Annotated in this window: 85 protein-coding genes and 1 pseudogene (1 of these 86 running past the window's edge); 57 read left to right on the plus strand and 29 right to left on the minus strand. The window is 64.4% G+C overall.

Annotation, left to right across the window (positions count from 1 at the left end):
- Positions 1 to 415 precede the first annotated feature (415 nt).
- A complete protein-coding gene (locus LE416_RS09325) occupies positions 416 to 886 on the plus strand; it encodes a VOC family protein (protein WP_225048196.1) in 471 nt (156 codons plus the stop codon).
- Complete coding sequence (locus tag LE416_RS09330; RefSeq protein ID WP_225048197.1) at positions 883 to 1,344, plus strand: phage tail protein; 462 nt, start codon at positions 883 to 885, stop codon at positions 1,342 to 1,344. Before LE416_RS09325 ends, LE416_RS09330 begins: the two co-directional genes overlap by 4 nt.
- Before the next feature lie 134 nt (positions 1,345 to 1,478).
- Here the strand turns inward: LE416_RS09330 and LE416_RS09335 are convergent, their stop codons facing one another.
- Entirely contained in the window at positions 1,479 to 1,931 is a 453-nt protein-coding gene (locus tag LE416_RS09335) for an NUDIX hydrolase (protein ID WP_225048198.1), read from the minus strand.
- Positions 1,932 to 2,021: 90 nt separating this feature from the next.
- On the opposite strand from LE416_RS09335, the gene LE416_RS09340 reads away from it, so the two are divergent.
- Positions 2,022 to 2,960, plus strand: coding sequence for a 2-dehydropantoate 2-reductase (locus tag LE416_RS09340; protein ID WP_225048199.1), 939 nt, complete (start codon positions 2,022 to 2,024; stop codon positions 2,958 to 2,960).
- A gap of 67 nt (positions 2,961 to 3,027) precedes the next feature.
- On the opposite strand, the gene LE416_RS09345 is transcribed toward LE416_RS09340, so the two are convergent.
- The gene (locus LE416_RS09345) at positions 3,028 to 4,200 is read right to left on the minus strand and encodes an acyltransferase family protein (protein WP_225048200.1); all 1,173 of its coding nucleotides are present in this window, start codon (positions 4,198 to 4,200) and stop codon (positions 3,028 to 3,030) included.
- Between the two features lie 181 nt (positions 4,201 to 4,381).
- Here LE416_RS09345 and LE416_RS09350 point away from each other — a divergent pair, with 181 nt between their 5' ends.
- Together LE416_RS09350 and LE416_RS09355 are read left to right on the plus strand one after the other, a co-directional pair.
- A complete protein-coding gene (locus LE416_RS09350; RefSeq protein ID WP_225048201.1) occupies positions 4,382 to 5,089 on the plus strand; it encodes an AzlC family ABC transporter permease in 708 nt (235 codons plus the stop codon).
- Positions 5,079 to 5,405, plus strand: coding sequence for an AzlD domain-containing protein (locus LE416_RS09355; protein WP_225048202.1), 327 nt, complete (start codon positions 5,079 to 5,081; stop codon positions 5,403 to 5,405). Before LE416_RS09350 ends, LE416_RS09355 begins: the two co-directional genes overlap by 11 nt.
- 237 nt (positions 5,406 to 5,642) lie before the next feature.
- On the opposite strand, the gene LE416_RS09360 is transcribed toward LE416_RS09355, so the two are convergent.
- The 3 genes from LE416_RS09360 to LE416_RS09370 all read right to left on the minus strand — a co-directional run bounded on the left by LE416_RS09360 (position 5,643) and on the right by LE416_RS09370 (position 11,101).
- Complete coding sequence (locus LE416_RS09360) at positions 5,643 to 6,290, minus strand: potassium channel family protein (protein WP_225048203.1); 648 nt, start codon at positions 6,288 to 6,290, stop codon at positions 5,643 to 5,645.
- 570 nt (positions 6,291 to 6,860) lie between these two features.
- Positions 6,861 to 8,207 carry a TrkH family potassium uptake protein gene (locus tag LE416_RS09365; protein WP_225048204.1) on the minus strand — a complete coding sequence of 449 codons (1,347 nt, stop codon included), beginning with the start codon at positions 8,205 to 8,207 and terminating at the stop codon, positions 6,861 to 6,863.
- Positions 8,208 to 8,878: 671 nt separating this feature from the next.
- Positions 8,879 to 11,101 carry a copper-translocating P-type ATPase gene (locus LE416_RS09370; protein ID WP_420844384.1) on the minus strand — a complete coding sequence of 741 codons (2,223 nt, stop codon included), beginning with the start codon at positions 11,099 to 11,101 and terminating at the stop codon, positions 8,879 to 8,881.
- Between the two features lie 315 nt (positions 11,102 to 11,416).
- Here LE416_RS09370 and LE416_RS09375 point away from each other — a divergent pair, with 315 nt between their 5' ends.
- The 5 genes from LE416_RS09375 (at position 11,417) to LE416_RS09395 (ending at position 18,518) form a co-directional block, all read left to right on the plus strand.
- Positions 11,417 to 14,110, plus strand: coding sequence for an HAD-IC family P-type ATPase (locus LE416_RS09375; RefSeq protein ID WP_225048205.1), 2,694 nt, complete (start codon positions 11,417 to 11,419; stop codon positions 14,108 to 14,110).
- A 226-nt stretch (positions 14,111 to 14,336) separates the two neighbouring features.
- The gene (locus tag LE416_RS09380; RefSeq protein ID WP_225048206.1) at positions 14,337 to 14,855 is read left to right on the plus strand and encodes a transcription repressor NadR; all 519 of its coding nucleotides are present in this window, start codon (positions 14,337 to 14,339) and stop codon (positions 14,853 to 14,855) included.
- Positions 14,856 to 14,961: 106 nt separating this feature from the next.
- Complete coding sequence (locus LE416_RS09385) at positions 14,962 to 15,441, plus strand: DUF805 domain-containing protein (protein WP_225048207.1); 480 nt, start codon at positions 14,962 to 14,964, stop codon at positions 15,439 to 15,441.
- Between the two features lie 220 nt (positions 15,442 to 15,661).
- The gene (locus LE416_RS09390; protein ID WP_225048208.1) at positions 15,662 to 16,870 is read left to right on the plus strand and encodes an MFS transporter; all 1,209 of its coding nucleotides are present in this window, start codon (positions 15,662 to 15,664) and stop codon (positions 16,868 to 16,870) included.
- A gap of 427 nt (positions 16,871 to 17,297) precedes the next feature.
- Positions 17,298 to 18,518: an MDR family MFS transporter gene (locus tag LE416_RS09395; protein WP_225048209.1), complete on the plus strand. Its 1,221-nt coding sequence runs from the start codon at positions 17,298 to 17,300 to the stop codon at positions 18,516 to 18,518.
- A gap of 417 nt (positions 18,519 to 18,935) precedes the next feature.
- Here the strand turns inward: LE416_RS09395 and LE416_RS09400 are convergent, their stop codons facing one another.
- Positions 18,936 to 19,514 carry a hypothetical protein gene (locus LE416_RS09400; protein ID WP_225048210.1) on the minus strand — a complete coding sequence of 193 codons (579 nt, stop codon included), beginning with the start codon at positions 19,512 to 19,514 and terminating at the stop codon, positions 18,936 to 18,938.
- 178 nt (positions 19,515 to 19,692) lie between these two features.
- Here LE416_RS09400 and LE416_RS09405 point away from each other — a divergent pair, with 178 nt between their 5' ends.
- The 4 genes from LE416_RS09405 (at position 19,693) to LE416_RS09420 (ending at position 25,471) form a co-directional block, all read left to right on the plus strand.
- Positions 19,693 to 21,699: a DHH family phosphoesterase gene (locus LE416_RS09405; protein WP_225048211.1), complete on the plus strand. Its 2,007-nt coding sequence runs from the start codon at positions 19,693 to 19,695 to the stop codon at positions 21,697 to 21,699.
- Positions 21,700 to 22,197: 498 nt separating this feature from the next.
- Entirely contained in the window at positions 22,198 to 22,653 is a 456-nt protein-coding gene (gene rplI / locus LE416_RS09410; RefSeq protein WP_225048212.1) for a 50S ribosomal protein L9, read from the plus strand.
- A 247-nt stretch (positions 22,654 to 22,900) separates the two neighbouring features.
- Complete coding sequence (gene dnaB / locus LE416_RS09415; protein WP_225048213.1) at positions 22,901 to 24,295, plus strand: replicative DNA helicase; 1,395 nt, start codon at positions 22,901 to 22,903, stop codon at positions 24,293 to 24,295.
- A gap of 27 nt (positions 24,296 to 24,322) precedes the next feature.
- Positions 24,323 to 25,471 (plus strand): hypothetical protein, encoded by a 1,149-nt coding sequence (locus LE416_RS09420; protein ID WP_225048214.1) that lies wholly within the window; start codon positions 24,323 to 24,325, stop codon positions 25,469 to 25,471.
- Between the two features lie 55 nt (positions 25,472 to 25,526).
- On the opposite strand, the gene LE416_RS09425 is transcribed toward LE416_RS09420, so the two are convergent.
- Complete coding sequence (locus tag LE416_RS09425) at positions 25,527 to 25,979, minus strand: helix-turn-helix domain-containing protein (protein ID WP_225048215.1); 453 nt, start codon at positions 25,977 to 25,979, stop codon at positions 25,527 to 25,529.
- 389 nt (positions 25,980 to 26,368) lie between these two features.
- Between LE416_RS09425 and LE416_RS09430 the strand changes: the two genes are divergently transcribed.
- The gene (locus LE416_RS09430) at positions 26,369 to 27,658 is read left to right on the plus strand and encodes an adenylosuccinate synthase (protein WP_225048216.1); all 1,290 of its coding nucleotides are present in this window, start codon (positions 26,369 to 26,371) and stop codon (positions 27,656 to 27,658) included.
- Positions 27,659 to 27,839: 181 nt separating this feature from the next.
- Here LE416_RS09430 and LE416_RS09435 read toward each other — a convergent pair whose 3' ends face one another.
- The 7 genes from LE416_RS09435 to LE416_RS09465 all read right to left on the minus strand — a co-directional run bounded on the left by LE416_RS09435 (position 27,840) and on the right by LE416_RS09465 (position 34,298).
- Positions 27,840 to 28,523, minus strand: coding sequence for a metallophosphoesterase family protein (locus tag LE416_RS09435; RefSeq protein ID WP_225048217.1), 684 nt, complete (start codon positions 28,521 to 28,523; stop codon positions 27,840 to 27,842).
- A gap of 11 nt (positions 28,524 to 28,534) precedes the next feature.
- A complete protein-coding gene (locus LE416_RS09440) occupies positions 28,535 to 30,166 on the minus strand; it encodes an AAA family ATPase (RefSeq protein WP_225048218.1) in 1,632 nt (543 codons plus the stop codon).
- Between the two features lie 8 nt (positions 30,167 to 30,174).
- Positions 30,175 to 30,585 (minus strand): hypothetical protein, encoded by a 411-nt coding sequence (locus LE416_RS09445; protein ID WP_225048219.1) that lies wholly within the window; start codon positions 30,583 to 30,585, stop codon positions 30,175 to 30,177.
- Positions 30,586 to 30,603: 18 nt separating this feature from the next.
- Positions 30,604 to 31,083: a hypothetical protein gene (locus tag LE416_RS09450; RefSeq protein ID WP_225048220.1), complete on the minus strand. Its 480-nt coding sequence runs from the start codon at positions 31,081 to 31,083 to the stop codon at positions 30,604 to 30,606.
- Positions 31,084 to 31,451: 368 nt separating this feature from the next.
- On the minus strand, positions 31,452 to 31,838 hold the full coding sequence (locus LE416_RS09455; protein ID WP_225048221.1) for a hypothetical protein: 387 nt from the start codon (positions 31,836 to 31,838) through the stop codon (positions 31,452 to 31,454).
- 200 nt (positions 31,839 to 32,038) lie between these two features.
- Positions 32,039 to 32,407, minus strand: coding sequence for a hypothetical protein (locus tag LE416_RS09460; RefSeq protein WP_225048222.1), 369 nt, complete (start codon positions 32,405 to 32,407; stop codon positions 32,039 to 32,041).
- An 832-nt stretch (positions 32,408 to 33,239) separates the two neighbouring features.
- A complete protein-coding gene (locus tag LE416_RS09465; RefSeq protein ID WP_225048223.1) occupies positions 33,240 to 34,298 on the minus strand; it encodes a D-alanine--D-alanine ligase family protein in 1,059 nt (352 codons plus the stop codon).
- A 201-nt stretch (positions 34,299 to 34,499) separates the two neighbouring features.
- On the opposite strand from LE416_RS09465, the gene LE416_RS09470 reads away from it, so the two are divergent.
- Both LE416_RS09470 and LE416_RS09475 read left to right on the plus strand, forming a co-directional pair.
- Complete coding sequence (locus tag LE416_RS09470; RefSeq protein ID WP_225048224.1) at positions 34,500 to 35,501, plus strand: D-2-hydroxyacid dehydrogenase; 1,002 nt, start codon at positions 34,500 to 34,502, stop codon at positions 35,499 to 35,501.
- A 181-nt stretch (positions 35,502 to 35,682) separates the two neighbouring features.
- On the plus strand, positions 35,683 to 37,140 hold the full coding sequence (locus LE416_RS09475; RefSeq protein WP_225048225.1) for an NCS2 family permease: 1,458 nt from the start codon (positions 35,683 to 35,685) through the stop codon (positions 37,138 to 37,140).
- Between the two features lie 211 nt (positions 37,141 to 37,351).
- Here LE416_RS09475 and LE416_RS13190 read toward each other — a convergent pair whose 3' ends face one another.
- Entirely contained in the window at positions 37,352 to 40,276 is a 2,925-nt protein-coding gene (locus LE416_RS13190) for an AAA family ATPase (protein ID WP_225048226.1), read from the minus strand.
- Positions 40,277 to 40,963: 687 nt separating this feature from the next.
- On the opposite strand from LE416_RS13190, the gene LE416_RS13165 reads away from it, so the two are divergent.
- The 5 genes and pseudogenes from LE416_RS13165 (at position 40,964) to LE416_RS09510 (ending at position 52,997) form a co-directional block, all read left to right on the plus strand.
- The gene (locus LE416_RS13165; protein ID WP_274705065.1) at positions 40,964 to 47,146 is read left to right on the plus strand and encodes a S8 family serine peptidase; all 6,183 of its coding nucleotides are present in this window, start codon (positions 40,964 to 40,966) and stop codon (positions 47,144 to 47,146) included.
- 333 nt (positions 47,147 to 47,479) lie between these two features.
- Positions 47,480 to 48,973, plus strand: a pseudogene (gene glpK / locus LE416_RS09495) (glycerol kinase GlpK); the annotation flags it as partial.
- A gap of 149 nt (positions 48,974 to 49,122) precedes the next feature.
- Positions 49,123 to 50,964, plus strand: coding sequence for a type 1 glycerol-3-phosphate oxidase (glpO, locus tag LE416_RS09500; RefSeq protein ID WP_225048227.1), 1,842 nt, complete (start codon positions 49,123 to 49,125; stop codon positions 50,962 to 50,964).
- Positions 50,965 to 50,972: 8 nt separating this feature from the next.
- A complete protein-coding gene (locus LE416_RS09505) occupies positions 50,973 to 51,677 on the plus strand; it encodes an MIP/aquaporin family protein (protein WP_225048726.1) in 705 nt (234 codons plus the stop codon).
- A gap of 237 nt (positions 51,678 to 51,914) precedes the next feature.
- Entirely contained in the window at positions 51,915 to 52,997 is a 1,083-nt protein-coding gene (locus LE416_RS09510) for an LPXTG cell wall anchor domain-containing protein (protein WP_225048228.1), read from the plus strand.
- 150 nt (positions 52,998 to 53,147) lie between these two features.
- On the opposite strand, the gene LE416_RS09515 is transcribed toward LE416_RS09510, so the two are convergent.
- A complete protein-coding gene (locus LE416_RS09515) occupies positions 53,148 to 53,555 on the minus strand; it encodes a pyridoxamine 5'-phosphate oxidase family protein (protein ID WP_225048229.1) in 408 nt (135 codons plus the stop codon).
- Between the two features lie 153 nt (positions 53,556 to 53,708).
- Between LE416_RS09515 and glf the strand changes: the two genes are divergently transcribed.
- Complete coding sequence (glf, locus tag LE416_RS09520; RefSeq protein ID WP_225048230.1) at positions 53,709 to 54,818, plus strand: UDP-galactopyranose mutase; 1,110 nt, start codon at positions 53,709 to 53,711, stop codon at positions 54,816 to 54,818.
- 73 nt (positions 54,819 to 54,891) lie between these two features.
- Here the strand turns inward: glf and LE416_RS09525 are convergent, their stop codons facing one another.
- The 4 genes from LE416_RS09525 to LE416_RS09540 all read right to left on the minus strand — a co-directional run bounded on the left by LE416_RS09525 (position 54,892) and on the right by LE416_RS09540 (position 60,179).
- The gene (locus LE416_RS09525; RefSeq protein ID WP_225048231.1) at positions 54,892 to 56,451 is read right to left on the minus strand and encodes a single stranded DNA-binding domain-containing protein; all 1,560 of its coding nucleotides are present in this window, start codon (positions 56,449 to 56,451) and stop codon (positions 54,892 to 54,894) included.
- A gap of 706 nt (positions 56,452 to 57,157) precedes the next feature.
- Positions 57,158 to 58,231, minus strand: coding sequence for a PTS sugar transporter subunit IIC (locus tag LE416_RS09530; RefSeq protein ID WP_225048232.1), 1,074 nt, complete (start codon positions 58,229 to 58,231; stop codon positions 57,158 to 57,160).
- A gap of 13 nt (positions 58,232 to 58,244) precedes the next feature.
- Positions 58,245 to 59,183: a 2-dehydropantoate 2-reductase gene (locus tag LE416_RS09535; protein ID WP_225048233.1), complete on the minus strand. Its 939-nt coding sequence runs from the start codon at positions 59,181 to 59,183 to the stop codon at positions 58,245 to 58,247.
- Between the two features lie 192 nt (positions 59,184 to 59,375).
- On the minus strand, positions 59,376 to 60,179 hold the full coding sequence (locus tag LE416_RS09540; protein ID WP_225048234.1) for a helix-turn-helix transcriptional regulator: 804 nt from the start codon (positions 60,177 to 60,179) through the stop codon (positions 59,376 to 59,378).
- Between the two features lie 125 nt (positions 60,180 to 60,304).
- Between LE416_RS09540 and LE416_RS09545 the strand changes: the two genes are divergently transcribed.
- The 3 genes from LE416_RS09545 (at position 60,305) to LE416_RS09555 (ending at position 65,032) form a co-directional block, all read left to right on the plus strand.
- Positions 60,305 to 62,119: a beta-L-arabinofuranosidase domain-containing protein gene (locus tag LE416_RS09545; protein WP_225048235.1), complete on the plus strand. Its 1,815-nt coding sequence runs from the start codon at positions 60,305 to 60,307 to the stop codon at positions 62,117 to 62,119.
- Positions 62,120 to 62,456: 337 nt separating this feature from the next.
- Positions 62,457 to 64,109 carry a glycoside hydrolase family 38 N-terminal domain-containing protein gene (locus tag LE416_RS09550; protein ID WP_225048236.1) on the plus strand — a complete coding sequence of 551 codons (1,653 nt, stop codon included), beginning with the start codon at positions 62,457 to 62,459 and terminating at the stop codon, positions 64,107 to 64,109.
- Positions 64,106 to 65,032, plus strand: a complete 927-nt coding sequence (locus tag LE416_RS09555; RefSeq protein WP_225048237.1) for a hypothetical protein — start codon at positions 64,106 to 64,108, stop codon at positions 65,030 to 65,032. Before LE416_RS09550 ends, LE416_RS09555 begins: the two co-directional genes overlap by 4 nt.
- A 5-nt stretch (positions 65,033 to 65,037) precedes the next feature.
- Here the strand turns inward: LE416_RS09555 and LE416_RS09560 are convergent, their stop codons facing one another.
- Entirely contained in the window at positions 65,038 to 65,757 is a 720-nt protein-coding gene (locus LE416_RS09560) for a GntR family transcriptional regulator (protein ID WP_225048238.1), read from the minus strand.
- A 67-nt stretch (positions 65,758 to 65,824) separates the two neighbouring features.
- Here LE416_RS09560 and LE416_RS09565 point away from each other — a divergent pair, with 67 nt between their 5' ends.
- The 5 genes from LE416_RS09565 (at position 65,825) to LE416_RS09585 (ending at position 71,974) form a co-directional block, all read left to right on the plus strand.
- Positions 65,825 to 68,212 (plus strand): glycoside hydrolase family 38 N-terminal domain-containing protein, encoded by a 2,388-nt coding sequence (locus LE416_RS09565; RefSeq protein WP_225048239.1) that lies wholly within the window; start codon positions 65,825 to 65,827, stop codon positions 68,210 to 68,212.
- A complete protein-coding gene (locus LE416_RS09570) occupies positions 68,199 to 69,992 on the plus strand; it encodes a class I mannose-6-phosphate isomerase (protein ID WP_225048240.1) in 1,794 nt (597 codons plus the stop codon). Before LE416_RS09565 ends, LE416_RS09570 begins: the two co-directional genes overlap by 14 nt.
- Before the next feature lie 24 nt (positions 69,993 to 70,016).
- Complete coding sequence (locus LE416_RS09575; RefSeq protein ID WP_225048241.1) at positions 70,017 to 70,898, plus strand: ROK family protein; 882 nt, start codon at positions 70,017 to 70,019, stop codon at positions 70,896 to 70,898.
- Positions 70,899 to 70,948: 50 nt separating this feature from the next.
- Positions 70,949 to 71,149 (plus strand): DUF3955 domain-containing protein, encoded by a 201-nt coding sequence (locus LE416_RS09580; protein ID WP_225048242.1) that lies wholly within the window; start codon positions 70,949 to 70,951, stop codon positions 71,147 to 71,149.
- Positions 71,150 to 71,221: 72 nt separating this feature from the next.
- Positions 71,222 to 71,974: a hypothetical protein gene (locus tag LE416_RS09585; RefSeq protein ID WP_225048243.1), complete on the plus strand. Its 753-nt coding sequence runs from the start codon at positions 71,222 to 71,224 to the stop codon at positions 71,972 to 71,974.
- 132 nt (positions 71,975 to 72,106) lie between these two features.
- On the opposite strand, the gene LE416_RS09590 is transcribed toward LE416_RS09585, so the two are convergent.
- The 4 genes from LE416_RS09590 to LE416_RS09605 all read right to left on the minus strand — a co-directional run bounded on the left by LE416_RS09590 (position 72,107) and on the right by LE416_RS09605 (position 77,067).
- Positions 72,107 to 73,042: an ROK family protein gene (locus LE416_RS09590; RefSeq protein ID WP_225048244.1), complete on the minus strand. Its 936-nt coding sequence runs from the start codon at positions 73,040 to 73,042 to the stop codon at positions 72,107 to 72,109.
- 8 nt (positions 73,043 to 73,050) lie between these two features.
- Positions 73,051 to 74,817: a glycoside hydrolase family 9 protein gene (locus LE416_RS09595; RefSeq protein WP_225048245.1), complete on the minus strand. Its 1,767-nt coding sequence runs from the start codon at positions 74,815 to 74,817 to the stop codon at positions 73,051 to 73,053.
- A gap of 11 nt (positions 74,818 to 74,828) precedes the next feature.
- On the minus strand, positions 74,829 to 75,923 hold the full coding sequence (locus LE416_RS09600; RefSeq protein ID WP_225048246.1) for an SIS domain-containing protein: 1,095 nt from the start codon (positions 75,921 to 75,923) through the stop codon (positions 74,829 to 74,831).
- Positions 75,924 to 75,987: 64 nt separating this feature from the next.
- A complete protein-coding gene (locus tag LE416_RS09605; protein WP_225048247.1) occupies positions 75,988 to 77,067 on the minus strand; it encodes a LacI family DNA-binding transcriptional regulator in 1,080 nt (359 codons plus the stop codon).
- Positions 77,068 to 77,261: 194 nt separating this feature from the next.
- On the opposite strand from LE416_RS09605, the gene LE416_RS09610 reads away from it, so the two are divergent.
- The 16 genes from LE416_RS09610 (at position 77,262) to LE416_RS09685 (ending at position 94,812) form a co-directional block, all read left to right on the plus strand.
- Complete coding sequence (locus tag LE416_RS09610; RefSeq protein ID WP_225048248.1) at positions 77,262 to 78,230, plus strand: ROK family protein; 969 nt, start codon at positions 77,262 to 77,264, stop codon at positions 78,228 to 78,230.
- Positions 78,227 to 80,587 carry a glycoside hydrolase family 9 protein gene (locus tag LE416_RS09615; protein WP_225048249.1) on the plus strand — a complete coding sequence of 787 codons (2,361 nt, stop codon included), beginning with the start codon at positions 78,227 to 78,229 and terminating at the stop codon, positions 80,585 to 80,587. Before LE416_RS09610 ends, LE416_RS09615 begins: the two co-directional genes overlap by 4 nt.
- Positions 80,577 to 81,365: a sugar phosphate isomerase/epimerase family protein gene (locus tag LE416_RS09620; RefSeq protein ID WP_225048250.1), complete on the plus strand. Its 789-nt coding sequence runs from the start codon at positions 80,577 to 80,579 to the stop codon at positions 81,363 to 81,365. Before LE416_RS09615 ends, LE416_RS09620 begins: the two co-directional genes overlap by 11 nt.
- Before the next feature lie 120 nt (positions 81,366 to 81,485).
- Positions 81,486 to 82,127 (plus strand): ThuA domain-containing protein, encoded by a 642-nt coding sequence (locus tag LE416_RS09625; protein WP_225048251.1) that lies wholly within the window; start codon positions 81,486 to 81,488, stop codon positions 82,125 to 82,127.
- A gap of 86 nt (positions 82,128 to 82,213) precedes the next feature.
- Entirely contained in the window at positions 82,214 to 83,077 is an 864-nt protein-coding gene (locus tag LE416_RS09630; RefSeq protein ID WP_225048729.1) for an ABC transporter permease, read from the plus strand.
- Positions 83,078 to 83,088: 11 nt separating this feature from the next.
- On the plus strand, positions 83,089 to 83,979 hold the full coding sequence (locus LE416_RS09635) for a carbohydrate ABC transporter permease (protein ID WP_225048252.1): 891 nt from the start codon (positions 83,089 to 83,091) through the stop codon (positions 83,977 to 83,979).
- Between the two features lie 14 nt (positions 83,980 to 83,993).
- Positions 83,994 to 85,637 (plus strand): type 2 periplasmic-binding domain-containing protein, encoded by a 1,644-nt coding sequence (locus LE416_RS09640; RefSeq protein ID WP_225048253.1) that lies wholly within the window; start codon positions 83,994 to 83,996, stop codon positions 85,635 to 85,637.
- A 6-nt stretch (positions 85,638 to 85,643) separates the two neighbouring features.
- The gene (locus LE416_RS09645) at positions 85,644 to 86,252 is read left to right on the plus strand and encodes a DUF624 domain-containing protein (RefSeq protein WP_225048254.1); all 609 of its coding nucleotides are present in this window, start codon (positions 85,644 to 85,646) and stop codon (positions 86,250 to 86,252) included.
- 103 nt (positions 86,253 to 86,355) lie between these two features.
- Positions 86,356 to 86,775: a VOC family protein gene (locus LE416_RS09650; RefSeq protein WP_225048255.1), complete on the plus strand. Its 420-nt coding sequence runs from the start codon at positions 86,356 to 86,358 to the stop codon at positions 86,773 to 86,775.
- Entirely contained in the window at positions 86,756 to 87,718 is a 963-nt protein-coding gene (locus LE416_RS09655; RefSeq protein WP_225048256.1) for a zinc-binding dehydrogenase, read from the plus strand. The genes LE416_RS09650 and LE416_RS09655 overlap by 20 nt, the downstream gene beginning before the upstream one ends.
- Before the next feature lie 16 nt (positions 87,719 to 87,734).
- Positions 87,735 to 89,165 carry a 6-phospho-beta-glucosidase gene (locus LE416_RS09660; protein ID WP_225048257.1) on the plus strand — a complete coding sequence of 477 codons (1,431 nt, stop codon included), beginning with the start codon at positions 87,735 to 87,737 and terminating at the stop codon, positions 89,163 to 89,165.
- Positions 89,166 to 89,243: 78 nt separating this feature from the next.
- On the plus strand, positions 89,244 to 89,426 hold the full coding sequence (locus LE416_RS09665; RefSeq protein ID WP_225048258.1) for a hypothetical protein: 183 nt from the start codon (positions 89,244 to 89,246) through the stop codon (positions 89,424 to 89,426).
- Positions 89,427 to 89,800: 374 nt separating this feature from the next.
- The gene (locus LE416_RS09670) at positions 89,801 to 90,004 is read left to right on the plus strand and encodes a hypothetical protein (protein WP_225048259.1); all 204 of its coding nucleotides are present in this window, start codon (positions 89,801 to 89,803) and stop codon (positions 90,002 to 90,004) included.
- A gap of 92 nt (positions 90,005 to 90,096) precedes the next feature.
- Positions 90,097 to 90,285, plus strand: a complete 189-nt coding sequence (locus LE416_RS09675) for a hypothetical protein (protein ID WP_225048260.1) — start codon at positions 90,097 to 90,099, stop codon at positions 90,283 to 90,285.
- A gap of 408 nt (positions 90,286 to 90,693) precedes the next feature.
- Positions 90,694 to 93,105: a glycoside hydrolase family 38 N-terminal domain-containing protein gene (locus tag LE416_RS09680; protein WP_225048261.1), complete on the plus strand. Its 2,412-nt coding sequence runs from the start codon at positions 90,694 to 90,696 to the stop codon at positions 93,103 to 93,105.
- A gap of 138 nt (positions 93,106 to 93,243) precedes the next feature.
- Entirely contained in the window at positions 93,244 to 94,812 is a 1,569-nt protein-coding gene (locus LE416_RS09685) for an extracellular solute-binding protein (protein WP_225048262.1), read from the plus strand.
- A gap of 185 nt (positions 94,813 to 94,997) precedes the next feature.
- Here LE416_RS09685 and LE416_RS09690 read toward each other — a convergent pair whose 3' ends face one another.
- Genes LE416_RS09690 through LE416_RS09700 form a run of 3 tightly spaced genes read right to left on the minus strand, consistent with a single transcriptional unit; the run spans position 94,998 to position 98,298 of the window.
- The gene (locus LE416_RS09690) at positions 94,998 to 96,062 is read right to left on the minus strand and encodes a glycoside hydrolase family 172 protein (RefSeq protein ID WP_225048263.1); all 1,065 of its coding nucleotides are present in this window, start codon (positions 96,060 to 96,062) and stop codon (positions 94,998 to 95,000) included.
- Positions 96,063 to 96,074: 12 nt separating this feature from the next.
- Positions 96,075 to 97,625: an alpha-amylase family protein gene (locus LE416_RS09695; RefSeq protein WP_225048264.1), complete on the minus strand. Its 1,551-nt coding sequence runs from the start codon at positions 97,623 to 97,625 to the stop codon at positions 96,075 to 96,077.
- Positions 97,618 to 98,298 carry an SGNH/GDSL hydrolase family protein gene (locus LE416_RS09700; protein WP_225048265.1) on the minus strand — a complete coding sequence of 227 codons (681 nt, stop codon included), beginning with the start codon at positions 98,296 to 98,298 and terminating at the stop codon, positions 97,618 to 97,620. The genes LE416_RS09695 and LE416_RS09700 overlap by 8 nt, the downstream gene beginning before the upstream one ends.
- 212 nt (positions 98,299 to 98,510) lie before the next feature.
- Between LE416_RS09700 and LE416_RS09705 the strand changes: the two genes are divergently transcribed.
- The gene (locus LE416_RS09705; protein WP_225048266.1) at positions 98,511 to 99,992 is read left to right on the plus strand and encodes an alpha-L-fucosidase; all 1,482 of its coding nucleotides are present in this window, start codon (positions 98,511 to 98,513) and stop codon (positions 99,990 to 99,992) included.
- Positions 99,993 to 100,142: 150 nt separating this feature from the next.
- On the opposite strand, the gene LE416_RS09710 is transcribed toward LE416_RS09705, so the two are convergent.
- A complete protein-coding gene (locus LE416_RS09710; RefSeq protein ID WP_225048267.1) occupies positions 100,143 to 101,282 on the minus strand; it encodes a GntR family transcriptional regulator in 1,140 nt (379 codons plus the stop codon).
- A 603-nt stretch (positions 101,283 to 101,885) separates the two neighbouring features.
- Here LE416_RS09710 and LE416_RS09715 point away from each other — a divergent pair.
- From LE416_RS09715 to LE416_RS09755, 9 genes are all read left to right on the plus strand, one after another.
- Complete coding sequence (locus tag LE416_RS09715; protein ID WP_225048269.1) at positions 101,886 to 103,463, plus strand: type 2 periplasmic-binding domain-containing protein; 1,578 nt, start codon at positions 101,886 to 101,888, stop codon at positions 103,461 to 103,463.
- A 240-nt stretch (positions 103,464 to 103,703) separates the two neighbouring features.
- On the plus strand, positions 103,704 to 104,603 hold the full coding sequence (locus LE416_RS09720; protein WP_338034774.1) for an ABC transporter permease: 900 nt from the start codon (positions 103,704 to 103,706) through the stop codon (positions 104,601 to 104,603).
- Positions 104,604 to 104,618: 15 nt separating this feature from the next.
- Positions 104,619 to 105,521 (plus strand): carbohydrate ABC transporter permease, encoded by a 903-nt coding sequence (locus LE416_RS09725; protein WP_225048272.1) that lies wholly within the window; start codon positions 104,619 to 104,621, stop codon positions 105,519 to 105,521.
- Positions 105,522 to 105,526: 5 nt separating this feature from the next.
- A complete protein-coding gene (locus LE416_RS09730; protein ID WP_225048273.1) occupies positions 105,527 to 106,147 on the plus strand; it encodes a YesL family protein in 621 nt (206 codons plus the stop codon).
- Between the two features lie 3 nt (positions 106,148 to 106,150).
- Positions 106,151 to 108,319: a hypothetical protein gene (locus LE416_RS09735; RefSeq protein ID WP_225048276.1), complete on the plus strand. Its 2,169-nt coding sequence runs from the start codon at positions 106,151 to 106,153 to the stop codon at positions 108,317 to 108,319.
- Between the two features lie 3 nt (positions 108,320 to 108,322).
- Positions 108,323 to 110,443 carry a GH92 family glycosyl hydrolase gene (locus LE416_RS09740; RefSeq protein WP_225048277.1) on the plus strand — a complete coding sequence of 707 codons (2,121 nt, stop codon included), beginning with the start codon at positions 108,323 to 108,325 and terminating at the stop codon, positions 110,441 to 110,443.
- Between the two features lie 100 nt (positions 110,444 to 110,543).
- On the plus strand, positions 110,544 to 112,526 hold the full coding sequence (locus LE416_RS09745) for a glutaminase domain-containing protein (RefSeq protein WP_225048278.1): 1,983 nt from the start codon (positions 110,544 to 110,546) through the stop codon (positions 112,524 to 112,526).
- A 47-nt stretch (positions 112,527 to 112,573) separates the two neighbouring features.
- Positions 112,574 to 113,362 (plus strand): endonuclease/exonuclease/phosphatase family protein, encoded by a 789-nt coding sequence (locus LE416_RS09750; protein WP_225048279.1) that lies wholly within the window; start codon positions 112,574 to 112,576, stop codon positions 113,360 to 113,362.
- Positions 113,363 to 113,395: 33 nt separating this feature from the next.
- On the plus strand, positions 113,396 to 115,343 hold the 5' portion of the coding sequence (locus LE416_RS09755) for an alpha-mannosidase (protein WP_225048280.1). The gene runs 1,172 nt beyond the window's last position; only the first 1,948 of its 3,120 coding nucleotides appear in the window; its start codon is at positions 113,396 to 113,398; its stop codon lies beyond the right edge, outside the window.

Genomic DNA, 115,343 nt, shown 5'->3' on the forward strand with positions numbered 1-115,343 from the left:
GCCCGAACTCAGTATAACGTTTTGCTAGTAAAAAAAAGAAGCCAACACGCTTCTCTTTTTTCGTGGGGTGGCACGTTTGTGGCACATTCCATCAGCACATTATATAATATTGATTTAGCAAAGTGTCCTAAAGGGCAGTTTACACCGCGATTCTGAATTTCATTCGTTTGAGACGTTTATTTCCCGGGAAATAACCTGGACTAGCTCGGCGCTGCCGCACTGTCCGTTGCTGCGGCACTGCCACCGCACTGGTGCCGCACGGGCGGCGGTGCGGCCACACGCCACACGAAAAGCGCGTCCCCACGGCATTGCCGCCTGGGGGCGCGCTTTTTTGGCTGCCGTTGACCCGAAAGCGATTGACAGCGGGCGGCCGGGCGCCCATGATGGGACCACCCAACAGATTGGAGTGAGTCAGATGCAAGCCAGATTGATTCCCTACATCGCCTACCTCAGCGCAAAGGATGCGCTGGCGTACTACCAGGAGGTGTTCGGCGCCACCGACGTCTACCGCCTGAGCCCGACCGAAGCGCAGGCCGAGCAGTTCGGCATTCCCGCCGGCCAGGACCTCGCCGCCCTGACCATGCACGGCGGCTTCCGCGTGCTGGGGCAGCAGGTCGAGTGCGCCGACGCCTTCAACGGCGCCGCGGCGCCCGCCCAGCAGCAGATCGTCCTGCAGCTGGACGTCAACGCGGAGGACCCGGCAAGCGCCGCCGCGGCCGACGCGCTGTGGGCCCGGCTCCAGGAACGCGCCGCGGTGACGGTCACGATGCCGTACGAAGCCCAGTTCTGGGGCGGCAAGATGGGCCAGTTCACCGACAAGTTCGGCGTGACTTGGATGCTGCACAGCCAGCCGTGGTCCAACCGCCCGGCGGAGGAGAGAAAATGAGTTACGAAGTCGATTATAAAAACGTTTCCACAACCGGCCTGGAGTCGTCGCCGGTCGCGCCGGCGCTGGCCGGGCTGCGGGCCAACGAGGCGCGCTACTTCTGGAACAAGTACAAGGCCGTTTTCACCACCGAGCCCGGCGCGGCGCACCCGGACTGGCTGGCCTACGTGGCGGCCATCCTGAGCGAGCGCGACATCGTGATCGCCGCCAAGCCGCTCGAGGTGGCGCGGCTGGAGTGCGCCGGGATCCGCTACACCTACGTCTTCTATGAGGACGGGCTGTGCCTCAACGTGCTGTGGACGCTTGAGGACGGCGGCAAGCGCGCCGTCGGCTTCAAGCTGAGCGACGGTATGCCGGTTCCGGCCGCCCTGGCCGACAAGTTCAAGTTCGCCCGCCAGAAGTCCAAGCTCGCCGGCACCATCCGCGGCAGCTTCTTCGTGATCAAGGGCAACTACTAGGCAAGTGGACACGAAGCAAGGCGCCAGGCGCCGCTTCCCCCATTGGGGGTTGCGGCGCCTGGCGCCTTGTTTGCATCGTTCGGTTCTTGACCACAGCAGTCGCGTTCCGTCGCTCGGCCGCGTCGGCTGTCTACTCAGCAGTGCGCTGCCGCGTACGCCAGCATGTCGGCGTTTTGCTGGTTTAGCAGCGGCGGCAGGGCGTCGAAGGGCCAGAACTTGACCGCCACCGTTTCGTCGGTCGCCTGGGTCAACGGCGCGCCGCCGGTCTGCTCGACCAGGTACAGCATCGCGATGGTGTGGGCGACGTCGCCGTTGGGGTAGCGGGTCTCACCCTTGTCGAACAGGTGCAGCTCCCGCACGACGCGCACTTCGATGCCGGAATCCTCGCGGTACTCTCGCACCATCGCCTCGGCGTAGCCCTCGCCGTACTCGAGGTAGCCGCCGGGCAGGCTCCAGTTGCCGGTGTCCTGGCGCAGGTTCAGGAGCACCTCGTGGCGGTCGTTGAGCAGGATGCCGCCGCAGCAGTTCAGGATGATCGGCGTGTGGCCGACCAGGTTGCGAATGCGTTGAATGTAGCCGTAGGTCATGGCGCGTCCTCCTTTGTGATGTTCATCTCCTATCATACCGTTTTTGAAAACCAGCGTGGTAGAATGGAGGCAGAAAGAGGGGATTCTCTGATGAAAATCACAGTAGTGGGCGCCGGCGGCATGGGCAGCCGGTTCGCCCTGGCGCTTCACGGCGCCGGCTTTGATGTCACACTGGTCGACGGCTGGCAGGCTAACATCGACGCGATCCGCAAAGACGGCTTGCAGGCCGAGCTGAACGGGGAGCACGTGGTGGCGCACCTGCCGATCTACTCGCCGCAAGAGATCGACCAAAGCGGCGTGTCCGCCGACCTGATCGTCGCCTTCACCAAGTCCAACCAGCTGGGCGGGATGTTCGAGCAGATTCGCCCGATCATTCACAAGGACACGTACGTGCTCTGCCTGCTCAACGGCATCGGGCACGAGGACGTGCTCGAGCGCTTCGTGCCCAAGGACCACCTGATCCTGGGCATCACGATGTGGACCGCCGGCATGACCGGCCCGGGCCACGTAGTGCTCAACGGCTCCGGCGAAGTCGAGCTGCAAAACTTCGCGCCGGCCGGCGAGCCGTTCGCGCTGGACGTCGTGACCGCCTTTGAAAAGGCGGGCTTGAACCCGAAGTACTCGCAGAACGTGAAGTACTCGATCTGGCGCAAGGCGTGCGTCAACGGCACGTTGAACAGCCTGTGCGCGCTGCTCGATTGCAACATCGGCGAGCTGGGCAAGACGGCGCAGGCCGAGACCTTTTTGCGCGAGATCATCGCGGAGTTCGCGGCGGTGGCGACGCACGAGGGGCTCGACCTCGACCAGGAGGAGATCTACCAGCACGTCGCGGCGACCTTCACGGCCAACATCGCCGGGCACTACCCGTCGATGCACCAGGACCTGGTCGTCAACCACCGCCTGACGGAGATCGACTTCATCAACGGCGCCGTGGTGCGCAAGGGCGAGAAGTACGGCGTCGCCACGCCGCACAACGCGCTGTTGACCCAGCTGATCCACGCCAAGGAGCAGCTGATCGGGGCCAAGTAGGCCAAGTGAATCACAACACGAAAAGGACCGCTCCGGCGGTCCTTTTTGTGTGTCTGCGGTGACGGCATCACGCGGGCGCACGCGACCGCTCGACGCGGGCCACCACCTGCTCCGGGTAATCGGCGGCCTGCCAGGCGGGGCGGCCGACCAGAACCCCGAGCGGCCGGATCCGCAGCGCGGCCCAGGCCAGCGCGAGGCTGCCCGCCACCACGAAGGCGTAGCCGACCGGCAGCGCCAGCGTCAGCGCCCAGTTCGGCCAGCTGACCAGGCTCAGCGCCCCGCGCAGCAGCGCCAGCACCAGCGTCTGGTCGAGGTAGATGCCAAAGCTCGCGAGGCTGGCTTGGTGGATCAGCGCGGTCAGGCGGCGCGGCAGTGCGTCACGGCTGGCGGCGTAGCGGGTCGCCCAGCCGAACACGGCGAGGATCACGACCGTGTCGTACACCAGCATGAAGGGCTGGTGCGGCGAGACCGCGTGGGTATAGTCGAGTCCGAGCAAGCTTTTGTTCAGGAAGTAGTAAGGCACCGTCACGACGCCCAGGGCCACGGCCCAGGCGGACAGCGCGGTCAGGTGGCGCTGCACCCAGGCGGTGAAGGCCGCGCGGTGCCAGCAGGCGCAGCAGCCCAGCAGCAGGTAGAACTGGTAGGAGAGGAAGTTGATGCCGTACGCGCGGCACCACCACAGCCACTGGCTGCGGTCGACGCCGGGCATGACGTACTTGATCCAGGTGACCACGGCCAGCTGGGCCAGAAAGCTTGCGGCCAGCAGCCACCCGTGCCGGGTCACGCGGGCCAAAAGCCGCAGCACAAGCGGCAGCACCAGGTAGAACTGGAAGGTGATCATAAGGTAGTACATGTAAAACTGGTTGCCGTGCAGCAGCGCGTCGGGCGCGGTGCGGGCGAGGTAGGCCAGGCCGCCGGCGCCCAGCGCCGCCAGCGCCAGGTACAGCAGGTTCCAAGCCAGGTAGGGGATGCCGGTGGCGGTGAGGCGGCGCGCCAGGAAGCGGCCCCAGCGCCGCGTGCCCCGGTAGCGGTAGGTCAAGACGAACCCGGTGAGGAACATGAAGCCCATGCGCGTGAAGTGGATGGTCAGGTGCGTGCCCAACAGCGCGGTGCGGGCGGCGCTTTGGCTTGTGAGCTGCTGAATGAAGGCGGTGGTGGTGTGGTTGAGCAGCACCCCGCAGATGAAGAACACGCGCATCGCGTCCAGCGCGTGCAGGTAGGGGCGGTTGGCATCGGGCATGGTGGGCCCTCCTTGGCGTTTTACTCCAAGTTAGCCGGGGAATGCGCCCAAAATGTGGCCAAAACCCGGTCGAGTTTGTGAAGAACGCGACGGGGCGCGATTCCCGGTTGAATTCCGCCGTCAGTTCGGTACACTAAGGACTAATCGGTTCGTGAATTGGGTCACGGAAAGAAGGCAGCGGATGACCGGAGAGTTGAGTTTCAAGGCGGGGCTGAAAGACGTCCTGCCCACCGTTTTTGGCTACATCGGCGTCGGGCTGGCGTTCGGCATCGTCGCGCGCACCAACCACATCGGCGTGTGGCTGGTGCTTCTGATGTCTCTGGTGGTCTACGGCGGCTCCGTGCAGTTCGTGCTGGCGACCATGCTGGCGACCGCCAGCCCGATTGGCGCGATGCTGGTGTCCGCCGTTTTGATCCACGCGCGGATGAGCCTGATGAGCATGACCGTGGCGCCGTACCTGCGCCGCGAGCCGACCTGGCAAAATGTGCTGATCGGGACGCTTTTGACCGACGAGACCTTCGCCCTGTCGATGAACAAGCTGAACCTCACCCACCGGACGCTGCGGCCGGCGTGGTTCCACGCCGCGAACCTGACCGCCTACCTCGTGTGGGCGGCCGCGACGGTGGTCGGGGCGCTGCTCGGCGGCCTGGTGCCGGACGCGCAGGCGCTCGGGCTGGACTTCGCCGCCGTCGCGATGTTCATCGGCCTGCTGTACCTGCAGATGATCACCGACCGCAGCAAGCCGCTGGTCCGCCACCTGGAGGTCGTCTTGTTCGTCGCCGTCGCGATGGTGGTCGCCGAGCGCGTCGTGCCCGGCACCACCGCGATCCTGATCGCGACGGTCGCCGGCTGCCTGTTTGGCATGTGGAGGGAAAATCATGGCAACTAGCTACGTTGTTTCCACCATCTTAGTCTGCGGAGGCGCGATGTGGCTGCTGAAGGTCGTGCCGTTCCTGTTGGTCAAGGCCGTCGCGCTTCCCAAGTGGCTGCTGCAGTTTCTGAGCTTCGTGCCGGTGGCCATTCTGACGGCCATTTTCGTCGAAAGCCTGCTGGTCGCGCACCCGGGCCAGTGGCCGAGCGTCAACTGGGAGAACGCGGTCGCCTCGCTGCCGGCGGTGGTCACCGCCATTCTCACCAAGAGCCTGCTCGCGGTGGTCGTGGTCGGTGTGCTGGCGATGGCCGGGCTGCGGGCAATTGGGTTCTAGACCCCACTTTATATATAAAAATAGCCGATAATTGGGATTAATAAACCAATTATCGGCTATTTATGTTCTATATTTGGGTAACGGATAATCACGTCATGCTCCGCCCTGGTCGTCGGGTTCCGCAAGGCAACGCGGGAGCGCATAGTTTGCACCGACACTTGGGCCTAAGTGCGGGCCCAAGTGTCAGCGCCACGCTATGCGTCCCGCTAAGCCCGCCTTGCTCCGCCCTGGATTGGCTCACTTCGGCGACTCCAGCGTCAGGAGGATGTCCTCGGCGCGCAGGATGGTGTCGGCGTTGACCGGCACCTGGGGCTGGCCGTCGCGGATCAGCGCGATCACCTCGACCGAAGCGGCGCGGCGGATGTCTGCCTCCGCCAGGGTTTTGCCCACCCACGCGGCGTCGGGGTGGCGCTCGGCGATGCCGATGCCGGCCACCTGGTCGAGCACGTCGACGATGTTCGGGTTGACCAGGCTCTTGGCGACCTTGGCGCCCATCTCGACTTCGGGCAGCACGACCTCGTCGGCGCCGATGCGGCGGAGGATTTTGGCCTGGCGCTGGTCGAGCGCCTTGACCACGACGCGCGGGCAGCCCATCTCCTTGGCGGTCATCGTCGCCAGGATGCTGGCCTCGAACTCCTCGCCCATGGCAAAAACGACGACGTCGAAGTGGGCGACGCCGATGCGCTCGAGAAACTCGGGGTCCGCCGCGTCGCCGGCGACGGCGGGGTCGACCAGGTTGGCGACGGCCTCGACGCGCGCGAGGTCGCGGTCGGCGGCGAGCACCTCGGCCCCGGCGGCCGCAAGGTGCTCGACGATGCTGGTGCCGAAGCGCCCGAGTCCAAAGACAGCAAAGGCGTTGGCGAGTTGTGGTTTCACGTGAAACATTGTTGAACCTCCTTGGTTGGCAGGGGATGGGCGGATCCGGGTGGGCCGATGCTTCCGGCTCCGGGCCGGGGCGGCGGAACGCGTGGGGCTCTCTTGAGCCCAAAGTACGGTCTCAAGACCCGCCCTTGCAGTAAGCCGGCTGAAGACCGCCAGCTAACTGCAATTTCACGCTGGCACGCCCCGGCCCGGAGTCTCCAGCAGCGGCGCGCTCGAACCGGCGCCCTACATAGTGGGGGACTGTCTCGTTCAAATAGATTTGCGTTTCATGTACTAGTCAGCAGCGTATTTAGATGCCGACCCGCTAAGTGCGCCTTGCTCCGCCCTGGTCGTCGGGCTCCGCAAGGCAACGCCGGTTCGTCTAGCTAAGGCCGTCACACGAAGCAAAGTGCGCTTCATGCGCCAGCCTTACGCTAGCCGACCGGCTAAGCCCGCCTTGCTCCGCCCTGGTTGTCGGGCTCCGCGGCGCAACGCGGGATCGGCTAGCTACGCTCGGCAGCTCGAAGCCAAGGGCGCTTCAAGCTGCCGAGCTAGGCTACCCGTCCCGCTAGGTGCGCGCCGCTCCGCCCTGGGTCATCCGATCCCGACATTCTCCTCCGGGTACGCGACGGTGTGCGGGTGGGCGTCCATGCGGGTGTTCAGGGCGACGGCCAGGGTCAGCGGCGACAGGCGGCCGATGAACATGCACAGGGCGATGATCAGCTTGCCAGCGACGGACAGGCCCGGGGTCAGGCCGGTGGTCAGGCCGACGGTGCCGGTGGCCGAGGCGACCTCGAACAGCAGGTCCAGGACCGGCTTGTGGTCCTCGGTGAAGTGAAGCACAAGCACAGCGACGGCGGTGATCGCACCTAGGGCGCAGGCGACGGCCAGCGCCTTTTGCAGGGCGGCGAGCGGCAGACGGCGGTTAAAAATCACCAGCTCCGCGTGGCCGCGCAGCGCGGACACCACGGCGGCGCCGAGCACGGCCAGGGTGATGGTCTTGATGCCGCCCGCGGTGCCCGAGGGCGAGCCGCCGACGAACATCAGGGCGGAGGCGACCAGCTTGCTGAGGCCGCCGAGGTCGGCCTGGCCGAACGTCTCAAAGCCCGCGGTGCGAAGCGTCACGGACTCGAAGGCTGCGGCCAGCCATTTTTGTGCGGAAGAGCCGAACGGGCGCAGGGCGCCCTGCCACTCCAGCAGGGCGAACAGGGCGGTGCCGCCCGCGGTCAGGCCGGCGCTGACGGCGAGCACCAGCTTGGTGTGGACGCTCAGGCGGCGGTGGCGCCGGTAGTGGCGCAGCTCGTGCAGCACGGGGAAGCCGAGGCCGCCGAGCGTGATCAGCGCCATCAGGGTCAGCTCGAGCAGCCAGTCGCCGTTGAACTCGGCGAGCGAGTTGGTGCCGACGATGTCGAACCCGGCGTTGCAAAACGCCGAGATCGCGTGAAACACGCCGTACCACGCGGCCTCCCAGAAGGTGTAGCCGCGGTCGGCGGCCAGAAATCCGCCGGTCAGCAGGATGGCGCCGGCGCCCTCGATGACGGCGGTGTACTTGAGCACCCGCTTGACCAGCCGCCCCATGTCGCCGAGCGTCTGCTGGTTGAACATGGTCTGGATGGTCAGCCGCTGCCTAAGCCCGATGCGCCGGCGAAAAACGATCAGCGCCCCGGTGACGATGGTGATGAAGCCGATGCCGCCCAGCTGGATCAGGGCCAGAATCACCAGCTGGCCGAACAGCGTCCAGTGCTGCATGGTGTTGACCACGATCAGCCCGGTCACGCAGTTGGCGGAGGTGGCGGTGAACAGCGCGTCGAGCAGCCCGATGCTTTGGCCGTCCTGCGACGCGATTGGCAGCGCAAGCAGGGCGGTGCCGACGGCGATCATCGCCGCGAAGCTGATCAGGATCGCCTGTGCGGCCGAAAGGTGCCAGTGTTTGGTTGTCAACAAGCCCGCCTCCTTGTGAGTTTAATTACAATGTAGCAAACTTCGAGGCAAAACAAAACCCCGCACGCGGCGGGGTCAGTTGGGGTTGATTCGCTTAGGGGACGAATCAATTGGGAGTATGGATATGAAGAAGTGGTGCCGACCCGTATTAGGGGTGGGGCCGGCGACAAAGAAAAGTGGTTAGGGGTTGTAGAAGTAAGTGGCTGGCTCATTTCTATGTTCCCTATACTACCCGGAGTTTGTGAAGAAAATGTGGTCAAGTCGTCAAGATTTTGCAAAGGCTGGCCGGATCGCTGGCGTTTTTTGAGCAAACAAAAACCCGCGCTGTTCGGGCAGCGCGGGCGACTGATTCAGCTTAGGGGGACTGATCAGTATTCCGTTTGGGGGACGGATAGGTCTGGGAGGACCTGATTATGAAGAAAAGTGGTTAGGGTTAGAAGTAAGTGGCTGGCTCATTTCTATGTTTCCTATACTACAGGCGGTCTGTGAAGAAACTGTGCACGCCGGCGCAAGATTCTGCGGCGGGTTCATGACCAAATGCGGTGGCGGGGATGGCTACCGGGAGCGGGCCGGTTACCGTCGCCGGCGTGCCCGGGCTGCCGCGCCCGAGTTTACCGCAAGCGTGCGGTCACCTCACGCACCGTCCCCACCCGGCCGGGCCCGCGCCGCGGCTACTTCAGCCGCAGCGTCATCGCGTTCAGCGCGACGGCGACCGTGGACAAAGACATCACCAGCGCGCCGACCGCCGGGCTCAGGATGATGCCGACGCCGGCGAGGACGCCGGCCGCCAGGGGGATGGCGACCAGGTTGTAGCCGGCCCCCCACCAGAGGTTTTCGGTCATCTTGCGGTTGGTCGCCTTCGCCAGGTTCAACAGGCTCAGGATGTCCTGCGGGTTGCTGCGGACCAGGATAACGTCGGCGGACTCGATCGCGACGTCGGTGCCGGCGCCGATGGCCACGCCGACGTCGGCCGCGGCCAGGCTCGGCGCGTCGTTGACGCCGTCGCCGACCATCATCACGCGGTGGCCTTGGCGCTGGTACTCGCGCACCAGCTCGGCCTTGTCCTCGGGCCGCAGCTCCGCGTGCACGGTCAGGCCACCGAGCTGCTTGGCCACCGCCTCTGCGGCCGGTGCGTTGTCGCCGGTCAGCATCACCGGCTCGAGCCCGTCTGCGTGCAGCGCGGCGATCAGCGCGGCCGCCTGCGGCTTGAGCGCGTCGCCCTGCGCCACCAGGCCGAGGACTTGGTCGCCCGAGATTAGGTAGCTGACCGAGTTGCCGGCCGCGGCCAGAGTCTGGAACTGCTTTTCGTCAAAACGTAGGTGTTTGTCCCGCAGGTAGCTTGCGGTCACGACCGCGTAGCCCTGGCCGGCGACGGTGCCGGTGAGGCCGACGCCCTGAATCGTCTGCACGTCGGTTGCGGCGGGCGCCGTCAGCCCGGCTTCCTTGGCGGCGGCCAGAATGCCGCCGGCCAGCGGGTGGCTGGAGCTGGCCTCCAGCTGGGCCAGAAGCGTCAGCACCTGGTCCTTGGTGAGGTCCGGGGTCAGGGCCGCCACGGCGTTGACCGAAAACGTGCCCTCGGTCAGCGTGCCGGTCTTGTCCATCAGCACCACGTCCAGCCGGCGCACCTGCTCCAGTGCGCGCCGGTCGCGGATCAACAGCCCGTGCGTCGCCGCCAGGCTGGTGCTTCGCGCGACCACCAGCGGAATCGCCAGCCCCAGCGCGTGCGGGCAGGCGATGACCAGCACCGTCACCAGGCGGTTGAGCGCCACGTTCAGGTCGGCGACGGCCAGCCAAGCGAAAAATGCCACAAGGCCGACCGCTAGTGCAGCGTAGAACAACCACCGGGCGACGCGGTCCGCCCGGGTCTCGGCGCGCGATTTTTCCGCCTGGGCCTGGCTGACCAGTCGGCCGACCTGTGCGAGAAAGCCGGTCTCCCCGGTGCCGGTGACGGTCACCGTCAGCGTGCCGTCGCCGTTGACCGCCCCGCCGATGACCTGGCTGCCGACGGTTTTGGCCACCGCCTTGGCCTCGCCGGTCACCAGCGCCTCGTTGACCGCGCTTTGACCCGCGGTGACGGTGCCGTCCGCCGGCACCTTTTCCCCGGCGCGGATCACCACGGCCTGGCCCGCCTCAAGCTGGGCGAGCGGGAGGTCTTGCGTCGTGCCGTCGGGCTGCAGCACGTGGGCCTCACCCGGCAAGAGCTTGGCCATCGCCGACAGGGCGCTGCCGGCCTGCATCGTCGCGGCCATCTCGATCCAGTGGCCGAGCAGCATGATCACAATCAGGCTGGCGAGCTCCCAGAAGAAATCCATCACATGCGGCGCGCTTGTGAAGTGGTTGCTGATGAACGCGTAGAGGCTGTAGACGTACGCGACGCCGATGCCCATGGTGATCAGCGTCATCATCGCCGGGCGCCGGTCAGCAAGCTCCGCCTTCGCGCCGGTGAAAAACGACTGCCCGCCCCAGAAGAACAGGAAGGAGGCCAGGACCAGCACCACCCAGTCGGAACCGGGGAAGGTGACTTGGAAGGGCAGGTGCAGGCCCATGAACGGCGCGAGCACGAAGACCGGCAGCGCGGCGACCAGCGACACCCAAAAGCGCCGCTTGAAGTTGCCCATGTGCGCCATGTGGCCCATGTCGTGGCCCGCGTGACCGCCGTGGTCCATACCGGTCATGCCGGCCATGTCGTGATCCGCGTGGCTGCCGTGGTCTGTGCCGGTCATGCCGTGCATGTCGTGGTCCGCGTGGTTGCCTTGGCCCGTGTCGGTCATGCCGTGCATGTCGTGGTCCGCGTGGTCGCCGTGGTCCATGTCGGCCATGCCGTGCATGTCGTGGCCGGTTGCGTCGCCGTGCGGCTGTGCGTTTTGCTGTGTCTTATCGTGTTCCGCTGTCATGGTCAGTTCCTCCTGCAATCTGCGAGGGTGCTATTATCGTCTACGTTCGTAAACCACAACCCCAGTTTAACGCTTCGTTTACATTTGTCAACACCAAAGTTGACCACCGAACGCTCCACGGCATCAAGGCACGTTACCTTCCTTAAGTGTGGCGGGTGGCCGCGGCGCCGGTCAAGTTTTCCGCCGCCAATTATGACACCTAAATATAAGGTGCCTGACCCTCTTGCACAAAAATTAGCCGTACCGTAAAATTAAGGAATGAGAACCGCGTGGCAATACGCGGACAGCTTAATAACAGACAAAGGATGATGGTATATGGACGATCCCGCTGAACAGAGGCCGATGACCCACGTTGAGGTTGCCTCGCTGCAGGAGGAGTTACACGTTGAGGACTTGGATGCTGGCTTGAGTAGCCAGGAGGCCAAGCGGCGCCTGGCCGAGAACGGGCCGAACGCACTGCAGTCGCACACAACCCCGAAGTGGGTCATCTTTCTCCGCCAGTTCAATAATGTGATTATTTACATCCTGATCGGTGCGGCGGTCCTGACGACCGCGATGCGCCACACGACGGACACGATTATTATTGCGCTGGTTATCATTATCAATGCGGTGATTGGGTACTATCAGGAAGCCAACGCGTCCAACGCGCTGGAGAAAATCAAACAGATGCTGGCCCACACTGCGACGGTTTACCGCGAGGGGCAGCGCGTCGACGTCGACACGGCCGAGCTGGTCGTGGGCGACGTGGTCTTCCTGGAGGCCGGCGACAATGTGCCCGCCGACCTTCGGCTTTTTGACGTCGACAACCTGTCGATTCAGGAATCGGCCCTGACCGGGGAGAGCAACTCGGTCGACAAGCAGGTTGAGGCGCTGCCGGCGGACACCACGCTGGCCGAGCAGACCAACATGGCCTTCGCCTCGACCGCCGTCGCCTCCGGCTCCGGCATGGGGCTGGTCGTCGCGATCGGCAAGGACACGGAGATCGGTAAAATTTCCCAGGCCGTCGCCGACGTGCGCAAGGGCAAGACGCCGTTGATGAAGGAGCTCGATGGGCTGGGCTCCGGCCTGTCCTACGGGATCTTGATCACGGCGGTCCTGCTGTTCGGGCTGGGCTGGTGGTCCGGCCACTACACGCTGGGCACGCTGGCCCTGGCCGTCGTCACGATGATCGTCGGCTCGATGCCGGAAGGGCTGCCGGCGACCACCGCCGTCGTTTTGGCCCGCGGGATGCAGCAGCTGATGCGCAAGGAGCACACCATCGTCAAGACGATGCCGGCGGTTGAGACGCTGGGCTCCGTGGACATCATCGCCACCGACAAGACCGGGACGCTGACCAAAAACGAGATGACGATCACCCAGATTGTCACCCCGCAGCACACCTATGAGGTCACCGGCACCGGCTACACGCCAACCGGCGACTTCCGCCTGGCCGACGAGCCGGTCGAGCCCAAGGACCACGCCGACCTCGCCGCGCTTTTGACCGCCGGGTTCCAGGCCAACGACACCACGCTGGCCGAGATCGACGGCGACTACCAGATCAACGGGGAGCCGACCGACGGCGCGTTTTTGGCCGCCTATTACAAGGGCAACACAGCCGATCCGACTGGTGAAGAGCTGGACATGCTGCCGTTCGACTCGGACTACCGCTTCATGGCCAAGCTGGTTGAGCTGGAGGACGGCACGCGCCGCGTGTACCTGAAGGGCTCGCCCGACAAGGTGCTGCCGATGGCCCTGGCCGCCGACGCCGACTTCGACGTCGATCACTACCTCGACTTGACCCGCCAGTACAGCCAAAACGGCCAGCGCGTGATCGCGGTCGCCAGCCGCGACGTGCCGGCCACGGTCGACGAGATCGACACCGACTTTTGCGAAAGCGGCATGACGTTCCTCGGCCTGGCGGCGATCATCGACCCGCCGCGCGAGGAGGTCATCCAGTCGATTCGCACCATGCGCCGCGCCGGCGTCAAGGTCAAGATGATCACCGGCGACCACCCCGACACCGCGTTGGCCATCGCCAAGAAGCTCGGCCTGGCCGACTCGCCGGTGGTGGTCACCGGGACCGCCCTGGCCGAGATGGATGAGGACAAGCGGCGCCAGGCGATGGTCGGCGCGGACGTCTTCGCCCGCACCACGCCCGGCGACAAGCTCGCGATCATCACCGCGCTGCAGGAGGCCGGCAACGTCACCGCGATGGTCGGCGACGGCGTCAACGACGCCCCGGCTCTGAAGAAGGCCGACATCGGCGTTGCGATGGGCAAGTCCGGCACCGACGTCGCCAAGGACGCCGCCGACATGATCCTGACCGACGACAAGTTCACGACGATGGAGCGCGCGATCGCGCAGGGCCGGCGCATCTACGACAACATCAAGAAGAGCATCCTGTTCCTTCTGCCGACCAGTTTCGCCGAGGGGCTCGTGATTGCCTTCACCATTTTGACTCAGGACGACATGCCGCTGAACGCCAGCCAGATGCTGTGGATCAACATGGTGTCGGCCATCACGATTCAGCTGGCCTTCATCTTCGAGCCGGCCGAGGCGGGCATCATGACCCGGCCGCCGCGCCAAAACGGCGTCGCGATGATGAACAAGCACGACGTCTTCCAGCTGATCTACGTCTCGATCATGATCTCGGGGCTCGGGCTGCTCGCGCACGACTACCTGCTGAACAACCACCTGGTGGACGCGGCGACGGCCAGCACGATGATGGTCAACATCATCATCCTGGGCAAGATCTTCTACCTGTTCAACATCCGCACCCACGCGCTGGCTTTCTCCAAGCAGCTGTTCTCGAACCCGATGGCGTTCGCGATCATCGGCGCGATGATGGTGCTGCAGTTCTCGCTGACGTACATTCCGTTCATGCAAAAAGTGTTCGTGACGGCGCCGATGACCCTGCGCGAGTGGGGCATCGCCGTGGCGATCGGCTTCATCACGCTGATTGTGACCGAAATTGACAAGATCATTCGCATGGGCCTGCACAAGCTGTCCGTCGACAAGTCGCTGGCGTAACCGGCGACCGCTTCCGGCGCCGCGGTCCGGTCGAGACCTTCGCATCGCGGACCGGCGACCGCGCCGGCGGCCGCAGCCCGGCCGCGCACCGGACCAGGCGCGACACTAGGCCACAAGGCGACACCCAACCGGTGCCGCCTTTTGCGTCTGTTGCGCGGCCCATTTTTGCGGTAATATACCAGTGAACGGCGGATTCGACCGCCAAGCATAATCGGGAGGTAATCAGATGCTAACAAGTGCTGAACGGCAGGCCCAGATTCGGTCCGCCTTGGCCGACAACAACGCGCCGATCACCGCGACCCAGTTCGGGCAGCGCTTCGGCGTCAGCCGCCAGACCGTGGTCGGCGACATCGCGCTGATGCGCGCCCGCGGCGAGGGCATCATCGCCACGCCGCAGGGCTACCAGTACGAGGAGAAAAGCCGCCACGAGGCCGTCATCGTGTGCCGTCACACGCCGGAGCAGGCGCGCGAAGAGATGAACACGGTGGTCGACCTCGGCGGCACGATGATCGACGTGCTGGTCGAGCACCCGGTCTACGGCCAGATGCGCGGCCAGCTGCAGGTCAAGACCCGCACCGACGTGAACCTGTTCATGGGCCACCTGCGCCAGCGCGAGGGGCACCTTTTGTCGGAGCTGACCGACGGCGTGCACCTGCACACCATCGGCTACGACACGCCGGAGCAGCTGACCGCAATCAAGGACGCCCTGCGCGCCAAGGGGTTCCTGTTCGAAGAGGTCGGCTGAGCCACACAAGACTTGAAACCGCGCCAGCGATGGCGCGGCTTTTATTGTGGTTGCGCTTTCTTGCCGGGGGGGTACACTGAGGAAAATGGTACAGGGAGGGGTACAGATGGCATTTTGGCGGCAACCGCGCGAATTTTTCCGGCGTTGGGGCGACTTTAGCGGGCGCAGCACCCGCCTGGACTACTGGCTGACCACGCTGTGGCTGATGCTGATGTTCCTGGCGTTTGTAGGCTTCACCACCGGGCTGCCCGCGCTTTTGATGGTACTCGGCGGGCCGCCGCGGGGCGCAGCTAACACGCTCCTCGGGGTGGGGGTCGGCGTGGTCGTGGTCGCCTTCGGGCTGCTGGCCCTGGCCTGCATCGTGCCCGTGCTGGCGCTCCACGAGCGCCGCTACCGCGATGTTGGGCTGCCCGGGCGGCTGTTTTGGTGGTGGCTCGTCGCCGTCATCGCCCTGAGCGTTGCGGATTGGGCAACGCCGGTGCAAGAGATTCTGATGGTGTTGGACCTCGTCGTCACGCTGCTGCCAAGCGGCTACGTGCAAGGCGCGCTCGGGAAGCGCCGGGGCGCGGCAGGACAACGATTGTAACCGTTGAAGGCCGTTCGGATGCGCGATCATCCGGAGGGCCTTTTTGGTGCCGCAGCGCGCGGTATCGGGGCCCACGGTTGACAAATCCGCCGGCAGCGAGCAGAATACTAGGCTACAAGGTGTCAAGACAAGTGTGTCGCGATACCACGCCGGGATTATTTCCCGGGCAATATCGTACTTATTCTCAGGCGCGCAGGCGCCGGTTGTGGAGGAAATCATTATGGCATTAGCGAAAGCCAAGACGGCGAGTCCCGTCCGGCTGGTAACGGGAGTCGGGGTCGCCTGGCTCTTTGACGCGATGGACGTCGGCATGCTGTCGTTCGTCATCGCCGCGGTCAAGGGCGAGTGGGGCCTTAACGCGGTGCAGATGGGCTGGATCGGCTCGGTCAGCTCGATCGGCATGGCGATTGGCGCCGTTCTGTTCGGCATTTTGGCCGACCGGATCGGGCGCAAAACCGTCCTGAGCGTGACGCTGCTCCTGTTCTCGCTGGGCTCGGCGGCCAGCGCCCTGGCGACGGGGTACGCGATGTTCATGGTGCTGCGCCTGATCATCGGGGCGGGCCTGGGCGGCGAGCTGCCGGTCGCGTCGACGCTCGTATCCGAAAGCGTCGAGACGAAGCACCGCGGGCGCTCCGTGGTGCTGCTGGAGAGCTTTTGGGCGGCCGGCTGGCTTTTGGCCGCGGTCGTGTCCTACTTCGTGATTCCGCACTGGGGCTGGCGCGTGGCGATGGTCCTGACCGGCCTGTGCGCGCTGTACGCCCTGTACTTCCGCGAGGGGCTGAACGAATCGCCCGCCTTTTTGGCCCAGACGCACCAAAAACCCGGCTTCTTCCAGGCGCTGACCGCGCTTTGGCAGCGCAAGTACGCCAAGGCGACCCTGATGCTCTGGGTGGTGTGGTTCATGGTCGTGTTCTCCTACTACGGCATGTTCCTGTGGCTGCCCAGCGTGATGGTGCTCAAGGGCTACTCGATGATCAACTCCTTCGGCTACGTCCTGGTGATGACCCTGGCGCAGCTGCCCGGCTACTTCGTCGCGGCCTGGCTGATTGAAAAATGGGGCCGCAAAAAGGTCCTCGCGACCTTCCTGATCGGTACGGCGCTGGCGGCCCTGGGCTTTGGCCTGGCGACCGGTCTGCCGGCGTTGATGGCCAGCGGCATGCTTCTGTCGTTCTTCAACCTCGGCGCGTGGGGCGCGCTTTACGCCTACTCGCCCGAGCAGTACCCGAGCGTGATCCGCTCCAGCGGCTCCGGCATGGCGGCCGGCGTCGGCCGCATCGGCGGCATCGTCGGGCCGCTTCTGGTTGGCAGCCTGGTCGCGGCCAAGGTCGGCTTCGGCCTGATCTTCGGCATCTTCACGGTCGCCATTCTGATCGGTGTGATCGCGGTGCTGGCGCTTGGCACCGAGACGATGGGCGAGCACCTGGAGTAGGGGCCGGCGGGGCCTGACCACCGCTTCCGGCACCGGGCCGGGGCGGCGGAACGCGTGCGGCTCCCCTGAGCCCGAAGTGCGGTCTCAGGACCCGCCGTTGCAGTAAGTCGGCACAAACCGCCGACTAACTGCAATGTCACGCTGGCTCGCCCCGGCCCGGTGCCTCCAGCAGCGGTCAAGCCGCGCCTCCGCTCGGTTCGGCGGGTGGTGGCGCGGTGCACGAGTCGACTTATTTTATGAAGATTGTTGTTGAATGATCTGCTCCGGTTTCCGAAGCCTAGAGCCGGTCAATCGAAGCCAAGCGAAAGGCGACGCACCGCGGTGCGTCGCCTTTTTGGTGCGGTCGTGAGCGCCACGCCAAAAAGCGGTGGCGGCCTTTCGGAGCGCGTGCTATAGTTAAACCCTTGCCTACGGAGGACACGAACTGATGAAAGATTTTATGGATCTTGACCGCAACATTCGGCTGCGGATTGGGACCGCCTTTTTGAGTGTGCTGCTCAGCAGCACCATCATGCCGAACATGGCGATCTACTACTCGCGCTACTTCGGCGCCGCGACCACCGGCCTGCTGCTGATGGTCGCCGCCGGGGTGGGGCTTTTGGCCGGGCTGTTCGGCGGCCACCTGTCCGACGCGCACGGGCGCAAGCCGATCATGCTGTGGGGCGACGGGCTGATGGTGATCGGGCTGGGCATCGCGGCGGCCGCCAACTCGCCGCTTGGCACCAACCCGTGGCTGACCTTCGCCGGTTTTTTGCTCGCGCGCATCGGCGGCAACCTCGAGGACCCCGCGGCGCAGGCGATGATGATCGACGTCTCGACCAGCGAGAACCGGCGCTTCATCTACGCGCTGTTGTACTGGATCATGAACATCTCGGTGATGCTCGGCGCGGCGATCGGCGGCTGGTTCTTCCGCGACTGGCTGTTCGAGCTGATGCTCGCGATGGCGCTTGTGGCGGTGTTCACGTGGCTTGTCGTTCGTTTTGCGATGAGCGAGACCTTCACGCCGACCGGGGCCACGACCAGCGCCCTGTGGGACATGGTGAAAAGCTACACGCAGGTGCTGGCCGACCGGCGCTTCATGGTGTTTTTCGCCGGATCGCTGGCGGTTGAGATCATCTTCAACCAGCCGATGTCCTACCTGCCGGTGCACCTAGACCGCGACTTCCACACGGTCACCGGGTTCGGCGTGGCCATCTACGGGCAGCGGATGCTGTCGGTGCTGACGCTGGTCAACACCGTGCTGATCGTCGCCTGCATGGCGTTCGTGACTCGCGCGACCAAGCGCTGGTCGACCAGCCGCGGCTTTGCCATCGGCACCGCGCTTCTGGGCGGTGCGACCGCCGTGTCGTTCCTGCTCAACTCCCTGTGGCCGCTGGTGATCAACGCGGTGGTCCAGACCATCGGCGAGATGATCTCGGTGCCGCCGAGCCAGACGCTGCGCGCGGACCTGATGGACCCGGAAAAGGTCGGGGCGTACTCTGGCGTCTGGACCACGGTCGGGCCGCTCGCCTCGATGGGCGCGGGCCTCGGCGTCACGCTCTCCACCTGGATCGGCAACGGCGGCATGGCCGCCTTCATGGGCGTCCTGGTCCTGACCTCTGTCGTCCTCGTCCACAAGGCCGCCACCTGGCGCGCCGCCGCGGCCTAGGACTGCCGGCCGGCCGCCGGGCTCCGGCGGGGACGGGCCGCTGCTTCCGGCTCCGGGCCGGGGCGGCGGAACGCGTGGGGCTCCCGCAAGCCCAAAGCCCGGTCTTGCGACCCGCCCTTGCAGTAAGCCGGCAAGGGCGGCCGGCTAACTGCAATGTCACGCTGGCTCGCCCCGGCCCGAAGCCTCCAGCAGCGGCGCGTCCGCGCTGGAGCCCTACACAGTGGGGGTATCGCACCAATCGTGAGCCGGGTGATGGCCAATCGGTGGCGATGCCAGTGCCGCCACGCCTTGGCACCTACGTCCGTGCACGCCTGCACATCCGAATGTGAAAAACTGCGCCACCGGTGGTCACCGGTGGCGCAGCTGTGTCTTGGGTGCGCGCGGCGGTCGTGGGGTCGCGCCGCGCTTTGATGTTCGCTAGTCCTTCAACGCCTTGAGCTTGGCCAGGTCGGCCTTGTACATCGCCTTGGCCGACTGCTTGGGCATCGCCTTTTGCTTGGCGGTGGCCTTGACGGTCATCTTCTGCCACTCGCTGCCGTCCGCGGTTTCCTCGAGGCGCACGACTTTGTGGCCGGAGGTGATCAGGCGGGTGCCGGCGAAGTCGTACGGGTACTTGCCGGAGTAGGAGTCCTTGATCAGCGCCTTGACCTGCTTTTGGGTCAGCTTGGCGCCTTCGATCGGCTGCTCGACGGTGCCGACCCAGGTGGCCTTGAGGGTGACCTTGTCGTCCTTGACCGTGTAGGTGCCGCTCATGTAGGCGCGGTTGCCGTTGGTGCCGGTCTTGGTGTTCGGGTCGACCTTGTTCATCACGCTGACGAAGTGCTTGTTCGCGCCCAGGTAGTAGGTCAGGCTGTTGTCGGCGCCCTTGACGGTGACGGGAATCGTCACCTGGTAGTCGGTGTTGCCGATGGCGTCCTTGTCCTTGCAGGCGGTCAGGCCCAGGCCGACGGCGACGAACGCCAGCAGCGCCAGCGCGGTTCTCAGTGCTTTTTTCATGTCGAGGGATCCTCCTTTAGCTGTCTAGACCAGCGTACAACGGCCGGCCGGCGATGACAAGTGAAATCGATTGCAGCGGCGCGCGATGCCCGGAATCCGTTTCTATGGTAAAATTAAGCTTAAGAATTACTTATGATGCGGGAATTATCCCGCGCCACCCGTGAAAGTGAGCGATATTGTGAAAAATCTCAAGGCAAAGCTCAAGCTGCCGGCGTTCCTGGAGGACGGCCGGCTGCGCTGGATCATCGGCATCATGGCGGTCCTGGCCGTCATCGACGTGATCGTGGCGAGCTTCATTCAGCTGTGGCTGGCGCTGGCGCTCCTGCTTTTTCTGCTGGGGCTGATCGGGGCGACCCTGGCCGCCCTGGCGCGCATCACTGCCAACACCAACCAGTACATCTCCAACCTGTCGTACCGCATCAAGCGCGGCGAGCAGGAGGCGCTGATCAAGATGCCGGTCGGAATCTTGATCTACAATGAGCAGCTGGAGATCGAGTGGGCCAACCCCTACCTGCAGCAGTACTTCGGCGACGAAGACTTCCTCGGCCAGCCGCTGTCGGCGATCGACGCCGAGCTTGCACAGCTGGTCACATCCAACCAGGACTCCAGCGCCAAGACCACCATCACCTGGGGCGGCCACCAGTTCGACATGACGATTCAAAAAAGCATCGGCGTGGTCTACCTGATGGACATCACGCCCTACGCCAAGATCGAGCAGGAGGCCGCCGACCGGCGCGTCGCCATCGGGCAGGTGTTCCTCGACAACTACGACGAGATCACCCAGACCATGGATGATCAGGCGATCACGAACCTGAACAGCTACGTCACCAACACGATGAGCGACTGGGCCGCCGACTTCGGCATGTTCGTCAAGCGCGTCGCGTCCGACCGCTTCATCATGATCGGCTACCTCAAGTCGCTGCGCGAGGTCGAGGAGGACAAGTTCAAGATTCTGGACCGGATTCGCGAGGAGACGTCCAAGCAGAACTTCCCGCTGACCCTGTCGATCGGGATCGCGTACGGCGAAAACAACCTGTCGCACCTGGCCGCGGTCAGCCAGTCCAACCTGGATCTGGCGCTGGGCCGCGGCGGCGACCAGGTCGTCGTGCGGGAAAAGGGTGAGCAGGCCCGGTTTTACGGCGGGCGCACCAACCCGATGGAGAAGCGGACCCGCGTGCGGGCGCGCATGATTTCACAAGCGCTTCAGGAGCTGTTCAAGCAGACGGACAAAATCTTCGTCGTCGGCCACAAGCGCCCGGACATGGACGCCATTGGGGCGGGGCTGGGCATCCGGCGCATCGCCCAGATGAACGGCAAGGACTGCTACGTCGTGGTCGACCCGGCCAACCTGCACTCCGACGTCGAGCGGCTGATGACCGCCGTCGGCAAGGACCCCGAGATCGCCAACGCCGTGGTGACGCCGGAGGCCGCGCTGTCGCAGGCCACCGACAAGAGCCTTTTGGTGCTGGTCGACCACAGCAAGGCCTCGATCACCGCGGCGCCGGATCTCTACGAGAAGCTCGCGGCGCGCACCGTGATCATCGACCACCACCGGCGCGGCGAGGAGTTCCCGGAAAACCCGATGCTCGTGTACATCGAGCCGTACGCCAGCTCGACCTGCGAGCTTTTGACCGAGATGTTCGAGTACCAGCCGACCGGCGTGCCGGGCCTGAACAAGCTGGAGGCCACCGCGATGCTCGCCGGCATCACGGTCGACACCAAGAATTTTGCCATGCGCACCGGCACCCGCACCTTCGACGCCGCGTCGTACCTGCGTTCCAACGGCGCGGACGGGCTGCTGACCCAGAACCTGCTGAAGGAAAATATCGACAGCTACATCCAGAAGAATCATCTCATTGATACAATTGAAATGATTGCGCCAAGTATGGCATTATGTACAGGTGAACCGGACCGCGCCTACGACCCCGTGATCGCGGCGCAGGCGGCCGACACGTTGCTGACGCTCAACGGCATCACCGCCAGCTTCGTCATCACGCGCCGCGCCGACAACATGGTCGGCATCTCGGCGCGCAGCCTGGGCTCGGTCAACGTCCAGCGCCTGATGGAAAAGCTCGGCGGCGGCGGCCACCTGAGCAACGCCGCCACCCAGATCCGCGGCAAGTCGGTCGCCCAGGTCCGCACCATGCTGGCGCGGGCGATCGAGGACGAAGCGGTCAACAATTAGAGGGCGGAGCGGCGCGCACTTAGCGGGTCGGGTAGCCTAGCGCTAGCGTTGAGGCGGGCTTTGCCTCGGCGCTAGTGCGTAGCTAGCCGCACCCGCATTGCGCGGCGGAGCCCGTTTGGCCGGGCTCCGGCGCGGCGGGGCCACTGCTTCCGGCTCCGGGCCGGGGCGGCGGAACGCGTGGGGCTCTCCTGAGCCCAAAGTACGGTCTCAGGACCCGCCCTTGCAGTAAGCAGGCAAAGACCGCCTGCTAACTGCAATGTCACGCTGGCTCGCCCCGGCCTTCAGCGCCAGCAGGCCCGCGCCTCCGCCCTACATCGTGGTGTGCGGCTGCGTTCGATCGCTGGCGGCGTAATTCGGGATTCGGACCGCAGATTTGGATTCAGCGGTACTGGTTGTATTGGTCGGCCGAACTGGTGTGGACTGAGCTCCTAAGTGACGGCGCAGTTTTCGCCGGATTGATCAACAGCAAGACGCCTCAGAAGAAAGAAGGACTTAACAATGAAAGTGATTTTTACCGAAGATGTGCGCGGCAAGGGCAAGCGCGGCCAGGTCAAGGAAGTGCCGGACGGGTACGCCCAGAACTTCCTGATCAAGAACGGCAAGGCCAAGGCGGCCACGGCGCAGGCGATGTCCGCGCTGCGCGGCCAGCAGAAGCTTGAGGAGAAAAAGGACGCGGCGGCGCGCGCCGAGGCCGAGGCCGTGAAGGCGAAGCTCGAGGCCGACAAGACCGTCGTCCAGATCCAGAGCAAGGCCGGCGCGGACTCGCGTCTGTTCGGCTCGATTCCGAGCAAGCAGATTGCCCAGGCGCTCGAAAAGCAGTACCAGATCAAGGTCGACAAGCGCAAGATGGACCTGCCGGAGCCGATCAAGGCCCTCGGCTACCGCAACGTGAAGGTCGCGCTGTACCCGGGCGTGGAGGCTAACATCCGCGTCCACATCACCGAGGCCAAGTAGGGTCATTGACCACCGCGGCCCAGCCACCGCGGCCGGGTCCGCAGAGTCGGTGCGCGGCCGGGCCACGTCGAGCAGACGGGCAAGCCGCAGTCGCAACGCCAAAATTAATCTTCCCGTTAGAATCGTGTGCCGGCGCCGCCAGCACGCGATTTTTGCGCTGGCGGCGGGGGCCGGGTTCGTTGCGCCAAGGCGCCATGTCCGCTAAACTAGGTGAGACGATTTGATGCACAAAGATGGAGGAGAAGCCATGGATAATCAAGTTCGGCGGATGCCGCCGGCCAACCTGGACGCGGAAAAGGCGGTGCTCGGGAGCATCCTGATGTCGCCCGACGCCCTGATCTCCGCCATGGAGTTCGTGAACGAGGCCGATTTTTACAAGCGCGCCAACCAGCTGATTTTCCACGCGCTGACCGAGCTGTCCGACCGCGGCGACGCGATCGACGTGCTGACGGTCGAGGACTACCTCGACTCGGTCAACCAGCTGGCCGACGTGGGCGGCAACGCGTACATGCTCGACATCGCCGATGCCGTGCCGACCGCCGCCAACGTGGTCTACTACGCTAAGATCGTGGCGGACAAGGCCCAGCTGCGCCGCCTGATCGACGCCTCCGAGCACATCATCCAGACCGCCTACGACGAGCAAGACGATGTGCCGACGGTGGTCGAAAACGCCGAAAGCGCGATGATGGCCGTCTCGGACGGCGGCTCGCGCTCGGGCTTCAAGCCGATTCGTGACGTGCTGAACAGCACAATGGCCGAGATCGACAAGCTGTACCAAAACGATCAGGAGATCACGGGCCTGCCGACCGGCTTCAAGGAGCTCGACCGCATGACCACCGGGCTGCACGACGACGAGCTGATCATCCTGGCCGCGCGCCCCGCGGTCGGGAAAACGGCGTTCGTGCTCAACATCGCGCAGAACGTCGGCACCAAGACGGACAAGACCGTCGCGATGTTTTCCCTTGAAATGGGCGCCGAGTCGCTGGTCAACCGCATGCTGTGCGCCGAGGGCAGCCTCGACGCGCAGCACCTGCGCACCGGCCAGCTCAACGAGGAGGAGTGGCAGGCGCTGATCATGGCGATGGGCAGCCTGAGCAACGCCAGCATCTACATCGACGACACGCCCGGCGTCCGCATGGCGCAGATCCGCTCGCAGTGCCTGAAGCTGCAAAAGGAGCAGGCGCACGGCGACAAGCCGCTGGGCCTGGTCGTCATCGACTACCTGCAGCTGATCGAAGGCTCCGGCCAGGAAAGCCGCCAGCAGGAGGTCAGCGCGATCTCCCGGCAGCTCAAAAAGCTCGCCAAGGAGCTCCACGTGCCGGTCATCGCCCTGTCGCAGCTGTCGCGTGGCGTCGAGCAGCGCCAGGACAAGCGCCCGGTACTCTCGGACATCCGTGAATCCGGCTCGATCGAGCAGGACGCCGACATCGTCGCCTTCCTGTACCGCGACGACTACTACCGCGATGCGGACGGCGACGGCGAGGCGGAAAACGACCACGGCGCCGACGACCAAAACGTCGGTGAGGTCGAGGTCATCATCGAAAAGAACCGCTCCGGCGCCCGCGGGACGGTCAAGCTGCTGTTCGTGAAGTCCTACAACAAGTTCAGCTCGATCGCCTACAACCCCGGGCAGCAGCACTAACACTTCAGTATAAAAGGAGGATGCATCGTGGATGCCATCCTGATGAGCCTGATGGCCGCTTTGAACGAGCGGCTCTTGATCAACATTTACCAACGCGACACCGAGGATTTTTACACCGGCTACATCCAGGCGCTGGGCAAAAACAGCGTGCTGCTTGCGACCTACAACGACGCCGGGCTGGCCGACGGGGCCGTCCTGATCAACTTCGCGGCGATCTCGACCGTCGAGTTCGCCGGCGCCGACCTCGAGGACATGACCTTTCGCATGCGCGTCGCGGCGCAGGACCACTTCCTGACGCTGCCGGAGACGCAGATGAGCATGCACTTCGACGCCACGCGCGACCTGATGCTGCAGCTGGCGACCCAGGCGCAGGCCAGCGGCCAGATGATCCTGGTGATGCTGGCCGACGACGACGCGTACCTCGAGGGCCGCGTCACCGCCGTCGACCGCGACCGCCTGACGCTGTCGGTGTTCAACAAGTTCAACTACACCGACGTCCGCGCGCTGCAGGTCGATTTTTCCGACGTCCTGGTGATCGAGTTCCAGGGCCTCGAGCTGCACCTCGAAACCGCGCTGCTCGACCGGCGCGACGAGCTGGTTCACCAGCCGACCCAGATCGTCCAAAACGACGGCCAGCTCAAAGACGTTTTGGCCGCGGCCCAGGCCGAGTCCCGGCTGGTGGCGGCGCGGCCCAAGGGCGGCTTCGACCAGTTCTACGTCGGCCGGGTGCTCGCGCTCAACGCGGAGCTGGTCGTCTTGCGCCTCAAGGACATGGCCGGCCAGTTCGGCGGCTACGTCGTGCTGCGCCTCGCCGGCCTCCAGAACGTCACCACGCAAAGCGACTACCTGCAGACCATCGCCTTTTACAGCGACTGGGTCGCGGCCCGCGGCATGGAAAAACAGCCGGTCCTGAACGCCGACCGCGAGTTCGACGCCAGCGGCGACCTGATCGCCGGCCTGATCCAGTCCGCGGCAGCCTTCGACCGGGTGGTGCGCGTGCGCGGCAAGGAGTCCGGCGACCAGCTGATGGGTGTGCCGGAGAACGTGACGGCGACGGGCTTCACGATGCACGCCGACGACACCGATGAGGACGTGCCGTTCACCTTCAAGACGGTGCAGGAGCTGGCGTTCGGCCACATCTACGCCTACCTGCAGGAGGCCCGGATGCGGCAGTGAGCAGCCGCCCAAAAACGGCGACCCCGCGGGGTCGCCGTTTTTGTGTTGTGCTGCATTAGCCAAAGAGCGCGTACACCCAGATCAGGATGATCATGGGAATCATCATGAAGAGGTAGGAGTTCTCCTCCAGCCAGTCGTAGGCGGTGCGGCCCGACTGCGGCGGCACGGGGGCGTTGGGCGCAGGGTGCTGGCCGGCGTCGCCGTCCGCGGCGTGACCGGTGTCCCCAGCGTTCTCGGCCTCCGCGGGGTGGTCGGCAGCGCCGGGTGCATCGACGGCCGCGGGGTGGGCGGGCTCGGCTGCCGCGGCGCCGCCTTCCCCGCGCACCAGCCGGTCCAGCGAGACGTCGAACAGGTCGGCGAGCGCGACCAGCGTCTCGAGGTCCGGCGTCGCGTCGCCCTGCTCCCACTTGGAAATGGTCTGCCGCGTCAGAAACAGCCGCTGCGCCAGCGCCTCCTGCGACCAGCCGCGCTCCTGTCGGTAATGCCGTACCTGCGTTGCGAAACCCATGCCCGCCACCGCCTTTCTCCCCCTTATCATACGAGTCGGCGCGGGCGTTGGGTAGCCCCGAATCGCGGCACCGCCGCAACTGGTGGTTGCGGGCGAAAAAAAGTTATTTCCCGGGAAATGAGCGGGACACGCGCCGGCACGTTCGGGCCGCGCGCGGCGGCCGCGGGACGCCCGGACGCGGGCGTGGTTACGGCGGCGCGGTGCGGCGTTATTCGGGTATTTTTAATCCCGGCGTCGCCGATCGACGATTCGTTCGGATTTTTGATTCGATTGTTCGAATTTTAATTTCATCATTCGGCTTTTAACTTGCCGCGGCGCGCAAATGTTGCTAGAATAGCTAGTGGCAATCGCGGGAGCGTGCGCACATCGCAATTAAGGAGCACATCAACATGGGGACAGTAGTTATCGTAGGCACACAGTGGGGCGACGAGGGGAAGGGCAAAATCACCGACTTCCTGAGCCAGGGCGCCAACGTGATCAGCCGCTACCAGGGCGGGGATAACGCCGGCCACACCATCCACAACGACGGGGTGGTGTACAAGCTGCGCCTGATCCCGTCCGGCATTCTCTACCCGAACCAGCTGTCGGTGATCGGCAACGGCGTCGTGGTCAACCCGAAGTCGCTGGTTGAGGAGCTTGCGACGTTGCGCGCAAAAGGGGTCGCAGGTGAGAACCTGCGCATTTCCGACCGCGCGCACGTGATCCTGCCGTACCACATCGCGCTGGACAAGGCGCAGGAGGCGGCCAAGGGAGACGGCAAGATCGGCACCACCAACCGCGGCATCGGCCCGGCCTACATGGACAAGGCCGCCCGCGTCGGTATCCGCTTTGCCGACCTGCTGGAAAAAGACACCTTCGAGACCAAGCTGCGCGCCAACCTCGCCGAGAAGAACGCGCTGTTCACGAAGATCTACGGCGTTGAACCGATCGCCTTCGAGGACATTTTCGAGGAGTACTACGGCTACGGCCAGCAGCTCGCCCAGTACGTCTGCGACACCACGGTGCTGTTGAACGAGGCGCTGGACAAGGGTGAAAACGTGCTGTTCGAGGGCGCTCAAGGCACCATGCTCGACGTCGATCAGGGCACCTACCCGTTCGTCACCAGCTCCAACCCGGCCGGCGGCGTCGCCACCGGCACCGGCGTCGGCGCCAGCCGCATCGACCGCGTGGCCGGCGTGGCCAAGGCCTACACCTCCCGCGTCGGCGACGGCCCGTTCCCGACGGAGCTGTTCGATGACGACGGCCACTTCATCCGCGAGGCCGGCCACGAGTACGGCACCGTCACCGGCCGCCCGCGCCGCATCGGCTGGTTCGACGCCGTGGTCGTGCGCCACGCCTGCCGCGTCGCCGGCGTCACCGACCTGTGCCTGAACTCGGTGGACGTCCTGACCGGGCTGGCTAACGTGAAGATCTGCACGGGCTACAAGCTCAATGGCGAGCTGATCACCCGCTACCCGGCGTCTCTCAAGGAGCTGGCCGCCTGTGAGCCGGTTTACGAGACGCTGCCGGGCTGGACGGAAGACATCACCGCCGCCAAGACCCTGGAAGACCTGCCGGCCAACGCGCGCGCGTACGTCGATCGCATCGCCGAACTGATCGGCGTGGACCTTTTGACGTTCTCCGTCGGCCCGGACCGCGAGCAGACCAACATCCTGGCCAACATCTGGGACAAGTTGTAATTAGACACAAGCAGACCCTGCTGCGCGCCACCTCACATGGTGGCGCGCGGCAGGGTCTTTTTTGGCCCAAAAATCCCGCGCAGCTTGCGGACTGCGCGGGACGTGGCGAGTTGCCCTCATTTGACCTAGCTTGATCCTGACGCCGCGCAAGTCTGTGGCAATCCCGCCGGCCAAAGCGGCGTCAGTCCTCGTAGGCATCGATCAAAAGCCCCGACGCGCTGTCCAAAACGGCGATGTTCCCCAGCCGCACGCCGGCCAGCCCGCTGCCGACGCCGCCGTCGATGAAGTACCGCGGGTACTCCGCCGGGTACCGGATGCCGAAGATCGGATTCCGCGCGGTCGGCCGCTTGACCGGGCCTTCGTCGTGCCGGTAGCGGCCGCTGATGCGGGCGGTCGGCGTGTGGCCGGAGACGATGGTGTAGGGCAGCGGGTTGTGCCCGAAAACGCCCCAAGCGCCCGGCGCGTACCAGTACCTGGCGTCCAGCCACAGCCGGTCGTGGCGGGTGGTGGCCGCCACCGGGTCCGCCAGCGCCAGGTCCAGGCCGGCGTGCACGACCAGCAGGTGATCGCGCGCAAAGGTCGTCGGCAGCCCGGCGAGCCAGGCCAAAAGCGGCCCCTCGTGCGCAATCAGCACGGCGCGCGCGCTGAGCGGGCCGCGGTCCGGCGACCAGGCGCGGGTCGCTTCGCGCAGCGTCTCAAGGCCGCCGTAGTCCAGCCAGTCGCGCCGGCTTGAGTCGGCCACGAAGTCCAGCAGGCCCTGCTCGTGGTTGCCTTTCAGCACCACCACGCGGTCCGGCTGCGCGGCGAGCCGCTCTAGGGTCGCAAGCTCGCCGTGCAGGTCGCTCAGCGCGATGATGGTGGTCATGGCGCGCCCCCTTACTGAGCCTGCAGCATCGCGCTGAAGCCGATCCGGCGGGCCGGCTCAAAGGGCTGCTGCGCGCGGCGGGCAGCGGGGTCGCCGAAGTCCGCGCCGGTCAGCTCGGTCAGCGCCGCGTTGGTCGGGACGCCCCCGGCCGCGTCCAGGCGCAGTCCCTGATTGAGGACGGCCTTTTCCAGGACGTTGCGCACGGTGCGGCCGTTGCCGAAGTTTTTGGGGTCTTGGGTCTTGATCGCCGTCAGCGCGGCGGCCAGCCGCTTCGGCGCGTCGTCGCTCAGGCGCAGCCCAAGAGATTCAAGCTGCAGGCGCGCGATCGCCACGAGCTCCTCAATCGCGTAATCGGGGAAGGGGATCTGGTACGCCACGCGGCTGCGCAGCCCCGGGTTGGCATCGAGGAAGGTCGCCATCTCGGCCGGGTAGCCGGCGAAAATGACGACCACGTCGTCGCGGTGGTTTTCCATCTCCTGGACGATCGTGTCGATGGCCTCCTGACCGTAGCCGTGCTCGGTGACCGTCGCGTAGGCCTCGTCGATGAAAAGCACGGAGCCCGCGGCGCGCTGGAAGAGGTCCTTGACCTGCGGGGCGGTGGCGCTGACGAACTGGCTCACGACGTCGGCGCTGCCGACCTCGATCAGATCCCCGACCCGCAGCACGCCCTGGTCGCGCAGGATTTGGGCCAGGAGGCGGGCCACCGTGGTCTTGGCCGTCCCCGGGTTGCCGGTGAAGACCATGTGCATGCTGGCCTGGCGGACGGGCAGCTTGCGCGCCTTGCGCAGCTGCGCCATCTTGAAGTTGCTGACGACCTTGTTGACCAGGGCCTTCACCTCCGACAGCCCGATCAGGCCGGCGAGCTTGGCGGCGGCGTCGCTTTCGGTCGGCGCCGCGGCGCGGGCGGCCTGGGTGTCGCCGACGACGGAATAGGCGGGAAAATCGCGCTGGCGCAGCGTGTCGCCGCGCCATTTGGCGTAAACCGCCGCCAGCGCCTGGTGCCCGGTCGGAAACGCGAGGGCGGCGACGGCCGCCGTCAGCCGCTCGTCGACGGTCAGCCGGTCGAGTTCGGCCTGCTTGGTGATGTAGGCCGTCGCGCCGTCGCGCGTGAGCGCCGGAAAGCCGATCGCGACGTACAAAAGCGCGGGCATGGCGCGGCGAATCGCCGCCTGGGTGGCCCGGCTTGCCATCGGCACCTTGAAGATCACCAGCACCCGGTCGCGGTACTCGGCGATGAGCTGGGCCAGCTGCGTCAGGGCTTCAGAGGGCCCGGTGAGGGGGTTCACCAGCTCGATCACCAGGGTGCCGCCGCTGGCCGTCGCGAAGAGGTGGCGCCACGCCGTCACCGAAAAGGACAGGCCCAGGTGCGCGTTTTCGACCACGAGGTAGCGGCGGGAGGCCAGCCAGCCCATGGCGTACTTGGCCGCCAGCATCGGGGTCAGGATCTGATCCAGCGCCGTCAGGTCTGCGGCCTCCACCAGGTAGTCCACCGGGTGGCCGGCGCCTTGCAGGTGGCGCGTTGAGTAGATGCGGCCGACCTCCGCCTCGAGTGACGCGAGGTTCAGGCCGGCGACCTTCTGGGCCACCTCCTGGCGGGTCAACGCCGGGATCAGGTGCTCGGACAGCGGCTCGTAGGCAGACATTTTGTCGATCAGCCTTGCCGCGACGCCCTGAAGCCGAAGCGCACCCACCGATCGCTGTCCTGCAGGCGGTAGCTGCCCATTCGGTCGGACTCATCCAGGGCGCGCTCGAGCTCAACCTGGGTGACCTCGCTGGCCTGAACGCTGATCACCGGCACCTCCAGCGCCGCGTAGAAGCTGCGGACGAGTTGCGCCCAGTCGGTGCCGACCTCGCACACCATGACCACGGTGCTGGTGGTGGTGCTTTGATTCACAATGGCCAGCGCCCACCGCGCGCCGTTTTCCCTGGCCAGCCGGCCTTCGACGCCGGCCGCGCGCTTGTTGAACTTGCGGTAGGCGGAGTCGAGGTCATACGCGCTTGCCCCGTCGTTTTCCGGCACGCTGCCGGGCGTGACGCCAACTTTGATCTGGTAGTATAACATGATTGCCTCCCTTGTTGACTAGCGCAGGTGGGCCTGGGCCCACGCCGCGGCATTCGCATCGAGACTGATGAGATGGGAATACTCGCCATCGGTGAAGTCGCCGAGAACTTGGCCGGCCAAAAGCGCCTGGAGGGCGAGGACATCCAGCACCAGGTGATGGACGTCGTACCCGCGGGCCTTAAAGTCCTTGATGGCCTCTTGCGTCGGCAGGCGGTACGCGGTGTGATCCGCGTACGAAAGCCCGTGGCGCGCGGCCTCCTGCACTTCGGCGGCGATGGACGCTTCGGTGAACGGGTAGCCGTGGTCGAGGTACAGGGCGCGGATGCACGCCGCCGCCACGTCCGCCGGCGCGCTGTCCGGCGCGGCTTCGCGGATGACCTGATCAACGGTTGCCTGGTTCACCTCCTGGCCATTGTGCGGCGGCAGCGGTGGCGCCAGCAGCAGGGCCGGCTTGATGGTGCGACTGAGAAGACTGCGAACTTCATACTCTTTTGCCATGTTGTCCCTCCGTTTTCTCCTTGAGCAGCGTTGTCAACCATAACACAGGTCTAAAATTAGATAAACCTTGGACAACCAGGGGGACCAATTGACGACAGGCCTTACAAACGCCGGTGTGACGGCGCTTGTAAATAGTTAAGTTTATTTTAAGATTTCGAGATGGTTTGGGCGCGTAAGGCGGAGGACGGGTTGAAAAAACATGTCACTTTTTGGAGGGCGGGCCAAAAGCGGTCGAGATGGCCCGCCGCGCGACACCGATAAGGGCCCTTCTGAGTGACCGTCGGTGCCGCAGTGGCGGCCTGATCCACGAATGAGGGCAAAAAAAATACCACGAGCAAGCTCGTGGCAGTGGTCGGGTGCGGGAACCTTCAGAACGCCGAAGCGCCGATTCCGTACCCCGACCGTGGTTTGGCACCGTCGTTCAGTATCGCATGTTCCGGCCGTCGCGTCAACGGGAATCGCGCGGCGGGCGCCTCATTCAGGTCACACCAAGCTTTCACCGGCAACACAGGGCAGGAGGCGCGGCCGTCTGGTACACTGCACCAAGCAGACAAAGTGAGAGGTGCGGTGATCCCCGGTCGAAAGAGGGTGATGCCGATGGTGGAATAAACCACGGTGATCAAAATCTGGAGAAAGGAGACCTGCAAGCTTGTGATTATGGCCGCGGCCGTAAACATTGTGTTCTTTTTCAGCTGGCTGACCCAGGCAATCAACGCGGCAACGCGTTGTGTCGCCGCGGCCACCCGATTGCTCAAGGCAATCGCCAGACTGAAAAGAGCGTTCCGGAAATTACGGAAGTGAGTACGCAAAACGCCGCCCGTTTTTAACTTGACCCGTTAACTCGGCGGCGTTGTGTGACTCAGTTCATCTGAGGACCACCGCTGTCAAGCGGTCGTCTGCTCGGGGGCGACACGGTTAGCAGCGTGTCGCCCTTTGCGTTGTTAGTATATCACGGTCATTTCGACGCCGTAAAGCGTGCGACCGTCGCCGCATCGCGCACCGCCTGGGGCAGGTCCGCCGCCTCCGCGAAGCCGGCCAGCCAGTTGCGCGCGATGTTGAGCGCGTGGTTGTGGGAGCGATTCTTGAGGGATGGCGGCAATGGCTTGGCGGCGGCGACGGACTTGGCCGCCGCCGTCAGCCGCGGAATCACGATGGCGTTGAGCGCCGCCCGCTGATCCGGCGTGCCGTTTTGCCAGGCGAGACGGTAGCCGTTGAGGCCGATGAAGTTCTCTTCGGTGCGCGCTGGCAGCGCGTCGATCAGGGCCTGCACCGCGTCCGTACCGGTCTGCGCCTCGGTTAATTGAGAATCTTTGAAAATAAGCATGGGAAAACCTCCACTTTTTGTATTAAAAGAAGGCCGCACACGTATGCACGACCTCCCAAGTGGTTGATCTGCATCCGTCTATGGTGGGGCACGTTGCCTTTCGGTACGTTGCCGGTTGGTCACAGTGCATAGCCACTACCAACACTCTTGATACATACAGTCTTCTTTGCGAGTAATATAGCGCAAAAGCGGGGAAAAGTCAAGGCGCGCGTCATGTCCCTGACAGATGAAGCATCTTCATGATACACTGGCGAAGCTGGGAGCTCTGCGCGCCCCAGGGTGAGATTGCATCTCCTGGCGGTGAGTTCTCCGTTGTCCGTTCTCTTCACACTGGTGCTCGCCCCCGCGGCGGCGACACTGCTGGCACAACTGATCACTGGTCTTTGGGCTGAGTGGCGCCATGCAAGCCAGCACCCTGGTCGACATACTAAACGATCGGGTGGTAAACACTGCGCCGTCACCAAACGGCGCAGCCAAAAGCCTCGACGTTAAGCCATGCGCCGACCAGAAGGCACCGCTCACGGGTCGCACTACCTGTGGGCGGTGTTTTGATTGATCTGTCGACAAAAAAACGAGCGTCCCATCTCTGGACGCTCGTCGCCGGCATACATCGGGGCACTACTCCCAATGCGGCTCGTTGCCGTGCCGTTCTCTTCAAGGCAATATTAGCATGTTTCGCAATTTTTGGCTACACATGCGGTTTCACCCTCTAAACGGGTTCCAAAGCGCAACGCGAATTCGTCTAGCTAAGGCCGGCACTCGGGCCAAAGGGCGGCCCAAGCGCCAACCTTACGCTAGTCGATTCGCTAAGCCCGCGCTTTTCCACCCTCTGCTAGTTGGTCATCCCGTCCGCGTACAGCTTCAGCTTGCCGTTGACGATGCTTTCGACCAGCTCGCCGTACGGCACGTTTTCGGCCTCGGCCTCCTGCGGCAGCAGGGACAGCGGGGTCATGCCCGGCAGGTTGTTGGCCTCAATCACCCAGACGCCGTCGTCGTTGGTCAAAAAGTCGACGCGCCCGTAGTTTTGCAGGCCGAGGACCTTCATCGTCTCCACGGCGACGCGCTTCATCTCGTCGTGCACCGCGTCGTCGAGGTTGTCCGGCGGGGTCACGAAGTCGGTGTGGCCGGCCTGGAACTTGTGCTCGAAGTCGTACCAGCCGTCGTGGACCAGGATCTCGATGGCGGGGAAGGCGTGGCCGTTCACGACGCCGAGGGAAAACTCGCGGCCGGTGATGAACTCCTCGATGATCGCGGAGTTATCAAAGCGGAACACGTCTGTGAGACTATCCTCAAGCTCTTGTGCATCGTGCACAATGTGGGTGCCGACCGAGGAGCCGCCGGACGTCGGCTTGACCACGACGGGGTAGCCGAACGGCAGTGTGTGGCCGGTTGCGCCCTCGTCGCGGGTGATCTCGACGTAGGCCGCGGTTTTGATGCCGCGCTGCAGCATGATTTCCTTGCTGTAGACCTTGTTCATGGTGATGCCGGAAGCGGTCGAGCCGCTGCCGGTGTACTTGATGTTGTTCAGGTCCAGGTAGGCCTGGACCTTGCCGTTCTCGCCGTCGCCGCCGTGCAGCGCGAGGAAGACGATGTCGGCCTCCTGGCAGATCGCCAGGACGTTGGGGCCGAAAAGCTGGGTGGAGCCGTCCGTGCGCAGCGCGTTGATGTCCGCGTCGGTCAGGATGGCGTCCGAAATCTTGAGATCGGCGCTGGTGTTGGCGTCGTCGTAGGCCTGCGCCGGGGTTTTGCCCTGCAGGTCGTAGCCGAGGAACAGATCGATGAAGGTGGCCTGGTGCCCCTGCGCGCGCAGGGCGTTGGTGATGCGGTAGCCGCTGGAGATCGAAACATTGCGTTCAGTGCTTCGTCCACCGGCCAGTACGGCAATTTTCATGGTGTATGCCTCCCGATTGTTTTAGAACCTTAAGCATACCACACCAAACCCCGTCGTGGCACGAAAGAGACCGCTTTCATTGAACTTTTAGGGTTTCGGTCGCGTTAAAAACGGGTGAGGGTGGTAGCCAGTCCCGCTCGTGATTGCGTATACTAAAGAAAAAACAGCGGTGCACAAGGCACCGGGCAGGAGGAGCGTTTTTTGAAAATCATCACGTACGGCGCCCACGACGACGAGCTTCCCTACATGACGCAGTGGCAGGCCCGCACCGGCCACGACCTTGAGATCCACACGCAGCCCGCGACGGTCGCAAACCTCGCGTGGGCCGCGGGCTGCGACGGCATCAACCTGCTGCAGACCACGCCGATCACGCGCGAGATGTTTGAAACCATCGCCAAGCTTGGCATTCGCTTCGTCACCATCCGAAACGTCGGCACCGACAACATCGACCTCGCGGCGGCCCGCGCTCTTGGCATCCGCCTGGCCAACGTGCCGGCGTACTCACCCAACGCGATCGCCGAGTTTGCGGTGACCGCGACGTTGACCCTGCTGCGGCGGCTGGGGGAGAGCCAGGCGGCGCTTGATGCGGGCGACTACCGCAAGGCGACCACCTTCATCGGCCGGGAGCTGGCGCAGCAGACGGTCGGCGTGGTCGGCGCCGGGCGCATCGGGCGCGAGGCAATCCGGCTGTTTGCGGCGTTCGGCGCGCGCGTTTTGGCCTACGACCCGCACCCGGTCCAAGACAGCAGCCTGGCCTGCGCCTACGTGGACCTGCCGGAGCTGTTGGCCCAAAGCACGGTGGTCGACCTGCACGTGCCGGGCATCGCGGCCAACGACCACATGATCGACGCCGCCGCCCTTGCGCTGATGCAGCCGGGCGCGCTGTTGATCAACACGGCGCGCGGCAACCTGGTGGACACCGCGGCGCTGATTGAAGCACTCAAGTCCGGCCACCTCGGCGGCGCGGGCATCGACACCTACGAGAACGAGTCGGCCAACCTGCTGGCGCTGCACGAACACGGCAAGTTCGAAGATCCACAATGGGACACGCTTCGTGCGATGCCGAACGTGCTTTTGACGCCACACATCGCCTACCACACCGAGACGGCGGTGCAGAACATGGTCGACTTCTCCCTGAACTACCTGGTCGAGTTCCTGACCACCGGCGCCACGGCGACCGAGGTGCACCCGCGCGAGCTGTGAAGACGCGCACCATCACAAGCACGAACCCGCAACCGGGCGACTTTCCCGCGAAAGTCGCCCGGTTTTTGCGTTAAAGCCGAACGTTCGGGAGTAAAAAGTTAAAATAAACCGGATTTGCGCTTGAAATTCGCTGAACAATCCCTTACACTGATGCTATCAAAGGCGAACGAAAGGGTGCATCATGGAAAAATTCTTTCAGCTTAAAGCGAATAATACCAAGTTCTCAACCGAAATTATGGCGGGTTTGACGACGTTCTTCGCGATGTCGTACATTCTCTTCGTCAACCCGCAGGTCCTGTCGCAGACCGGGATGCCGTCTCAGGCGGTCTTCCTGGCCACCATCATTGCCAGCGCCGTCGGGACGCTGGTCATGGGGCTTTTCGCCAACGTCCCTTACGCCCTGGCACCGGGGATGGGCCTCAACGCGTTTTTCACCTACACCGTGGTGTTCGCGCTCGGCTACAACTGGAAACAGGCGCTGGCACTGGTCTTCATCTGCGGGATGATCAACATCCTGATCACCGTCACCAAGGTCCGCAAGATGATCATCATGGCGATTCCCGAGGTCATGCAGCATGCCATCGGCGGCGGGATCGGCGTCTTCATCGCCTACATCGGCCTGAAGAACGCGGGCTTCCTGCAGTTCACGTCCGATAGCAGCAACATCTTGAGCATCAACAACGCCGCCTACAACGCGGCGACCAGCAACTACAAGGACGGCGTCACCGGCGTCGTCACCGGCGGCGGCATCGTGCCGGCGCTGGTCAACTTCACCGACCCCGGCGTCCAGCTGGCGCTGATCGGCCTGGTCCTAATGACCATCCTGGTGGTCAAAAAGGTGCCGGGCGCCGTCCTGATCGGCATCGTCGCCGTCACCCTGATCGGCATCCCGATGGGTGTCACCAACCTGACCTTCAACTCCGCCAACAGCCTGGGCAGCTCCTTCTCCCAGCTGGGCACCACCTTTGGCGCCGCGTTCTCGCACGCCGGGATGGGGAGTTTGTTCACAAGTCCGTCGCAGATCTTCGTCTCGCTGATGACAATCTTCGCCTTTAGCTTCTCCGACACGTTCGACACCCTGGGCACCTTCATCGGCACCGGCCGCCGCACCGGCATCTTCTCCGCGGCGGACGAAAAGGCGATGGAGGACGGCCACGGCTTCTCCTCCAAGATGGACAAGGCCCTGTTCGCCGACTCCATCGCCACCAGCATCGGCGCCGTGTTCGGCACCAGTAACACCACGACCTACGTGGAATCCGCCGCCGGCATCGGCGCCGGTGGCCGCACCGGCCTGACCGCGGTCACCACCGCGGTGGCCTTCCTGGTCTCCGCCGTCTTCGCGCCGTTGATCTCCGTCGTGCCGACGCAGGCCGTCGCCCCGGCCCTGATCCTGGTCGGTGTGATGATGCTCGGCAGTTTCAAGGAAATCGACTGGACCAACCTCGCCGAGGCTGTCCCGGCCTTCATGGCGTCGATCGTCATGGGCCTGGTCTACAACATCTCCTACGGCATCGCGGCCGGCTTCATCTTCTACTGCATCGTCAAGCTGATCACCGGCAAGGCCAAGGAGATTCACCCGATTCTGGCCATCGTCTCCATCGGCTTCATCCTGAACTTCATCGTGCTGGCGGTGCTGTAACCCGCCGCGCCTAGATTGTGAAAAAAATGTCGCAGGCTCCCGAATCGTGGGGCTTGCGACATTTTTTGCTTGTGGCGGCCCGGGCCCCAGATCCGCTCGCGCGAGGGCCTGGGCCCGGTTTTGCGGTGCGACGTCGGGAATCAGGGTCTGACCGCCGTGTGCGCCGGTGAGCGCCGCTGTGCGGCCAGTCACTTGTGATTCTGTGCGGCGATCAGCCCTGCACCAGCCCCGCGGCCTGCTTGGCCAGGTCGTTGGCGCGGCGCTTGGTGTCGTCCGCGGTGCCGGGACTGTAAACGAAGTGGAGAGCGATCTGCTGCGCCAGGTCCTGCATCGTCGCCTGGTACTCGCGGGTGAGCGGCTGGCTGGCGTGCCAGGCGCCGGTGACCCATTTTTCGATGCCGGCGTAGTCGTAGGCGATGGTCAGGCTGTCGGCGCCCAGGGCGATGGCGCGGCGGATGCCGGCGACGACGCCCAGCATCTGGCCGCCGAAGTCGCGCAGGGGCAGGCGGGCCTGGTCCTGGCCGGCTTCGTGCAGCGTCTCAACGGTCGCGCCGACCGTGAGAATTGCGCCGTAGCCGTAGGTGCCGGTGTGCGGGTTGAAGGCACCGTCGACCACCAGCCGTGGGCCGGCCGGGGCCTTGGGGGCGACGGCCGTGATGGCCAGGGCCCCATCGCCGGCGACGTCGGCGGTGAACTCCCGCGCCGCGTCGTTGTCAAGCAGCCGGTCGGCGAGCGGGCCGATCAGGGCCTCGGCGATGGCCCGCTCCAGCGGCCGCGCGCCCATGTCCGGGTCGTAACCCAGGTCGACCAGATGGGCCCGCGCGGCGTCGCTGAGCGTCAGCGTGATGCCGCGCTTGGCGAGGCGCTGCAGGTACGGCTTGAGCTTGAGCGCCAGAATCGGCTGCAGGGCCGCTTTGCTCAGCGGTTGGAAAGCGACGATGCTGGAGAAGCGGTTCACAAGCTCCTTGGGGAAGGTCTCCTCGAACTTCTCCTTGGAGAACACGTAGCGCCCGGCGTTGCCTTGGCCGAAGCCGACCGGGCCGCCGTCGGAGGACATGCCGGCGTTGCTGGTGAAAATCAGGATGTTGGCCGTCAGGTCGTACGTCTTGCGCAGGCCGGAGGTCAGGCGGCCCTCGTCGAGCACCTGAAGCATCAGGTTGTGCACGGCCTCGCTGGCCTTTTCGAACTCGTCGAAGAGGATGATCGCGTTGGGGTGGGCCTCAAGCGCGTTGGTCAGCCGGCCACCCTTGTCGCTGTTTTTCCAGATCGAGTCGCCGCCGATCAGCTTGTAGACGCCGTCGTCCTTGCCGGCGAACTCGGACATGTCCAGGCGGACGTACTCGGTGGTGCTGCCGTACAGGTCCAGGGCCAGCTGCTTGGCCAGCTCCGTCTTGCCGACGCCGGTGGGGCCGGCGAACAGGAAGGTGGCCAGCGGCTTGGTCGGGTCGTTGAGCCCGGTGGCCGCGCGGGCCATCGCCCGGGCGACGGCCGCGGTTGCCTCAGGCTGTCCGATCACCTGCTGGTTGAGCTTGGCCTCAAGCCCGCGCACGACGCCGCGGTCGAGCACCGCCGGCGGGAAGCTGTTGAAGCGCACGGCCATGGTCTCTTGCACCATCGCCGCGGTGATGGTCTGCTTTCGCACCGGCCCCAGCGCGTGGGCGGCGGCCACCTGGTCCAGCAGCACGAAGCATTTTTCCGGGTCGGGGAACTTGGCCAAAAGCGTCCGGGAGCCGGTGACGATGGCCTGCAGCGCGGCCGGCTCGAAGCGCACGTTGTGGGCGCGCGCGTACTTGTCGGCGTCGTGCTCGAGCAAAGTCAAGATCAGCTCGGGCTCAAGCGGGCTGAGGTGGACCACCGCCCGCGTCGCCAACAGCGTCGATTCGTCGGGGTTGACCAGGTTCAGCCGCTCGATGGTGGTGAGGCCGCCGTCTTCGGCTTCGTCGTCCTGCTGAAATCTGACCACACGCAGGTCCGGGGCGGCAAGCGGCAGCCCGTCGCCTTTCCGGTTGAACAGCCAGACGTCGGCGAGCGCCGGCAGCCCGTCGGTGGCCATGTCCTGCGCCACCTGGCTCATCAGCAGGCGGTAGGCCAAGGGCGACTTGCCCACCACCGTGATGCCGTGGACGGTCGGGCTGGCGAGCAGCTCCTGCAGCCGCGCCGAGTCCTCGGCGAAAAAGTGGCGGTTGACCGTGCCGGGCAGCACCAGCTCGACGTCCGGGTGCGTCTCGAAAAAGGCCACGGCCGCGGCCTCGTCCGGGGTCGGCGATTCCGGCAGCATGGCCGCGTCGATCCGCACGAAGTTGATCAGCCGGTCGGGGCCGGCGGTGTAGTTGCGGTAGATCCGCGCCGCCGTCTCCATGATCGGACCGACCGCGGCGGTGGCGTGGGCGTCTCGGGCCGCGCGCGCCGCGGCGTACGCCTTGAGCCGCGCCTGGTCCACAGGGCTGAGGGGTTCGGGCACTTCCGCGTCGACGGCGTCCGCCAAGGCGGCGTCCGCATCGTCCGGGTCTTCCGGATCGTACAGGTCCGCCACTTCCTCTGCGGTCGGGCCGTCTGGGACGTCGCTGGGGTCGCTGAACAGTGCGGCGGCCACGGTCTTGGCGTCGCTGTGGGCGATCAGCTCGCGCAGCTGGTGGTTGGTCTGAATCTCCCGCAGCAGCGGCTCGCTCAGGTGCTTGGCCTCAAGCAGCGGGCGCGGCAGCGTCAGCGGCTCGTGCGCGCCTTCGTCCAGCACCCAGTCCGCGGCGGTGGTCTCGCCTTGGTCGCTCAGCCCCGCGTCCGCCGGGTACTCGCGCATGAAGGCGTGCATGAAGCGGGTGGCAGCCGCGCCGGTGTAGCCCAGCGGGTTGTCAGTGGTTGTCCCCTCCACCAGCGCCTGGGTCAGGTCGGCCAGCCGCGGGTCTTCGCCCAGATGGTCGAAAATGACCCGCAGCTCCCGGGCGGCGTCGCGTCGCTGGAACGCGTCGCGCCGGCGGTCGCTGATGACGGCGGTCAGGCGCACCATGTCGCCGCTCGTCTTGGCGTACGCGAGCTTGTGGCGCAAGACGCGTTCCTCGGCCGGCGGCGCCACCTCCAGTGCGATCAGGTGCCCGCAGTGCGGGCAGGTCATGGTGTGCAGCGCCAGGTCGGCGAACACCAGCACCTGGTCGTTGCGGTCGGCGGGCTGCCCGCAGTCCCCGCAGATAATGGCTTGAGTTGTGATGATAAACCCCTCCTCTCATTTCAGTACGGCCCTAGCTTAGCAGAAACCGGCGGCGCTTACCATGACGGGGCCGCACCCGGTGGCCAAGTCGGGCGCGGCAGCGCAAACAGGCCCCGGCGCACCGCACCGGGGCCGTTTCGAATGCGTCAGAACTGCAGGAAGCCGTCGTGCTCGGGGTGCAGCAGGGTGACGTCCTCGCCGGTCGCGACCGCGGACTACCGGGCGCAGCTGGCGCCGATGGCGGGCTTCGAGAAGAAGCTGGAGAGAACCGGGCACGCCCCGGGTCGCCCCTGCCACGGGAGGCGACCCGGGGTCTTTTTTGTGGTGGATTATGAGAATGACGGCAATGATGAATAATTAAATTAGGAAATTATTAGAACGACCGTCACCCAGATTGGAATGAGAATAAATGCGGGACGGCCCGCCAACCGCGCTGCATATACGCATAAATATGCGTAAATGTAGCCATAATTCAGAATTATGATTTTTTTGTGAATGCTGTTGCAAAATCTTAAAACTAAAAATATAATTCCTTCTAAGCAAAACCTAGCCGATTTCTAATAAAAGCCGAACGGCGGGACGACGGGCGCTGCCAAACTAATTTTGTTCGGGGGAATTTCCATGAAGAAAACACACATTGCGACGCACCTTGCGATGACGGTGATGCTCCTGTCCTCGGTCGGGGCCAACACGCTGCCGCTCGCACAGGTAATCGCCGCGACCAGTGGCAAGTCAAGCAAGATCGACTCGGCCTCCAAGGCGGCGCTGCAAAAGGCCCTGAGTCAGGCGTCCACCACCAAGACCAGCAAGAACAACGACAAGTTCAAGGCGGCGATCAAGCAGCAGCTGGCCGCCACCGGCACGGACACCAGTGACCTCACCGCCAGCCAGATCGCCAACAAGGACGTCAAGATCATCGTCACGCTGAAAAAGGACGCGGCGATTGAAGACACGGGCCGCGCGGACGGCGACGCCGCGACCTCGGCGCAGATCAAGTCCGCCACGGACAAGGTGCTGGACGCCCAACAGACCACGCAGGACAAGGTCGAGGCGATCACCGGCAACAAGGTCAGCCAAGAGTACGGCTACCTGATCAACGGCTTTGCGATCAAGGCCTCGTTCAAGGACATCCAAAAGATCAAGGCCCTGCCGAAGGTCCAAAGCGTCTCGGTTCAAAGCCTGTACGAGAAGCAAGACGCCGCCGCCAATGAAACCGGCAACGTCGGCACCGCCTGGAACGCCGACTCCGAGCTGCCCAACGAAGGCGAGGGCACCGCGATTGCGATCATCGACACCGGGATCGATGCCAGCCACAAGGACCTCAAGCTCAGTGAGGAGGGCACGGCCAACGAGAAGTACACCAAGGCCGAGATGGCCGACCTGATCACGTCGAGCGGGACCAAGGGTACCTGGCTGTCCGACAAGGTGCCGTACTCCTTTGACTACGGCGACAACACCAACAAGATCTCCAAGGACAACGGCACCGGCGCGATGCACGGGATGCACGTCGCCGGGATCGCGGCGGCGGACGGCACCGCGGCCGACGACTCGGAGGAAGAAGACATCGACTACGTGCGCGGCGTGGCGCCGCAAGCGCAGCTCTTTAACATGAAGGTTTTCTCCAACTCCAACGGCGGCGGTGACTGGGACGAGGTCATCATCAAGGCGATTGAGGACTCCGTCGCGCTCGGCGCCGACGTCATCAACATGTCCCTCGGCGGCAAGGACGGCAACACCGACACCTCCGCGCCCGAGGAGGCGGCGGTCACCGCCGCCACCCAGGCCGGCGTCGTGGTCGCCGTGGCGTCCGGCAACTCCGGCTCCTCCGACTCGAGCAACGCCTCGTCGGACTCGGCCCTGAACAACACCAACGATAACGGCCAGCAGAGCAACCCCGGCCTGACCCCGTCGGCCATCACCGTCGCGTCCTCCGACAACACGATCACGGTCAACCGCCAAGTCGCCGTGGCCGACGCCTCCGGCAAGAACATTTTCTCCGCTGACTGGGCGCAGTTCTCCCTGAACAAGTCGCCGATCACCGAGTTCGCCGGCAAGTCCCTGTACTTCGCCAAAAACGGCGAGAACGGCCTGCCGGGCTACGGCGCGACGACCGACTTCGACAGCGGCGTGAAGGGTAAGATCGCCGTGGTCGCCCGCGGCAACAACCTGGACTTCACCGTCAAGCAGAAAAACGCCCTGATGGCCGGCGCGGCCGGCGTCATCATCATCGACAACCAGCCGGCCGACGACGGCACGGCCAGCGCCTTTTCCATCAGCGAGGGCATTCCGACCATCGCGCTGCACAACTCCGACGGCCTGGCCTTCCTGAAGGCCACCGGCTTCGACGGCGGCACGGACGGCGACTCGACCTACACCTTCTCGACCTCCCTGGCCAAAAAGGCGCAGGCGACCGGCGGCGAGATGTCCTACTTCAGCTCCATCGGCGCCTCCTCGACGCTGGACTTCAAGCCCGACATCACCGCGCCGGGCGGCGGCATCTGGTCGTTGGCCAACAACAACTCCTACCAGTCCATGAGCGGGACCTCGATGGCGACGCCTTACATCGCCGGCGCCTCCGCCCTGGTGGTCGAGGCCCTGAAGCACGAGGGGCTGTTCGGGGATGACGCCGCGGCCGCCGCGACGACGGACACCGAAGGCAAAACCATCAACGATCTGATCAACGACGCGATGAATAGCGGTCAAACGGCCGAGACGACCGACGACCAGATCCCGGCCTACGTCAAGACGCTTTTGATGAACACCGCGACGCCAAAGCTTGATTCTGATCACCCGAACGCCGACGGCAGTGCGGCCATCATCTCGCCGCGCCTCGCCGGGGCCGGCGAGGTCAACGTGGCGGGTGCGACCAAGTCCCTGGTCGTCGCCACCAGCGCCAACGCCGCGTCCATGCAGGGCTTCCTCGCGCTGCACGAGATTAACTCTAGCGTTAAGACGCTGGGCGTCACCCTGACCAACAACGGCAAGGCGGACGCGACCTACACCTTTGACGATTACGGTGGTGTCTACACCAACGGCAACAACGACACCGATTCCGCGCAGATGTACGACAAGCAGCTGTTCGGCGCGACCCTGGCCATCACCTCCGTCAACGGCGGCGATCTGAACACCAAGGGCACCACGCAGACCATCACCGTGCCGGCCGGTTCCGCCGCCACCGTCAACATTAAGATGACGCTGCCGCTGACGCCGACGCAGTCCTTCGTCGAAGGGTACCTGGGCTTTGACGCGGTCGGCGATACCGACGGCGTGACGAACCTGTCCGTGCCTTACATGGGCTACTACGGCTCGTGGAACAACGACTCCAACATGTTCGCCGACACCGCGACGGACAACACCAACCTCTTCCAGCAGAGCTACATCGGCTACTACGCCAACGGCGACACGACCGACGAGGACCAGTTCACCGCGTTTGGCCTGGACAGCGACGGCAACATTGTGGCGGACAACGTCGCGCTGTCGCCGGACTCCTCGATCAAAACGGCGACGGTGCACGCGACGCTGTACCGCAACGCCAAAGACATCCGCGGCCAGGTCTACACCAGCGACCCGACCAAGGACGCGAACGCCAAGCTTTTGCGGACCGTTTTCTACCAGGAGACGGCCTTCAAGTCCTTCGCGATGGAAAGCACCGGCGGCCAGTTCGCCCAGCTCGGCGCCGCGGCCACGTACGACCAGTCCAGCCTGAACGGCAACGCCTGGGACGGCTCGGCGACGATTAACGGCGAAACCGAAACCGTCAAGGATGGCCAGTACTACTACGTCATCTCCGCCTCCAACTGGGGCTCCGGCAACACCAACCCCGACGCCGAGCTGACGGCCGACGCCGGCGACACAACGGACACGGCGGTCACCACCAGCGACGTGTCGACGGCCGACAACGCCTTGAAGGGCAAGCACGTCACCGTGCTGCCGATCAAGGTCGACACGACCAAGCCGACCGCGACGATCGAACAGGACGGCCTGATTCAAAATGAGGACGGCTCCTACACCGTCAAGGCCAGCCTGAAGGACAACCTGTCCGGCCTGGCGACGACCGGCAAGCTGGCCGTCGCGGTCAACGGCGTGATCAACACCGTCGACTACACGCTGGACGACCCGACCAACGACCTCGAGCAGGACGTCACCATCGACCTGACCGCGGCCCAGGCGGCGGCGATCAACACCGACACCAAAAACGACATCCAGCTGGGCGTCTACGACAACGCCGACAACTACGGCGAGCAGGACAACTACCTGACCGTCACCAAGGCGGGCGCTGCCGCAGACGCCGACACCGCCAAGGACACCGGACTGTCGCTGTACGACCTGTACAACGGCGAGGTGATCAGCGGCAACGACAAGGATTACAGCGCCAACAACCTGGCCTTGCGCGGCGAGTACACCGGCAAGTCCCTGTACCTGAACGGCAAGGCGATCAAGCTCGGTGACGACGGCAGCTTCGCGCAGACCGTCGCGGTGCCGACGGACGGCAAGTGGGTCTTCACGACCGACGCCGCCGGCACGGACATCATCCGCACCGTCGAAACCACGAACAAGACCACGCCTGAGTCCGTTTTGACCCTCGACAACGACGAGATCGAAACCAGCGACAACAAGGTCGAGGTCACCGGTAAGATCTCCAACCCGGAGAACGTGGCCAAAATCACCTACACGGTCGGCTTGGGCACGGACCTGTCCTTCGACTCCGTCCTGAGCGGCCTGAGCTCGGCTTTGACCGGTGCGGCGACGAAGACCGACATCACCACCGACATGGCGGCTGATGGCACCTTCGACGCCAGCCTGCCGACTAGCTACGGCACCTTCAGCCTGAACATCACGGTCACCGACAAGGACGGCAATTCCAGCATGGTCACCGCCCAGGTTGCCTCGTACGGCGACACCGATTTTGCCACCGACCCGCAGAAGCTGATCACCTCGACCGACGGCGCCAAGTTCGACACGCCGAACGTCGTCACCTCCGCCAACTTCGGCGGCCTGGCCGTGATCCTGATGCTCGCGTCGGGCGCCAACTACGCCTCGCAGGCAGATGACGGCACCGGCACCATCAAGATCGCCGGCCGCCTGAACGCGCCGGTCGACCACTTCTACCTCAACGACGTGGACATCATCGCCGACGCCAAGGCCAAGGGCGACACCACCGAGTACAACCCGGAGACCCGGGCGTTCTCAGTCACCCTCGACAAAATCGACCTGACCCAAAACCAGGAGATCAAGGTGCCGGCCATCGCCACCAACGACGTGACCGACGGCTCCGGCGACTACGCCGGCGACACCACCCAAAAGATCATCACCAGCGGCTCCTACGACTTCCTGATCGACGCCACCGCGCCGAACGTGAAGTTGGACAAGGCCAAGGGTGACATCTACACCAACCAGGCGACCTACAAGCTGACCGGGACCTACGACATGGCCGCAAGCTACGTGCTGAAGATCAACAACGACGTGATCGACGCCCAGCAGATGGGCTCCGCGCTTTTGAACACCGGCGCGACCGACACCACGACGCAAAAGACCTTCACCTACGAGTACCCGCTGACGGTCGGCGCCAACTCGATGAACGTCACCCTGTACGACCAGCTGAACAACAGCAACACCACGACGTTCAAGGTTTACTACTACGACGCCAAGCTGAACCAGCCGACCATCAGCCAGGACACCACGGCCCTGACCGATGGCAGCGTCAAAATCACCGCCACGGCCGGTGCGGCCCTGGACGGCGCGCCGACCAACGAGAAGCGCACCGTTCAGTACAGCACGGACGGCGGCAAGACCTGGACCACGCTCAACGGCAGCCTGACCACCACGCAAAACGCCAAGCTGCAGTTCCGCACCGCCGACCAGTACGGCAACACCTCCGACCCAGTTGAAGGGGATGTGACCAACATCGCCAAGGACGTCGCCGCGGAGGCCACCGCGAACGTGACCTACAGTGACGACGGCACCAAGGCGACCCTGACGGCCGGCTACGATCAGGACCTGACCGAGGCCCAAAAGGCGGCCACGCACCTGCAGTACAGCACGGACGGCGGCCAGACCTGGCAGGATTACACCGCCCCGGTCACCATCGACCGGTCCGGTGACGTCCTGGTTCGCACCGAAGACGACCTCGGCCACACCGGCACGCCGGTCAAGGCCACGATCCAGCTGAAGGCCGCAAACACCGGGACCGAAACCGGCAGCGGCAGCGAAACCGGCACCGAAACCGGCGACGGTAGCGAAAGCGGCAGCGGCACCGAAACCGGCGACGGTAACGAAACCGGCAGCGGCACCGAAACCGGCGACGGTAACGAAACCGGCAGCGGCAGCGAAACCGGCAGCGGCAGCGAAACCGGGACCGAGACCGGCGACGGTAACGAAACCGGCAGCGGCACCGAAACCGGCAGCGGTAGCGAAACTGGCAGCAAGACCGGCAGCGAAACCGGCACCACGACCGGGACCGCAACGGGCACCCCGAACGGCGACGCGATCGGCACCACGACCGGGACCGACGACGGCACGACAACCGGCAGCACCACCGGCACCACAACCGGGACCACCGCCGGCACGACCGGCAGCGCCGCAACCACCATCGCCGACGGCACCGGCGTCGCGCAGACCGGCACCGCGGCCGGCGCAACCACCGGCACGACGACGCAGACCGCGGCCGGCTCGACCGGCAGCAAGAGTTCTGCACTGCCGCAGACCGGCGAGAAGGTCGCCGTCAACGTTGCGGTGATGGGGATCGTGATGGCGGCCGGCGCCGCCATCGCAGGCCTGTTCGGCTTCAAGCGCAAGCGGGACTAGCGGCACTCGTACCACCAGTACGACCAGTCCCCGCAGCAGCTGATTCACCCGTACCACCCAGAGAAGACCTGGTTTCACCGCATGACGGTGAGGCCAGGTCTTTTTGGCGTGCCCGGCGGCGTGCGGCGCTTTTGTTCTCATTATTCTAATCGTTGTGTAATTGGTTGTGCGAAACCTAAAACCCGTACCAGTCAACCGGTTTAACTGATATCGGACGTGCAAAATGTAACAGCAGACAATTTAATTATGAGAGTTGCGCCGAATCGGTTTACCCGGCGAATTGCAACCGCTATCACGAAGCCATACCAAGATGATTCTCAAGGAGGAATAAAGATGGCAGACCAACAGTACATCCTCGCCATTGACGAGGGGACCACCAGCACGCGGGCGCTGATCATCGACCACGCCGGGGCCATCGTCGCCGATGCGCAGCGCGAGTTTCCGCAGTACTTTCCGCAGCCGGGGTGGGTGGAGCACAACGCCAACGAGATCTGGAACGCGGTGCTGTCCACGATCGCGACGGCCTTCATCAACAGCGGGATCCAGCCGCGGCAGATCGCCAGCGTCGGCATCACCAACCAGCGCGAAACCACGGTGGTGTGGGACAAGCAGACCGGGTTGCCGATTCACAACGCGGTGGTCTGGCAGTCGCGCCAGACCAGCCCCATCGCCGACGCGCTGAAGGCGGCCGGGCACGGCGAGCTGATCCACGACCACACCGGGCTTTTGATCGACGCCTACTTCTCGGCGACCAAAATCCGCTGGATCCTGGACCAGGTGCCGGGCGCGCAGGAACGCGCCGAGGCCGGCGAGCTGCTGTTCGGCACGATCGACACCTGGATCGCCTGGAAGCTGTCCGGCGGCGCGATTCACGTGACGGATTACACCAACGCGAGCCGCACGATGCTGTTCAACATCCACACGCTGGCGTGGGACGACGAGATTCTCGCGCTTTTGAACATTCCCAAGGCGATGCTGCCGGCGGTGCGCGGCAACTCCGAGGTCTACGGGCAGACCGCGGCGTACCATTTTTACGGCAGCAGCGTGCCGATCGCGGGCATGGCGGGCGACCAGCAAAGCGCGCTGTTCGGCCAGCTGGCCCTTGAGTCCGGCATGGTCAAAAACACGTACGGCACCGGCTCGTTCATCGTGATGAACACCGGCGAGCAGCCGACCATGTCGACGCACAACCTGCTGACGACCATCGGCTACGGCATCAACGGGAAAGTGACCTACGCCCTGGAGGGGTCCGTGTTCGTTGCCGGCAGTGCGATCCAGTGGCTGCGCGACGCGATGGAGCTGGTGCAGTCGGCGCCGGACTCGCAGCGCGCGGCGGAGGCCTCCAAGAGCGGCGACGAGGTATACGTCGTGCCGGCGTTCACCGGCCTGGGCGCGCCCTACTGGGAGTCGGACGCCCGCGGCGCGGTGTTCGGCCTGACGCGCGGCACCACGCGCAACGACTTCATCAAGGCCACCCTGCAGTCTTTGGCCTACCAGAGCCGCGACGTGGTGGAGACGATGGTCAAGGACACGCACATCGCCATTCCCGCGCTGCGCGTCGATGGCGGCGCCGCGCGCAACGACTACCTGATGCAGTTCCAGGCGGACATCCTGGGCACATCGGTCGAGCGCGCGGCCAACCTGGAGACGACGGCGATGGGCGCCGCATTCCTGGCCGGGCTGGCCGTCGGGTTCTGGCAGGACACCGACGAGCTCAAGCGGCTGACCGGCGTCGGCAAGCGCTTCGAGCCGGCGATGGCGGAAGGCCGCCGCGCGCAGCTCTACGCCGGCTGGCAGCGGGCGATCGCGGCGACCATCGCGTTCAAGCCGACCGAACCGATGACCGGGGCGGCCGCAGCCACGACCGCGCCGGCGCCGGCGACTGAAACCACGACCGCGGCGGTCAGCGAAACCGCAGCCGAGACCGCGGCCGTCACCGAGCAGTTGGATTAGGATTCACAAGAGGAGGAGACACCATGGCATTTTCACAAGCAACACGCAAGCAGACCATTGAGCAGCTCAAGCAGACCCCGCTGGACCTTCTGATCATCGGCGGCGGCATCACCGGCGCCGGGGTGGCGATTCAGGCGGCGGCCAGCGGGATCAAGACCGGCCTGATCGAGATGCAGGACTTCGCGGAGGGCACGTCCTCGCGGTCCACGAAGCTGGTGCACGGCGGCATCCGCTACCTCAAGACGTTCGACGTCGGCGTGGTCAGCGACACCGTCAAGGAGCGCGCCGTGGTGCAGGGCATCGCGCCGCACATCCCGCGGCCGTTCCCGATGCTGATGCCGATTTACGCGGAGCCCGAGGCGACCTACGACATGTTCTCGGTCAAAATCGCGATGGACCTGTACGATCGGCTGGCCGGCGTCGACGGCACCCAGTACGCCAACTACACGATTGACAAAAAGGAGGTGCTCCAGCGCGAGCCCGGCCTGCGCGCCGAGAACCTGCTGGGCGGCGGCGTGTACCTCGACTTCGTGAACAACGACGCGCGCCTGGTGATTGAAAACGTCAAGGAGGCCGCCGAGCTCGGCGCCCTGGCCGCCAGCCGCGTCAAGGCAATCGGCGTGCTGCACGACGAGACCGGCCGCGCCGTGGGCATCAAGGCCCAGGACGTGCTGTCCGGCGAGACCTTCGAGATTCGCGCCAAAATCGTGATCAACACCACCGGGCCGTGGGTGGACAAGCTGCGCGCGGTTGACGCCAAGCTCGACCACCGGCCGCAGCTGCGGCCGACCAAGGGCGTGCACCTGGTGATCGACGAAGCCAAGCTCAGCGTGCCGCAGCCGACGTACTTCGACTCCGGGGCCAACGACGGGCGGATGATTTTCGTCGTGCCGCGCGAGGGCAAGACGTACTTTGGCACCACCGACACCGACTTCACCGGCGACTACCAGCACCCGACGGTCACCCAAGACGACACCGACTACCTGCTGGCGGCGATCAACCACCGCTACCCGGATGCCGGCGTTACGCTTAGCGACATCGAGGCCAGCTGGGTCGGGCTGCGGCCGCTGATTGCGGCCAACGGCAGCTCCGATTACAACGGCGGCGGCGCCAACGCCGGCAAGGTCTCGGACGCAAGCTTCCAGAACCTGATCGACACCGTCGACCGCTACGAGGACCAGCAGGCGGACCGTGCGGCGGTCGAGCAGGCGATCAGCAAGCTCAAGACGGCGCACGCGGAGGACACCCTCAAGCCGTCGCAGGTCTCCCGCGGCTCGTCGCTTGAGACCGAGCAAGACGGCCTGATCACGCTGGCCGGCGGCAAAATCACGGACTACCGCAAGATGGCGGCCGGGGCGCTGGCGCTGATTCGCCGCATTCTGGCGGACGACTTCCAGCAGGCCACCAAGGGCGTCGACTCCAAAAAGCTGCAGGTCTCCGGGGGGCATTTTGACCCGACGAACGTCGAAGAGACGCTGAAGTTCTACGGCCGCGTCGCGCAGGACGCCGGCATTCCGGCGGCCGAGGCCGAAGACCTCGCCAACCGCTTCGGCAGCAACACCGGGCGCGTGGTGACCTACGTCGCAGGCGGCGCGGCCGCGGGCCTGACGCTGAAGGAAAGCGCCGAGCTGCGCTACGCCGTCAGCGAGGAGATGGCGCTGACGCCGGTCGACTTCCTGCTGCGGCGCACCAACGCCATCCTGTTCCACGCGGACACGCTGGCCCGGCTGAAGCAGCCCGTGATCGACGAGATGGCGCGGCTTTTGGACTGGGATGCCGCGACCAAGGTAGCACGGACCGCCGAGCTGGAGCAGACGATTGCCGAAAGCCAGCTTTCGGCCCTGAAGGGGGAGGTGGGCGCATGACAACGACTGTGATGACCCAAGCACTCGGTGAATTCATCGGCACGCTGATCCTGGTCCTCCTGGGCGACGGCGTGGTGGCCGGGGTGTCGCTAAACAAGTCCAAGGCCCAGGGCGCGGGCTGGCTCGCGATTGCGCTGGGCTGGGGTCTGGCGGTGACGCTCGGCGTCTACTCCGCCGCGTTCCTCGGCCCGGCCCACCTGAACCCGGCCGTCACCCTGGCGTTCGCGTTTGCCGGCCGCTTCCCGTGGGCCAGCGTGGCGCCGTTCATCGCCGCGCAGATGCTCGGCGCGTTCCTCGGCGCCGCCCTGGTGTGGCTGCAGTACCTGCCGCACTGGCGCGAGACCGAGGACCAGGCCGCGATTCTCGGCACCTTCGCAACCGCGCCGGCGATCCGCAGCCCGCTGGCCAACTTTTTCTCCGAGGCCCTCGGCACGGCGGTGTTGACCTTCATGCTGCTGGCCTTCACCAAGGGCAAGTGGACGGCCGGCCTGGCCCCGATCGGCGTCGGCGCGCTGATCACGGCGATCGGCTTCTCGCTGGGCGGCACCACCGGCTACGCGATCAACCCGGCGCGTGATCTCGGCCCGCGCATCGCCCACGCGGTGCTGCCGATCGCCGGCAAGGGCGACTCCGACTGGGGCTACGCCTGGATCCCGGTGGTCGGGCCGGTGGTCGGCGGCACAATCGGGGCGCTGCTGTTCAACCTGATCTGATCATGAAAAAATAAATGGTGCCGCCCCTGCAGATTGCTGCAGGGGCGGCCTTTTTGATGGCGTTTAAGAGGGGACACACCGGATTTTCGCGCGACGCCTATTAAAAATTAATTCAATGAGAACCCGACCGTGTTATGCTGGGCTACATTAACTCGCATAAGTTTGTTTGTAACACGGCGACGGTTGACTCGGAAACGCATTCAATTGATTCACCGATTCAATCAGAAGGGGGAACTCATGGTTCGTTTCAACACGTTAGCACTCGCTGTTCTGGTGTCCGGCAGCTTCGGCGCCGCGGGAGCCAGCACCGCGCACGCCGCCACGACGACCGCGCCGGTGGCGGGCACGTCAGCAATCGCTTCGGCGGCCGCGACCGCAACCGGCACCACGGCGGCCGCGACAGACGGCACCGAGGCGACCGGCGCGGCCGCACAGGTGGCGCCGGCCCTGGACATCAACAACATCGAGCTGTGGCTGGAGGGCGAACGGCTGGTGCAGTCGGGCGTCAACACCGTCGTGGCCGATCACCTGTACCACGGGGAGGCGCTTTTGAGCTACTCCGGCGCCGGCGCCACGCTGCCGCTTTCGGCCCTGCAGCTGACGTCCAACAACCCCAATGTTGTCATCGAAACCGGTGAGGGAACGCTGGTCACCGGGGCCGACGGCGTCACCCGGATCAGCCTGCCGTACACCTTGGTCGTTCACGGGGAGGTCGGGCCCAACCCAATCGTGGTCAGCATCGGCATTCAGCGCACGGACGGCGGTGTGGTGCACGGCACCAGCCAGGGGCAAAGCTTCATCATCGGCTCGACCGAGCCCGGCGACGGGGACGGCGGCGACACCGGGAACCCGGGTGACGGGGACGAGGGCAACCCGGAGGACCCGGGTGACGGGGACGGCGGCAACACCGAGAACCCGGGTGACGGAGACGCCGGCAACCCGGAGGACCCGGGCGACGGTGACGCCGGCAACCCGGAGGACCCGGGCGATGGTGACGCCGGTAACCCGGAGGACCCGGGCGACGGTGACGCCGGCACCCCGGAGAAACCCGGCGACGGCAACGAAGGCAACCCGGAGAAGCCGAGTGACGGCGACGAGTCGGCGACCGAGACGCCCGCTGATTCGAGCACCCCGAGCAAGCCGACGACGCCAGGTGTTGCGCACCCGGTTGCCGAGCGGCCGACCGCTACGCACGACACCGCGCGGCAGCTGCCACAGACCGGCGAGCGGAAGGCGCCAGTGCTGGTGCTGGCCGGGCTGGTGCTGGTGGCGCTGAGCGTCGCAGTGGGCGCCTCACAGCGCTGGCGCAAGGACGCGTAGGCCGCCGCGCTCTGCGGTGGGGCGCACCGGTGAGGGCCGGCGCAATCCGGTGAACTGACGCGCGGCCGACAATTTTGGCACGACGAAAATAAGCCACCCCACGAACCCGAGTGTCTGGGTTTGCGGGGTGGCTTGTGTTTTAAGAATCGGCTAGAAGGTGAGCGTGTCGTCGTTCACCAGCGCCGTGGTGAAGGTGGCCGCGTACACGTGCATCGCCGCGCGGGCCTCCGGTGTGAAGCGGGCGAAGCTCGGGTACTTGGCGTCCATGGCGGTGAAAAAGGCGTCGCGGTCGGTGGCGGCGGTCACCTTCGCCCCGGTCACGCGCACGGTCTGGAAGTTGACCGGGCTGGTTTCGAACGACACGACCGGGTTGGCCGCAATTTCGGCCACCTTGTCGGCGGTCGGTGCCGTGCCGAAGAACAGCACGTTCGGCTGGGCGGCGTCGTGCGCGAAGAAGACGAACCGCACGCTCGGCGTGTGCCCCGCGGTGGTTTCCGTGGCCAGCGCGATCATTTCCGCGTCGGTCATCAGCTGGTTGAACGTCTCTTGAGTTGACATGGTGAGGACTTCCTTTTCTTTGAGTTGCCCCCAGTATAACGCGTTGGCCGGCCCGGCGACAGGCCCCGGGGGATATGGCGTGTTTCACGTGAAACCCTTATAATGGTGAGGATGCGGCGCGGCGGCGCCACCACGGAAGCGAGGAGTCTGGATATGAAAATTTTGATTGTGGGCGCCGGTCTTTACGGCGCCGTCAGCGCCCGCGAGCTCGCGGCGGCCGGCCACCAGGTGACGGTGATCGACAAGCGCGCACACATCGCCGGCAACGTCTACACGGAGGACGTCGCCGGCATCCAGGTGCACCGCTTCGGCGCGCACATTTTTCACACGGCGGACGCCGCGGTCTGGCAGTATGTGCAGCAGTTCGCAGACTTCAACCGCTTTACTAACGAGGTGATCGCCAACTACAAGGGCGAGCTGTACAACCTGCCGTTCAACATGAACACCTTCAACCGCATGTGGGGCGTGACCACGCCGGCGGAGGCCGAAGCCAAAATCGCGGCGCAGCGGGCCGTGCTCGGCGGCAAAACGCCGGCCAACCTCGAGGAGCAGGCGATCTCCCTGGTCGGCACCGACATCTACGAGAAACTCGTGAAGGACTACACGGCCAAGCAGTGGGGCCAGGCCCCGCGCGACCTGCCGGCGTTCATCATCCGCCGGCTGCCGGTGCGCTTCACCTTCGACAACAATTACTTCAACGACCCGTACCAAGGCATTCCAATCGGCGGCTACACCGCGATGGTGGCCAAAATGTTGGCGGCACCGAACATTACCGTGACGCTGAACACCGACTTTTTCGCGCGCCGCGACGCCTACCTGGCCGAGTTCGACCGCGTGGTGTTCACCGGGGCCATCGACCAGTTCTGCGACTACCGCTTCGGCGCCCTGGCCTACCGCTCGCTGCGCTTTGAGACCGAGGTCCTGGACCGCGACAACTTCCAGGGCAACGCCGTGATCAACTACACGGACGCCGAGACGCCGTTCACGCGCATCATCGAGCACAAGTTCTTCGACCCCGCAAACAGCTTGCCGGGCCACACGGTGATCACGCACGAGTACCCGCAGGACTGGGTCCCGGGCGCCGAGCCCTACTACCCGGTCAACACGCCGGCGACCGCCGCGCTGCTCGCGCGCTACCAGGCGTTCGCCGCCGCGACCTACCCGCAGGTCCGCTTCGGCGGCCGGCTGGGGGCGTACCGCTACTACAACATGGATCAGGTGATCGCCGCGGCGCTGGCCGCGCTGCCGGCGGTCACGGCATAGACACATTGGACTGGGCAGCCGGCAATTACGGCTGCTTTTTATATTGGATTATTCATTCAGGCCGGCCAGAACCTTATGACCCGGTATTAAAATCCTGCTGCACCGCGGCGGCCGCGTTGGCCCGCCAGCGGGTGAACAGGGCGTGGCGGTAGGCGGCGTCCGGCAGCCGGGTTGCGTCGACGGCCAGAAGCGGCATCATCACGCCGTCCTCCGGTGCGGTGTTGGACGTGATGTCGGCCAGCACCCACGTCGGTGCCGTCAGCGTGGTCAGGCGCGCGGTGAAGGCCGTCCACGCGGCCTGCTGCCGGTCGGCCAGCTGTGGATCCGGGGTTGAAGTCAGCGCCGCCAGCTGCCTGCAGTAGGCGGCAAAGCTAAGGCGGCCGGCGATCAGCCGCGCGGTCAGCTGGCGGTAGGCTGCAAGCCGCGGTGCGCCGGTGGCGGCGAGGTGGCGGTCGATGGCCTGCTGCAGGCGGTGGGCGAGGCGGTCCTGCGCGCGGCGCAGCGCCGCCTGCCGGTTCGGTGCCACGACCCGCACCAGCCGCAGCGTGCCGGTGTAGGTCGCGCGCTGCCCCAGCGACGGCTGCAGCCGAATCAGCGCGGCGTCGAACGCCAGCGCGGTCGGCCAGGCGCCGTTGAATTCCAGCACCGACTCTTGGCCCGCGGCCTTTTTCCGGGTGTGCCTAGTCGCCGGTGCCGCGGGCGGCTCGTCCGGCGGCTCGACCTGTTCCACCGCCGCGGCCAGGGCGTCCAGCGGGTGCACCGCGCCCGCGGCGTCGACGGTCAACAGCGTGGTGGCGGCGGTGAGGGTGGCGAGGAGCTGCGCGCGGACGGGGGGCGGGGCGGGCGTGCGCACAACGACCGGCTTGGGCGCAACCTGAGTGGCGGCTTCGCGCGGGACTGGAGGGGGCACATCCATCGGTAGCGGGTGCGCCGCCGTGGTTTGCCGCGCGATGGCTGTCAGCAGTTCTGCGCGGTAATCAGGACTGGCCAGACGGTTGCGATTGATGCGGACGCCGCGGGTTGGTCCGGGTTTTAGCTGGAGCGTTCGTTGCTGCAGTGGACCGTCAATCAGGGGGTGCTCGGGGGCGAGGCGCTTCGTAGCTGCATAAAGGTCCTGCATGGTGGCTGATTGCTGGCGCTGAAGCTGGATCAGCTGCTCGCGTTGGGAAGCGCTCAGTTGCGGTGCCCGCTGAACGGCAGCTGTTTGCAGTTGGCTCAGGGTTAGCGTGCCGGCCTCGTAGGCGTTAAGGAGGCGCATGAAAAAGCGGCGCGACGCGCTTTGCGGCAGAATGTTCAGCCAGCGCCGCATGTCCAGCGCAATCGCGGCCTGCGCACGGTGCACGAGCTGTGTAATCGCGGCGTACTGCTGGCGGCCGCGGTACTCGTAGCGGAACTTGAGTTGACCACTCACCTGCAGCCGATCGCCTACCTGCCAAAGGTAGCCGAGCGGCGCATCGCCGGGCGAAAACGCGAAGTAGCCGTAGACCGGGGTGAAGTGAAACGGGCTGCCGTCGGGAAGGGTCAGGGTGTCGATTGAGACGGCCAGGAGCGCGGAGCGCGTCATTTTGAATGAGCTGTCCAGCAAGGCACCCGTAAAAGTGCCGATGATGGTGACGGAGAGACGTGGCGCCATGAGCCCACCTGCTTTCCTTTTTCCGCTAGTATAGCGGCAAACGCGAAGAATGTAACGTAATCTGTCCGGGATCCGACGTTATTTAATGCGAATATTTCTAAAAATGGTATATGGTTTAAATTACGCAAAAGACTGCCTGTAATGCCAAAAAATCGGTGGAATTTTGACCATAGCCCAAAACTGGTATCGCCGAGTTAAAACGCTTGACGGGAAATTTAACCGGTGGTATGATGCCCTCAGATGATTATCTTAGGGCGGGACGGCAGCTCAAAGCCAAGGCTGTTGCAGTAGTCACCACCCGGGGAACGGTCAGCGGTTCGCACCGCTAGTACCCCACCCTTACCAAGTCGCAGTGTATCGCCACACGACTTTCAAGTGAGATCGCTTTAGTGTAACTCCCGGTATTAGTTGAGGGAGACACCAGGGACAAAGACTTCCATCCCACAGCCGCACCCAGTCGGCGCCAACTCGCATTGCGAGGCAGCCGCGGAGCCGACGAGACCGTGGGCTTGTTCCACCGTGTCATCGCAAGACCCAGTGCGATGGCTCACCTCAGGATTCGCAATCACAGCAGGAAAGCGCCAGAGCCACCGCGTCGAACAAGCGCGGTGGCTTCAGCGCGGCCATCAAACATCAGTCACTGCAGGCACACGAAAAGCCCGCGCCCCAGTTTTGTGGGGTGCGGGCTTATTTGCGTCTGCCTAGGCTAGCCGAGGTAGGCGAAGACCTCTTTTTCGTCGTAGATGTGAAGCATCTTCTCGTACACGAGGCGCGAGGCCAGACCGGCCGCAATCGGGATGACGAACCAGACCAGCAGTGCAATCAGCACGTTCAGGCCGGCGTTCATCGAAGCCAGCGGACCGACCAGACCGACCAGGCCGAATCCGGCGCTGGCCGGGGTGCCCAGCACGTTGAGCAGGGCAACCGGCACCGCCGAGATGACCGCGGTGGTCAGAATCGGCAGCAGGATGATCGGGTGGCGGAACAGGTTGGGAATCATCAGCTTCATCGCGCCCAGGCCGACGGCGATGGTGACGCCGGACTTATTCGTGCGCCAGGAGTGGATGACCAGGACCACGGTGGTCACCGCCACGCCCATGGCCGCCGCACCGGCAGACAGGCCGTTGAGCTGAATCGCCATGCCGATCGCCACGGTGGAGATCGGGGTGATGATCAGCATCGCGAACATGCAGGTGATCAGGATGCACATCAGGACGGGCTGCAGGGTGGTGAAGGAGTTGATCAGGTTACCGATCCAGGTGGTGATCTTGGCGACGTAAGGCAGGATCAGGAAGCCGATCCAGCCGGCGCCGGCGCCGACCACGATCGGGGACAGCACGATTTTGACCGAGCCGAACTTGTCGCCGATCCACAGGGTCAGCCCGACGGCCAAGGCCGCGGTGATCATGGTGTTGATCAGGTCCCCGGTGCCTGAGGAGACGTAGATGCCGGCCGCCTTGGTGGCCGGGTTGATGGCCGCGCCGTTGAACTGCGTGACCCCGGCGCCGACGTACGCGGCACCGGCGACAATCGCCATGTCCAGCGGGCCAAGGCCGAACTGCAGGGCAATCAGCGCGCCGATCAGAAGCGGGGTCGCGCACTGGAACACGACGACCACGTGGGTCAACGACAGCGCGATGGCATTTTGGCCGAACAGCTTGAGAATCGCGGCCAAAACGGCGTTGGGGATCAGCCCGACGATGATGCCGGTCGCAGTCCCGGCCAGCACCTTGTTGAAGAACTCCTTAGGGGAAATTGTTGCTTTTTTCACATCAGCCATAGTGGTTTGCCTCCTATTTGGCCCCGACGAGCTGTTCCTTGGCGTGAATCAGCTGGGTCAAAAGGGCGCAGTACGGCGTCGCGATGCCGTAGCGCTGGCCCTTCTGCCAGACCGCGCCGTTGATGAAGTCGATCTCGGTGGCGCGGTGGTTCACGATCAGGTCCTGGTACATGGACGGGTAGTGCGCGGCGATGGCGGCCGTGAAGGTCTGCGCAATGTGCGTGTAGACCTCGGCCTCATCCAGCGTGACGCCTTCGTGGGCCGCAACCTGCGCGAACTCGGCGATGATCGCCTTGAGCAGGGCCTCGGCCTCGGCGGTTGCGCCGAGCTCGCCGATGTTGCAGTCCAAAATGCTGCACAGGCTGTTCAGCGTGCCGTTGACGCAGGCCTTGCGCCAGATGGCGTACTTCACGTTTTCGCTGTACTTGGGGTTGAGCCCCGCGGCGGCGAAGGCGGAAACGACTTCCTTGGTGAAGGCCAGCCCGGCCGGCGCGAAGTTCTGCAGCTCGACCTCGCCCTCACCGAGCAGGGTGACGTGGCCCGGGCCGGTCATGCCGGCGGTCCACATGGTGATGCCGAGGATCAGGTGATCGGCGGCGACGAATTCCTGCAGGATGTCCTCGTGGCCGATGCCGTTGAGCAGGCACAGCACGTAGGTGTCGGGCCCGATGATCGGGCGCACCTGCTCGAACATCGCCTTGAGCTGGTTGGACTTGGTGAAGGCGATGATCAGCTCCGCCTTTTCCCCCAGCTGGTCGATCTCGGCCGGGGCGTAGATTGGCAGGTGAACCGTGACGGGCTCGCCGTTGAACTCCGCCTGCAGCCCGTCCTTGCGAATCGCGTCGATGTTTTGCTGCCAGCCGTCGACGAGCGTGACGTCGTTTTCGGCCTTGTGGAGCATGAGCGCAAAGCGGCTTCCCATGCCGCCGGCGCCTAAAATGGTAATCTTCATGATGGTGCCTCCTTGCTGTGAATAATTGCACATTACGCCCCAAGTATATCGATTCGTTCGTTATTTCACAAGAAGATGCCGGTGAGAAAATCGTGGCAAACAGTCTTATTTAGTTAAGATAAATCACAACTGGGAAAACAATATTGATGTTATTGAATTTGTGCGCGGATGACCGCTCGCGAAGACAAAGGCTCACCCCCGCGGCTGCCGGTAGCGTGATGGTGCGCTGCCGGTCACCTGCGCGAAGCGACGCGCCAGGTAGTTGCCGCTGGGGTAGCCGACCTGGCGCGCGATCGCGTCGACGGTCTGATCGGTGCTGGCCAAAAGCGCCTTGGCGTGCGTCAGCCGGATGCGAGTCAGCGCTGCGTCCGGCGTCTCGTGCAGCACCGCCAGCATGCAGCGGGTGATGTAGCCCGGCGCATAGTTCAGCGCCTGCGCAAGCGTGCGATACGTGATGGGCTGCGCAAAGTTGGCCTCCAGGTAGCGGCTGGCCGCCGCGGCGACGCGCTGCGCCGCCGTCTGCGTGGGGGTCGCGGCGCGCGCCAGGGCGAGCAGCAGCGTGTGGAAGGTGACCTGCGACTCGAGCTGCGCCGCGGCATCCGTGCGAATCGCCAGCGCAATCAGGCGGTCCAACAGCGGCGCGGTGACGCTCAGGTCGACCGGCTGCGCCTGCGGCAGGCGCAAAAGCGCCGGCCCAGTGCCGGCTTCGGTGTGCCACCCGGCGGCCGGCAGGAAGTGCAGCCAGTAAAAGGCGGTGGTGGTCGTCACCGGCCGCCCCGCATGCGCCCCCACCGGCGGCAGCAGCAGGGCGGTGCCGGCCGCCGCCGTGATGGCCACGCCGCCGACGGACATCGGCAGCGCGCCCTGCGTCACCACCAGCAGGTCGAACACCCCGAGGTCGCGCCGGCTGGGGTGCGCACGGCCCGGGGCGTAGGTGTCGCGGCTGGCGAAGTGGAAAACAGGCAGGGCGGGCCCTGCAAAGTGAAAGCTGATCATGGCGACCTCCAAGGGTGAGATTAGGCAGCATCAGGGTGATATCGGCTAGCGCTTGTGAAACCGCTAACGACTATGCTGGAACCAGCTTAACACAGCACATCACGCGTTCAAAGGAGCAGAGGACAATGACAGAGACAGGGTTACATCCGGCAATGCAGAAGCTGCCGCTCGGGGCGATTCACCCGCGCGGCTGGCTGAAGGAACAGCTGAAAATTCAGGCGGCCGGGCTGACCGGACAGCTTTTTGACCACTGGCCGGACGTCGGCCCGGACAGCGGCTGGCTCGGCGGTTCCGGCGAAAGCTGGGAGCGCGGGCCGTACTACCTGGACGGCCTGCTGCCCTTGGCCTACCTGCTGGACGATGAGGCGCTGAAGGCGCGCGCCACCGCGTTCGTCGACTGGGCGCTGGCCAGCCAGCAGCCGGACGGCAGCTTCGGCCCGGCCGACAACGACGACTGGTGGCCACGCATGGTGATGCTCAAGGTGCTGATCCAGCACGCCGAGGCGACCGAAGACCCGCGCGTGGTGCCGTTTTTGCAGCGCTACTTCGCCTACCAGCTGACGGCGCTGCCGGCGCGGCCGCTCGAGGGCTGGGGCCAGGCGCGCGGCGGCGAGAACGTGCTGTGCGTGCTGTGGCTGTACCAGCGGACCCAGGACCCCGCGCTGCTAGACCTGATTCACCTGCTGCAGGCGCAGACGCTGGATTGGGCCGAGACCTTCACCCACTTCCCGTTCACGCGCTACGTGCACGAGTGGGACCACCGCAGCCACGTGGTCAACGTCGCGATGGCGCTGAAGTACCTCGGGCAGGACGCGGTGATCACCGATCCCGTCAAGTTCCGTGACGCACTTCACCAGGCGCTCACCGTGCTGGACCAGTTCCACGGCCAGCTCAACGGGATGTTCACCGGCGACGAGTGGCTGGCCGGCACCAGCCCCAGCCAGGGCACCGAGCTGTGCGCCGTGGTCGAGCTGATGTTTTCGCTTGAAAACCTGCTGATGACCCTGGGCGACGCCGCGTTCGGCGACCGGCTGGAGCTGGTGGCCTACAACGCACTGCCGGCGGCGATCGCGCCGGACTGGGGCTCACACCAGTACGATCAGCAGGTCAACCAGGTGATGTGCACCCAGGCCGCCCGCAACTGGACGCAAAACGGCCCGGACGCGAACCTGTTTGGGCTGGAGCCGCATTTTGGCTGCTGCACCGCCAACATGCACCAGGGCTGGCCGAAGTTCGTGCAGCACCTGTGGCTGACCTCAGACCGGCTGGGGCTGACCGCGATCTCCTACGCGCCTTGTGAGGTTGTGAGCCCGCACCTGTGCGTGACCGTGCAAGGCGACTACCCGTTCAAAAACCGCGTGACGCTGCAGCTTCAGGGCGACGGCACGCGCCAGCGCCTGAGCCTGCGCATTCCGGCCTGGGCGGACGCGGTCACGGCGACCCTGGACGGCGCGCCGCTTGACCTGACCGTCGCCGATGGGTACGCGACGCTCGAGCGGGAATGGGGCGAGGCGACGCTGACGCTGGCCTTCGCCGCGACCGTCACCTTCGTTCACCGGCCGCAAAACGCGACCGGGGTGCGCTACGGCGCGCTGCTGTTCGCGCTGCCGATCGCGACGACCTGGGTGCCGCACGGCGAGCACGACACGCTCAAGGACTGGGAGCTTTGGCCGCACAGCCGCTGGCAGTACGGCATCGTCCCGCGGTCGCTGGGCGTGACCGAGCACGCGGTCGCCGCCCAGCCGTTTGATCCGGCCAACCCGCCGGTCACCGTGGCCGTCACCGGGCGGGGGCTTTTGACCTGGGGGTTGGTCGGCAACTCGGCGGCCGAGCCGCCGCTGTCGCCGGTGCCCACCACGGAGCCTTTGGAGCCGCTGACGCTGATTCCGTACGGCGCGGCCAAGCTGCGCATCGCGGAGCTGCCGACGGTCGCGGACTAGGCGCCGGTCGGCCGGTTCCGCGCCGGCACGAGAACTGGAGGCTGGGCCATAAGTCGCACTTAGCCCAGAGTACAAGGCGGCCACCGCGTGTTTCCCGAACTTAGGAAACGCGTGGTGGCCGCCTTGTGCGCGTGGGCGAAGACTCTCGGCCCGCGACTGCGATGTAACTTTCGTGCGCAATCCGGGCTGGCCGATTTATGGCCAGCCCTCTTTTTGGCGCGGTGAGCCAATCCGCCGCCGACCGCGTCGCACCGGCGCTGCATAAGAGCCTGCAGCGGGCGGCGCAACCGGCTATACTGAAGAGGACGGCTAATGAAACCGATTACGGAGGTGCCTCATGAAAACCTTGTACTTAATCAATCATTCACACACAGACATTGGCTACACCGCGCGGCAGGAGGACATCGCCGGCTACCACGCCGACTACATTCGCCAGGTGCTGGCCATCGTCGCCGACCTGACCGCAAAGGGGCGCGAGAACGAGTTCGTCTGGACCTGTGAGAACTTCTGGCAGGTGCAAAACTTCTGGCAGGACGCAACCATGGCGGAGCGGGCAGCGTTTTTGGCGGCGGTCGAGGCGGGGCACATCGACGTGTCGCTGAACTACCTCAACATGACCGAGCTGGTCGACACGGACGCGCTCAACCACAGCCTGGCGCGCGGGCGGCGCTTCGCCAACCAGCTGAAGCGGCGGCTCGACTCGGCGATGACCGCGGATGTGAACGGTTTTGCATGGACCTACGCTGAGCAACTGCTGAACAATGGCGTCGAGAACCTGTTCACCTGCATCCACGGCCACCACGGGCTGTACCCGCTGTACAAGAATCAGACGGCCTTTTGGTGGGAGACGCAGGACAACCGGCGGCTTCTGGTGTGGAGCGGCGAGCACTACCAGATCGGCAACGAGTTCGGTCTGATGCCGGATGCGCCGGGCAGCTACTCGATTCAAGACCAGTTCTCGCAGGCGCCGGACAGCGACTGGCAGCAGGTCGCGCACACGCGGCTGACCAAGTACTTCGCGGCGCTTGAGGCGAGCGGCTACCCGTACGATTTCGCGCCGGCGATGGTGTCGGGGATGTCAACGGACAACGCCGGTCCCAACGCGGCCGTGGTCGACCGCATCGCGGCCTGGAACGCGCAGCACGGGGAGGAAATTCGCGTGCAGATGGTCGGCGTCACCGGCTTTTTCGAGGTGCTGCGCAAAACGGGCGTGGCGGAGCTTGCGACCTACCGCGGCGACTGGAACGACTGGTGGGCGGACGGCGTGGGCTCGACGCCCGGCGCCACCAAGCTCTACCGCGCGGCGCAGCGCCAGTACCAGCTCGCGCTTAGGCTGACCGCGGCCGAGGAAGCGGACGCGGCGGCCTCGGGTGAGGTCGGCGACGACCGCGCCGGCGCGCCGGATGGGGCCGCGGGCAGCGCGCAGGACCCGGCCGCAACCGCCGGCACCACGCCGGGGCTGACCGCACCCGCGCCGCTTGGCCCCGGCGCGCCCGCCTTTTGCGACCCGCACGCGCCCGCCGCGCTGAGCGCCGCCGAAAGCCAGCTGATGCTTTTTGCCGAGCACACCTGGGGCTACCACAGCTCCGTGTCCGAGCCGTGGGCGACGATGGTCAACGAGCTGGAGTACCGCAAGGCCAACTACGCGGTGTCGGCGGGGATGACCGTCAACACGTTCCTCAACAAGCTGACCGCGGCGCGCTTCGGCCGCGTCTGGCCGCGGGCCGCGCGCCACAAGACCTACAAGGTGGTCAACCCGCACGACCGCGCCGTCGCCCTGCCGGTGCGCCTGGCGCTTGCGTACTGGGAGACGCTGGGCGGCAAGCGCCTGAGTTCGGCCGACCTGCCGTTCATCGAGGCCTACGATCTGGACACGGGCGCCCTTTACCCGCGCCAGGTCACAAAGGCCGCCTCCGGCTACGAGGTGGCGGTGGTGGTGCGCTGGAGCCGCACGAGACCCGGCGGCTGGGGCTGCGGTTGGGTGATGTGAATCACGAGACAAGCAACTACCGCTACGTCAACTTCGTCCAGGGCGCCGAGGGCGTGCAGGACATCGCCTACCCGGGCAAGCCCAACGAGCTGACCGTCAGCACCGATGCCTTCCTCTGCCTGCTGGACCCGACGCGCGGCGTGAAGACCCTGATCGACAAGGCGACGGGCAAAAACCTGCTGCGGGAGTCGGCGGCGCCGCTGTTTGCCGGCGTCTACGAGGTCACGCCGATCAAGTCCGACCCGTGTTCCGAGCGCCGCCGCATGGGCCGCAACCGCAAGGGCAAGGGCGTGCAGCGCGACGTTGCCCGCCTGACGGATATCAGAAGCATCGCGGACGGGGCCGTTTTCCAGACCATCGCGCTGGACTACGCGCTGGCCGGGACCAAGCGCTACGAAGTGGAGCTGACCTTCTACAAGCACGCGCCGCAGATCACGGCGACCGTCCGCATCCAAAAGGACAACGAGTGGGCGCCAGAGAACCTGTACGTGGCGCTGCCGCTGGCCGCGCAGGGCGACCTGTACGCCGAAAAGGGCGACCGGCTGTTCCGTCCCGCAATCGATCAGCTACCCGGCACCAACACCGAGTTTTACCTGCTCAACTCGGGGCTGTTGTACCGCCAGCCCAGCGGCCACGCGCTGGGGCTGTGCCTCAAGGACACGCCGCTGATCACGCTCGGCGACTTGGACCCGCACCCGATCACGCTGGCCGGGCCGCAGACGGCAAAGAAAAACCAGGCGCCGCTGTACGCCTGGGTGATGAACAACTTCTGGGAGACCAACTTCAAGGTGGACCTGTCCGGCTTCTACGAGTTCAGCTTCGACCTGTTCACGCAGTCGCGCACCGAGTCGCTGGAAGACGCGCACCAGGCCCTGGTCGCGCAAAACCTCGGGGTTGTGACCCTGGTCACGAACGAGGGCTGATTCACTCAGTCGGTGAAGTCCAGCACAAGCCGGTAGCGGGCAGCGACGTAGTAACAGTCGCTGTACTCGCGGTAGGCCGGCGCTGCGGCCACCAGGCGTTCGCGCCGCAGAAGCGGGGTGCCGGCGGCAAAGGCCGGGGCGCTCGGCCCGGCGGTGGTCGCGGTGATTACCTCGCGCTGCACCACCGGCTCGATGCCGTGGCGCGCGAGGAAGGCGTAAAAGGACTTCTTCGTCTGGATGAAGCGGCTGATGTCGGCGCTGGCCAGGGCCGGCGCGACGAAGTAGGTCTGAAACACCGCGACCAGCCCCGCGTTGTCGAACACGCGCCGCGTCAGGAGCGTGACCGCGGTTCCCAGCGGTAGCGCGAGCATTTCGGCGCAGCGCAGGTCGGCCAGGACCCGGGTCAGGTCGGCCTGTTGCTGCTTGTGGTCCTCGAACACCTCGGCGATGGCCAGTCGTTGCGGTCGAATCAGCGTCTGGTTCGGGGCCGGCTGCGTCCGGGCGTTGGCGACCCGGGGAGCGTGGCCAGGCACCTTGACCAACAGCTGCTCCGAAAGCAGCTGCGCAATCGCCTTGCGAATCGTGATGCGGCTGACCGCATACTGCGCCGCCAGCGCCTCCTCGGTGGGCAGGGCGGCCTGCTCCGGCCAGCGACCGCTTGCGATTTGACGGCGAAAATCGGCCGCCACCTGCTGATACAGCGGGGCGTTGTCTGCCTTGTTCATCAGCGTCACCTCCAATGGTTACGTTCATCATACCGATTTGCGATTTCAAACACAAAGGAGAGTTTCCATGTTCACAATCAACGTGTTGCATTACTCGCACACCGATGTCGGCTACACGGACACGCAGGAGAAAATGCGTGCGCACCACATCGGCTTCATCCGGGAGGTTCTGGAGCTGATCGCCCAAGAGCCGCGCTTCAAGTGGAACTGCGAGACCTACTGGCCGGTCGAGCAGTTTTTACTGGAGGCGACACCGGCCGAGCAGGCGGCGTTCGTCGCCGCGGTGCAGGCCGGCAACATCGGCCTGTCCGGCAGCTACCTGAACATGACGGAGCTGGTCCCGGCCAACGTGTTTGCGGAGGTGATGGCCAAAACTCGCCGCCAGCGGGAGGCGCTGCGCATTCCGGCCAAAAGCGCGCTGACGTCGGACATCAACGGCTACGCCTGGGGGATGGTCGAGGGCCTGGCCGACGCCGGGGTCTCCAACCTGATGTCTTGCCTGCACACCCACCACGGCTACCACCCGCTGCAAAAGCAGGCGCCGTTTTGGTGGGAGGGGGCGAGCGGCCAGCGCGTCTTGGTGTGGAACGGGGATCACTACAACCTGGGCAACGAGCTGGGAATCTCCGAGGTGTCGGCCTTCGAGTACACGCTGCAGGACGGCCTGAACGACAGCAAGCTGTCGCTGTTCGACCGCTCGTGCGCCCGCATTCAAAATTATGTGCAGACCCTCACGGACCAGGGCTACGCCTACGTCTTCGCCCCGGTCAGCCTCAACGGGTTGATGACCGACAACTGCCCGGCGACCCTCAAGATTCTGGACTTCATCGACCGCTACAACGCGCTGGGCGGCGACATTCGGCTGCGCATGGTGACCCTTGACGAGTTCTTTGATCAGGTGCGCGCAAGCACGGTGGCGATTCCGACCTACCGCGGCGATTGGACCGACTGGTGGGCGGACGGCGTGGGCTCCACCCCCGCCGACGTGATCCAGTACCGCCGCGCCGCCCGCGATTACGCGGTGGCCGAGAAGCTCGACCCGCACCACGAGCTGGCGCCGGCCAGCTGGTACGACGACGCCCGCGACAACCTGATGTTTTACGCCGAGCACACCTGGGGGTACTCCAGCTCGATCAGCGACCCGTTCCACCCGCAGGTCAACAACCTCGACCAGTGGAAGCGGCTGTACGCGCTGAAGGCCGCGGAAGCCGCGAGCAAGATTCGCGAGCGCATCCAGCAAAAGCACGGCGAAACGCCGCTGTCTTTGAGCAAGGAAATCACCTTCCGCGCGGTCAACCCGCACGATTTTCCCATCCGGACCATGCTGAAGCAGGACCTGGAGGTGTGGTACGGCCACGAACACTTCACGGTGATCGACCAGGCCAGCGGTGAGGCCGTGCCGTTTCAGATCAGCCGCTACTCGCGCGGCCACGAGCTGTGCATCTGGCTGGACCTCGCGGCTCGTGTTGAGAAGCACTTCACGCTGCGCGAGGTGCCGGCACCGCGACCGTTTTCCGCGGGAATGCGGCAGCCGGTCGCGCTGGACGGGGTCGATGACCTGGCCTGGCGCCGTGCAGCCGAGCTTGCCGCCGGCGGCACCGCCACCGTGAACGGGCTCGAGAACGATTTTTACAAGATTGCCTGGGCGCCCGGCCGCGGCATCACGCACTGGCTGGACAAGGCGACGGGGCAAGACCGCGTCGTCGCCGGCGGGTACGGCGCGTTCACGCCGGTCTACGAGGTGACGCCGCTTGAGCTCGGCGACGACTACCGGTCGGTGCGCCGCAACCTCGGGCGCAACCGCAAGGCCTTTCGCACGCAGCGCGCGGTCGGCCAGCTGAGCGACGTGAAGGTGCTCGAAAACGGGCCGCTGTACACCCGCGTGGCGCTGGGCTACACGCTGGCCGCGGGGATGCAGGACTGCACCGTGATCCTGACGGCGTACAAGCTGAGCCCCAAGGTCGACGTCGACGTGCGCTTCCACAAGCTCAGCGAGTGGCGCCCGGAGAACGTGTACGTCGCGCTGCCGTTTGGAGCAAAGACCGTGGCGCTGGACAAAACCGGCGCGATCATCCGGCCGCGCATCGACCAGCTGCCCGGCTCCTGCACCGATTTTTACGCGACGCAAAACGGCGTGGTGTTCGAGGGTGACGACGACTGGGTGGTCGCAAGCCTCGATGCGCCGCTGATCGCGATGGGCGACCTGGCCGCGCACCCGATTCAGCTGATGGGTGAGGGCGCGCCCAACAACGCGCCGGTGTTCAGCTGGCTGATGAACAACTTCTGGGAGACCAACTTCAAGGCCGACCTCGCCGGCTTCTACCAGTTCCACTACAGTGTGCAGCCCTTCGCAAAGACGACGCTTGCGCAGGCGTTCACGCAAGCGGAGGCGCTGAACGAGGACGTGTGGACCTTCTATCGCTTCGAGAAAGGGGCAGACCATGACCTACGATAAATTCCCGACCCAGCAGGTGCCGGGCTTCACGGCGGTCGCCGGCTGGCCGGCGGTGGTGACGCGGCTGCAGGCGCTGATTGAAGCCGCGCAGTCTTCGGCTTCCGATGCGGCTTCCGACGCGGCCTCGACCGTGCCCCCAACCACCGCCCCAGCCGCTGCGCCGCGCCGCGTGGTGGTGGCCATCGCCTGCTACCCGGGCGTCGACCAGGCCGAGCTGGCGCGGGCGCTCGGCGGCCTGGGCGCGGAACTCGTGGCCGCGGACGACTGCTTCGTCTCGGATGCGGCCTACCAGGCGCTGATTGCGCCTTTTCTCACGGATGATCGTGTATTTGGGATCATGAACACGCTGACACTGAACCAGGTGCTCGACCCCGAAAAGACCGCCGCGCTGCGGGCGCGCATCGCGGCCAGTGCTGCGCCCGTCACCGTGGTCTACGGCGTCGGGGCCAGCCTTGTGTGCGACGCCGATGTGCTGGTGTACTGCGACCTGCCGCGCTGGGAGATTCAACAGCGTTACCAGGCGGGCGGGGCGAACTGGAAAACGGCCAACGGCGACGGCGACCAGCTGCGCAAGGTCAAGCAGGGGTACTTTGTCGAGTGGCGCCTCGCCGACCGGCTCAAGGCCACGCTTTTGCCCCACGTCGACGCGGTGATCGACACCACAATCGAAGGCGCGCCGCGGCTGGTGAGCGGGGCCGGGCTGCGCGCCGGGCTGGCGCTGCTCGCGCGCCGGCCGTTTCGCCTGAAGCCGTACTTCGCGCCCGGGGTCTGGGGCGGCCAGTGGATGCGCGAGCACTTCGCCCTTGATGGTGATGTGCCAAACTACGCATGGGCCTTCGATGGGGTGCCGGAGGAGAACAGCCTGCTGCTGGACTTTGGCGGCGTCACGCTGGAGCTGCCGGCGCTGGACCTGGTGATGGCCCATCCCGAGCGGCTGCTCGGCGTGCGGGTCGCCAGCCGCTTTGGGGCGGAGTTTCCGATTCGCTTTGATTTTCTCGACACCATGGGCGGCCAGAACCTGTCGCTGCAGGTCCACCCGCGCACCCAGTACATCAAAGACCACTACGGCATGGCCTACACGCAGGACGAAAGCTACTACATCATGGCGGCCAAACCCGGGGCCAAGGTCTACCTCGGTCTGAAAAACGGCGCGGATCCCGCCGCGATGGTGGCGGCGCTCGCCGCGGCCGACGCCGGCGGGCCGGCCTTTGATGCCGAGGCCTACGTCGCCCAGTGGCCGGTTCACCCGCACGACCACTTCCTGATCCCCGCCGGCACGGTCCACTGCTCGGGGCAAGACACCGTGGTGCTTGAGGTCTCCGCGACCCCGTACCTCTTCACCTACAAGCTGTGGGACTGGGGCCGCCTGGGCCTGGACGGCCGGCCGCGGCCGGTGCACATCGCAGACGGCGCGCAAAACATCGCGTGGGACCGGCGCGAGGACGCGGTGAACGCCAACCTGATCAACCAGGTCACAGTTGAGCAAGACGACTTGAACGTGAAAAAAGAAACCACCGGCCTGGCCAAGCAGGAATTCATTCAGACCACCCGCTACTGGCTCAAGACCCGCGCCGGCGCGGTGGTCGCCGAAAACGACAGCGTGCACATGGGCAACGTGGTCGAGGGCTCGGGCGCCATCGTCTCGTCTTCGGCCGACGCCTTTGCCCCGTACCGCGTGCACTACGGCGAGACCTTCATCGTTCCGGCGGCCGCCGGCGATTTTCGCCTGACGCCGCTGGACGAAAGCTGCGCCGTGCTGGTCGCGTGTGTGCGGGAGTGAACGTAAGATTGTGGAGGTGAGCACATGACAGACAGCCTGCTGCTTGACGTGGGCGGAACGACCATCAAGGCCACCCGGGTGGACGAGGCGGGGCGGGCGCTCGGGCCGACCACGCACCACGAGGCTTTGGCCGGGTCCAGCGCCGCTTGCATCGTGGACAACCTGGTGAGCATCATCACCGAATCGGGGCCGGGGCCGCTGACCGGGGTCGGCATGGCCTTCCCGGGGCCGTTCGACTACGCCGGGGGCGTCAGCCTGATGCGGGGGCTCGGTAAGTACGACGCACTGTACGGGATGCCGCTGACGCCGGCCATTCAGCACGCCGGGGCCAGGCGCGCGCCGTGGCTGGCGCGCACGCGCTTTGCGTACATTCACGACATCGCGGCGTTCGGGCTTGGCGAGCTGCGCGTCGGCGTGGCGCAGGGGCGCACCCGGTTTCTGTGCCTGGCCATCGGCACCGGCGCGGGCTCGGCCTTCGTTGCCAACCGCCGGCTGGTCATCGCCGGCGCCGGCGTCCCGCCGCACGGTTGGCTCTACGACACCCCGTTTCACGGCGGCATCATCGATGACTTCGTGTCGGCGCGCGGCCTGACCCGGCTGGCCAAAACGGCGACCGGGGTGGCCTACAGCGGCGAGCAGCTGGCCGCCCTGGCCGCCGCCGGCAACGCGGACGCGCTCGCGGCCTTCACCGCCTTCGGGGAGGTGGTGGCGCAGGCGCTCGGGCCTTTTGTGAAGAATTTTGCACCACAAGCCGTCGTGCTCGGCGGCCAGGTGGCCAAGAGCTTCGCGTACTTCGGCGCCCCCGTGCGCCGGGCCCTGGCCCCGCACGGCGTCGACTGCCTGGTCGAGCCCGACTTCGCGGCCACGGTCAACGCCGGCATCTGGGCGCGACTTAACCAAAACTGAAGCCGCCGGATTGCCGTGAGCTGGTACACTGAAGCCATGGAGGTGAGGGCATGAGACGATTCGTCGGGCCGCTGATTCTGGCGGTGGTGGCTATCGCGCTGCCGTTTTGGGGCGCGCAGTTCACGTACGTGGCCAAGGACGGCATGCTGCACGAGCCGTACTTCTTCACCGTGCCGCTGGGCGAGGCAATGCTGCTTGGCGCCGTCATCTGGGGCGGCGTGGTCGCGTGGCGGAAGTGGCGCGGAAGATAAAAAAAGCTTGTCGGATGACGCCGATAAGCTTTTTTGCTATAATTAACCTACTTTGGATGTGGGGGACTTGCTTTGAAAAAATCAATTTTGGCGCCGGTGGCCGTCGCTTTTCTCGGTATGATGCTTCTGCTCGGTGCCATTTCGACTCGAGGCGGCGACACCGGGGAGCAATCCGGCGCGTCGTCCGAGTCGACGGGCGCAACGGCGCACGATGCCGCGGATGCGGCCGCCGAGAGCACCGACGAGGACTGGCTCGACGCCGTTGTGGGTGAGCGCGAGGAGACGAAGCGCGCTGCACCCGCCGACGTTAAAAGCGACGATTGGATCGATGACGACGGCGGGTGGACCCTCGATCCGAACAATCCGGGGATTGCCGACGCGGCAGACGCCGGTGCCGGCACGGCGTCAAGCGCCGCTCCAGCGGCCGCCAGTAGCTCGACGCCGGCCGCGCCCAGCGCGTCCCGCCGCGCCGCTCCAGCAGCCGCCAGCAGCACGCGCACGGCCCCGGCGGCATCCAGCAGCAACCAGCGCACCACGCCGGCGGCATCCAGCAGCAGCCAGCGCACCACGCCGGCCGCGGCCGCCTCGAGCACCGGCCGCGCCGGTCAGACGTCAACGCGGGGTCACTACGCCTACAAGCCGGTGCCCAAGACCGGTGACCAGGTCACGGTCTACGTCAGTGCCCGCATTCCGGGGCGTTACCACCTGAACCCTAACTGCAGCGGCCTGACGCGGCGCGGCGGCGGCACGGCGATGACGCTGGCGCAGGCCCGCCAGCAGGGGTACGGCTACTTCTGCGCGTACGAGCGGTACGGCAGCGACTAGCACGGTGCCCGCCAACTGCGTCACGAAATAAGCGACCACCTCGAACCAGTGAGGTGGTCGCTTATTTGCGTGCGTGGCCCGGCAGTCGGGGCCTGGGGGAGTTTTTGGGGGAGGTCAACCGCGGTGCGGGTCTTAGCTGCGGTGGAAGGTCTGGTACACGGCGCCGAGCAGGCCGGCGTCGTTTTTCAGCTGGGTCGGCTTGACCGGGGTGTCGATCACCGGCTGGATGCGCGCCAGGCTCTTGTGGCGGCGCTTGAGGTCTGAGACGGCCGCGGCGAGGCCCGCGCGGAAGTCGGCGTTGGCGCTGATGCCGCCGCCGACCAGGATCAGCTCGGGGTCAAAGGCGGCGATCAGGTCGATCAGGCCAAGCGCGATGTCGGCGTAAAACTGGTTCAGCATGCCTTGGGCCAACAGCTCGCCGCCGGCCGCGGCGGCGTAGAGCTGGCGCGCGTCGTACACGCGAGGAAAATCGGGGTCCAGCTGGCGCTTGGCGCGCGTGTACTGGCGGCACAGGCCGTCGACCACGGCGCTGGTGGCGTTCAGGGAGTGGCGTTCGAGGTCCGTGGTCAGGTCGTAGTTTTCGGTGATCATCCAGCCGAACTCGCCGGCCATGCCGTGGCCGCCGCGGTAGATCTGGTCGTTGATCACGATGCCGCCGCCGACGCCGGTGCCGAGCACCACGCAGAGGTAGTCGTGCACGCCGCGCGCGGCGCCCAGCCACTGCTCGGCGATAGCTGCCGCGTTCGCGTCGTTTTCCACGGTGGTGGGCAGGCCGCACGCCTGTTCCACTAGGTGGCCGAAGTCGGTCTGGTACAGGCACTGGATGGCGCCGGCGGTGATCAGGTAGCCGTCTTTGCGGACGATGCCGGGCATGGAGATGCCGATGGCGCAAGCCTCTGGGTAGTCCTTGCGGTACTGGGCGACGATGGTCGAAACGGCGGTGAGGATGCTGGCCTGGTCCTTGGGGGTGGGGATGGCGGCCTTGGTCAGGATGTGGCCGTCAACGTCTACGACGCCGTGCTTGATGGTGGTGCCGCCGAAGTCAAAACCGATGTAAGTCTGGGTCATTGTTTGATTTACCTCTTTTGCTGCAGGTGAGTGAGTTGGCCGAGCGCCAGGAGCGCCCAGGAGACGTGCGGGATCCATTGTTCGGCCCAGCGCCAGTTGTCGGCGACGCCTTCTTCGGGCCCGCGCACGAAGGCGATGTCGCCTTCGTCCGTAATTCCGCTCGTGATGCCGTTGACGATGCCGCCGGGGGCGTTCAGGAAGTCTTCGCGCTGGCCAAAATGGTACTGGATGTGGTTGCGGCCGAAGCCCTCGATCATCGAGGAATCGAACGGGTTACAGCCGGCAATCCAGTTGAGCTGCGCCTGGCCGAACGCGGTGAGCGCCGCGGCCAGATCCGCGTCTTCGGTCACCTCAGCCAGCTTGAAGGCCGCGGTGGCGAGGCTTGCGAGCCGGGCGTTTTCGCCCTGCCACCACGGGGCGGCGGCGGTGTGGTGCGGGAAGAAGAACTGGGCGCGCAGCCGGTCCTTGGGATCGTTTTTGGCCAGCAGGCGCGGGTAGTCGAAGGGGTTATTGACCGCGTGGCTGACGGCCAACAGTGCGGTCATCGCACGCGTCGCCGTGGCGATGGCCGCCGCCTGCGCGGCCGCGTCCTTTTCGACGGCGGCGTACAGCAGCAGTGCAAGCACTGGCAGGCCCTCGTCGGCGGGGTGGAAGAACGGCATGTCCTGGTCGACCGCCAGCCACCAGGTGCCGTCGAAGCTGGTGCCGGCGTCTGCGATGCGCTTGGCCCAGCCGCGGGCCTGCAGGAGGTAGCCGTACTCCGCAGTGGTCTTGAACAGCTCGGTGGCGGCCAAAAGCGCGCAGTAGGCGTCGACCAGGTTGGTCTTGCCGTCGTTGGTCAGCTCGTTGTTGTGCGCGTTCAGGTAGCGGTAGGCGTCCTTGGCCGCCTGGATCTTGGCCTCCTGGGTGAACGCGGCGCCCGGATAGTAGTGGCGGCCCGCAATCGCCAGGGCGGCGATGGTCGTGCCGCCCCCGGCGCGAAACGAGGTCTCGTAGTTCAGGTCCGTGACGGTTTCGGCGTCTCGGGTCTCGGCCTCACCGAACTGGTCGCTGCTGTGGTGCAGCTCGTAGGCCATCGCCCGGGAGTCGGAGACCACGGCGAAGGCGTCGGGGCGATCGACCGACTTGATGAAGGCGCGCGTCGGCACCAGCCGCCGCATCAGCGAGTCGCTGCCGTAGTTGGCCTCATCGAGGATGCGGCGCAGGACCACGGCGTAGTCCTCGGGCCCGTCTGCGAGCTGCTCGGCCAGCTGGTAGAAGGCGTAGGCGGAAAAGCCGGCCTGTTGCGGGTTGTAGTAGGCGGTGTGGGACTGGTGGGTCAGGTGAACGCCGACGTCGCCGGTGGCGTCGAACCACCCGCCGGACACGTCCCAGGTCCCCTCGCGCGGCCCCTGGAAGCGGGCGGCGGCATCGCTTGCGGCCCACTCGCCGCTGGCGCGTTGGCCCTTGAACCAGTAGGTCAAAGCCGAGGTCAGGCGAAGCGCCATCGATCCGGTATCGATGGTGAAGCGCGGCGAGTCGACGACCTGTTCGCCCTCCGTCAGGCGAAGCACGAAGCGGCCGGTGCCGCGAAAGGCCGAGAAGTCAAGCGTTGCGTACTGCCCGGTGTGCCAGTGCGCCACCGGCCCGACCGGCGCCACCGTGCCGGTGAACACGACGGTGCCCGTCGCGTCCAGCAGCGTGAACTGCGTCGCGGTCGGAACGCTTGCGGACTGGACCACGGCGCGCTTGGGCAGGTCCTTTTGGTAGCCGATCTGATTGATGAGAATTTGCATGATTGCGCCTCCTAGACGTAGTGCTGCTGCACGGTCTTGTTGTGAACCTTATCGGAGAAGTCGGTGAAAATCTGATCGGAAAGGTTGACGCCGCGGGCCGTGGTGATTTCCCAGGCCAGCACCTGGAAAACGGTCGCACCGATCAGCGGCACCTTGAACTCGTCTTCAACGGCCGGCAGGCGCAGCGTGCTTGGGGCGGCCGGCGTGTCTTGCCGAAACGAGACCGTGAAGACGTGGTCCGTGTAGGTCCGCTCGTAGTCGCAAAGGGCCTGGGCCTTGGCGTGAACCGCCGGCGCGCAGGGGGTGGCGATGAAAAAAAGCCGGTGTTGGGCGTTGACGCTGAGGTACGGCCCGTGCATGTAGGCCTCAAGCTCGATGCCCTCGCTGGGCAGGCGGATCACCTCAGTGAACTTGGTCGCCATCTCGGCCAGCGTGCCGATGCTCGGCCCGTACGCGATGGCTGTGTACTGCGGCGCCGTGGTCAGGTCCGTGCGGTGGGCCTCAAAAAACGCTTGGGTGCGCGCAATCACGGTGTCGAACTGGCCGGCGATGGCGGCCAGTTCGGCAAGCTCTGCGCGCTCCTGGTCCGCCGACACTCTACCGCACAAGGCGGCCGCACGCAAGCCCAGCAGCATCAGGCTCAGGGTGGTGGCGGTGAAGCCGAGGGTGACGTAGCCGACCTGCTCGTGGCCGATCTGGATGTCGAGCGTCAGGTCGGCGGCCTGCGCAAGCTCCTTGTCCGGCGCGCTGGTCACCGCCAGGCTCACCAGGTTGGGCCGCGCCTGCTTGACTTTCGCCAGCGCCTCCAGGGTGCTGGTGCTTTGGCCGCTTTGGGAGACGGCGACAACGGCGGTCAGGTCGGGGGCAATCTGATCGTAGTGCGCAAAGTGGTAGGGCTCACGGATGTCGAAGTGAACCCCCAGCTGACGTTCAATGTAGTACTTGGCGCTCAAGGCGGCGTTGTAGCTGGAGCCGGTGGCGAGCACCAGCCAGTGCCCGGTCTGTGGCAGCCGCGCGGCGAGCGGCGTGAAGTGGGCGGGGTAAGACCGCAGCATTTCCGGCAGGTGCACCTGCTCTTGGTGGATGTAACTCAGCATGGTCGGCATGACAACACGTTCCTTTCTTTTGACAACGTTATCAAAATTAGCCGCAAAAATAGCGGCGGGGCCGCTACTCGTTCTTGGCGGCGCGCGCCTGGCGCTTCAGCAGGTTGCCGCAGGACTCGCGGATCACCAGCTGGGGATCTGCGATGACCGGCGCCTCGGGGGTCTCCCCGTCGATCATCTTGATCAGGGTCAAGACGGCGGCGCGGCCCAGGATGTCGTTGTGGTAATCCACGGTGGTCAGGCGGGGGATGTCCCACTCACCGTCCGGGAACAGCTCGCAGCTGGCGACGGCGATGTCTTGCGGCACGTCCTTGCCCGCGTCCTTGGCGGCGCGGATCGCGCCCAGCGCCACGCGGTCGTTGATGGCGACCACCGCTTCAACGGGCCGGTCGCTTTGCAGCAGGCGCTGCATGCTTTCGTAGCCGTCTTGAATGTAGTAGTCGCTCAGGAAAACGGCCTCCGGATCGTAGTCGGCGTAAAGCGTCATGGCCGACTCGAAGGCGTTCAGGCGCATGGTGGTGATTTTGATGCCTGGCTCCCCGCCGACGAAGCCGATGCGGCGGTAGCCCGTCGCCAGCAGGTGCGCGGTCACGACCTGCGTGGCCAGCTTCTCGTTGCGCTCGATGAACAGCGCCTTGCAGTCGGCGACGGGGTGGCCGACGATCACGGTCGGGATTCGCTCGGACAGGGTGTTGAGGCCGGCGAGGTACCGCGGATCCGGCACCTCCCGGTCGATCTCGCCGCCGAGGATGATCACGCCGTCGACCTTTTTTTCCTGCACCAGGGTGAACACGCCGACCTCTTCGGAGGCAGCGCCGGCCGATTGGGTGCGGCCGGCCGTCATGGTGTTGAACAAAAGCAGCGTGTAGCCGGCCTCCTTGCTGTTCAGCTCGATCTGGGCGATCAGCGCGGTGAAGTAGGGGCTGGTGATGTCCGGGACGATCACGGCCAGGGTGTTGGTCTTCTTGGAGACCATGCTGCGCGCGACCATGCTGGGCTGAAACCCGTTCTCCTTGATCACCTGGCGCACCCGGCGCTCCTTGTCCGGGCGCACGGAGGGCTTGTGGTTGATGACGCGTGACACGGTTGACACGGACACGTCAGCCAGCGCGGCAATTTCTTTGATGGTTAGATTCTTGGGCATCTCAGCAGCTCTTTTCTCCTAGGCACACGGGGCATCCGACACTGCTAAGTTTATTGCAGATGGGCTCAAAAGGCAACTGTTGTTGATAACGTTCTCAAGCTTAATCTTGACGCGGGTTGCGCTTACAAATATACTGTAGCCGTGAAGTTGAACCAAATAGGCTTAGTAGAAACGTTATCAGAGGTGGTGCAATTTTGACAAAACCAGATACGGTGCTTGCCGTCGATCTCGGCGGAACGAAGATTCTGGTGGGCGAGGTGACCCGGGACGGTGAGGTGCTTTCCCGGGTTCGTTACAAGTCCGACGTGAGTGCCCAACGCGTGGCGGTGAACATGATTAAGTCCGCCATCACGCATTACCTGAACACCCAGGAACACCTTGGCAACATTGTCGCGGTGGGTATCGGGGTGGTCGGGCGCGTCGACAGCCAGGCCGGCGTCTGGCGCGAGATTAGCCCGGAGCTGGCCGTGCCGATTCCAATTACGGAAGAGGTCACGACCATGTGCGGCCTGCCGTGCTTCGTCGCCAACGACGTCGTGTGCGGCACCCTCGCCGAGATGAAGCTCGGCATCGGCCAGCGCACGCGCGACCTGATCTACATCAACGTCGGCACGGGCATTGCCGCCGGCATTGTGAGCGCCGGGCACTTGATTGTCGGCAAGCACAACGACGCCGGCGAGATCGGCCACATGGTGGTCGACGTCGATTCCCCGGTGCGCTGCGTGTGCGGCCGCTACGGCTGCGTGGAGGCGCTCGCCTCTGGGCTTGGCATGAGCAACATCGCCAAGCGCATGCTGCCGCAGTATCCGGACACGCGCCTGGCGGTGAACGCGGACGGCCGCATTGCCGTCGAGGACCTGGTCGCCGGCTACGGCGCAGGCGACGCGCTGGCCAAGTGCGTGATCGACCAGGCGCTGGACGCCCTGGCGTGCCTGACGATGAACCTGGTGTACACGTCCAACCCCCAGGCCGTGGTTTTCGGCGGCGGGGTGATGGCGGACGGCTGGATGCTTGAGCGGCTGCAGCCGCTGATTCAGGCCAAGGTCGGACGCTTCGTGAAGTACGGGTTCACCACCACAACCCTGGATTCGACCAGGATTGCGCTGAAGGGGTGCGCCGTGTTAGCCTTTTCACGACTGAAGGGAGAGGACCTGACGAGATGAACGAACGGGATCGGGCGGACCTGCTCAAGGGACAGCCGCTGACGCTTGACACCACGGAGTCACTTGAGGCGGCGCTTGCCGCGCAGCCGGTGCTGGCCAGTCACGCGTGCGCGATTCAGGACTGGCACAAAAGCGGCCGCGGGGCGTTCACGCAGGACGCCGACACGCTGACGATCACCACGCCGACACGCTTTGCCACGTGGGACCCGGGCGCGCCCTCGGACGGCGATTACGTGAGCTTTGGCAGCACCAAGGTGAGCGGGCGGCCGGCCGATTCGGACTGGACGGCCTACACCCGCCTGAGTTTTGACATCACGGCGGACTGCACGCACGTTCTAAAGCCCAACATCACGCTGAGCCTGACCAACGACGGCGTCGAAAAGGTGCCGGACGCATACGGCCGCGAAGGCGTGCACGCGATCCACCTGATCAACGGTGTCACGTCTCACGTGATCTTGACCATCGACCAGATGCCGCGCGACAACGTGACCGCGATCGCATTCACCGTCGAGGCGGACGGCTCGCTGTACAACCTGCCCGGCACCCAGCGCTTCTCGGTGCAACACCTCAGGCTTGAAAAGGCCGAGGTGACGCTGACCAGCCGCGGCTGGGCGGCCAGCGACCTGGTCTACTCGCACGACGGCTACCTGGCAGACGGGAGCAAGCGCGTGATCGCAAGCGGCGCAGCGCCCAAGGCGTTCACCCTAGTCGACGCGGCTGGCGCAGTGGTGTACGAAGGTCAAGGGGCGGTGGTCACCGCCGCCACCGGCACCTTCACGACCTACGACTTCGACGCGTTCACGACGCCCGGCACCTACACGCTGGTGGCCGGCGACCGCAAGACCCGGCCGTTTCGCCTGGGCACGGCGCTTGCGCTGTGGGGCGATTCGGCGCAAAAGGCGTTGAACTTCATCTACAGCGAGCGCTGCGGCTACCCGGTGCCCGGCATCCATGGCACCTGCCATCAGGACGTGACGGCCGAGTTTCGCGGCCGGCGCATCGCCTTTTGCGGCGGCTGGCACGACGCCGGCGATCTGTCGCAGCAGACCGTGCAGACGGCGGAGGTCGCCGCGGCCTTGTTCCAGTACGCCCAGGTGATCGCGGACACGGACCCCGACCTGGCCTACCGGCTGCGCCGGGAGGGCCGCTGGGGCGTCGACTTTGTCCTGCGGATGCGGCTTGAAGACGGCTACCACGTGACGTCCGCCGGGCTGAACCGCTGGACCGACAACCAGATCGGCACCATGGACGACGTGGCGGCGCGCGTGCACAACAACTCGCTTGAAAGCTTCCTGATCGGCGGGGCGCTGGCCGACGTCGCACTGAGCCTGCCGGACGACGATCCGGCCTACAAGGCGGCGCTCACCGAGGTGGCCGTGGCCGAGTACGAGGCCGGCCGGCTGGACTACGCCGACCACCCGTTCAAGGCGGAGCCGGTGTTTTGGGAGCACACCTACAACACCCCGCGCAGCACCTACGACGCGGCGGTGGCCCGCTTCTCCGCGCTTTTGTACAAGCTGACCGGGGAGGCAAAGTACGCCGCGCGCGCGGCGGACTTCCTCAACCAGATGCTCAGCGCCCAGGAGCAGGACGGCATCGCGCTGTTCGACGGGCGCACGCTCAAGGGCATGTTCTACCGCAACAACCAGCACCGCGTGTTCACCCACTTCAACCACCAGTCCCGCGAACAGCTTTACGGCCAGGCGCTGGCGACGGTGATCACCCTAGTGCCCGACAGCGATAGCCAGCCCTACTGGCGCCGGTGCGCCAACGCCTACGCGGATTACCTCACGTACCTCGCGGACGCCTGCGCCCCGTACCCGATGCTGGCCAGCGGCGTGTACGGCGACTTGGAGTACCTGGACGAGGCGAGCTTCGCCCACCAGCACCTGCTGATCGACGCGGCGGCCAAGGACGAGTTTTCCGCCCAGCTGAAGGCGGGCACCGAGATTGCGCCAGGGCTGTACCTCAAGCGCTTCCCGGTGTGGTTCTCCTTCCGCGGCAACACCGCCGTGCTGCTGTCCGCCGCCATCGGGGCCGCCGCCCTGGCGCCGGTGCTGCACCGGCCGCGCCTGGCGCAGCTTGCGCAGGATCAGCTGCAGTGGTTGATCGGCGAGAACCCGTTCGGCCAGTCCCTGATGTACGGGGAGGGCCACCGCTTCGCCGCCTTGAACTCCGTTTTGAGCGGCGAAATCGTCGGCGGGCTGCCCGTCGGCATCGAGACCAAGGACAATGAGGACGTGCCGTACTGGCCCCAGGCCAACAACGCGACCTACAAGGAGGTCTGGATCGGCGCGGTCGGCAAGTGGCTGAGCGTGCTTGCGACGCTTGGAAAGGAGCCTGGCGATGACGATTAGCATGGGCATGTACTCGGTGTGGGACACCTACCAAAAGGACCCGGCGCACACGCTGCACCGGCTGAGCGCGGCCGGGGTGCGGCAAGTCGAGATGTACGGCGACCCGCTCATGCCGGCGGCCGACCTGCGCCGCCTGCTCGCCCACGAGCAGCTGACGCTGACCGGCTGGCACGTGGAGTGGCGGCTGTTGCAACCGGACGTGCTGGCGGCGACGATCGCCTACCACCAAGCCTGCGGCAACGCCGACCTGATCATTCCCGCGCTCGGCGGGCCGTGGGAGGTGGGCCACCGCCAAAGCGAGAACACGCCGGCGGTGTGGTCCCGCCACGCGGCGCGCATCCGCGAGATTCAGGCGGCGGTTGAGGGCGTCGGCATGCACCTGGGTTACCACACCCACACCTACGACTTCGGCGAGCGCCTGGCCGACGGGCGCACCTCGCTTGAGATCCTGCTGGCCGAAACCGATCCCAACTTCGCCATCGAGGTCGACACCGGCGGCGCCATCGAGGCCGGCACGGACCCGGTGGCGTGGCTTAACCGGGTCGGCCGACGCGCGCGGTACGTGCATTGCAAGCCGTACGGGGCCGAGGCCGGCCTGAACACCGTGCTGGCCGGGCCCGATGACGCCAACGACTGGCCCGCGATTCTCGCCGCCGCGGCGCAAGAGGAGACCCGGTCCCTGGTGTACGAGACGGAGCAGACCACGCGCGGCGATCAGGTCGCCGTGGCCCTGGCTGACTTGACACGGCTGGCGAAATTCCAGCAGCCACAGTCTTGATAACGTTTTTAAGAAATACGTCAAAAGGCTATTGACGCTCGATTGCCTTTATAATATTATGTTCACGGATAGAAAGCGCTTTATACAAAATTGGTACCGTTATCACTAAGGGGGTTAAACATGAGAAAGGCAATGGTGGTGCGCGATGACTTTTACCATCCCCGTCAGCTGATCGACCCGATCCTGCCCGACCTGTTCGGGCCGGACTGGGAGGTCGCAACCACGGACACGCTGCGCACGGCGCTCGACAAGCTCGACACGCTGGACCTGATCGTTCAGTTCAACACCGGGCGCAACGACGGGGATCCCGATATCACCAACGCGGAGCAGGCTCGCATCGTCGACCGCGTGGCCGCCGGCATGGGCATGATGTTCGTCCACGCCGGGCTGGTGCTGATTCAGGAGGACAGTCCGTTTTACCAAAAGATCAACTCGGGTCGCTTCATCAGCCACTCCGCGCAGCAGATTCCGCTGCGCACCGTGGCGATTCCCAACGTGACCCACCCGATCCTCGACGGGGTCGCGCCAATCGAGGCGGTGGACGAGCATTACTTCTGCGCGGTGCAGGCCGACAAGGTCGACGCGCTGATGCTCACCACCTCCGCGGAGGTGACCTCGCTTGGGGCTTGGTGCTCAAGCTACGGCAAGGGCCGCGTGTTCAGCGCGGTACCCGGCCACACCAGTTTTGCCCTGGGCAACGCGCAGTTCCACCGGCTCTTGCGCAATGCGGTCGCCTGGGTGGCTCAAGAAAGAGGTGAGTGATTGTGCAACCGGCACAAGAAGTACCGAACCGCAAAAAACGCCTCTTCAAGGCGGATTCGCTGCTGGGTCAGTGGCAGCTGCAGTCGATGATCATCCCCGGGGTCGTCTTCATGATCATCTTCAACCTGATCCCGATCTGGGGGCTGGTCATCGCCTTCAAGAACTACACGGTGACCGACACCATGGCAAGCGCCCCCTGGGTGGGCCTGGACAACTTCAAGGAGATCATCGGCGACCAGATGTTTTGGCAGTCGGTGGTCAACACGCTGGCAATCAGCTTCCTGAAGCTTCTGATCGGCTTCGTCCTGCCGATCATCATCGCGGTGATGATCTTCGAGCTCAAGGACGGCCCGTTCAAGCGCATCGTGCAGACCATCTCGTACATGCCGCACTTTCTGTCCTGGATCGTGCTCGGCGGGATGCTGATCTCCTGGCTGTCCACGACCGGCCTGTTGAACCAAGTCGGGGAGATGCTCGGGCTGATCCACCACGCGCAAAACCAGCTGATTGAGCCGAGCAAGTACTGGTGGATCGCCACCTTGTCCGACGTCTGGCAAAACGCCGGGTGGGGCACCATCCTGTATCTCGCGACGATGTCCAAGATCGATCCGACCTACTACGAGGCCGCGCAGATCGACGGCGCGAGCCGCATGCGCCAGATCTGGTCCATCACCCTGCCCGGGATTTCCGAGATGATCGGGCTGAACATGATTCTGACCATCTCCGGGCTGTTGAACTCGAACCTGGATCAAACCCTGGTCCTGATGAACACCCAAAACACGGCGAAGGCCGAAGTCATCAACTCTTACGTGTACCGCATCGGGCTGACGCAGGGGAACTTCTCGTACGCGACGGCCGTTGGGCTGGGCATCTCTGTCATCTCCGTAGTGCTTTTGGTCTTCACCAACAAGGTGGCCGTTAAGCTCAACGACGACCGGCAAATTCTATAGGAGGGGCAGACATGGACAATCATTCGTTTCGTAAGCAAGACAAGGACGCGCGCATTTTCAACTTCTTCAACGTCCTGCTGCTGAGTGTCTTCACCCTGCTGATCGTGGTGCCGCTGTGGAACGTGCTGGTCTCCTCATTCAGCTCCGGGCAGGCTTTGGCCTCCGGCAAGAGCAACTTCTGGCCCACCGAGTGGTCGCTTGAGAACTACCGCGCGGTGTTCCAGGACACGACCATCTGGCACGCCTTCTTCATCTCGGTGGCCAAAACCATCGTCGGGGTCATCACGCACACGATGTTTTGTGCCGTGTGCGCCTACGCCCTGAGCAAGGCCAAGCTGCGCGGCCGCAGCATCTACTCCGCCATGGGGATCGTCACCATGTTCTTCTCCGGCGGCATGATTCCGACCTACCTCTTGATTCGCTCGCTCGGTCTGCTAAACAGCTTTTGGGTCTACATTCTGCCCGGCCTGTTCAACTACTACGACGTTATCATTCTCATGAACTTCTTCCGCAGCGTGCCGGAGTCCCTGGAGGAATCGGCTAAGATCGACGGCGGCGGCGACTGGCGCATTTTCTGGCAGATCTACATGCCACTGATCAAGCCGGGGCTGGCCACCATCGCGCTGTTCAACGGCGTTGGGCAGTGGAACGACTTCATGACCGCGAAGCTGTACATCACCAACCAGGCCCTCTACCCGCTGCAGCTGAAGCTGTACAACATCATCGTTCAATCGCAGACGCACGACATGGCTAAGGTCGCCGGCTCGGTGGCCCTGCAGTCGACGACGAAGGGGGTTCAGATCGCCACCATTGTGATTACCACCGTTCCAATTCTTGTGATTTATCCATTTCTTCAGAAGTACTTTATCTCTGGCATGATGTCTGGTGCCGTCAAAGAATAGAAGGAAGAGAACAAATGATGAAAAAAGGAAAGTATTTAGCCGTTGCACTCGCGGGGATGCTGGCCATCGGCGGGCTGACCGCCTGCGGTTCCAAGGGGAGCGCCGGCAGTACCGGGCCTAAGGAGAGCATCGCGGACCGCTACACGCCGAAGAAGGACACCCCGGCGTGGAAGCTGGACAAGAAGAAGAAGGTTACCAACCTGACCTGGTACCTGAACGCGGACTGGTGGGTCAACACCGACGCGTTCGGCAAGGACATGATCACCAAGAAGCTCGAAAAGGACCTGAACGTTAAGATCAAGTTCGTCACCGGCGACAACACCAAGCTGAACACCTACTTCGCCAGCGGCGACATGCCAGACATCATCACCATCGACGACATGACCTCCTCGACCGCCAAGAAGGCCGCCAGCTGGGCCTGGTCCCTGAACGACCTGTCCAAGAAGTACGACCCGTACTTCCTGGCCCACGCCGCCAAGAAGATGACGCTGGACTGGTACAAGCTCAAGGACGGCAAGTCTTACGGCTACCCGAACTTCTCCAACACCCAAGACGACTTTGACAAGGGCTACGTCAACCCGACCACCGCGTTCGTCGTGCGCAACGATGTGTACAAGGCGATCGGTGAGCCAAGCATGAAGACGCCCGAGGAATTCCTCGCCGCGCTGAAGAAGATCCACGAGAAGTTCCCGGACCTGCTGGGCTTTGGGTTCAACTCCGTCATCGAAGGGGCCTCGGCCATCAGCTACTCGCTGCAGGACTACCTCGGCGTGCCGGTCAAGACCAAGAGCGGCGCCTACTACGACCGCAACCTGGATCCCGACTACCTGAAGTGGGTCCAGACGATTAACACCGCCTACCGCCGCGGCTACCTCAGCGACGACACCTTCTCCGATGACACCAACGGCTTCACCGACAAGCTGAAGGCCGGAAAGTACGCCACCATCTTCATGGACGGCACGACCTCTCAGGCCTCCGCGCTTCAGTCCTTCATCGATGCCAACAAGGGCAAAAAGTACGTCGCCATCGACGGCCCGCAGAGCACGATGGGCCGCACCATCACGCTGCGCAACTCCGGGGTGTCCGGCTGGATGAACAGCTACATCACCAAGAAGGCCAAGGATCCTGCCAAGGTCATGCAGCTTTTCACCTACCTGACCTCCAAGCAGGGCATGATTCAGATGCAGTTCGGGATCAAGAACAAGACCTACACCGTCAACTCGGACGGCAAGCTTGCCATCAAGCCTGAGGTCACCGCGCTGCAAAATTCCAACCCGACCAAGTACACCAACACCTACAACCTGGGTTCCTTCTACCTGTTCGCCAACGACCGCACGCTGGCCAACGGCGCGGCCAACTCCAACGCCAAGTCCGTTCAGCAGTTCATCGACTGGGGCAAGGGCAAGGTGAAGTCCAACTACCTGGTTGAAAACGTGGCGCCGGATCAGGGCACCCAGGAGGCCAAGAACTACAGCAACATCAACACCACCTGGAACACCTCGATCGTCTCGATGATCCGCGCCAAGAACGACAAGGCCTACGACGCCGCGATGGCCGCCTACAAGAAGGCCAAGAAGCAGTACGATTACGCCGCCATCCAGAAGATCATGAACCAGAAGATGAAGCAAAACATTAAGAAGCTCGGCTTGAAGGAATGATGTGACATGCTCCAGAAGGTTTTCGATGTTAACGGCACCCTGAACCGCGTGCTCGGCCTGGCTTGGAAGCTGATCGGCCTCAACGTGATGTTCCTCGCCCTGTGCCTGCCGGTGGTCACCGCCGGCCCGGCGCTGCTCGCCCTGTGGGTCACCCTGTTCAAGGTCGTGGCGCACACCGACAACGGCGTGGCGCGTGAGTTCTTCCGCGCGTTCGCGCAGCGCTTCTGGCGCGGGCTGGCCTTCGAGCTAGCGACGGTCGCCCTGTTTGCCGGGCTTGGGCTTGGCATCTACGCGCTGTTGACCCTCAGCCGCGCCCTAGTCTTCGCGGTGGTGCTGATGGTGGGGCTGGCGGTGGCCATCCTGCTATCGCTTGCGGTCTTTCTTCAGCTGACCGCCAAGGACCAAGCACCATGGCCCGCGCTCATCGGGGAAGCCGTGCGGTATTTGATGGGCAACGTGGTGATCACCATCGTCATGTTCGTCAGCCTGGGTGTCACCCTGCTGTGGCCGATCTTCGGCTTCAAGCTGATCTTCCTTTGGCTCCTGTTCGGGGTCTCGGGAATCGCCTACCTCGATTGCCTGATGGTCCAAACTTATTCCGTTCGCCTTGCGTAATGCGACAGTGGCTGGGTCCCTCGGGGCGCAGCCACTGTTTTGTCTAGTCACCGCGGTGCCGACAGCGCCGCCGGCCGCCAGGTGCGGCCTGAAAGGAGCGAGTATGCCAACTGCAGTCTTGAACCACATCTGTTTGCAAACCAAGGACATCACCGCCACCGTCGCGTTTTTCACCGGCCTGTTCGATGCGCGCGTCGTTCACGAGTGGGGGACGGTCGGCACCGGCGACCACGCGGTGATCCTGAACGTCGGCCCGGGTGTGACCTTCGAAATCTTCGAGGACCACAGCAACCACGCGCCGCACGGCATCTGGGACCACGTCGCCTTCACGACGCAAGACATCCACGAGACGTTCGAAAAGGCCCAGGCGCTGGGCGCGCGCGTCGTGGTGGCGCCGGCCTTCTCGGACATTCCAACCTTCGCCGGCGGGATGGTCTACATGTGGTACGGCTACCTGCAAAGCCCGGCAGGCGAGGTGTTCGAACTGATTCAGGAGGCCGACCATGATGAATCAAGAGATTGAGATTACCGGCACAAGGCAGGTGCGGTTGCACGCGGTTGAGCAAGCGCCGCTGCATCCCGGCGAAGTGCGCGTCCAGAGCCTGATCTCCCTAGTGTCGACGGGCTCGGAGCTCGGCCCGTTCAACAACGCCGAGGGGGACATGGATTTTCCGGTGCGGCCCGGCTACACCGTGATCGGCAAGGTCGTCGAGACCCAGGCACCGGCCCTGCCGCTCGGTGGGCTGGTGCTTGCGGACTACCCGCACGCGGCCTTTGGCGTGATGAAAGCCGCTGACTGCATCTCGCTTGACGCCGACAGCAATCTCGAAACCGTGATCTTCGCCCGGATGGCGGCGGTGTCGATGTCCTCGATCGTCGATACCACCGTCAAGCCGCTGGAGTCGGTGCTGGTGCTGGGGCTTGGGATGGTCGGCAATTTTGCCTGCCAGATTCTCACTCACCTGGGCTATAATGTGGTGGCAGTCGACCGCGACCCCGCGCGGCGCGCCTTCGTGGCGGCGCACACCGACATTGCGACCTTCGCCTCCGTTTCGGCGCTTGCGGCCGCAAACCCCGCACCGTTCGGCCTGCTGTTGGAGTGCACCGGCGTCGACACGCTGCTTTTGGCGGCCCTGCCGCTGGTCCGCAAGCGCGGCGAGGTCTACCAGATCGGGGTGCCGTGGCGCGCGTACGGCGACGCCGGCGCCCACGAGCTGCTGCGGGCGGTGTTTTACGGCTTCATCACGCTGAAGTCCGGCTGGGAGTGGTTCCTGCCGGCGCACGCCGACGAGTACGCCTGGTACGGCCACGCCGACAATGTGCGCCAAGCCGCGGCCTGGCTGAACGCGGGCGTCCTGAGCGTCGCCGGGCAGGCCGTCTTCTACAAGCCGGCCGACTGCCAGGCGGCCTACACGGCACTGGCGGACCACACGGAGTCGCGCAGCGTGATTTTTGACTGGCGTTAGCCAAAAGGAGGATCAGATGACACAATTACCAGAAGGTTTCCTGTGGGGCGGCGCGGTTGCCGCCAATCAGCTTGAGGGGGGATGGCAGGAAGGCGGCAAGGGCGTCTCGATCGCCGACGTGATGGCGGCCGGCGGCAACGGCGTGCCCCGCGAGATCACGGCCGGCGTGCTGCCCGGCAAAAACTACCCCAACCACAGCGCGATTGATTTTTACCACCGCTACGATGACGACATCGCGCTGTTTGCGGAGCTTGGGATGAAGGCCTTTCGCACCTCGATCGCTTGGTCGCGCATCTTCCCTCTGGGCGACGAGGACGAGCCCAACGAGGCGGGCCTGGCCTTTTACGACCGGCTCTTCGATGATCTGATTGCGCACGGCATCGAGCCGGTGATCACGCTGTCGCACTTCGAGATGCCCTATCACCTCGTGGAGGCGTACGGCGGCTGGCGCGACCGGCGCGTGATCGACTTTTTCGTGCGGTACGCGACCATCGTGTTCCAGCGCTACGCCGGCAAGGTGCACCACTGGATGACGTTCAACGAGATCAACAACCAAAACGGCCTGGGCGAGGGCGGTTTTTGGACCGACTCCGGCGTGCGCCTTGCCCCCGGCGAGAACCCGGAGCAGGTGCTGTACCAGGTCGGGCACAACGAGCTGGTCGCCTCCGCCAAGGCGGTGCAGATCGGCCACGCGATCGACCCGACCAACCAGATCGGCTGCATGGTCTCCTACGGCCTGGCCTACGCGGCGACTTCCGCGCCCAAGGATGCCTTCAAGGCGCTGCGGGCGATGCAGGCCAACTTCTGGTTCTCGGACGTCCAAAGCCTGGGTCGCTACCCGGCCTGGCTGCGCCGCTACCAAAAGCAGCAGGGGCTTGAGCTCGACATTCGCCCGGAGGACCTGGTCACGCTTGAAAACGGCACGGTGGATTACGTCGGCTTCTCCTATTACGCCTCCGGGGTGCGCAAGGCCGCGCCCGACGAGCCGGACACGTTCATGGCGCGCGGGGACGACACCAACGTCGAAAATCCCTACCTCGACAAGACGGACTGGGGCTGGTCAATCGACCCGCTCGGCCTGCGCTACGCCCTGAACTGGCTGACCGACCGCTACCACAAGCCGCTGTTCATCGTCGAAAACGGCATGGGGGCGCTGGACACCGTCACCGCGGCCGGCGAGATCCACGACCCGTACCGCATCGCCTACCTGCGCGCGCACATCGAAGAACTGATCAAGGCCGTCACCCTCGACGGCGTGGACCTGATCGGCTACACCCCGTGGGGCATCATCGACCTGGTGTCCGCCGGCAGCGGTCAGATGGACAAGCGATACGGCCTGATCTACGTGGACAAGAACGACGCGGGCGACGGCACCCTGAAGCGCCTCAAGAAGGATTCCTTCTACTGGTACCAGCACGTGATCGCGACCAACGGCGCGGAACTGTAGGAAAAGCGCTTTCCCTTGGCGAACCGGGCGCTGCCTGCTATACTGACACGGTAAGTGATAGATGAGGAGGTGGCGGCCATGGCCGCACTAGAGACAATCGAGGATTACGTCCGCTTCTGGCAGGGCTGCACGCGCGAACAGCTTCAGGCGATCGCCCAGGAGCACATGGGTGGCTTCGACCCGGCGGCCGACAAGGCGGCGCTGGTCGACTACCTGACGCAGGGCATGACCGCCTACTGCGAGGCGCACGACGGCGACTAGGTCGCGCGGGGGCGGCTTAGTGACTGACCGCCACCCTGACGCACCGCCACCTGGTCAATGTTATGTGAACCGACTGCGCAAAGTTATGTGAACCAACAGTGAGACCTCCCGTCGCGGACTGCGGCGATGGGAGGCCTTTTTGTCTGCCGCACACCAGACCATGAGCCCCGCGCGGACGCGCTGACGGCTGGCCGGACGGTCGGCGCACCGGCGGCCCCCAGTGGCGCCACTACCTGCGGCCGGCGCGGGCCGCAGGTTGCGCGGCAAGGCAGAAACAGGGGCGAAAGAGGACTGAATGCCGTTGGCGCGCGGGCACCACGCATCGTATGATGAACGTGGCGGGCAACCGCCCAGCATGATAGGGAGGCATCACGATGATTGACTACTACTTGATCAACCAGCAGGACTACTTCGCCGCCGGCTACACCATCAGCCGCGGCCAGGCCTATGTCGATACCACCGGCGGCCTGGAAACCGCGGCCAGCGCGTCCAGGCGAATGGCGCCGCAACGGCCAAGGCGCCGCTTTACGCACAAGTGCTTTCGACCGCCGCTTCGCAAAGCGAGCGCGCGACGCTGACCGAAGGCGACCGCGCGCGCCTGGTCGCCAAGCTTGACGCGGAGTTTGCCGTGATCGGCACGGCCGACCTGGCCGGCTGCTGAGGAGGGACTATGATGACGAATGAACCGGAGAAGGCCACAACCGGCAAGGACGATAACCCGTTTTGCCACCACGGCATGACCTGCGCGCCGGGCTGCGGGTGCGCGGGGGAAGACGGCAAGTGCCAGTGCGCGATGGCGTCGGCGCGGCGCTGCACGTGCAACGGGCTGTGCGGGATGCGGATGGCAAGCACCAAGTGAGGCAGGCACACGGGTCCGGGGCGTGACGGGACCGCGCAGGGGCTGGCGCCGCGGGGCGGCGGCTTGGGTGCGCGGTCTCGTTTGACGGGACGTTGCAATCACCACTGGGCGCATCGACGAGTTTGGCTCATTTTCTGGGATGAGCGCTCGGCCGATGCGCCTTTTTGGCGGCCGCTCAGCAGGGCAACGCGTCACGGTTGCCCGGTCACTTCCCCAATCGCGGGGCGGCGCACCGTCGCCTAGGTCATGTGAGGGTGAAAAGTGGGCGCATTGCATGGCGTAACCGATACAAAAGAGGTACAAAGTCGCGAAACCCGCGCCGTGAAAGCGTTTCAAAATATACTGTGATTACCGTTGGCCGGCTCGTATACTGTGAGTGATGAGGCGAGAAACGGAGGGGCTATCCTTATGAAAACGCTATACCTAATTAATCACTCGCACACGGACATCGGGTACACGGCGCGCCAGGAGGACATCGCGCATTACCACGCGGACTTCATCCGCCAGGCGCTGGCCATCATTCGCGACCGGCAGGCGACCGCGCAGGCGGAGGACTTTGTGTGGACCTGCGAGAACTACTGGCAGGTTGAGAACTTCTGGAAGGAGGCCACGGCCGACGAGAAGGCGCAGTTCACCGCGGCCGTCGAGGCGGGTCACGTCGACCTGTCTTTGAATTACCTCAACATGACGGAGCTGGTCGATCAGACCGTTTTGACGCGCACGCTGGCCCGGGGCCGGCGCTTCGCGGACCAACTCAAGCGCCCGCTGCGGGCCGCGATGACCGCGGACATCAACGGCTTTGCCTGGTCTTACGCGTCCGCGCTCCTGAACAACGGCGTGGACGAGCTGTTCACCTGCATCCACGGGCACCACGGGCTGTACCCGCTGTACCAAAATCAGCTGCCGTTCTGGTGGGAGACGCCCGACGGCCAGCGGCTGTTGGTCTGGAACGGCGAGCACTACCACTTCGGCAACGAGCTGGGCATCATGCCGGACGCCTCGATGAGCTACCAGATTCACGATGAGTACGTCGGGGACTTCGAGACCTCGCAGCTCACCGTCGCGCACGCGCGCATCACCCGCTACTTCGACGCGCTGGCGCAACGCGGCTACCCGTACGACTTCGCACCCGTCATGATCTCGGGGTTCGCCTCGGACAATGCGGGCCCCAATGCCAACATTGTGACGGCGATCGCGGACTGGAATCGGCAGTACGGCGACGAAATTCAGGTCAAAATGATCGGCCTGAACGGCTTTTTCGACATTCTGCGCCAGGAGGATCTGGCGGCCATTCCCGTGTACCGCGGCGATTGGAACGACTGGTGGGCGGACGGGGTGGGATCAACCCCGGCGGCGACCAAGATTTACCGCACCGCCCAGCGCCAGTACCACCTGGCGCGGCAGCTGGCCGGCGGTCGCGCCGACGACTCGCCGTTGATGGCCCGCGCGGAGCACGCCCTCATGCTTTACGCCGAGCACACCTGGGGGTACTCGTCGTCGGTGTCGCAGCCCTGGAACACGCTGGTCAACGAGCTCGACTTCCGCAAGGCCGACTACGCGGTGCGCGCAAGCCAGGCGACCAACGACTTGGTCACCGAGCTTGCGGTGCGCGACTACGGGCTGGCCTACCCGCGGGCCAATCGGCGCAAGACGTACCGGGTGGTGAACCCCGGCGACGCGCCGGTCACGGCACCGGCGCGACTGCTTCTGGCGGGGTGGGAGAGCGTTGAGGGCCACCGGTTAACGGATCAGTGGCTGTCACGCATTGAGGTGTACGATCTGGACACCGGGGCGCGCTGCGACTTTCAGCTTGAGCGCACCGCTCGCGCCTACGAGTTCGAGATCGTGGTCAGCCTGGCGCCCAAGGCCGTCAAGCGCTTCGGGCTGCGGATCGCGGCGGCGGACCAGCATCGCGGCGGGTATTCGTACACCAATTTTGTTCAGGGCGCCGAGGGGGTTCAAGACATCGACTACCCGGGCAAGCCCAACGAAATGGTGCTTGAGACGCGAGATTTTCGCGTCGAGCTGAGTCAGACCACGGGCATCGGCCGGTTGATCGACCGCGCGACGGGCGAGGATCTCCTGCTTCAAGACGCTGCGGCCCCGCTGTTTGCGGGCGTCTACGAGCAGACGCCGGTGAAATCCGACCCCTGCAGCGCGCGCAGGCGAATGGGCCGCAATCGCAAGGGGAAGGGCGTGCAGCGCAGCTTCTCGCGCCTGGTGAACATTCGCAACCTGGCCGATGGTCCCATCTCGCAAAGCGTCGCGCTGGATTACGCCCTAACTGGTACGCAGATGTACACGGTGGTGCTCAAGGTCTACAAGGAGCTGCCGTACATCCAGGCGGTGGTGCAGCTGCAAAAGGACAACACCTGGGCGCCGGAGAACCTGTACGTCGCGCTGCCGCTGCTCGCCCAAAGCGACCTGTACGCCGAAAAAAGCGGGGCGCTTTTCCGACCGGCCATCGACCAGCTGCCGGGCACGAACGCCGACTTCTTCCTGCTGGACACGGGCTACTTCTACCAGCAAAACGACCGGGTCCTCGGGGTGTGCCTGAAGGACACGCCACTGATCACGCTTGGCAACCTCGATCCCAAACCGATCGAGCTGTGCGGCCCCAAGACCGCGGCGCGCAACCGCGAGCAGGTGTACGCCTGGGTCATGAACAATTTTTGGGAGACCAACTTCAAGGTCGATCTGTCGGGCTTTTACGAATTCGAATTCGACATTTTTGCCGGCGCGGCGTCAAGTCGAGCGGCCGCACACCAGCTTCTGCGCCAGACGGCCCAGGGGGTGCTGTGCGTGACGACCGACGAGTGATGGCCGGCGCTTTGAGGGGGTGATGTGACGGCACGGTATGGCAGAGGACAAGAGCAAGCGGATTTAGGCGGGCGTTGATGGGGAACACGCCGATTACGAAGCGGTAATCGGTCGGACTTGCTAATGAGGTGAATCCTAGTGAAAAAACGGTACGGTATGCTGCTTGGCGCCGTCGCGGTGTCGGCGGTTGTGGCAGTGGGTTGTGGGGCGAAGTCCTCAGAGACCAAAGAGGACAGCAACACGATTGCGCTGTTAACCCAGGACCACACGGATGTCCATCCGAAGAACGAGGACCTGTGGATGTGGAAGGAGTATCAAAAAAAGACCGGCGTTAAGGTCAAGTGGGAGGCGGTCAAGGACTGGGACCAAAAAAAGCAGCTGGTGCTGGCGCGCAAGCAGCTGCCCGACGCCTTCTACCAGACGATCTGGTCGAACGACGAGCTGGCGAAGTACGGGAAGCAGGGGCTGTTTCAGCCGCTGGAGAAGCTGATTCCCAAGTACGCGCCCAACTTGAACAAGCTGATGCAAAAGGATCCGAGCATCAAAAAGGCGCTGACGACCACGGACGGTCACATCTACGGGCTGCCGTACACCAGTGACGACCCGCTGGGGGGTGGCCGTGCTTACCGGCTCTATGTCAACAAGAAGTGGCTGGACAAGCTGGGGCTGAAGAAGCCGACGAACACCGTCGAACTCGAAAACGTGCTTCAGCAGTTCGTGACCAAGGACCCGAACGGCAACGGCAAGGCGGACGAGCAGGGCTTTTACATGGATTCGAGCAAGTTCGGCTCCCTGGAGCTCATCGTCAAGGCGGCCTACGGGATGAACACCGCCGGCCGCACGGCGATGGAAAACGGGTTTTACATCGACGACAGCGACCAGCTGCAGTACATGTACTCCGACGCGAAGATGAAGGCGGCCTGGAAGTACCTCGCGGACCTGTACCAAAAGGGCCTGATCGCCAAGACCGCCTTTGCCGGCGTGGACTTCGATAAGTGGGTCGCGGATGCCGGCAAGGACGTCGTCGGCTGCTACGCCTGGGTTGGACCGGACTACATCGGGCCAACCGTGCAGAACAACTACGTGCCGATCTCCGTGGTCAACGGACCGGACGGCAAGAACGGCGCCCTGATCACCCAGTCCTCGATCATGGGGACCAGCGCGTTCGTCATCACCAAGGACGCGAAGGATCCCAAGAAGCTCCTGCGCTGGGTCGATTACTTCTACAGCAAGGAAGGCTCCGAGTTCGCGTTTTACGGGAAGGAAGGCGTGACCTACAAGCTGAACGACAAGGGCCAAAAGGTCTACGTCGATAAGATCCTGAAGAACCCCAAGGGCCCACAGCTCGGTGCCTATCAGTACGTGGACAACGTGTACGCCGGCTTCTTCCCGTACCTCGAGCAGTCCGACGCGAACAAGCAGATTGCGTACGGACGGCAGCCGGAGCAGTTCACCGATGACCCGCTGAACCACCTGCCCAAGCAGATTCTGCCGTCGCTGCAGGCGACCCCGGACGAATCCGCGAAGCTGTCCATCATCCAGACCGACCTTGATAACTACGTCTCGCAGGCCCGCGTGAAGTTCGTCACGGGCAAGTGGAGTCTGGACAAGAACTGGTCGGCCTACATCACCCAGCTCAAGAAAATCGGCCTGGATCAGTGGCTGAAGATTCGCCGCGATCAGTACAAGCGTTACACGGCCGAGTGATCGGTTCGCCACAAGCCCGGCAAACGGCCAAGGCAAAAACCAAGGCGCGCGCCTCACGCAGGCGGCTGGGATTGAGCATTTGAGCGGCCGCCCCGCAGCGTGACCGCTTGCGGCGGCAAAAAAATCGTCCACCCCAACAGGCCAGTCGGTCCTGTTGGGGTGGACGATTTTTTTGCGTCGGGTGCTCAGTTGACCTCCAGCCAATCGGCGTCAAGCCGCGGCTTCAGGTCCGGGCAGTCCGGCCGGTCCAGGTAAAAGAACGCGGTGGAGGCGATGTCGTCTTGCTGCGGCAGGTAGCGGCCCCCGCTGCGCCAGCCCAAAGACTGCAGCGTGACGCGCAGGCCGGTGGTGAAGCGAATCGGGTCCAGCACGTGCCAGCGGTAGAGGCCAAAGCGCTGCTGGCTTTGGTACAGGCCGTCCGGTTGGATCACCTGCGGCAGGCCGAGGAAGGCGGTCGAGTAGCTGCCGTACTGGCCCTGCGGCTGCTCGAAGTTCCACGCGCCGCCGAAGTAGTCCTCGGTGCCGGTGCCGCAGATGGTCGGGAACTCGCGGTCGGCATCGAGGTAAAACTTCATCTCGCCCTCGCCCCACCAGCCGGTGCTGTTGCTTTGGTAGGCGAGGTAGGTGCCGACGAAGTGCCCAGTGCCCGCAATCTGCGGCAAGATCGGGTGCACCGCCTTTTGGGCCAGCGGGTGGCTGCGGTGCCAGTAGGCCTGAAAGTACAGGCAAGGCGTCGCGACCGCCTCCAGCGCGTAGTCGATCTGGTAGTAAAGCGGCAGCGCCGCGTCGCCCAGGTTGACGATTTTGACGGTCGCGTGGCGCAAAAACGGCATCTCCCAGTAGCAGTTCATGCCGCCGGCGGGGTTGACCGCCACCGGCAGCGAGTTGACGTTGCAGCGCTTGTTCCACCCGTTGCAGAAAAAGTCGCCGTACGGCACTCGCACGGCCGGGATCGCGGCGTCGTCCCAGGTGAACTCGAGGATCAGGCTGCGCCAGTGATCCGGGAAGCAGGTCATCCAGATGTGCTTGATGGCGCCTTGGCCGTCGATGTCGGCCAGGGTGGTGGTGCTGTGCGGGGCAAGCTCGACGGAAGGGGAGACCTTCCAGCCGACGCCGAGCTCGCGGGCCGCGGCGGCGCCGGTGCCGGTGGTCGCGCGGCCGCCGCCGCCGGGTTCGCCGGTCGGGTTTTCGGCGGAGATGGAGCGGGACAGGGACGCCTTGGCGTGGGTCAGTTCGGATAGCAGGGACATGGGGAAACCTCCTTATAGTGGTTCGAGCGGGTCGAACGTCCAGTCGTAGTGGTCGGTGCGGGTGCCGTCGGTCCAGTCCTGCGGGTAGCGGCCGGAAAGTGGATCGACCGGGGCGTAGCGCGCGGTTTGGGCCACGTTTTGGGCGAAGGCCTGAGCAACCGCCGTTGCTTGCTCAGGCGGTAACTGCGCGAAGTCGCAAGACACCAGAAGCGGCGTGCCGCTGTTGGCGAGCAGCTGCAGCCACTGGCGGTTTTGGGCCCAGGGGATGTCCGGCGTGAGGCCGACGCAGTCCGCGTCGGCGAGGTAAAACGTGCGGTGCTGCGGCAGCCGCATGGCCAGCGCGTTGACCCCCATGGTGACGGTGCGCATCAGGTCGACGAACCCGGCGGCGAGGTGGCCGACCACGTTGCAGCCGTTGAGCACAACCGGCCCGGCGGCCTCGCGCAGCGCGGCGTAAAAGGCCGTGATGATCTCGGCGGTGGTGCGGGTGACGTCCTTGAACCGCACTTGCCCGGCCGCGTAGGTCAGCCCCATGGCCGGCCCCCACTGCTCGAACACGTCGAAGGCGGAGAAGTCGAACTTGATCAGCTCGAACCCCCAGGCGCAAAAGCGCCGCACGTCTGCCTGCACGGCGGCCACAACGACCGGATCGCTGATGTCCAGGGTGAAGTCGTCCCCCCAGTCGTGCAGGGCGTGTTCGCGCAGCGCGGGCGTCGTGGTGAGCAGCGGCCGAAACCACAGCCCGGGCCGCGCGCCGGCCGCCTTGATGGCCGCGGCCACGGCCGCCATGTCGCCGAACTTGGCGTTGCCGCCGGTCCACGGCCCGCCGTTGTAATCCTTGCGGGCGTCGACCTGCCAGCCGTCGTCGATCACGCACCAGGGCCGCACCTCAAGCCCCCGGCACAGCTCGGCCACGGCCTGCGCGTTGTGCAAGACGCCCGTGCGCGTGTTGGCGCCGTACGCGTAGTACCAGTCGTTGGTGCCGATCACCGGCGCCAGCGGCCGCGGCAGGTGGGCCTGGTTCATCCGGGCGCAAAACGCGGCGAGCACGCCAAGCGGGTCGCCGGGTGTTGCGGCCTGCGCCATCACGGTGCAGCAGTCAAGCGTGCGTTTTCCGAGCTGCAGCGGCTGGGTGCCGCTTCGCAGGTCCAGCCACAGCACGGCGCGGTCCGGGCCGATCGTCCAGCTGCACAGGGCGTTGGGCTGCGTCGCCACGCCGAGGCAGCGCGTGCCGCTCGCCGCCTGCTCCGCGACGTACCACGGGTAGACGGCCGCCTCGTCCAGCGGCGTGAAGCGCAGCTCGCCGTACGCGCGCTCGACCGCGTCGCCCATGAACAGGGCACCGGGCCGCATCGCGTGCGGCCACGTCAGGCGCAGCCGCAGCAGGGGCAACGCCTGAGCGGTCAGGGTGACGCGCAGGCCCGCGTCTTCGGGCGTGCCGGCGGCCGGCGCGGCGGTCACGGTGACGGTGTCGTACCGCCAGCCGGCGTCGCCGCGCCGCTCAAGGGCGTGCCAGCTGCCATCGGCCAGCTGGACCTCAACCGTGCGCAGCCGCTCAAGCATGATCGGCCTCCGGCTGCTGGTGGCGCCAGTCGAAGCCAAGCGCGTTCAGGATTTGCGTGGCGATGAGCATGTGCCCCTTGAGGTTGGGGTGCACGCGGTCCGCAGACAGGATGTAGCTGGCCCGATTCGCCAGGTACCGGTCGATCGGCGCCTGCAAGTCAAGGTAGGTCGCCCCGTTCGCTTCGGCCAGCGCCTGCGCAATCGCGCGGTACGCATCGACCTGGTGGCGCATCGGGTCGGCGTGGTTTGGCTCGAACATGAAGGGGCTGAGGATCAACAGCTCGGGAATGGTGCCGCGCGCGGCGTCGATCATGGCCTGGTAGTTGGCACGGTACTGCGCGGCGTCCACCAGATCGGTGGGGTGGTAGAACGGCGCGTCGAAAAAGCGCCACACGTCGTTGACGCCGATCAGGATGGCGGCGACGTCCGGGTGCTGCTGGACGACGTCGGCGTCAAAGCGCGCCAACAGCTGGTTAGTCGTGTCGCCCGAGACCCCGGTGTTTTGCACCATCACGGTCAGCTCGGGGTACAGGGCGGTCAGCGCGGCGCTGATCAGATTCGGGTAGCCGTCGCCCAGCGACTCGGTGGTGCCGGGCATCGCGGCGCGGTCGCGGCCGCAGTCGGTCACGGAATCGCCGGTGAACAGTAGCTTGGCATTGCGGGTTAGAAACACAGGATCACGCTCCTCAACTTGTGATTAGTGGTACAAGTTCAGCGTCATTATCGCGCGTTATGGTAGCGCTGTCTATTGCGAAAAACACGCAGGAAAAGGCCTGTTTCACGTGAAACGCCGGGGCCCGCGCCCGCCTTTGACCACTGGACAGCCGCCGGCAATGCGCGTACGCTACAGCGTGAGTGCAGTGTACACGCAAAGGAGCAGACAACATGAGCGAACATGAAGCATTGGCCCGCATCGACGCGGTGATCGCCCAGGGCCCGTACCAGGCGACCTGGTCATCGCTTGCGCACTATTCGGTGCCGGCATGGTACCGCGACGCGAAGTTCGGCATTTTCATCCACTGGGGCGTCTTTTCGGTGCCGGAGTTTGGCAGCGAGTGGTACCCGCGCAACATGTACATGAAGGATTCACCGGAGTACGCGCACCACCGCGCGACTTACGGCGACCAGCGAAAAACTGGCTACAAGGACCTGATTCCCAAGTTCACCGCGGCCAAGTGGGACCCGCAGGCGTGGGCCGACCTGTTTTTGGCGGCCGGTGCCAGGTACGTGGTGCCGGTAGCCGAGCACCACGACGGCTTTCAGCTGTACCAAAGCGCCGTCTCGCACTACAACGCCTACGAGATGGGCCCGCACCGCGATATCGCCGGCGAGCTCAAGCTGGCGCTGAACCAGCGCGGCCTGTTCTACGGCGCGTCCTCGCACCGCATCGAGCACTGGCACTTCCTCGGCCACGGCCGCGAGTTTGCAAGCGACATCCACGACCCGCTGCGCCGCGGGGACCTGTACTGGCCGGCGCAGCAGGAGCCGGCTGATGCGCTGGACATCACCACGCCGCAGCCTTCGGAGGAATTCATGGCGGACTGGCTGGTGCGGTCGTGCGAAATCGTGGACCGCTACCAGCCGCGCGAGATGTACTTCGACTGGTGGATCGAACAGCTGGCGATGAAGCCCTACCTGCAGCGGTTTGCCGCCTACTATTACAACCGCGCGGCGCAGTGGGGCATCGTGCCGGTGATCGCCTACAAGTTCGACGCCTTCGCCTTCGGCACCGCGCTGCCCGACGTCGAGCGCGGCCAGTTCGCGGAGGTTCAGCCGTACGCCTGGCAGACCGACACCGCCATCGCGCGCAACTCGTGGTCCTGGACCCCGGGCAACGACTACAAAAAGGCGCCGGAGGTCCTCTGCAACCTGGTGGACGTCGTCTCAAAAAACGGCAACCTGCTGCTGAACGTCGGCCCGCACGCCGACGGCACCATCGCCCCAGAGGAACGCGAGCTGCTCTTGACCGTCGGCGCCTGGCTTGCGGTCAACGGCGAGGCGATCTACGGCTCGCGGCCTTGGCGCAAGGCGGCGGAGGGCCCGACGGCGGCAATCGGGGGCAGCTTCGCCGACCACCAGGCGATCGCCTACACTGACCGGGACTTCCGCTTCACGGTCAACGAAGGCAACCTCTACGCCATCGCCCTGAACCCGACACCGGGGCATGAGATGTGCATCACATCACTGCAGGCGCCTGCGGACCACCACTACGACGGCGTGGACTTCCGCGGCGGCATCGCCGCCGTCACGGTGCTCGGCGCAACCGGTGAGACAACCTGGCACCGCGACGGGGCCGGGCTGCACGTGGCCGCCGCCGGGGCGGCGCACGACGGGCTGCCGGTGGTGGTGCGGATTACGGTCAAGTAGGCGCGGACCGACTTGCACCGGCGCCGCCCACCGCGGATGCGGCGCCCGGCGGCCGCTTTTTGGGAATCGCCGCCACAAACGGCTGCCCCCCGCTTCCAGAAATTGGAAGCGAGGGGCAGCCGTTTTGTCTTTTGTAATCGTGTGTGGTGATCACGGCACCCAGCGGGTCGGCTCCTGGTCCTCCGGGTTCACGAGGTTCTTGACGGTGCCGTGCTCTCGAATCGAGGAGGGGATGAAGATCTGGCGGCGGGTGATCGCCTGCTCGTTGACGTAGCGCAGCAGCAGGTCGATGGCGGTTTCGGCGATCTGGGGCTCGTTTTGCTCGAGGTAGGTGTAGTTGTCGGAGCTATAGATGAACGAGTTGGAGTCGAAGCCGAAAAACGAGATGTCCTGGGGCACGCGCCACTTGAGTTCGCGCAGCGCCCGCCGCGTGAGGTAGGCGAGGTAGCTTTCCAGGACGACGACGCAGGTCGGCGGGTCGTTCAAAAGCGACTCCTTGATCGTGTTCACGTCGCGCTCGACCAGCGTGGACACCGGGCTGGTGCGGTAGTTGGAGTTGATGCGCGCCAAAAGCGCGTGCTCGTCCAGCGGCCAGCCGGCCTCGGCGTAGGCGTGGCGGAAGGCCTGAACGCGCCGGTCCAGGCTTGAGTTGGAGATGATCTTGTAGCTGAAAATCCGGATCTTGCGGTGGCCGCGCTTGATCAGGTAGTTGGCGCACTGCAGGGCCCCGCCGTAGTGATCGGTGGAGACCAGCAGGCTGTCGATGCCGTTGAGCGCCTTGTCGATGACGACGATCGGCTTGCCGCGCAGGATGTAGGACACGAGCTTGGAGTCGTAAAACGCGCGCTGAACCGGGTCGATCAAAAGGCCGTCGACGGGCAGGTTGATCAGCTCGTCCGTGTATTTTTTCTCGAGGGTCTGGTCCTCATTGGCGAACTTGACGATCAGGAAGTAGCCGCGCTTGGAGGCCTCAAGCGAGAGGTGGTTGAGCAGGGTGTTGCCGAAGCTCTCCAGGAAGCCGGACATGATCAGCCCGAGAAAATGCGGCTGGTCGGCCTCCTCGGGCTCGCTCAACACCACCGTGCCGACGCCGGGGCGGCGCTTGATCAGGTCCTCGTTGACCAGCATCTTCAGGGCGTTTTGGATGGTGATGCGACTGACCCCGTACTCTTCGATCAGGGACTTTTCGGGCGGAATCAGGCTGTTGACCGGGTAGGCGCCGGAGCGGATCTTCGCCTTGATGTCCTTGTAGATCTGCGTGTACAGCGGGGTATTGCCAGATTTAACCATGTGACGCACAACCATCCCTTCAATTTTGGTTGGTAAGTAAAACGAACTGGCCTCGTTGCGTGGCGCAATTCACCCAATTCGTGAAAATCACGTACGATCGCCACGCGCCGGGTGGGCAAAGCCCGCAGTGGCGGCGTTTTGCGGCGGTCTAAAGTTGATACAAATTGGTATATCAACATAACAAAGCCGGGTTTGAAAATCCGGTCCCCGGCGGCGCGGGGGCGCGGGGGCGTAAGGCCGTTAATAATACAGAGGCAACCCGGAATTAGCGGCTTTTGTGACACTTCACGCGGATAAAACAGTCACAGTCCCGCGCCGTGAAAATCAGCCGGATCGCCTAGTCCGCTAATTGTTATAACATACGCGAATTGAAAATGGAAGCGTTGACACCATTATTGCCCCGTGGATAATTGAAAATGGTTACAGGGCCCAACCAGGAATACCACTACAAAAGGGGGACTAAATGTTATAACATTTGGCGACACCGTTTGGTACCAAGTGTGATTATTGTTTTAGGGGTCTCGGCGCAATTAGGGTTGCGCCGGGCGCTCAGCTTGGATGTCCGTTGTAGTTAAAAAAATTTATGTATGAGGTGAGTACATAATGAAGAAGTCAACAAAGATTATCAGCACGGCATTGATGGTCAGCGCGTCTGCATTCGCGCTGGCGGCCTGCGGTTCGAAGTCATCAGGGGCGAAGCGAGACAAGAACACGATTACCTTGATTGCACCGGATCACAGCGATGTGCACCCAAAGAACAAAGACCTTTGGATGTGGAAGCAGTACCAGAAGAAGACCGGCATCAAGGTTAAGTGGGAGCAGATCAAGGACTGGGATCAAAAGAAGCAGCTGATCCTTTCCCGCAAGACGCTGCCGGATGCCTTCTACCAGACCGGCTGGTCCAACGATGAACTGGTCAAGTACGGTAAGCAGGGCCTGTTCCAACCTTTGGAAAAACTGATTCCAAAGTACGCGCCAAACCTGTGGAAGCTGATGCAAAAGGACGAGAGTCTTAAGAAAGGTATGACCGCACCTGACGGCCACATCTACTCCCTGCCTTACACCAGTGATGACCCTTACGGTGGTGGCCGTCACTTCAAGCTTTACATCAACAAGGTCTGGCTGGACAAGCTGGGCCTGAAGCAGCCAACCAACACGACCGAACTCAAGGACGTGCTGCACGCCTTCGTCACCAAGGATCCTAACGGCAACGGCAAGGCCGACGAAAAGGGCTTCTACATGGACTCCGGTCAGTTCGGCGCCTTCGAGCTGATGATCAAGGCCGCGTTCGGCCTGAACACGGCCGGCCGTACCGCGATGGAAAACAACTTCTACATCGACGATAACGACCAGCTGCAGTACATCTTCGCCGACAAGAAGATGCAGGAAGCTTGGAAGTACCTGGCTGACCTGTACAAGGGCGGCGAAATCGCCAAGACGGCCTTTGCCGGGATCGACTACGATAAGTGGGTAGCCGATGCGACCAAGGACCAGGTCGGCATGTTCGCCTGGGTTGACCCAGACTTCATCGGGGCCTCCGACGTCTCCAAGAACTACGTGCCGATCGCGATCCTCGACGGCCCTGACGGCCAAAAGGGGACCATGGTCACCCAGTCTTCTCTGATGGGTAACTCCGCGTTCGTTGTCACCAAGGATGCCCAAAACCCGAAGCAGCTGCTCAAGTGGGTTGACTACTGGTACAGCCAGGAAGGCTCCCAGTTCGGCTCCTTCGGTAAGGAAGGCGTGACCTACAAGCTCAACGATAAGGGCCAAAAGGTTTACGTCGACAAGATCCTGAACTACTCCAAGGGTGCACAGCTCGGCGCTTACCAGTACGTCGACAACATCTACGCCGGGTTCTTCCCATACCTTGAACCAAAGCAGTCCGAAAAGTGGATCGCCTTTGGCCGCGAACCTGAAAAGTTCGAAGTTGACCCATCCACGCACATGCCAAAGCAGGTTCTGCCTTCCTTCATGGCCACCGCGGATGAATCGGCACAGCTGTCCACGATCGAAACCGACCTGAACAACTATGTTTCCCAGGCACGTGTGAAGTTCGTCACGGGCAAGTGGAACCTCGATAGCGACTGGAGCAAGTTCCAGACTCAGCTGAAGAAGATCGGCCTGGACTCCTGGCTCAAGATCAAGCGTGATCAATACAAGCGTTACGAAAAGGAATAACCTCTTTTCGATTGATGGCCTGAGGAAACTCCTTGGGCTATCTTTGTACCGAGGCAGCTAGCTTGAGCGTCTAGCGCAAAAGCGGCTTGAAGCGTAGGCTCCAGGCCGTTTCTCGCTAGACACTGATCGAGGCTTCGGTGCGATAAGCCACGCATTGAAGGGGGAAATTATATGACAAATGCGACAGCAAAGGTGCCGGTACCAAGTCCCACCAAGATTGCAAAGGACAAGCAGCGCCAGATGAACCGGCGCTACCTGAAGCAGCACAAGTCGCTGTACCTCATGATTCTGGTTCCAATCATCTTCACCATCATCTGGAACTACTGGCCAATGTACGGGGTTATCATCGCCTTCAAGGACTACTCACCGGCGATGGGGATCCTCGGCAGCCCGTGGGTCGGGTTCAAGCACTTCACCCGCTTCTTCCAGTCCTACTTCTTCGGCAACATCATCTGGAACACGCTGCGCATCAGTATTTACAGCCTGCTGATCTCGATTCCGCTGCCGATCATCTTGGCCCTGATGTTCAACGAAATCCGCGTGAAGTGGTTCAAGTCGACTGTCCAGACCATCTCCTACATTCCAAACTTCATCTCCGTCGTGATCATCGTCGGGATGGTTAACTTCTTCTTCGGCACCCAAAACGGGGTCATCAACAACGTTGTGACCATGTTCGGGGGCAAGGCCATCGACTTCCTGGGCTCGCCAGGCGCCTTCCCGCACCTGTACGTCTGGTCCGGGATCTGGCAAGGTGTTGGTTGGGGGACCCTGATCTACACCGCCGCGATGTCCGGTGTGCCGCAGGACCAGTACGAGGCGGCCTACCTCGAAGGGGCCAGCCGCTTCCAGTGCATTAAGAACATTACGATTCCTGCAATTATGCCGACCATCGTGATCTCGGCCATCCTGGCCACCGGTGGGATCATGGCGGTTGGGTTCGATAAGACCTACCTGATGCAAAACGCCTCCAACCTGTCGACCTCCGAAGTGCTGTCGACCTACGTGTACAAGATCGGGTTGGTCAACGGTGAGTACAGTTTCTCGGCCGCGGTCGGACTGTTCAACAACATCATCAACTTCATTTTCTTGTTCATCGTTAACAAGTTCGCCCAGCACGTCGGCGACACGAGTCTGTGGTAGAAGGGGGAGATCAATATGGCATCACGCGCTATTTACAAACCGAGTAAAGCCGATCGCGTCTTTGACGTGACCAACATCTTGATCATCTCTATCTTCACGCTGATCATCTTGTACCCAATCATCTTCGTGGTCATGGCCTCCGTCAGTGACCCGTCCAAGATTTTCGACACGCCGCTGCTTTTGTGGCCGCGCGGCTTCTCGCTGGACGGCTACAAGGAAATCCTGCAGAACAAGGACATCCTGGTCGGCTTCAAGAACGCCGTCATTTACACCTTCCTCGGCACCATGGTGAACCTGATTGTGACGACCCTGGGTGCCTACCCGCTGTCGCGCAAGGAGTTCGTCGGCAAGGGATTCTTCACCATCTTCTTCACCATCACGATGTTCTTCTCGGGTGGCTTGATCCCGACCTACTTGGTTAACCAGCAGATCGGCTTCGTCAACACCATCTGGGTCATGATCCTGCCAGGGGCGATCAGCGTCTACAACATGATTCTGATGCGCACGTACTTCCAGGCGAACATTCCGTCGGAGCTGCTTGAAAGCGCTTATGTCGACGGGGCCAACGACCTTCAGCTGCTCTGGAAGGTGGTCCTGCCGCTGTCCACGCCGATCATCGCGGTTATGGCGATGTTCTACGGCGTCGGCCGGTGGAACGATTACTTCAACGCGATGATCTACCTGCAGGACCGCTCCAAGTTCCCACTGCAGCTGATCCTGCGCGAAATCCTGGTTCAAAACCAGTTCGGGGACACCAGCAAGGCGCTGATCGCCAGCGCGAACGCGCAGACGATGCTCCTGAAGCTGACGTTGAAGTACAGTGTCGTCGTGGTTTCCACGCTGCCAGTCCTGCTGTTTTACCCAGTTGTTGCGAAATACTTTGAAAAAGGGATCATGGTCGGCGCTATTAAGGGGTGATAGACATGTTTGCAGAAAAAGGAATGCGAGTCGTCAACGATATCTACTACATGATGAAGGTGAACCTCTGCTGGTTCCTCTTCACGCTTGAGGGCGGAATCGTGTTGGGGATTGTCCCGGCGACGATGACGGTCTTCGATTGCATTCGTGATCGGATGAAGAACGATTACCAAAGCGGGGTCTACCGTGAGTTCAAGCAGATGTACTGGGGCAACTTCCGCGCCAGCCTGCCGATCACGCTGGGCTTTGGCCTGATGATCGTGGTGCTGTTCTTCGACACCGCGCTGTTGAACGGGGTCGGACGCACCAACGTGGGGCTTCAGATTGTGCTGAAGATCACGCGGCTTCTGATCGTGCTCACCGGCATCTTCTTCTTCCCGGTGTACGCCCACTTTGACCTTCACGGGGTCAAGGTGTGGCTGCAGCCATTCCTTTTCCTGTTCATCTGCCCATTGCAGGTGGTGCTGACGGTGGTGATGCTTGCCATCACGGCGCTCCTGTACATGATTAACCCCCTGCTGATCTTCTTTTTGGGCATCAGCCTGCCGGCCTACGTCATCATGGGAATGATGCTGAAAAAATTCGGCAAGCTGGCCGAGAAAGTCCCTTACATGAGAGAGGTATAGGGTATGAGTTTTATTCGTGAGCGCCAAGAGGAGCGGACGGGCTACCAAGAGATTGCCCCGCTGAATCCGGCCATTGACGTGGGGACCGACTTTGTCATGGTCTACGGCAATGACGACACGGTGGCCGACCGCATCCGCGAGTACAAGCGCCACGGGTATGTCGTGCACCTGATGACGGGGAGTGCCTGGGGCGATTACGCCGACTACTTGTACGGCAAGTGGGACGGGCGCGATCACTGGGCCGAGGCCCAGACCAAGGCCGACGGCACCATCGTCGGCCACGGCAAGGACACCCCCTACATGGTGCCGACGGTGGCGTTCGCCGATTACCTGAGTGAGCGGCTGCGCGTGGCGATCGACGCCGGGGTGGAGGCCATCCACCTCGAGGAACCGGAATTTTGGGATTACTCGGGCTACTCCGAGGCCTTCAAGCAGCAATTCGAACTGTACTACCGCACGCCGTGGCGCGATCCGGCCAGCGACGTGGACACGCACTACAAGGCCGCGCAGCTCAAGGCCTACCTGTACAAGCGCCTGTTGACCCGGATCGGCGATTCGATCAAGGATTACTCGATTCAAAAGGGCAAGGTGGTGCGCTTTTACGTGCCGACCCACAGCCTGGTCAACTACACGCAATGGAAAATCATGAGCCCCGAGGGGATGCTGAACGACATCAACAGCCTGGACGGCTTCATCGCCCAGGTCTGGACCGGCACCTCGCGCACCCCGAACACGTACCGCGGCCTGACGCGGGAGCGGACGCTGGAGACGGCGTACTGCGAGTACTCGGTGATGCAGGAGCTGATCCGGGGCACCGGCAAGCGGATGTGGTTTTTGGCCGACCCGATCGAGGACAACCCGCGCTACGAGTGGTCGTCCTACCAGGCGTCGTACCTCGAAACCGTCACCGCCTCGCTGCTGCACCCCGGCGTGTCGCACTACGAGGTCTGCCCGTGGCTCAACCGGGTCTTCAACGGGCACTACCCCGTCAGCGACCGCAAGAACGTCGACAAGGAGTCCAAGCCGATTCCGGGGACGTACAAGACGCTGCTCAACAACATGTTTCAGACCCTGGGCAACATGGACCAGCCGGACGCGCACTACGAGCACAACGGCGACCTGCACCTGGGCGTTGCGCTGAGCGACACCGCGCTGTACCAGCGCAGCTACCCGGAGGCCGCGACCAGCGGGCTGGGGCAGCTGTCGCAAGACCAGATGGCGGCGTACGCGTCGGATGCCTTCCCGATGTTCTACGGGATGAGCCTGCCTTTGATCAAGCGGGGGCTGCCGCTGCGCGTCGTCCAGATCGACAACGTGCTCAAGGCGGTCAACTACCTTAAGGACCTCAAGTACCTTGTGCTTTCCTATGATTTCATGAAGCCATCCAGCCCGGCGGTCAACGTTGAGATCGCCAACTGGGTGCGCGGCGGCGGCACCTTGATCTACATCGGCGACAACCGCGACCCGTACAACAAGGTCGCGGCCTGGTGGAACGACAACGGCCGCACCACGGCCACCCCGCTTGATCACCTGCTGGCGAGCCTCGGGCTTGACCGTCTGCCGACCAGCAGGGTGGCGGTGGGGTCCGGCCACGTGGTCGGCCTCGCGCACAACCCGGCTTTGATAACGACGGACACCGCCGCCGAGGCGCGGTACGTCGCGACGATCGATCACGCGGTGCGGGCTTCGGGCGACCTGTTCGAGCACCTCAACGACCTGACGCTTTTGCGGGGGCCGTACGTCGTCACCGCCGTTTTGAACGAGACCAGCAACCTGGGCAAGACGCGCGTCGGCCACTTCGTCGACCTGCAGACGCCCAACTTCGAGTACCGGACGTCGGTCACCACCGCGCCGGGCCATACGGCGCTGTTGTACGACGTTGACCGGGTAAAGGACCAGTCGGTGGCCATCATCGGCAGCACGGCGCGAATCCTGTCGGCCAACCAGAACCAGCGCAGCCTGACGTTCGCGCTGCTCACCAACCAGGGGACCAACTCCTACCTGATGCTGCGCGTCTCCGGCGACGTCTCGTCGGTCAAGGCTCAAAGCGACAGCGGCAAGCCGCTCGACGTGCAGTACACCCTATTTCCGGAAAGTCAGTTAGTTAAGATCAACTACGAAGGAACCGGGGAGCGTGTGATTCTCACGCTCCAACGGATGGAGGAAAAGTAAACGATGGATGTTTCAGCAATTGATACCCGGCACGCGACCAGCAACACCTACGAGCTGTCGCGTGGGAACAGTTTTCCGTTCACCGGGTACCCGTTCGGCATGAACTACTTTGCCATCGAAACCACGGATGACAACTGGTGGTTCCACCCGGAGGCCGCGCACTACCGCGGCTTTCGCCTGACCCACCAGCCGACGATGTGGGCCGGCAAGGAGGGCGACTTCGCCTCCGTGCGGCTGCTGCCGTTCGCCGATCGCACCAAGGGGCTGATGGACGTGCCTTACGCGCCGAGCCTCTCGACGTTCAACCCGGCCAAGCTCGAGATCGTGCAGAAAAACGACCACCTGGTGACCACGCTGACGCCGACGGAGTACGGGGCGACGATGCACCTGACCGCCGCCGCCGCGCACCTCGGCCTGATCGTCAGCTTCCCGACCAAAGGGGAGGTCACCAAGGCGGAAGGCAACGTCATCGAGGGCTACTCCCTGCAGCTGCACGCCGACCGCACGACGCCGTTGAAGTTGCGCTTCGTGATCCACACCACGGCGACCATCGCCGCCGTGCGCGAGCTCGATCCCGGGTTTCTCGAGATCAGCTTCGAGGAAGCCAGCGCCGTAACCCTGACGCTTGGGACCTCCTTCATCAGCGAAGACCTGGCGAAAGCGCACGTCCCGACCGCCCCCGCGGCCGAACTGTACGAGGCGGCCGCCGCGGCCTGGAACGCCAAGCTGAACAAGATTGAGGTGCAGGATCACGACAAGGAACGCGTCGCCACCTTCTACCACAACATGTGGCGGGCCTTCCTGTACCCGATGAAACTGTACGAGCTGGATGCCAACGGCCAGCCGATTCACTACGACATGCACGCCGACACCGTGCGTCCCGGCTACCTCTACACGAACAACGGGTTTTGGGACACCGCCCGCACGGTCTACCCGCTGTATTCCTTGATTGAGGGGGACGAGTACCCGAAGATCCTTGAGGGCTTCGTCAACAGCTACAAGGAGGGCGGCTTCATGCCGAAGTGGCTGTCGCCGGCCGATGGCGGCGGCATGCCGGGCAACCTGATCGACGCCGTGCTCGCCGATGCGACGGTCAAGGGCGTCACCCCAGAGCTTGAGGAGACGTTCCTTGAGGGGATGCTGCACTCGGCGACGGTTGTGGATCCGGGCCACCGCCTGGGTCGCAAGTTCCAGGCCGAGTACGAGCAGTACGGCTACATTCCGGCCGACGTGCTGGAATCCGTCAACAACTCGCTGGACTACGCGTACAGCGACTGGGCGATCTCCGTCGTCGCCGACCATTTGGGCAAGCACGAGCTTGCCGCCGAGTACCGGAAAAAGGCGCTGAGCTACCAGCAAAACTTCGACCCGGAAGTCGGCTTCATGGTCGCCAAGGACCGCGACGGCAAGTTCAAGCCGGGCTTCTCCCCGATCAGTTGGGGCGGTGACTTCACGGAAGGCGCCAGCTGGCAGTCGACGTTCCAGGTGCCGGAAGACATCCAGGGCATGATCGACCTGTACGGCGGCAAGCTGCCGTTTCTGAAGAAGATTGTCGAGCTGGCCAACTCCCAGCCGAAGTACGACGTCAACGGTTACGGCCACATCATCCACGAGGTCGCCGAGATGGAGTACAACGACTTCGGCCAGATCAACATGGGCAACCAGCCGAGCTTCCACCTGCCGTACCTGTACGCGTTCGTCGGCAAGTCCTACTACATGCAGCCGATGATCAAGCAGATGATGACCCGCCTGTTCAACGCCGGCTGGCAGGGCTACCCCGGCGACGAGGACAACGGCTCGATGGCCTCCTGCTACATTTTCAACAGCATGGGCTTCTACCCGTTCTGCCCGGGCACCGACCAGTACCTGTTCGGCCTGCCGCTGTACGACCGGATGCGGGTGCACCTGGCCAACGGCAACGTGCTTGAGCTGACCACCACCCAAAACACCCCGCAGCACCAGTTCCTCGACGCGGTGGCGCTGGACGGTGAGGCCGACCACAAGCCGTACGTCACCCAAGGCGAGCTGATGGCGGCCAAGCACCTCGACTACACCCTGGGCCTGGTGCCTAACCCGGATAACTTCGACGAAACCATCGTGCCTTACAGCATGACGACACACTAACGCACTGGAGGGAAGGCTTTCCCCGCGGGGGTCGATAGGCCCCCGTGGCACAAGCCTCCCCTCCCTTGGTGCGCTTAGATTCAAGTATAGAGGATGAAAAATGACATACAATCGCATTCCCGCAGTACCCCTGATCGTCCATGACCCGTACTTTTCCGTGTGGTCACCGGCGGATCACCTGACCGACGCCGACACGCGCAGCTGGACGGACAAGCCGCAGCCGATTCGCGGCACGCTGACGCTTGACGGCAGCACCTACCGCGTGCTCGGCACCGGCGACCTGCCGGCCCTGCCGCAGACGGGGCTGACCATCGAGCCGACGCAAACCATCGCCGTTTTTGAAACCGCTTCGATTGCGCTGACTTTGACCTTCTCCCAGCACTTCGACCTGAGCGACCTGGAGACCATCTCCGAGCCGATCACCTACCTGACCGCTTCTTTGGTGGCCAAGGACGGGGCCGAACACGCGGCCAAGCTCAGCCTGCAGTTTCCGGCCAGCCTGACCTACGAGACGCTGACCGACAACCGGGTGGTGGCCAAGTCCTTCGACCTTGACCACGCGACGGCGGTCAGCCTCGGCAAGGCGCGGCAGACGCCGCTGGATCACTCCGGCGACCTGATCGACATCGACTGGGGTTACCTGTACCTGGCGGCGGCCAAGGACCAGGGCGTCTCGGTTGCGCCGTTTGCGACCTGGAACAAGCAGGGGCTTGAGGCGACGCTGACGCTTGACGGCGCAACGTCCCAGACGCTTTTGATCGCGTACGACGACGGGCAGGCGATTAACTACTTCGGCACCGTGCAGGGCGCGTACTGGAAGCACCAGCACAAGTCGATGCTCAGCCTGCTCGACCAGCGGGTGCAAGACGCGGCGGGGCTGGTTGCGGATTGCGGCCGGCTGAATGAGCAGATCGACCAACAGGCGATCGCGGTCGGCGGTGAGGATTACCGCCTGATTGCAGCGACCGCCTACCGTCAGTCCATCGCCGCCCACAAGCTGATTCAAGACGAGCACGGCGAGCTGATTTTCCTGTCCAAGGAGTGCAACTCCAACGGCTGCATCGGCACCGTGGACGTCAGCTACCCGTCGATCCCGCTGTTTCTGGCCTTCGCACCGGAGCTGGTGCTGGCGATGTGCCGGCCGATTATGCGCTTCGCCGCAACGGACGTCTGGACCTACGACTTCGCCCCGCACGACGTCGGCCGCTACCCTTACGCGACCGGCCAGGTGTACGGGCTGAACAATCACCCGGACGTGGACGACGGCACCTGGATTGCCGGCACCGACACGATTCCGGTCTTCGCCGACTACCCGGCCAACGCCGACCTCTACACGGAAAAGTACCAGATGCCGGTCGAGGAGTGCGGGGATATGATCTTGATGGCCAGCCTGGCCAGCCTGTTGACCGACAGCGACTTCGTGGTGCAGCACCACGACCGGCTGGTGCAGTGGTCCCAGTTCCTGTTGACCCACGGCCAGGATCCGGCCAACCAGCTGTGCACGGACGACTTTGCCGGCCACCTCGCGCACAACGTCAACCTGTCTTTGAAGGCGATCGTCGCGCTGGGCGCGCTCGGCAAGGCGTTCGGCCACTTCGGCTTCGAGGCCGAGGGCGCGACGCTTTTGGCCAAGGCGCACGAGATGGCGGCCATCTGGCAGGACACCGCGGCCTCCGAGACGGACTCGCGCCTGGCCTTCGACCAGCCTGAGTCCTGGTCTTTGAAGTACAACATGGTGTGGGACGAGATCCTCGGCCTGGACCTGTTCCCGGCTGCGGTGCGGCAGCGCGAAGTCACCCGTTACCTGAAGGAGCAAAACGGGTTCGGCACGCCGCTTGACCTGCGCGCCGACTACACGAAGACCGACTGGCTGCTGTGGGCGGCCACCCTGACCGATGACCCGGCGGAATTCGCCGCGATGATCAAGCCGGTCGCGCGCTTCCTGGGCGAAACGGAGACGCGCGAGCCGTTCTCCGACTGGTACGACACCAAGACCGGCCGCATGGTGGCCTTCAAGAACCGCAGCGTCATCGGTGGTGTCTTCATGCCGTACCTGAAGGCCCTGGCGCCGTTTCAGGCCTGAGCCAAGCAACAGTCAATCCGATTGAGATGAGACAAGGAGAGTTTGTAATGAAGTTGATGACATACAACATCCGGTTCGATAACCCGGAGGACGGCGGCGGCAAGTGGCGCTGGGCACAGCGGCGCGAGCACATCATCGGCAACATCCTGCGCCAGGCGCCGGACATTCTGGCGGTGCAGGAGGTGCTGGCGGAGCCGTTGCTGCAGCTCAAGCAGGCGCTGAGTGCCTACCGGTTCGTCGGCGTCGCACGCGAGGACGGCATCGCGGCCGGTGAGTTCAACGGCCTGTTCTACCTGCCGACCAAGTACGCGCTGATCGCCCAGGGTCACCAGTGGATCGCCGAGACCCCGGACTGGCCGACGAAGTTCCCGAACGCCGGGAGCATCCGGGTGTTCCAGTGGGCCCGGCTGCGCGACCGCGCGACCGGCAAGGTGTTCACGGCGGTGGCGACGCACCTGGACGAGCAGTCCAAGGCGGCGCGCGAGTTCGGTGTCATGCAGATCCTGCGCTACTTCGGGCCTCAGCTGGACGCCGGTGAGCCACTGGTTTTGGCCGGGGACTTCAACTCCGAACCCGACGACGGCGCCTACCAGCTGATGACCGGCACCCTGAAGGACGCGCAGCTGATTGCGCAAAACCGGGTGATGCCGTACACCGGCACGTTCCAGGACAACGGGGCGTTTTACACCCACTCGGACCTGTTGACCAGCCGCATCGACTACTGGTTCGTCACGGAAAACGTCACCGTGACCGACTACGAGATCGACGCGACGGCGACCCCGGATGGCAGCTACGCCTCCGATCACTTCCCGGTCATCATCAACGCAACGCTGTAGAATCTGTTCATTCTGCACAGAAAGGTGTTTGACATGTACACGAAAGACAAAATCAGACAGCAGCTTCGCACATTCAGCACTTACATCTACGCCAACTTCCAGCCGCTCGACAATCTGGAGATCTGGCACGACGAACGCGCCGACCACAAGCCGCTGCCGACGCCGGAAGAGGCGACCTTCGCCCCGATCGCCCTGGGCGGCACCTGGGAAGGGCGCGACCAGTACTACTGGCTGCGCTTTGACCTGACCGTTCCGGCCGTGCCGGAAGGCCAGCACTACGTCGTCCACCTGGACCTCGGCCGCAGCGGTGGCGGCGGCAACTCGGGCTTTGAGGGCCTGGTTCACCTGAACGGCCACCCGCGCCAGGCCGTCGACGGCAACCACAAGGACATCTACCTCGATTCCGCCTGGGCCAACCAGACGATCAAGGTCGCCATCCTGATGTGGACCGGCCTTGAAGGCGGCGGCCCGCAGAAGATTCAGCACTACATCCTGCAGGACGTCTCCGCCGGCCTTTTGATCGCGCCGATCCGCGACTGCTACCGTTGGCTCGAGGTGCTCTACGACACGACGCTGGAGCTTGCCGACGACGAGCCGCTGCTTTACGACTACCAGAAGCTGATCGATAAGATCCTGCGCCGCTTCATCTGGGGCGCGATGACCCTAGACGACATCACGGCCGCGTCCCAGGCGGGGCTTGACGACATCACCGCCTTCATCGCGGCGCACAAGGGCCAAAAAAAGCAGTTCAAGATCTCGGCGATCGGCCACACCCACATCGACGTGGCCTGGCTGTGGCGCCTGCGCCACACGCGCGAGAAGACCGCCCGCTCCTTTTCCACCGTGCTCGAGCTGATGCGCGAGTACCCGGAGTACATCTTCATGCACTCGACGCCGCAGGTCTGGCAGTTCGTCAAGGAGGACTACCCGGAGCTGTACGCCCAGATCAAGGAACGGGTCAAGGAGGGCCGCTTTGAGCCCGAGGGCGCGACCTGGCTTGAGCCCGACGCCAACATCCCGACCGGCGAGGCGCTGACCCGCCAGTTCCTGTACGGCACGCGCTTCTTCCAAAAGGAGTTCGGCGCCAAGCAAAACGTGCTGTGGCTGCCCGACGTGTTCGGTTACTCGTGGGCGCTGCCGCAGATCATGCGGGGCTTTGGCATCGAGAACTTCATGACCACCAAGATCTCCTGGAACGAGACCAACCGCATGCCGCACGACACCTTCACCTGGAAGGGGATGGACGGCTCTGAGGTCTTGACCCACTTCATCACCACCGTGGACCCTGGCGTCCCGTACAAGAACACCACGAACTTCGAGTACACCTACAACGGCAAGATCACGCCGCACACCGTGCTTGGCTCCTACTACGTCTACGCCGACAAGGTCATGAACAACGACCTGCTGCTGTCTTACGGCTGGGGCGATGGCGGCGGCGGCCCGCAGCGCGAGATGATCGAAAACATCAAGATGATCAACCAGCTGCCGGCCCTGCCGACCGTCGAGCCGACCCGCGTGGACGACTACTTCAAGCAGCTGCACGCAAACATCGAAGAAAGCGGCCAGAAGCCGGCGGAGTGGAACGGCGAGCTGTACCTCGAGTTCCACCGCGGCACCTACACCTCCCAGGCGCGGGTCAAAAAGCAAAACCGTGAGCTCGAGTTCGCGATGCGCGACCTGGAGGCCCGCTACGTGCAGGCCGGCCTGGAAAGTGGCGTCGCCTACCCGACGGAGCAGATCCAAAAGCTCTGGGAGCGGATCCTTTGCAACCAGTTCCACGACATCCTGCCGGGCAGCTCGATCCACGAGGTCTACGAAGACAACAAGGTCGAATACCAGCAGTGCTTCGACGAAATCGCCGCCCTCAACCGGGCCCTCGATGCCCAGCAGCTGGACCAGACGGCCGACGCCTACACGGTGCGCAACCTGAACGCCTGGCCGTTGTCCGACCTGGTGACCGTCGCCGAGCCGCGCGCCGGGC

Origin of the sequence: Lacticaseibacillus kribbianus (assembly GCF_020180945.1) — a bacterium.
Classification (GTDB): Bacteria; Bacillota; Bacilli; order Lactobacillales; family Lactobacillaceae; genus Lacticaseibacillus; species Lacticaseibacillus kribbianus.

Bases quoted from the DNA above. Each gene is read 5' to 3' on its own strand.
- LE416_RS09325 (WP_225048196.1), top strand. From the start codon at position 416: ATGCAAGCCAGATTGATTCCCTACATCGCCTACCTCAGCGCAAAGGAT.
- LE416_RS09330 (WP_225048197.1), top strand. From the start codon at position 883: ATGAGTTACGAAGTCGATTATAAAAACGTTTCCACAACCGGCCTGGAG.
- LE416_RS09335 (WP_225048198.1), bottom strand. From the start codon at position 1,931: ATGACCTACGGCTACATTCAACGCATTCGCAACCTGGTCGGCCACACG.
- LE416_RS09340 (WP_225048199.1), top strand. From the start codon at position 2,022: ATGAAAATCACAGTAGTGGGCGCCGGCGGCATGGGCAGCCGGTTCGCC.
- LE416_RS09345 (WP_225048200.1), bottom strand. From the start codon at position 4,200: ATGCCCGATGCCAACCGCCCCTACCTGCACGCGCTGGACGCGATGCGC.
- LE416_RS09350 (WP_225048201.1), top strand. From the start codon at position 4,382: ATGACCGGAGAGTTGAGTTTCAAGGCGGGGCTGAAAGACGTCCTGCCC.
- LE416_RS09355 (WP_225048202.1), top strand. From the start codon at position 5,079: ATGGCAACTAGCTACGTTGTTTCCACCATCTTAGTCTGCGGAGGCGCG.
- LE416_RS09360 (WP_225048203.1), bottom strand. From the start codon at position 6,290: ATGTTTCACGTGAAACCACAACTCGCCAACGCCTTTGCTGTCTTTGGA.
- LE416_RS09370 (WP_420844384.1), bottom strand. From the start codon at position 11,101: ATGACAGCGGAACACGATAAGACACAGCAAAACGCACAGCCGCACGGC.
- LE416_RS09375 (WP_225048205.1), top strand. From the start codon at position 11,417: ATGGACGATCCCGCTGAACAGAGGCCGATGACCCACGTTGAGGTTGCC.
- LE416_RS09380 (WP_225048206.1), top strand. From the start codon at position 14,337: ATGCTAACAAGTGCTGAACGGCAGGCCCAGATTCGGTCCGCCTTGGCC.
- LE416_RS09385 (WP_225048207.1), top strand. From the start codon at position 14,962: ATGGCATTTTGGCGGCAACCGCGCGAATTTTTCCGGCGTTGGGGCGAC.
- LE416_RS09390 (WP_225048208.1), top strand. From the start codon at position 15,662: ATGGCATTAGCGAAAGCCAAGACGGCGAGTCCCGTCCGGCTGGTAACG.
- LE416_RS09395 (WP_225048209.1), top strand. From the start codon at position 17,298: ATGAAAGATTTTATGGATCTTGACCGCAACATTCGGCTGCGGATTGGG.
- LE416_RS09400 (WP_225048210.1), bottom strand. From the start codon at position 19,514: ATGAAAAAAGCACTGAGAACCGCGCTGGCGCTGCTGGCGTTCGTCGCC.
- rplI (WP_225048212.1), top strand. From the start codon at position 22,198: ATGAAAGTGATTTTTACCGAAGATGTGCGCGGCAAGGGCAAGCGCGGC.
- dnaB (WP_225048213.1), top strand. From the start codon at position 22,901: ATGGATAATCAAGTTCGGCGGATGCCGCCGGCCAACCTGGACGCGGAA.
- LE416_RS09425 (WP_225048215.1), bottom strand. From the start codon at position 25,979: ATGGGTTTCGCAACGCAGGTACGGCATTACCGACAGGAGCGCGGCTGG.
- LE416_RS09430 (WP_225048216.1), top strand. From the start codon at position 26,369: ATGGGGACAGTAGTTATCGTAGGCACACAGTGGGGCGACGAGGGGAAG.
- LE416_RS09435 (WP_225048217.1), bottom strand. From the start codon at position 28,523: ATGACCACCATCATCGCGCTGAGCGACCTGCACGGCGAGCTTGCGACC.
- LE416_RS09440 (WP_225048218.1), bottom strand. From the start codon at position 30,166: ATGTCTGCCTACGAGCCGCTGTCCGAGCACCTGATCCCGGCGTTGACC.
- LE416_RS09445 (WP_225048219.1), bottom strand. From the start codon at position 30,585: ATGTTATACTACCAGATCAAAGTTGGCGTCACGCCCGGCAGCGTGCCG.
- LE416_RS09450 (WP_225048220.1), bottom strand. From the start codon at position 31,083: ATGGCAAAAGAGTATGAAGTTCGCAGTCTTCTCAGTCGCACCATCAAG.
- LE416_RS09460 (WP_225048222.1), bottom strand. From the start codon at position 32,407: ATGCTTATTTTCAAAGATTCTCAATTAACCGAGGCGCAGACCGGTACG.
- LE416_RS09465 (WP_225048223.1), bottom strand. From the start codon at position 34,298: ATGAAAATTGCCGTACTGGCCGGTGGACGAAGCACTGAACGCAATGTT.
- LE416_RS09475 (WP_225048225.1), top strand. From the start codon at position 35,683: ATGGAAAAATTCTTTCAGCTTAAAGCGAATAATACCAAGTTCTCAACC.
- LE416_RS13165 (WP_274705065.1), top strand. From the start codon at position 40,964: ATGAAGAAAACACACATTGCGACGCACCTTGCGATGACGGTGATGCTC.
- glpO (WP_225048227.1), top strand. From the start codon at position 49,123: ATGGCATTTTCACAAGCAACACGCAAGCAGACCATTGAGCAGCTCAAG.
- LE416_RS09510 (WP_225048228.1), top strand. From the start codon at position 51,915: ATGGTTCGTTTCAACACGTTAGCACTCGCTGTTCTGGTGTCCGGCAGC.
- LE416_RS09515 (WP_225048229.1), bottom strand. From the start codon at position 53,555: ATGTCAACTCAAGAGACGTTCAACCAGCTGATGACCGACGCGGAAATG.
- glf (WP_225048230.1), top strand. From the start codon at position 53,709: ATGAAAATTTTGATTGTGGGCGCCGGTCTTTACGGCGCCGTCAGCGCC.
- LE416_RS09525 (WP_225048231.1), bottom strand. From the start codon at position 56,451: ATGGCGCCACGTCTCTCCGTCACCATCATCGGCACTTTTACGGGTGCC.
- LE416_RS09530 (WP_225048232.1), bottom strand. From the start codon at position 58,231: ATGGCTGATGTGAAAAAAGCAACAATTTCCCCTAAGGAGTTCTTCAAC.
- LE416_RS09535 (WP_225048233.1), bottom strand. From the start codon at position 59,183: ATGAAGATTACCATTTTAGGCGCCGGCGGCATGGGAAGCCGCTTTGCG.
- LE416_RS09540 (WP_225048234.1), bottom strand. From the start codon at position 60,179: ATGATCAGCTTTCACTTTGCAGGGCCCGCCCTGCCTGTTTTCCACTTC.
- LE416_RS09545 (WP_225048235.1), top strand. From the start codon at position 60,305: ATGACAGAGACAGGGTTACATCCGGCAATGCAGAAGCTGCCGCTCGGG.
- LE416_RS09550 (WP_225048236.1), top strand. From the start codon at position 62,457: ATGAAAACCTTGTACTTAATCAATCATTCACACACAGACATTGGCTAC.
- LE416_RS09560 (WP_225048238.1), bottom strand. From the start codon at position 65,757: ATGAACAAGGCAGACAACGCCCCGCTGTATCAGCAGGTGGCGGCCGAT.
- LE416_RS09565 (WP_225048239.1), top strand. From the start codon at position 65,825: ATGTTCACAATCAACGTGTTGCATTACTCGCACACCGATGTCGGCTAC.
- LE416_RS09570 (WP_225048240.1), top strand. From the start codon at position 68,199: ATGACCTACGATAAATTCCCGACCCAGCAGGTGCCGGGCTTCACGGCG.
- LE416_RS09575 (WP_225048241.1), top strand. From the start codon at position 70,017: ATGACAGACAGCCTGCTGCTTGACGTGGGCGGAACGACCATCAAGGCC.
- LE416_RS09580 (WP_225048242.1), top strand. From the start codon at position 70,949: ATGAGACGATTCGTCGGGCCGCTGATTCTGGCGGTGGTGGCTATCGCG.
- LE416_RS09590 (WP_225048244.1), bottom strand. From the start codon at position 73,042: ATGACCCAGACTTACATCGGTTTTGACTTCGGCGGCACCACCATCAAG.
- LE416_RS09595 (WP_225048245.1), bottom strand. From the start codon at position 74,817: ATGCAAATTCTCATCAATCAGATCGGCTACCAAAAGGACCTGCCCAAG.
- LE416_RS09600 (WP_225048246.1), bottom strand. From the start codon at position 75,923: ATGCCGACCATGCTGAGTTACATCCACCAAGAGCAGGTGCACCTGCCG.
- LE416_RS09605 (WP_225048247.1), bottom strand. From the start codon at position 77,067: ATGCCCAAGAATCTAACCATCAAAGAAATTGCCGCGCTGGCTGACGTG.
- LE416_RS09615 (WP_225048249.1), top strand. From the start codon at position 78,227: ATGAACGAACGGGATCGGGCGGACCTGCTCAAGGGACAGCCGCTGACG.
- LE416_RS09620 (WP_225048250.1), top strand. From the start codon at position 80,577: ATGACGATTAGCATGGGCATGTACTCGGTGTGGGACACCTACCAAAAG.
- LE416_RS09625 (WP_225048251.1), top strand. From the start codon at position 81,486: ATGAGAAAGGCAATGGTGGTGCGCGATGACTTTTACCATCCCCGTCAG.
- LE416_RS09630 (WP_225048729.1), top strand. From the start codon at position 82,214: ATGATCATCCCCGGGGTCGTCTTCATGATCATCTTCAACCTGATCCCG.
- LE416_RS09635 (WP_225048252.1), top strand. From the start codon at position 83,089: ATGGACAATCATTCGTTTCGTAAGCAAGACAAGGACGCGCGCATTTTC.
- LE416_RS09640 (WP_225048253.1), top strand. From the start codon at position 83,994: ATGATGAAAAAAGGAAAGTATTTAGCCGTTGCACTCGCGGGGATGCTG.
- LE416_RS09645 (WP_225048254.1), top strand. From the start codon at position 85,644: ATGCTCCAGAAGGTTTTCGATGTTAACGGCACCCTGAACCGCGTGCTC.
- LE416_RS09650 (WP_225048255.1), top strand. From the start codon at position 86,356: ATGCCAACTGCAGTCTTGAACCACATCTGTTTGCAAACCAAGGACATC.
- LE416_RS09655 (WP_225048256.1), top strand. From the start codon at position 86,756: ATGATGAATCAAGAGATTGAGATTACCGGCACAAGGCAGGTGCGGTTG.
- LE416_RS09660 (WP_225048257.1), top strand. From the start codon at position 87,735: ATGACACAATTACCAGAAGGTTTCCTGTGGGGCGGCGCGGTTGCCGCC.
- LE416_RS09665 (WP_225048258.1), top strand. From the start codon at position 89,244: ATGGCCGCACTAGAGACAATCGAGGATTACGTCCGCTTCTGGCAGGGC.
- LE416_RS09670 (WP_225048259.1), top strand. From the start codon at position 89,801: ATGATTGACTACTACTTGATCAACCAGCAGGACTACTTCGCCGCCGGC.
- LE416_RS09675 (WP_225048260.1), top strand. From the start codon at position 90,097: ATGATGACGAATGAACCGGAGAAGGCCACAACCGGCAAGGACGATAAC.
- LE416_RS09680 (WP_225048261.1), top strand. From the start codon at position 90,694: ATGAAAACGCTATACCTAATTAATCACTCGCACACGGACATCGGGTAC.
- LE416_RS09690 (WP_225048263.1), bottom strand. From the start codon at position 96,062: ATGTCCCTGCTATCCGAACTGACCCACGCCAAGGCGTCCCTGTCCCGC.
- LE416_RS09695 (WP_225048264.1), bottom strand. From the start codon at position 97,625: ATGCTTGAGCGGCTGCGCACGGTTGAGGTCCAGCTGGCCGATGGCAGC.
- LE416_RS09705 (WP_225048266.1), top strand. From the start codon at position 98,511: ATGAGCGAACATGAAGCATTGGCCCGCATCGACGCGGTGATCGCCCAG.
- LE416_RS09710 (WP_225048267.1), bottom strand. From the start codon at position 101,282: ATGGTTAAATCTGGCAATACCCCGCTGTACACGCAGATCTACAAGGAC.
- LE416_RS09715 (WP_225048269.1), top strand. From the start codon at position 101,886: ATGAAGAAGTCAACAAAGATTATCAGCACGGCATTGATGGTCAGCGCG.
- LE416_RS09720 (WP_338034774.1), top strand. From the start codon at position 103,704: ATGAACCGGCGCTACCTGAAGCAGCACAAGTCGCTGTACCTCATGATT.
- LE416_RS09725 (WP_225048272.1), top strand. From the start codon at position 104,619: ATGGCATCACGCGCTATTTACAAACCGAGTAAAGCCGATCGCGTCTTT.
- LE416_RS09730 (WP_225048273.1), top strand. From the start codon at position 105,527: ATGTTTGCAGAAAAAGGAATGCGAGTCGTCAACGATATCTACTACATG.
- LE416_RS09735 (WP_225048276.1), top strand. From the start codon at position 106,151: ATGAGTTTTATTCGTGAGCGCCAAGAGGAGCGGACGGGCTACCAAGAG.
- LE416_RS09740 (WP_225048277.1), top strand. From the start codon at position 108,323: ATGGATGTTTCAGCAATTGATACCCGGCACGCGACCAGCAACACCTAC.
- LE416_RS09745 (WP_225048278.1), top strand. From the start codon at position 110,544: ATGACATACAATCGCATTCCCGCAGTACCCCTGATCGTCCATGACCCG.
- LE416_RS09750 (WP_225048279.1), top strand. From the start codon at position 112,574: ATGAAGTTGATGACATACAACATCCGGTTCGATAACCCGGAGGACGGC.